Raw genomic sequence first — 114,344 nt, forward strand, 5'->3', positions numbered from 1 at the left:
ATGGCAGATAAAGACAAAGAAAACAAAGCGTTACTTGAACCTTTTCTGTCAGTGACAAAAAACAGCGGTGAAGTTATTCAGCTTCATCCCAACAAGAATAATACCGTTCAGCCTGTCGCTTTAATGCGTCTTGGGCTGTTCGTGCCGACGCTGAAATCTACTGCACGCGGTAAATCCGGTGCGATGGCATCAACGGATGCGACGAAAGAGCTGAAGAATCTGACGCTGGTGAAAGCGGAAGGCTACGAAAAGATTACCATTACCGGCGCGCGGCTGGATATGGATAACGATTTCAAAACCTGGGCGGGTATTATTCAATCGTTTTCCCGCTATCCGACCAAAGGCGATACTGTCACGCTGCCGTTTATCGACTTTGTTAAGATGTGTGGCATTCCCTCTGCTAACTCTTCAGCCGCCCTGCGCAAGCGTCTTGATGCCTCTCTGCGCCGTATCGCGACCAATACGCTCTCTTTTGAAGGCAACGGCAAGGCCTATCACACCCACCTTGTTCAGTCTGCTTATTACGATCGCGAAAAAGATATTGTGCGCATCCAGGCCGACCCCAAGCTGTTCGAACTCTATAACTTCGACCACAAGGTCCTGCTTCAGCTCCGTGCGATATCCCGTCTGAAGCGTAAAGAGTCTGCGCAGGCGCTTTACACTTTCCTGGAAAGCCTGCCAACCAATCCAGCGCCTATCTCGCTTGCACGCCTGCGTATGCGCCTGAACCTCGGCTCTAAGACCACCACGCAGAACCATGTCGTGCGGCGCGCGATGGAGCAGCTGAAAGAGATCGGTTATCTGGATTACTCAGAAGTGAAGCGTGGCCGCTCAGTCTTTTTTATTATCCACAGCCGTACGCCTAAGCTTGATGGCATCAGTAATCTGGAGAGCATCGATTCGCTGGATGAGATCGAGTTTGATGATTAACTCCTCATGTTCACTGTAATCAGTACTCCTGCGTGGCAGTGTCACTTTCTGCGTTACCGGTGACATTGCGCCATCCACTCTTCATTCACTGTAATCAGTACTCCCCAGGGATTCACTGTGATCAGTAACGTTCACTGTAATCAGTATACGGGCCGCCGGACAAAAGTGTGTTCTTCCCCCCTCTCCCTTCTGCGTGCCATTTTATAAGGCTTAACAAGTAAGTTAGTACTTACTCTCATATTGGTTAGCACTCACTTATACCGTGTTTACTGATTACAGTGAATGCCCTGACTTCGGTTGGCTAACCCCTCTCTGCTGATTACAGTGAATCCTTTTTACTGACTACAGTGAATGCCTTTGCTCTGGCCTGTTCTCAAAGAGCATTAACGACTGGCCAGCAAATCAGGGCTGGATGCGGTTTACCATGAGGGGTCTGCTCAGCGTGATTCACATGATACGTATGACCTGAATGACACACGTAACTAGAGAGAGCAGCGTGACACTGTTACTGATTACAGTGAATGTTTGCCGATGGGCGCTACCCTCGCCTCACCATTGAATCTCTTAAACGGCTTTCCGAATCGCTACTGATTACAGTGAATGTTGTTGCCAGATGCCCGGTCTGAGGCGAGTCATAACTGCCATGGCGGGATGCTAATCTTGTACTGATTACAGTGAACGTTCTGCTGATTACAGTGAATGTTTGCTGCGGTGTACCTGAAGGCATCGTGCATTCTACTGATTACAGTGAACGTTAAAGTGAACCTGCTGACGGCATTGCTGATGTATACGATACGGGGCTGGTGCATGACTGGCTGAAGGGCGACAGAAGAAGCCGTTGCTCGCAAGGTCTGGTCACTTCATGACTCACGACCACGTCGGCACACACTGATGCAGAACAGAATCGCCTCTGTCTACTTACTGCTATCTACTGACTCATATTACGACCCCGTCGGCACGCCCTGATTCAGAACAGAATCGCTTCTGTCTACTTACTGCTGACTACTGACTACAGTGAATGTTTGCGCGGTTGTTCTCCTTCTAATGCCTCTTCTGTTTGTGATGTTACTGACTATAGTGAATGTTTACTGCTTTCTGGATTTACTGATTACAGTGAACGTTTATGGGCTTTACGCTTCTGTACCGCACACCAGACCTTGTTGTGACATTGCCGGTGTATATTCCCTCTCCAGATTCCGATGCTTTTATCATCCGCTGAGGATTTTTCAACCCATCCTTACTGACTACAGTGAACGTTTACTCTGCCCTGCTCCCTCTTCTGGCTCCTGATCGGCAAGTTTACTGATTACAGTGAACGTTGCTCTTCACAGAGCTGAACACGTAAAACGCTACTGACTATAGTGAATGTTGAAGTGATGCAGTGGCAAAGATCAGCACAGCAACCTGCAGTCACTGCCTGAAATCCATTTATCAATGTATCCATCGCTCTTTCGCCTGCTCCATAACGTCACCGAAAGAGACACAAGCTTTACTGACTACAGTGAACGTTTGATCTCAAGGTTCGACTTCTGTGTTCTCCCCTTTCCCGCTCAATGTACCCGGTTTGGCTGATGATTTTTTAAACCTGTTTGCTCACTACAGTGAATTTTCTACTGATTACAGTGAATGCTTACAGCAATTAACCTGCAAAATATATTCGGCTAGACGAAATAATGTGATGAAGCTCACCAAAACCCGTGTGGTTACATAAAAACGGAGATTATGTTGAGAAGATAATTTATTGCCTCACGTGCAGGATTTCTGTATAAAGTCATAAATCCTACATGTTTGGAGCAACTATGGCTAATGATGACAAGCAGGTGATGAAGGTTGCGCAGCGTTCAGAACGCATGCTGCTAAGCCTTACCGAGCAAATTCAGGCGCAAAAGCAGGAACTGCATGAAAATACCTACTATCAGGTCTATGCCAAAGCGGCGCTGGCAAAGTTGCCCAAACTGACCCGAGCCAGTGTGGATTACGCAGTCAATGAGATGGAAGAGAGCGGTTATCAATTTGATAAACGCGCGGCCGGTTCTTCCGTTAAATATGCTATGTCGATTCAGAATATTATCGATATCTATCATCATCGTGGCGTGCCGAAGTATCGCGATCGCCATAGTGACGCTTACACCCTGTTTGTCGGTAATCTGAAGGGCGGTGTCTCCAAAACGGTTTCAACCGTCTCGCTGGCACATGCGTTGCGCGCACATCCCCATCTGCTTTTTGAAGATTTGCGCATCCTGGTTATCGACCTTGATCCGCAGTCCTCAGCAACCATGTTTCTGAACCACGAGCGCTCCGTCGGGCTGGTGGAAGCGACTGCGGCGCAGGCAATGCTGCAGAATGTCTCACGAGATGAGCTGGTCAACGAGTTTATCGTTCCGTCGATCATTCCGGGTGTGGATGTGCTGCCAGCATCGATTGATGACGCCTTTATCGCCTCAAGCTGGGATCAGCTTTGTGCTGAGCATCTTCCGCAACAGAACGTTCACGCCGTGTTGTATGACAACGTTATTGCCAAACTGAAAAAAGATTATGACTTCATCTTTATCGATAGCGGCCCGCATCTAGATGCTTTCCTGAAGAATGCGATTGCAGCGTCTGATCTTCTGATGACTCCAGTGCCACCGGCTCAGGTAGACTTTCACTCGACACTAAAATACCTGACTCGTCTTCCGGAACTGATTGCGATTATCGAAGACTCCGGCGCGACCTGTCGGCTGCAGGGCAATATTGGCTTCATGTCTAAGCTCTCCAATAAAGCGGACCACAAACTCTGTCATAGCCTGGCGAAAGAGATTTTTGGTGGCGACATGCTTGATGCTGCCCTTCCCCGCCTTGATGGTTTCGAACGTTGTGGCGAATCCTTTGATACGGTTATCTCCGCCAATCCTTCGACCTACGTCGGCAGCAGCGAAGCGTTGAAGAATGCACGGTCCGCCGCAGAAGACTTTGCTAAAGCCGTCTTCGACCGTATCGAATTTATTCGCCTGAACTGAGGTTTGTATGAGCGCAAAAAGAATTACGATTGGCAGAACCTTCAGCCAGACTCCACTGGAAAATGACACGCCAGACAGCCAGCACAACCAGACATTCGTTCTGGCAACGGGCAAGCGCGCGTTGTTTCGTTTTGAACGCATTGCCGCCAGCGACGTTGAAAGCAAAACGTTTGTCACAATGGAAACCAACGGTCGCGATCAGGCAGGCCTGACACCTGATTCGCTGCGCGACATTATCCGGACCATTAAGCTGCAGCAGTTCTTTCCCGCTATCGGCGTGATGCGCGATGACCGCATCGAAATCCTCGACGGCTCACGTCGTCGTGCAGCCGCACTCTACTGCAAAACCGGCCTGGACGTGCTGATCACTGACGCGGCCATCACCGCTGATGAAGCCCGCCGACTGGCGCAGGATATTCAGACGGCACGGGAACACAATCTGCGCGAAGTGGGTATGCGTCTGTTAACACTTAAAGATGGCGGTTTGTCGCAGAAGGAGATTGCTGAAAATCAGGGTTTGTCCCAGGCGAAAGTGACGCGTGCCCTGCAGGCCGCCAGCGTTCCATCAGATTTGATTTCACTTTTTCCTAATCACGCTGAGCTGACCTATCCCGACTATAAAGCGTTGTTACAGGCTGCTGACAAGTTGAGTGAGTCGGGGCAAAGCGTTGAAGCTCTGATCAAATCCATTTCCAGGGAAATTGATGTGGTCTGTGCCCGTGAAGGTCTGGCCGAGGACGAGCTTAAAAATCATATTCTGCGTCTGATTCGACAGGGCAGCCAGACTCTGATCAAAGAACCGGAGAAAGATAAAACCCAGGCGACTGCGCTCTGGTCTTTTGCTGATAAAGATCGGTTCGCCCGAAAAAAGGTACGCGGACGGATGTTCAGTTATGAATTTAACCGGCAGTCGAAAGAGTTGCAGGAAGAGCTGGATAAAGTTATTGCGGAGACCCTGAAAAAATATCTCAACCGTTAACCTATATGCACTCAAATCAGCCAGCGATAAACGCTGGCTTTTTTTTCGATTTTTGTAGCGAGTCGTCGTTAAAAGAGATGGCGGACACCCAAATTTCAGGCTGAAATCGCCAGATTTTTAAGTGTGAATTCCTGCTTAAGATATTGAAATATAATAAATTGCTTTATTATCTCTTGCTGAAAAACTGCATGAAATCGCCACTTCGCTGAACTCTTTCGCCAGATACCTAGGCCCCTTCCAAACCGCACAGGTCACTATAAACAGAGATAACGTTTTTCGTCTGATGCTATCGTTGATGAATCTCATCGCCGTCAGCGCTCATCCGACGGTCAGAATATTGCAAGTAATGATTTTCCGGGACTGGTTCATTAGTGACCAATCAACCCCCACTGAACCTCAGTAACAGCGTACCGGCTTCACACACTCCGCTAAACCCTCTGCCTGGCCTTTCTCCAAACATTAGCCCGCCAGCGATATTTCTTGGTTAACTGTTTGTTTTTAATATAAAAGATGCAAGAATTTCAGCCTGAAATCGCCATGCCTGCAGTTAAACGCTCCCTCGTTTCAGGCCTGAGGGCGAACGGATAAGATCAGAAAAGAGGCGTATCTTAAGAGCAGTAAAGTCCTGAACAGAGAGTGAAAAAAGATACTCAGAAACTATCCCTCACTTATCCACAGAAAAAGTGGATAACTTTTTCTGCGCGATAAAATTTTTTTTGAAGAGGTGCGATACAAGATGCAGCTTTGGCAGGGAACTCCATTAAAACCTGATCAGCGCGAAAAGATTGTCACAGTCTGCTCATGACGGAAAGGTAGTTGCATGGCACCAGATTCACTGTATTGGGTAAAGCAGATGAAATCGACAGCTTACGGTCGAAGAGCTCCTATCGGCCTACCTGATAAAAGGCGATGGCTCACTGAACTGCTGTTTACAGTGAATTGCGAGAAATAACGTCTGTATGGCATTGAACCGGGTTATCAGTGGCTGTTATCGGCATACAGCGTAGTTGCTGATGCGCAGAGAGTGCTGACCACTGCAATCAGTAATCAGACCTACGTGAAGTGACGTAATGCAATGATGATCTTCCACGGCAGCAGCGAACCTATGCAGAAGAAAACCGGGCCAGGCCCGGTTTTGATATGAATCAGGCTTCAAGCCAGGCGGTGATTTGCTTAACCATGGCATCCGTTGAGATGCCATAACGGTCATGCAGCGTCGGTAGTGCGCCTGCTGCAAGGAAAGCATCCGGCAGCGCAATCTGTTTAAAGCGCGGTGTCACATGGTTTCGCATTAACAGGCCGGCAATAGCTTCGCCTAAGCCACCGGTTATCGAATGATTTTCAGCGGTGATAACCAGCTGGTTATGATGCAGTGCTACTCCCGCCTCACGCAGGATGGTCTCTTCATCCAGAGGCTTAATCATGGGTGAGTGAACCACACCGACCTCAATCCCCTGCTTCTCCAGCGCTTCAGCGGCCTCAAGCGCCCGCATGGTCATCAATCCGCTGCTGATAATAACGGCATGCTTACCGCCGCGCAGGCGCTGAGCCTTACCGTGCTGATAGCGATAGTCATATTTATCCAGCACCAGCGGAACCTTACCGCGCAGCAGGCGCAAATAGACCGGACCCTGATGTTCAGCAATAGCCGGTATCACCTGGCTAATCTCCAGTGCATCGCAGGGATCGATGATAGTCAGGTTCGGCATGCCACGGAAGATTGCCAGGTCATCAGTCGCCTGATGACTCGGTCCATAACCGGTGGTCAGGCCCGGCAGTGCGCAGGCGATTTTAACGTTCAGATTCTCTTCGGCGATGGCCATGCAGATAAAATCATAAGCGCGGCGGGAAGCAAAGACGGCATAAGTGGTGACAAAAGGCATAAAGCCTTCACGCGCCATACCTGCTGAGGCGCTCATCAGTAACTGTTCCGCCATGCCCATCTGATAAAAGCGTTTCGGAAAAGCCTCTGCGAACAGGTGCAGATCGGTGTATTTACTTAAATCAGCCGTCAGCCCGACCACATCTGAGCGCTGCTCTGCCAGAGAGACCAGGGCATGTCCAAAAGGAGCTGAAACCGTGGGCTGGCCTTCAGCGGCGATCGAGGCGATCATGGCGGATGTGGTCAGACGTTTTTTTTGCGGTTGTGAACTCATCTCAGACTCCTTGCTCAAGTGCAGTCAGGGCTTTGTCCCACTCATCGGCATCGACCCGAATAAAGTGGGTTTTCTCACGACTCTCCAGAAACGGCACCCCTTTGCCCATTCGGGTATCGCAAATGATGACGCGCGGCTGAGGTTCGGGCCAGCTGCGAGCCGCATCAAAGGCGGCCTGCAAAGCAGAGATATCGTTGCCATCAACCCGCTGGGTGTACCAGCCAAAAGCCTGCCAGCGATCCACAATGGGTTCAAAAGCGAGAATCTCACTGCTATGGCCGTCAGCCTGCTGATTGTTGACGTCGATAAGGGCGATCAGGTTATCAAGTTGCCAGTGTGAGGCGGACATTGCCGCTTCCCATGTAGAGCCTTCATTCAGTTCACCATCTGAAAGCAGGTTATAGACTCGTGCCTGCGAGCCTTTCTGTTTCAGCCCCAGACAGGCACCCACAGCAATACCTAAGCCATGACCCAGTGAACCGCCGGTTATTTCCATGCCTGGGGTATAGGCAGCCATGCCGGACATCGGCAAGCGGCTCTCATCAGTCCCATAGGTTTCCCTCTCCTCTTCAGGTATCACGCCTGCTTCGAGCAGGGCGGCGTAAAGGGCGATAGCGTAATGGCCAATCGACAGATAGAAGCGATCGCGGTCTTCCCACTCAGGTTGATCCGGCCGGTAATTCATGGCGTGGAAATAGCTGACAGCAAGCAAATCGGCTGCACCCAGCGCCTGACCGATATATCCCTGCCCCTGAATCTGGCCCATTAATAAGGCATGGCGGCGAATATTGGTGGCTCGTTGCTGCAATGAGAGCACGTGTGAAGCGTGACGAGAGTCAGTCATATTACCTCCTGATTAACGATTAACGTCCGCTGCCCGGATGCGCAGCACGCATAGCGCGCCACCCAGCAGGACGGCAGCAATAAAGTACATTCCGGAAGCGGGCGTACCGGTTGCGGTGGTGATGGTGCCTATCAGCCACGGTGAGAAAAAACCGGCCAGATTAGCAATGCAGTTCACGGCGGCGATGCCTGCGGCGGCAGAGACGCCACCTAACAGATTGGTCGGCAACATCCAGAACAGCGATGAGGCGGAAAGAATGCCCGCAGCGGCAATACAAAGGGAGAGCAGTGACAGGGAGACGCTATGGCTCAGCAGGGTCGCCAGCGTCAGTCCGGTGAGTCCGATCAGCATCGGAACAATCAGATGCCAGCGGCGTTCACGATAGCGATCGCCACTGCGCCCGGCCAGCAGCATAAAGATAATGGCGCAGAGGTAAGGCAGACTGGTCAGCAGCCCAATATGCAGCGGTTCACTAACGCCTGAGTTTCTCACCAGCGTCGGTAACCAGAAAGTCAGGGCGTACTGACCCATCACCACACAGAAGTAGATCAGCGCCAGCAGCCACAGACGACGGTCGGCGACAAAGGCTTTTACCGTGCCATGACAGGCTTTCTGCTGATTATCCTCATCCAGATCGGCACGCACCCGGCGTTTCTCATCTTCGTCCAGCCACTCTGCCTGTTCAACACGATCCTTCAGAACCAGCAGTACCACTAATCCCATAACAAGGGTGGGGATAGCTTCCAGCATAAACATCCACTGCCAGCCTGCCCATCCGTGAAAGCCTGCAAAGGTCGCCATAATCCAGCCTGAGAGCGGGCCGCCAATCATCCCTGAGAGTGGAATGGCGACAAACCAGAGCACGGTCATACGTGCGCGACGGTGTGATGGAAACCAGTAGGTCAGGTAGAGCAGTAAACCTGGCGCAAGACCGGCCTCGGCGACGCCGAGCAGAAAGCGCAGCAGGTAGAACTGCCATGCGGTTTCTACAAAGGCGAACAGGGCTGAGATGATGCCCCATGTGATCATAATGCGGGCAATCCAGCGGCGTGCGCCGACACGGTGCAGGATCAGGTTACTCGGCACCTCAAAGAAGAAGTAGCCGATAAAAAAGATCCCGGCACCCAGTCCATACACGGTTTCGCTGAGAGACAAATCATCCATCATCTGTAATTTAGCGAAGCCCACATTGACGCGATCAAGATAGGCGCAGAGATAACAGAGCATCAGCCAGGGCATCAGGCGCCAGGCAATTTTGCGATAGGTGATATCGCGCGCAGCAGAGGCTGCGCTCAGATTAAGCGTGGTCATGGTGTTCACTCCCGAAGTTAGCCCGCCAGGCGTGCGGGCAGGGAAGGGCGCTATTTAATGGATCAGCATGCCGCCGTTCACATCCAGCGTGATGCCGGTGAGATAACCGGAGAGATCGCTGGCGAGAAACAGCGCAGCGTTGGCGACGTCACTGGCGGACCCAAGGCGGCCGAGCGGAATTCCGTCGAGAATGGCGTGGCGGCGTTCATCCTGTAACAGGCCACCAGTGATGTCCGTCTGGATCAGACCGGGCGTCAGGGCATTAATGCGTATCTGGTCAGGGCCAAATTCGCGCGCCATCGCTTTAGTCAGGCCCAGAACGCCCGCTTTAGCGGCACTGTAGTGCGGGCCGCCGAAAATCCCGCCGCCGCGCTGTGCTGAGACCGAGGACAGGCAGATGATGCTGCCGCCTTTCTGCTGCTGCATGGTGGGGATCACCGCCTGAGACATCAGCAGCGTGCCGCGCAGATTGACATCAAGAATACGGTTGTAATCCTCGATGCCGATTTCCAGTGTTTTAACCGGCTGAGTAATACCTGCATTGTTGACCAGCACATCAATACGGCCGAAGTGCTCAAAAACCTGGTCGATGGCACGACGAACAGAGAGGGGATCGGTCACATCGGTGGCCAGGCCGAGATGCCCCTCACCACAAGACTGTGCGCTGGCCTGGGCGGCCTGCAGATCTAAATCGAGCACCACCACGCGCGCACCATGTTGAGCAAAACAGGCGGCTGTAGCCCGGCCAATGCCGCGCTGAGAGGCGGCACCTGTAATAATCGCAACTTTGTTTTCGAGTAACATTGTCCACTCCAGAAAAATAATTATTAGTGGTTCGGTATCGCTACCGGCAGGGTCACGATCAGAATTGATAAAGCGGCTAATATTGGCAATGCAAAAAAATTCATTTGATGCTGAATGAATTTGTTGGTTTGATGCAGTTAACAATTCTGCGATTTAAAAATGGGCACACATCACAAAATTCCAGTGTGGAGAGGCGGATGGAAAAGCAGTCTGATCACTTACCTTCGATTAAATCACTGCGGGTTTTTGAGCAGGTGGCCCATTTTGGTAATGTCGCGCGTGCGGCCGAGGAATTAAGTATTACGCCTTCGGCGGCCAGTCATCAGCTGGCAAAACTGGAGCGTGAACTGGGCTGTATTCTGTTTAATCGTTCGGCAAAGGGCGTAGTGCTGACGCTGTCGGGTGAGCATTACCTCAGGGAGATTGGTCCGATACTGCTGAGTCTGACGCAGGCGACTGCACGCATCAGTAACGAGAAAGCCCGCAGCAACCTCAGGATCCACTGCGCGCCCAGTTTCGGTCTGCTGTGGCTGTTGCCGCGCATCCATAAATTTCGCGACAGCTATCCCGAGTTCCAGCTCACGCTCTCCTGCTCTTACGAGAATTTATCTTTCAGCCGCGACAATATTGATATTGCGATACGCCATGGATTCCCGGACTGGAACTCATTCGAGATTAAAACGATCCGCCACGAAAGAATGTCGGTGCTGGCCTCGCCTGAGTATCTGAAAAAACATCCTGTTAATCAGGCCGCTGATTTAATTCATCATGCGCTGATATTATCGGAGTCGCCGCTTATTCAGTGGCCGCAGTGGTTTGCTTCTCAGCAATTACCTCAGCCAGATAAAGAGTGGTTATTTCGCTTTGATCGCTCTTATATGAGTCTTGAGGCGGCGATGTTAGGCCACGGTCTTATATTTGAAAGTGAATTGCTGGCGGAGGATTATCTGCGCAGTGGAAAACTGGTCAGAGTCTTGTCCGAACAGGAGAGTCTGCCCGTCAGCGCCCATCATCTGGTCTTCCCGCGTGGATTTGCCCAGTTTCCCCGCGTCGCGCATTTCCTGAGCTGGATCCAGCAGGAACTGAAAGTGTTAACCTAATGTTAAAATAACTTTCACGACGTCATTATTGCGCTGGTTTATTTATCCGGTTAACTATCCCTGTTATAAAAATCGCATTGCTAAAGCTAACTTTTAAATACCGTCTACACTTCTTTACCCACTCGGTAAATATGTTCCATTTCTATTCCGTATGAAATTTAATCAAACGGATGTTTAACTAATTAATGGCAGGGATATTATGAGTACGAATACACCAGACTCTGGTGAAGCGGGCGATCACGCGCCTGCGGATACGGTACGCCAGCGCATTTTTTTAGTGGTACTGGTTGCCACTATGGGCGCGCTGGCTTTTGGTTATGACACCGGGATAATCTCGGGTGCGTTACCCTACATGACCTCACCACCCGATCAGGGTGGACTTGGACTGAATTCATTCACTGAAGGGCTGGTAGCCTCTTCGCTGGTGTTCGGTGCCGCGATAGGCTCTTTCCTGAGTGGTTTCTTCTCTGACCGGTTTGGCCGGCGTATTACACTACGCAGCCTGGCGGTTATTTTTGTGCTGGGTTCACTGGGAACAGCGCTGGCGCCTTCTGTCAATGTCATGGTGGCAATGCGCTTCCTGCTGGGGATTGCTGTCGGTGGCGGTTCCTCTACCGTGCCGGTGTTTATCGCCGAAATTGCCGGACCGCGCCTGCGTGCGCCGCTGGTCAGCCGCAATGAGCTGATGATCGTTACCGGACAGCTCATTGCTTATGTTGCCAGTACGCTGCTGAGCTATCTGCTGCATGATGAGCACCTGTGGCGCTACATGCTGGCAATTGCCATGGTACCGGGTCTTTTGCTGTTTATCGGCACGTTCTTCGTTCCTGCCTCACCACACTGGCTGGTCGCGGAAGGGCGTCTGAAAGAGGCTAAAAAGATCCTGAAGTATCTGCGTGAAACGCCGCGTGAAGTGCGCCATGAGATGGCGCAGATGAAGAAGCAGGCGAGGGCGGCGGAACGTGGGCCGGATGCGAAAACCCTGATCCGTGAAAAGTGGGTGATTCGCCTGATGGTTATCGGCGTCGGTCTGGGCTTTGTCGCCCAGTTCACCGGGGTAAATGGTTTTATGTATTACACCCCGATCATCCTTAAACAGACCGGACTTGGCACCAGCGCCTCGATTGCCGCGACCATCGGTAACGGCGTGGTCTCAGTGGTGGCGGCGATTGTAGGTATCTGGGCGGTTAGTCGCTTCCCGCGCCGGACGATGCTGATTACCGGCCTGTGTCTGGTGGTCGCTTCGCAGATTATGCTGGGCAGCGTGATGACCTTTATCGCTCCCAGCCTTATGCAGAGCTACCTCGCCCTGGCCTGTATTCTGCTGTTCCTGTTCTGCATGCAGATGTGCATCTCCCCGGTCTACTGGCTGATGATGTCGGAACTGTTCCCGATGCAGTTGCGCGGCGTGTTAACCGGCGGCGCTGTCTCACTACAGTGGATATTTAACGCGATAGTCGCCTTTGGTTTTCCACCGATAATGGAATATGCCGGCAGCACCACCTTCTTTATCTTTGCCGCGATTAACGTCGGGTCGCTGATCTTCGTGATGGCGATGGTGCCAGAGACGCGGGGCAAAAGCCTGGAAGAGATTGAGTCACACATGAAAGAGAAGTTTGGTGAAAAGCCAAAAGAGGCTGAAGCCTCCTGAGTCTCCCACCGGATTCAGCCCACCGGCTGAATCCGGTTTTACCTCCTTATCGCCTTATCTTGTTACCTCCTTATCTTCTTACTAACCGTTGCACCGCATTTCCCCGTCCTTATCCTCACTAAGTACCATCAGACAACATTCACTGTAATCAGCAATTTTCCCTCGATTAATTTCCATACAGTTCTGGCGATTTCAGGCTGAAATCGCCAGAACCTGACTGAATAAGCTGTCGTTATTGTCTTCAGAAACTACCGGTTAAGCGAAGCATGACCGCTGACAAAGATTGCATCAGGCTCTGCGCTATACTCATTTTTCATCTGCTCCGCACGCTGACCGGTAGGCACTATGAAAATTTCAACCACCACGGCAGTTTTTGCCGCATTGCTGACTGCTGCGCCTTTGCATGCTGAAAACACACCAATCTCCTCCTGGTGGAATGGATTCACTGACGATGTTGCGCAGACCTGGAACGCGCCTCAGCATACCGATCTCTACCTGCCATTTATCAGCTGGCACGCCCGCTTTATGTACGACAAAGAAAAAACCGATAACTATAACGAGAATCCCTGGGGAGGCGGTCTGGGCATTTCCCGCTACAGCGACAGCGGCAACTGGAGCGCGCTTTATGCAATGGCTTTCAAAGACTCACACAATGAGTGGCAGCCGATTGTCGGTTATGGCTGGGAGAAGGGCTGGTATCCTGGTTCGAATCAGGACTTTCGTCTTGGCGCGGGATTAACCGCCGGTATCACCGCACGCGAAGATTTTGGTAACTATATTCCGCTACCGATTATTCTGCCGCTGTTCTCTGCCGGTTATAAGGCGCTGAATGTACAGTTCACCTATATTCCGGGCACGTACAATAATGGCAACGTGCTGTTCGCGTGGTTTCGCTATGCATTTTAATTTTTCAGGAAAGGATTTATGACCCGGAGGTGGAAAACCGTCACCCGCAGGCTCTGGCGCCTTGCGATTGCGTCTGGAGTACTGTTACTGCTGCTACTGATTATTCGAATCTATGAGGCGGAGCGCGGGCCGGAGTTACATCGCTGGCACACCTGGGTCCCACATGAACTGACAGTAGAACAGCTTGATAATGCGACCTATGCCGACTACCTCAAGGCCGAAAATCATCTGTTCGACGAGATGAAGCAGCAGGTCAGCAACCGGCTGGATGCGGAAGATAAAACGCCACTCAACCGATACTATGCTGGCAGCATGATCTATCCGGGGCATTTTGCGCAGGACTGGAACCGTTCCTATATTCTGCAACCGACGGGCACGCCGCGCGGTGCGGTGGTGCTATTACATGGACTGACCGACAGTCCTTACAGTCTGCGGCATGTGGCAGAGGCTTACCGTCAGCAGGGTTATGTGGCGGTGGCGATACGGTTACCGGGTCACGGTACGGTGCCTGCGGGTCTGACCGATGTTGACTGGCAGGACTGGATGGCCGCCACACGCCTGGCGGTGCGGGAAGCGACCCAGCTGGCGGGCACGCAGACGCCGCTGCATCTGGTGGGTTTCTCGAACGGCGGGGCGCTGGCGGTAAAATATGCGCTCGACAGCCTGGGCGATCACACGCTGCGTCGTCCGCAGCAATTGATTCTGTTATCGCCGATGATCGGTGTGACTCGTTTTGCCCGGTTCGCAGGTGTTGCCGGGTTGCCCTCTGTTTTCCCTGCCTTTTCGAAAACGGCCTGGCTGAATATCGTGCCGGAGTTTAATCCGTTTAAATACAACTCTTTTCCGGTTCACGCTGCCCGGCAGACCTATTTGCTGACGCAGGCGCTGCAGAAAGAGATCCTGCAATATGCGCGTAATCAGCAGCTCTCCGGTTTCCCGCCCGTGCTGACCTTTCAGTCGGTAATGGATTCCACCGTCAGTACGCCTTCGGTCATCCGCTCGCTCTATAATTATCTGCCAGTGAACGGCAGTGAACTGGTGCTGTTCGATATCAATCAGGCGGTCAGCGTTAGTCCGTTATTCCGCCACTCCTCATATACCGCGGTTAATCAGCTGTTGCCTGCGGCGCGTCGGAATTACTCATCCACGGTGATCACCAATGCCTCCGCCACCTCACTGGCGATGGTGACGAAAAGCGTTCCCGTGGGAGAGATGCAGGAACGGATTCAGCCGCTGGCAATTGCCTATCCGGCGGGTCTCTACTCACTGTCGCACGTTGCGATTCCATTCCCGGCCGAGGATGGGTTATATGGCAGTGCGCCCGCGCAGAAGAATGAGTTTGGTATCAGTTTTGGGACGTTGTCACTGCGCGGCGAGAGTGCGGTGCTGATTGTCGGGCTGGACTCGATTATGCGCGCCACCTCTAACCCGTTTTATCCTTATATGATTAACCGAATCGATCACCACATCAGTTGTAGCGACAAGCCGCAACTTGCGGCCTGCCTCAGCAGTTTCTGAATCAGTACAGCATCAGGCCCGCATCGTGCGGGCCTGATGTTAAATAGCGTTCAGCTTTTCCATCACATCATCCGACAGTTCCAGGCTGCCGCTGGCAAGATTCTCTTTAAGATGTTCCGGGGAAGAGGTGCCTGGAATCAGCAGAATATTTGGCGATCGCCGCAGCAGCCACGCAAGTGCGACCTGCATCGGCGTGGCATTCAGGGATGCAGCCACTTCATTAAGCTGATCCGACTGCAACGGAGAGAAGCCACCCAGCGGGAAGAACGGCACATACGCAATTCCCTGCTGCGCCAGCTGATCCACCAGCTCATCATCCTGTCGATGCGCCAGGTTATACATATTCTGCACGCAGACAATCGGCGTCATCGCCTGAGCTTCTGCGATCTGCGTGGCGGTAACGTTACTCAGTCCAATATGGCGAATCAGTCCGCGTGCCTGTAACGCCAGCAGCGCCTCCAGTTGTGGCTTAAGAGAGCCTTCTTTGGGCCTGGCCGGATGCAACATACTGCGCAGGTTCACCACCTCAATCACATCCAGCCCCAGGTTGCGCAGGTTATCTTCCACTGCCTGCGTCAGCGCCTCTGGCTCCATCGCCGCCAGCCAGCCGCCTTTGGCGTCGCGTCGGGCACCCACTTTGGTGACAATGCAGAGATCCTGCGGATAGGGATGGAGCGCCTTTTTAATCAGCTGGTTGGTTTCGTGCGGGCCATAAAAGTCGCTGGTGTCGATATGATTAACGCCTGCCGCGACAGCATCGCGCAAAACCTGGATTGCCCGGGCTTCATCTTTTACCGGGCCGAACACGCCCGGCCCGGCCAGTTGCATTGCGCCGTAGCCAATACGGTTAACTTCACGATCGCCTAACGTAAAAGTCATGGTGGTGTTTGACATGAAAACCTCCTGCATGAATGTAGATCAATTGTAACGGTGATTCAGCTGTGCAACTATCCGGTGAAATCAGGACAGACTGTACGGGGTGATGCACAATGGCGATCGATATGGCGCTGCTGGATGCCGTGGTGGCGGTGGCAAAAGCGGGAGGATTTCGGGAAGCGGCACGCGTCACCGGCAGCAATGCGTCACGCCTGAGCGATGCGGTACGACGGGCGGAACAACAGCTGGGTATTCGTCTGTTTCACCGTACAACCCGCACCGTGGTATTAACCGAAGCGGGCAGGGCGCTGATGGAACGTCTGCTGCCCGCGATCAATGAAGTTAACGCCGCGCTGGATGCGGTTAATCGCTACCGTAACACCCCTGGTGGCACGCTGCGGCTGAATGTGCCGGTCAGTGCAACCCGGCTGGTGCTGCCCGCGCTGGTGCCGGAATTTTTGCAGCGTTATCCCGACATCCGGCTGGAAATTGTGGCGGAGAGCAGCGTGCAGGATGTCTTTCGTGACGGTTGTGACGCCGGGATTCGTTATGATGAGCGGCTGGAGCAGGATATGGTGGCGATGCCCATTGGCCCCAGACAGCAACGGTTCGCGCTGGCGGCTTCTCCGGCTTATCTGGCAGAACATGGCCGACCGGAACATCCGCGCGATCTGATCCATCATCGCTGTCTGCGTGGCCGTTATGCCAGCGGCCTCATGGCTGACTGGACCTTCAGCCACGAGGGCGAAGAGATCAGCGTTGAAACCAGCGGGCCGCTGGTGGTTTCGGTCGGTGGCGCAATGGATCTGGCGGTGGAGGCGGCCATCGCCGGAAGCGGCGTGATATATCTGTTTGACGAGTGGCTCAGGCCAGCCCTTGACAGCGGCAGGCTGGAACCGCTGCTGCAACCCTGGTGGCTGACTTTCTCCGGTCCGTGGCTCTATTACAACGATCGCCGCCTGATCCCCGCCCCGCTTCAGGCATTTATCGACTTTGTGCGCGAAAAAAACGGGCGCGAAAACAACTCAGCTATACCAGTTAAACCCCTGTGGCACCCGTGAAAATCCGGCATGTCGCAACGCGTTAAGCAGCGGTGACCGCGAAACCGGTTCACCATCTACCTTCTCAAGCGTGAAACTCGCGGGCTTTTCACGCTTCAGTGCCAGGCCCAGCGCCGCCACCGCGACCTGCTGCAGCGCGGGATCGTCGGTGAATGTCAGCAACTCTTTGCCTCCCGGCGTCAGATAAAGCACCAGCGCGCCGCCTGCAATCACCACGCGGCCCCCCTGACGGCGGGTCGGGCGGATGCCGCTGGCGTGGAGCGGCCAGCTCAGTAACGCACCAAATGGATTCGCCGGGTCCGGTGCGGCCAGCGCCACAGCCTCTGTCGCGGTCAGCGGCTTTTCTGCCAGCTCCCGCAGCCGCTCAATGGTGTTATGGTCGGCAAACTGCGCGCCGCCCGCACCAGCGACAAACCGGCCACGCAGCAATCGTCCGGCATCTTCCATGCTGCGTAATACCGGCTGTAACGCCGGGAATCCTCCGGGGATCTGCTCCGATATCGCGCTACCCCGGCTGATCACCCCATAACGGTCTAGAAGATTTTCCACCAGCGACAGGGCCAGCCGGGCAGGAGCAACCTCCTGTCGGTTAACCCGCGACCAGCGACCAGCCAGCGTGTTGACCGCCGGTCGGCGTGCAGAAAGTGCGCCCGGGGTGAAGCGCTGACCAAAACGGGTGCGCAGGGTACGCGCGGGACGTGAACGGGGGGCGCCTGGCGTGGTCAGCAGCCCACGCACCGCAATCCAGCTATCGGCAGTGACATAGCCCTGCCACACCAGTTGCCACAGGGCAGCATAAATATCGGTGGTTTGCGTCTCTGCCTCGTCCATCTGTGCCATGATCTCATGAACAAACCACGAGCCACCCCGGCTCAATGCGTCGAGAGTCGCCTGCTGAATCGGCGTCAGAGGCTGTATGGTGTCAATCATCGGCAGTGTTTCAGCGGCATATTCCGTGAGGTGCAGCGAGATCAACCCATCATTCTGACCCAGCGCTTTGTGTCCGCACCAGGTAACCTCGCCACTGGCTAACAGTTCATCGAGCATCGCGGGCTGATAGTCGGCTATCCTGGCGCGCAGGATTTGTGGCTCCCACAGCGAGGCCGGTAGCGGCACGCCCGCAAGTTGCTCAATCACACGTAACAGCCTGCTAACCCCCTGATGCTCTTCACGCTGCGTGTTAAGCACATCGTGACGCTCCAGCAGCAGACTAATCCAGGCGGCAGGTGGAACAGGCCGGGTTGCTTCACGTGCTGATTGCAGTGAACGTAAGCGTAACCGTTTGAAGATCTCTGTGGAAACCCACTCCGTATCCGATGCGCCCTCTGGCGAACCCATATTGAGCAGGTTGCCTTGCTGATGCAGGGAAAGCAGCACCTCATTCACGACGGCCACACCCAGACCAAAATGCGTGGCCAGCTGTCGGGCGGTGAACAGGGTATGGGTTCGGGCGTAGCGGTTAATGAGATCGCGGAGCGGATCGGCCTGCGGCTCCAGAAATGTTTCGGGCAGATCGTCAGGCAGTACAACGGCCAGTGCATCGCGCAGGCGGGCTGCATCTTCAATGATCGCCCAGCGCTCTTCACCGGCAAGGGTGACCGTAATCATTCGCTGCGCGGCATCGAACTGCGTTATGGCTTCCGCGATCTGCTGGGCGTTGCCACTGAAACGTGCCGCAATACCGGCAACCGCGAGCGGGCCAAGATCGCGCAGCAGATCGATAATGCCTTCGGCGTGTTGTGCCTGATAGCGGGAATCGATGCGCTGCAGTTCCTGTTCAACCTGCTCAACGACGTCAGGTGCCAGCAAATCACGCTTGCTGGTCTGGCCGAGAAGCTCACCCAGCAGGTTACTGTCGAGCGCCAGCAGTGAGGCGCGCCGTTCTGCCAGGGGGGCGTCGCTGGCGTAAATAAACTCTGCAACATAGCCAAACAGCAGCGGCGCGGCAAAAGGGGAGGGCTGTTCGGTCGTCACCTCGACCAGCTTTACCTTTCCCTGTGCCATCTGTTCCATCAGCTGGTGCAGGGCAGGCAGATCGTAGACATCCTGCAGACATTCGCGTGCGGTTTCGATAAGGATGGGGAAATCGTCATACTGTCGTGCAACTTCCAGCAACTGACCGGCGCGCAGCCGCTGCTGCCAGAGCGGCGAACGTTTGCCCGGATTACGCCTCGGCAGCAGCAGAGCGCGTGAGGCACATTCACGGAAGCGGGCGGCAAACAGCGCCGACTGACCGACACTCTCAGTGACCTCCCGGGTCAACTGGTCAGCGTCGAACATAAACAGGTCAGCGCCGGGTAATACTCCCTCACTGGCGGGAAAGCGGGCCACGATGCCGTCATCGCTGGCCGCAACAGAAGCATCAATGCCCAGGCGTTGCTGGATTCGGGCGGCAATCGCCAGCGCCCAGGGCGCATTGACCCGCTTTCCCCAGGGCGAATGCAGGATCACCCGCCAGTCGCCGATTTCGTCACGGCAGCGTTCGATCAGCAATGTGCGATCGTCCGGCAGTACGCCGGTCGCGGTGCGTTGTTCAGCCAGCAAAGCCAGCAGATTCGTGACTGCGCGGGCATCCAGCCCCAGCGCGCGCAACTGCTCCTGCGCATCCGCCGGTGAAGCCGCACTCAGATGACGCAGAAACAGCCCGAGGCTGGCACCCGAATCGGCCGAGCGGCCCACACCTTCTCCGCGCCAGAAAGGCAGACGAGCCGGACGGCCTGGCGCAGGCACCACCAGTACCTGGTCGTGGGTAATCTGCTGAATCCGCCACGACGTTGCGCCCAGGGTAATAATGTCATTGACCCGCGACTCATAGACCACCTCTTCATCCAGTTCGCCGACACGACGTGAGCCAGCCTGCTCTTCGCCTTCCGGCAGGATGACGCTGAACATGCCGCGATCGGGAATGGTGCCGCCGCTGGTCACGGCCAGATGCTGAGCGCCGGGTCGCGGCGTCAGCAGTCCGCTCTGACGATCCCACACCAGCTGCGGCCGTAGCTGAGCAAAAGCGTCTGAGGGAAACTTACCCGCCAGCATATCGAGCGTGGCATCAAACAGCCGACGCGACAGAGTGCGAAACGGATCGGCCCGACAGACCTGCGCATACCAATCATCGACCTGTAAGGGATCCATTGCGACGGCCGCCAGGGTTTGCTGCGCCAGAATATCGAGCGGGTTACGCGGCGGAGCCAGCGCATCGAGCTGGCCCGCACGCATCGACTGCAATATGACGGCCGAATCCAGCAGATCGCGCCGGATGCGCGGAAACAGGATGCCGGTTGATACGCCGCCAACCTGATGTCCGGCGCGTCCCACGCGCTGCAGTGCACTGGCGACTGAAAGCGGTGCGCCCACCTGGATCACCAGATCCACCGGTCCCATATCAATGCCAAGTTCCAGACTGGAAGTCGCCACTACGCAGCGCAGTCTGCCCAGCTTCAATGCGGCTTCAATCTCGCCTCGCTGCTCCTTCGAGACGGACCCGTGGTGCGAGCGGGCAATAAGATCGTCACTGTCGTCCGGTTCTGCATCCCGATCGCCAGCGGTTGTCTGCTGCGCCAGATAACGCGCATTGAGCCGCGCAGTCAGCTTTTCCGCCAGGCCACGCGAATTCACAAACACCAGCGTGGCGCGATGGGACATGACCTGCTGCAGAATGCGCGCTTCAATGTGCGGCCAGATCGAACCGCTGGCAGAGGTGGCTTCACCGGTCAGGTCATCGGGGCTGGCGATATCGGTCATATCTTCGACCGGAACCTCGATGGTCAGGTGCAGCGTCCGATCGGCGGCCGGATTAACGACCTGAACGGGCTGACAGCCGCCAAGGAAGGCGGCGACCCGCTCAACCGGTCGTACCGTAGCGGAAAGCCCGATACGCTGGGCGGGCTGTGGCAGCAGCGCATCCAGCCTCTCCAGGCTCAGCGCCAGCTGGGAACCCCGCTTCGATCCCGCCACCGCATGCACCTCATCGACGATGACCGTGGTCACGCCCTGCAGCGTCGTTCGCGCTTTTGAGGTCAGCATCAGAAACAGTGATTCGGGTGTGGTGATCAGGATATCGGGAGGGCGGCGCACCAGCCTGGCGCGCTCTGCACTGGGCGTATCGCCGGATCGCATTCCGATATTCAGAGTGATCTCTGGCTCATTCAGCGCCTGCCGCTCAGCGTAAACGCCTGCCAGCGGCAGATTAAGGTTGCGCTGTACGTCCGCGGCCAGCGCTTTAACCGGTGAAATATAGAGTATGCGGGTGGTCGTTTCACGCGTGGGTGAGGGCTGGTTGGTTCGGAACTGAAACAGCGTGTCGATGGCGGTGAGGAAAGCCGCCAGCGTCTTCCCTGAACCGGTCGGGGCGATCACCAGCGCATGTTCTCCGCTGGCTATCGCCTGCCATGCCGCCTGCTGCACCGGCGTGGGTGCAGCGAAGGTGGCAGAAAACCAGCGTCGTGTGGCGGATGAAAACCGGGCTAAAACCGCATCAGATTGGGATTTCGACATCATACTCACGGTATCACGCAGCAACTGCGCCTGAAATTAATCCGTTGAGTGTATGTGAAAATTACCGTTTGTGGATGACGCGGCAGATATCTGGCCGCGTCGGGTGGGTTTGTTAACTGACCGCTCCGGCTAAAGCGCGACCCCTGATCGCCAGCAGCGACACCAGCGCCAGCACGATGATGGTCATGCCATAGTACCAGGCGGTCTGGTTCAGCCCGATATGGGGCGCTGCCATTCCGGCGGCAATCGCAGGGAGGGCAAAGGCGAGATAGCTTTTGATCAAAAAGGCGGAGAACAGTCCGGCGCGTTCATGACTTTCAGCTAACTGCATAATGATCTTCAGCACGCTGGAGAAAATCGATCCAAATCCCTGACCCGCAATGGCAGTGCCGAGATAGAGCCAGGCCACGCTGTGCAGAGAAAGGCCCGCAAGCGTGACGCTGACGCCCGCTATCAGCATCAGCGTACCGATAACTAATGCCCGCGCAGGCGGTAACGGGCGAAAGAGAAATACTGCTGCCGTTGCGCTCAGCATCAGCGTCGCCACAATCGAGCCGCCGATAAAAGGCGATGTCAGGCCGGTTGCGTTCGCCACCATTGAGGGCATCAGTGAAAGGTAAAATCCGCCCAGCATCCAGGTTGCGATGTTAACCGGCGTCACCATTAACAGCGGGCCCAGCGCGCGTCGCGGTATGCTGACCTGGGGTCGCAGTGCGGCCAGAACACCCGGCTGAGGCGCAATGGTTTCTGGTATCAGCGGCAACAGCGCCATGGCAACCACCATCAGGAGCAGCAGCAACGCGTAGAGCGTCACCGTGGGAAAGGGCGCAAAGGTGACCAGTATGCCGCCCGCCAGCGTGCCCAGCGTCATCCCCAGAAAGGCGGTGAATGAGTTCAGGAGTGGCCCACGGGTTTTACTGGCGTCAATCAGGCTGGCACCAAAGGTCGGTAAGGCAATACCGGTTGCAAAGCCCTGCACCAGCCGGGCGGCGATTAAGGTCGCCGCAGAACCGGCAGACATAAAGATCACCAGCGCGACCGCATTGATCGCCAGCGCCAGCAGCATCAGCGGGCGGCGGCCGGTATAGTCGGACACTTTACCGACCGTCAGCAGCGCGGCCAGTAACGCGAAAGCATAGGCACCAAAGATCAGCGTCAGCATGGTCGGCGTCAAATGGAACAGGCTGCGATAAAGTGGGTAGAGCGGCGTTGGCGCACTGCTGGTGGCGGAAATCAGCGCCGCACCGGTAAAACTGAAAAGCGTGGTGCGGGCAGCAGCCTGAGGCGTCAATGTGGGGTTCATGGAAATCACCTTAATGCAAAGTATTAGCTTTTAATAAGGTATACGGCTATCTGTGCCTTAATGCAATGTCTTTGCTTTAACCTACTTTGCTGTGTGACTTAGTGTCACCCTGTGGTAAGGTTTGTGTTACTAAGTCACACATGGGAGGAGATATGGCTTCAACAAGACTTCGTCAGCAGGGCGGGGCGGTCGTGCTGACTATCCCCAGCGAGATTGCTGCCAGAGCGGGCTGGACCGTTGGCATTGAGCTGGACGTCACCGCAGAAGGCGAATCCGTGAATATTGTGCCGGTAACGCGTGTACCACGCGGTCGCCGCACAGTTGCTCAGTTGCTCGCCGGTATCGATCAGCAGGAAATTCAACAGTATAACGAAGAGGCCGCCGACGGGCTGAACGACGCGCAGCAGGGCAGGGAGCATATCTGATGGTTTCAAGGAGAGTGCCGCAGAAAGGCGAAATCTGGCACGTTAATGGCGATCCGGTTGAAGGGCGAGAGTTTAAAGGGCCGCATTATTACCTTGTTATCTCGCAACGGGAGTTGGTTGCGGCTTTGGGAACGGCAGTTTGCGTGCCGGTAACAAGTGGCGGCGGCGCATCACGTTCACAGGGCGTGACCGTTTATCTGGACGGTAACAGCACAGATACCGGCAAAGTGACCGGCGTGGCGCTGTGCTATCAGGTGCGCTCGCTTGACCTGACTGCGCGCAGGGCAAGCTATGCCGCCACCGTTGAGCCACATGTTATGGATGAAATATTGTCTTTGGTCGTAGACCTTATCGACCCGCGGTAAGTCAACACTGGCTGACAGTTAAAGCTTAATAATTATAAATTCCTGGAAAGCATAAAGGTCTGGTCCATATTGTAATCGTGTGACCTGATGCAAGCGTTGCAACCCCAAATGGGGCTCGTTTATGCTAACTCACATCCGCTCTCCCTTCGCCTGCGCTTTGTCTCTCCGGGCCGCTTTCCTGCACTCTTCTCTGTCCGTTTCCTGATACGTGTTGTTATGTGCTTTGCGGGTTGTTTATCAATAATATTTCGGCGAGTCTCACTGTTAATAACAATCAGGGAGCCAGATGATGAAGATAGCTGAGATCGATCATATCCATCTCTACGTTGAAAATATTGAACAGGCAGAAAAGTGGTACAACGAGATCCTGGGCTTTGAACGCGACCCTTCACTGTACTTCTGGTTTGAACAGGGTGGGCCGCTGGTCATAAGAAATAACAGGGCATCCCTCTCTCTTTTCCTGCGAAAATCTCAGCCACCAGGCCATACGGTGGCTTTCGGGGTGGCAGCCTCATCTTTCAACGAACTTATGCCTGTACCCCGTAAGAATAAAATCCCAGCGTCAGTGACCACGACGTGTCGATGTCCGTCTATTTCAGCGATCTCAGTAATAATAAAATTGAAGTGACCTCTTACGACTACCTGCATGCAAAGCAGATACTGGAGAGCTTTACGTAACGCTATCGCTGTTTGCGCTTAGAGGCGTGACTGCAGGCGCACGATGATCTCCGTTCCGAAAGTATAAGTACTTCACTCATCGGCACGCCGGATGAAGTGAAGCTTCCTGGCCCTGAACGGCGATCAGTAAAGTGAGTTCTTCAATCGCTCAGGCAGCGCTTTGTCGTAGGCATCGCCATCAATCTCTGCAATCTGTTTGAGGATCGAACCGGTGCTGGGCAGCGACTGCCGTGAGATCTGCGTTTCGGCATCCCATAATCCGGAGCGAATAATCGCCCGACTGCACTGAAAGAAAACGCTCTCCACAGTGATGCGCAATACGGTTTTTGGCAGCTGATTGTTGATGGCAAAGCGCTCAAGCAGCGCCGGGTCGGTGCTGATCGCTGCTGTGCCGTTCACGCGCAACGTCTCGCCAATGCCAGGGATGAGAAAAAGCAGCGCTACCCGATTGTCATGCAGAATGTTGCGCAGGCTGTCGATGCGGTTATTGCCGCGTCTGTCGGGTAATAACAGGGTCTTGTCATCTTCGATTTCGATAAATCCGGCCGGATCGCCGCGCGGTGAAACATCCAGTCCCTCAGGCCCCGACGTTGCCAGCGCCACAAAAGGCGAGGCGGCGATAAACGGACGATAGGCGGGATGAATATGATCGGTTTCTTTAGCGACAGAGGGCCGGGCGACCGTGCCGTAAAGACCTTCAAGTTCGGTAAGTTCAGTGATAATGCTGCTCTGTTCAGACATTTTTGCACTTTCCTTTCACTATTCAGATCCTCATAACGCTGAAGGTGAGACTACACAGACCCGACGCGCCAGTTTAAGCTGCACTTTAACACCCAGGCAGCGTATTCAGAACCCGTGCGTCACCCTTTATGGCAATCGCCCCAGGTGAATCCGTCTTCCCGGCGCGAAAACAGCTTATTACCCGTGGCGACAACCTCTTTCCACCTTTACCAATATCATAAGCACAACACAACGTAGTGACAGCCTCTGATGAGAGATCCATATTCTGCAATCAGATGAGCACGAAAACCGCGGCTTGTGCACTGAAATTAGCCACCGTTCGTTAAGAGTATTAACAGAGTTGGTGACAGGAGAAGTTGCTGATATAAAGAGTAAAGATTGCTTATTCAGCACCCAAAAGGAGCGCAGGATGGTTTGGGAATCAGAGCGGCTGCTATACAGATATACTCTTCGCGAGGATCTTGACGACCTCTTCAGAATTTATGGCGACCCCGAAACGCATAAATTTAACCCGCGAGGTCCATGGCCCGACAGAACGTATGCCATTCAGGCCATAGAGCGCATATTACAGAGCTATCAGGAACAGGGTTTTGGCGACTGGACGATATTTGAGAAAGCCCATCCGGATAAAATTATTGGTTTTGGCGGTGTTTTCAGAAGCCAGTTTGACGGTCGTCAGACGAATAATCTCGGTTACCGGTTTGAGCCTGCTGCCTGGGGAAAAGGGTATGCTACCGAGCTTTCCCGCAGAGCCATTCGCTACGGATTCGAAGAGGCCGGGCTGAGCATCATTACGGGTGTGACGCGCGAAAACCATCTGGCTTCGCGCCGGGTACTGGAAAAAGCCGGCTTAACCTTTTTGAAAAAGGTCGACGATCCGGAGGGGTTGCCTCCCAGCCTGATGTACACCCTTACACGACGTGACTGGCTTGCGGCTGGCAACATCGTTACCGCATAAGTTTGATCTTTCCCGTTTGTGATTCAGGCGTGGCGAAATCTGCGCCACCTTTTCGCGCAAAGTCCCTTTAAACCCTCTCTTATCCCGCGATTAATACTCCGCTGTGTGGATTACTTTAGCCACCTTAATCAGGGGGAGGCTTTATGGATATTCGTACAATTTTTATTTCAGCAGTTATGGCAGTCAGTCTTTTATGGATAGGCGCATCAGATAACCGTTCGTCACATCTCACCGCCGAGCCGGTTAAATCTGTCCTGAGTAAACTGCAGCCTTGATTCTCAATCGTCCGATAGCACACATTAGCGCCTGCTCAGCCTGAGATGCGGTACACTGCCGGTATCTGTTAATGCAACTTCGTTGCTTTAACCATGACGTTCAGGCTGATAAAAGCGGGAGAAAGTGATGGCGAGGGAGATGATTCGGCAGGGTGGGCGCAGCGCACGTATTCAGGCGGAAGTGCATAACACCGTTAACCGCTTGCTTGAAACGCTTGATCGTTCAGCTATTACAGTGCCGATGATCGCCGAACAGGCGGGTGTGACACCTTCCACGATCTATCGGCGCTGGGGCGATCTGTCCCAGTTGCTGGCGGATGTGGCCGTGGCACGGATGCGGCCCATTGCAGAACCGGAAGATACCGGATCGACGGCCGGCGATCTTACCGCGTTCATCCAGCAGTATGCTGAAGAGATGTCGTCCAAAGTCGGTCGTGAGCTTCTGGCTGATGTGATAGGAAGTCAGGCTGAAGCGGCGAGCCAGAAATGCTGTGGGTTTACCTATCAGCATCTTGAAACACTGAAAAGTCGGGCCGAGGCACGCGGCGAATCAGGCTTTGACGTTGATCGCATCATCGATGTGGTCGTGGCGCCGGTGATGTTTCATATTCTGTTCGGCGACCGCGACATCTCAGCAGAATACTGTTCGTCTCTGGTTCAGCGGGCATTTCAGACAGCAGTCAGCGCTGAACAAAGGGCAGGGCGGCTTGCGTGATCAGATGCTGCAAGAGTGCTCGCGCCGGATCGTTACCCTGATCTGAGCGGGCGAGCGCGATACCCAGATAGCCGGGCATTGGCAGCCGGTGTGATTCAATCACCAGCGTCTCCGGCAACCCTGCGCGGGTGCGCAGGGTGATGCCCAGCCCGGCCTGTAATGCCGCCCAGATCCCGCTAAGACTGTGGCTGGTGAACACTACCCGCCACGAAATACCTGCCTTATCCAGCGCCTCGATGGCGCGCGATCGCATGACACACGGCGCATCGAATGCCACCAGCGGCAGCGGCTCGCCGCGCTGCAGATATCCCGCCAGATCAAACGCCGGATGCTGTATCCAGGCTAACGGACACTGACCAATTAACTGCGTGCCAGCCTGCTGCTCTGCCTGCCACAGCAGCGCCAGGTCCAGCTCATGACGGGCCAGCGCCGTAAGCAGCGGCAGATTTCTGTCGACGCGTGCGGTCAGCATCACCTCCGGATGCTGCCGGTTGAACGCGCCGAGAATGTCCGGCATCAACGCCTCGCCAAAATCCTCCTGCATCCCGATGCGTATTTCGCCCTGCAACGCTTCGCCTTTCACTGCCCGCAATGTCTCATCGTTCAGCGACAGCAGGCGTCTGGCGTAACTCATCAGCTGTTCACCGCTGCGGGTCAGCTGCACATGACGCCCTTTTTTCATCACCAGCGCCGTGCCGCATTGCTGCTCCAGTTTCTTAAGCTGCGCACTCACGGCCGAGGCAGACCGACACAGATGCTGTGCCGCCAGGGCAAAGCTGCCGGCATCAATGCCCGCGACGAAACTGCGCAGCGCATCCATATCGAGGGACTCCGGTACCTTGTTCATTATTGTCCTGTAATTATGGATGGTAAGAGCTGATTAATTTGATTTTCAGGATTGAAGGCCTGAGTGACACTCTGTCTCACCACTGAGGAGTGTGCAATGAAAAAATCGCTTGATCGGGAAACACTGGCGCAGCGCGCGCCAAAACTGGCCGAACTGACACAGCAGGTGCTGTTTGGCGATATCTGGCAGCGCGAACTGCTGTCACCGCGTGAACGCAGCCTGCTGACGCTGGCAACGTTAACCGCGCTGGGGCGGGTCCAGCAGCTGCCGTGGCACATCGATTTCGCCCGGCAAAATGGACTGACGCAGGATGAGCTGGTGGAGAGCTTCACGCATCTGGCGTTTTACGCAGGCTGGCCCGCCGCCGTCACCGCGCTGGGTTATCTGGAGGATAATCACTGATGCCCTTTACCCGAATTACCCTGCGTCAGGGCTACAGCGAGGCGGCTCTGCATCAGATTTCCACGCTGCTTCAGCAGGCGCTGGTCGCGGAATTTGACGTTCCTGAGCATGATTGCTTTCAGGTGATTGAGATGCTGCCCGCCGGACAGCGGGTATTTAATCGTCACTATCTCAGCGGCGGGCGTAGCGATAATTTCGTGCTGTTTCAGGTGACAGCAGGCCGACCGCGAACCCGACAACAGAAGCAGCAGTTTTATCATTCACTCTGTACGACGCTTCAGGCGGAGATGGCGATCGATCCTGACGACGTGATGATCATCATTCAGTTTAACAGCACCGAAGAGTGGAGCTTTAGCGGCGGCCGGATGCTGGCACAGGAGGCGTTATGATTATCATGCACTACCGTTTTACCCTGCCCGCTGACTACGACATGGGCATCATCGAACAGCGCATCAGTCTGAACGGAGCCCGGCTTGATGGCTTTCCAGGGCTGGTGGCCAAGGCATATCTTTACACTTGCCGTGATGATGACGGACAGAATGAAAACCGTTATGCGCCGCTCTATTTCTGGCGGGAGGCGAGTGGTATGCAGCGTTTCCTGCAAAGTCCTGGCTTTGCGACGCTGGTCAGGGATTTTGGCTGGCCGATCATCGAAAGCTGGCTGGCGCTTGAGGGGCAGACCCATATCCCTGATCTGGCCGACGCCCGCTTTATAACGCTGAACCGCTGGACGATTCCACCGCATTCAGACCTTACGACACTGCCGGGAACAACAGGGATCAGCGCCTGGGATGTGAGCCGCTGGCAGGGAGTAGACGTTAACGCTTCACACCAGCGCCCCGCTGGCGAGCAGGAAGTCTATCGCATCGGTTATCTGGCGCGGGGCGCAGCCGCCGCGGATCTGCAGCTCTAGCATCGGGAATGTCGTTGTTTTCTACTCAGAGGGCAAAAATGGCTTCAATCTCTATGCGCAGGTCAGTGGAGAAAAGTCCGCTGACCTGTACCAGTGAGCTGGCGGGCAGATGCTCGCCGTAGTTGCGATAAAGGACTTCCCGCAGCGCGGTGATCTCTGTGAAAGAGGTGATGAATATCGTGACCTTCAGCAGCGCTGCGAGCGACGTATGCTCAGCCGCGGCAACCGCCCTGAGTTGATCAAAAATGGCTTCTGCCTGGTCAGCCATATCTCCCTGCTGAGCCGCCGTACCGAAAGCGGTCAGTCCTGAGACATACAGCGTCGCGCCATGCTTCACTGCGTGGACATAAGGCGCTTTTACTTCGCCCAGTTGCGGATAATTTTTGCGTTCTGGCATCGTCATATTTTCCTCTTTTAAGTGATTTCATACCATACAGGCTACTGGCATTAAAGCAGGCTGAGAGTCGATAGCGGGTTGTGTTAACAAATCGGCAATAGGCAGAAGAGGTGATTGCTGGTGGTTAAGGCGATCTTTTGACGATTTCAGTCGATTTCAGTCGATTTCAGACATCAACGCCGGTCCTGTGTTGCGTGCTATATACAATACATTGAATAGCATGACTACCTTCTGCTTTTGAACCTATCAGGACGATGCCTTGCCATCCAGGTTCAGTAACGTGGATAGGGTGGATAAATATGTACACGATTTCACTCCTGGGTTATATTCACCCTATGTCCCTCGGAAAAGAGAGGGTCAGTTCAAATCTTACAGTCTGTGAAGTATTTTAACTAACGATGAAATCTGGATGGCTCTACCGGCAATCCCTTTGATTTTACCCGTCCTGTCTAATCGGAAATCATGTATGAACTCAAATCAAACCATGTCCCAGAAGCTTGCCAGAGACAGTCTCGGAAATGCTGCCGCCTTCGAAGGTGGAGTATACGTAACAAAAAACGGCGTCTCTGAACTCTTCATCCAGACTGCTGCTGAGCGTCAGGCTGAGATTAGAGAGATCGAGCAGGAAAGAAACATAAACGCCCTTTTCAAGCTGGCCTTGCAAGCTAAAAAGGAAGTCGCTGATGGCAAAGGCATGACCCCTGAAGACGTTCTGGGAAGGTTACGTGCCGCAAGAAAATAATAGAGAGGCTTTGAGTGTCAGAACAATATCAGCTGGTAATCGCGCCTCTGGCTGAACAGTGTCTCAAGGACATTGAGTCCTATAAGAGCGGAACAGTTGGGGCGCAGCAAGCGGCTGCATTTGTCGATAATCTACTCATGGATTCAGTCGACAATATCAGTCAGGATCCTGAAAGGTATCGCTACAATGCTTATCTTTCAGAGCGCGGGCTTTTGTTACGCGAACGTCTTGATGTTGAAGGAGAGTATCGTGTTCTGTACGATTTCGTGGACAGTACTATCCAGATTCTTCTTTTCGTTAGCATGAAACAGGATTTCGGAAATTTGCTCTACAGATACAACATACTGAAATGACGCTCAGGGCCCGCTAATGCGGGCTTTTGCATAATGAAAGCTTATGAACGTAAGCGCCACTGTCAGCATCCCCGTTTTAGTTTCACTCAATTTTTGAGATTTGCGGATTCTCAGCCATAAGCCCATATTCTTCCGGCATCAGGTTATCAGGGATTCATAAGCCCGCTTACCTGTAAGTCGTAGACAAAAAACACGGTAATTTCAGATGCGTAGGGATAAGCCAGGACGGGCGCGGCCATAATGATGACCAGCGCGAAATCATATGAATAATGATATGAACACGCCCGTCAGAAATCAGCGCTTCAGCATCTGCTGGCAGGCGAGGTTATCCTGGGCGGCGCGCTGCTGTTCATCAGGTGTCAGTTGCTGCCAGCGAGCAATCACGCTGCGGCCCAGCCCCGATTTATAAGTGATTTTTTGCAGCGCATAATCAGAGTTGCCGCCTTCAATGACGTTCTGCATCTGCCGGTCGAGGGGCTGCTTATTATCATGATCAATCGCGCAGAGCACCGCGACGTAATACGCCTTATCTTCCTCACTGTCGTGTGGGATAAACCACCAGGCGGCCAGGGCGAGGATCAGCAGCAGGGGCAGGATATATTTTACTTTAGCCATTTTAGTCACCGGTTGAGTGCCGTTAAGTCAGCCGGGTATGGCCAGACGCAGGGCGCGTATCCTGCCACAGTTTCCGCTCACCGTTAATCTCGTTTAGCCGCTGTTGAGGCAATGTTCAGTTTGCTGGCGCTTCAATCAGCGTCGTACTGATTTGCGCACCCGGCATCATCTGCTGTAATCCCGAAACCAGATCGTCGCTGGCCTGTTGCAGCGCGGAGAGCGGCATAGCGGGCAGACTTTCCAGAATGAACCACATCTGCTGCGCGCTGGCATCCAGTCGGGTTCTTACACCCTGACGCCAGTTCCAGCGGCGACAGGTCACGCCCTGATCGTCGCGCCAGATCACTTCACCCGGTTCCGGCGACTCATAAACCACCTCGCCCTCTTTAACGGTATCGAAACGTTCACTGCCGTCAGCAATCACCAGACGTGGCTCGCCAGCATAGGCCGCGATATTTTCACCCCCGACCGGCAGCGCATAACGAACGCTGATGGCGTTATAGAGATCGACAACCGGATCGATGGCAGGCAATGCGCCATCCCGCAGCACACGCTTACGCAATGCTTCTGCCGAACAGGGTGTACGTTTCGCTTTGGCACCAAAGGCTTTAAACACCTCAGCCCAGGCTGCGAGATGCGCGTCTGCCCACGCCGCATCATCATTTAACACCTGCTGGCATGCGCTCTTCAGTGCATCGCTGGCAACTTCTGGTCGGATAATCGGTGTGGCTTCCACCACAATACTCATGGCACGAAAGCCGGGAGCGAGCGCGAAAACAGCGGGAGCGATTGACGGGTGAACAGATAACATCGGATACTCTCTCAGTGACTAATTTATTTCATAGTAATGACCGATGACCAAAAAAGTCAATATAACGACCGATGCGGGTGCCGATGTCGCCAGTGTCAATCAGGCTGTTTCGGACAGCATCAAAAGCTGGCGTAAAAGTCAGAAACTCTCGCTGGATGAGTTATCACGCCGGGCTGGCGTCAGTAAAGGCATGCTGGTGGAGATCGAGAAGGGTGTCGCCAATCCCAGCATTGCCATTCTCTGTAAAGTGGCTGCCGCACTGGGCGTCTCGGTGGCAGATATCGTCAACGTTGCGCATGCGCCTGACGCCTGGCTGATTGAGAACAGCGAAATGCCCCGGCTGTGGCAGGGCGAGCAGGGCGGTTATGCGCAGCTGCTGGCGGGAACCCGTGGGCCGGATATGATCGAGCTATGGCGCTGGCAGATGTTTGCGGGCGAAGCTTTCCGTTCAACCGGTCACTCTTCAGGCACGCTCGAACTGTTGCACGTCGAGCAGGGCACGCTCGCCTTAACGGTGGGTGAGCAGACCCTGGTGGTGCAGCAGGGCTGTGCAGCCGTAGCGCGAACCGATATGCCGCATGCCTATGCCAGTGCCGATCACCTGCCGGTTATCTTCACCATGACAGTGGCCGAACTGCAGCGCTGACGGCGCTATTCTGCGGCGGTCGCTTCGCCTGGACACGCCAGCAGCAGCGTTTTCAGCAACCTTTCCAGTTCGGCACGCTCTGAAGCGCCAAGCGGGGCCAGCAACGCCTCCTGCGTAGCGGTATGGACGCGGAGTGCATGCTCAATCTGCTGCTGCCCGTGGGGCGTCAGCCGGACCAGCATGCTGCGCTTATCCTCTGGCGCGGCAATACGCTCGATCAGATGCTGCTGCTCCAGCCGGTTCAGACGATTTGTCATCGCACCGGAAGTCACCAGCAGCGCCTGGTAGAGCTGGGTGGGCGACAGGCGAAAAGGCGATCCCGCCCGTCGCAATGTCGCCAGCACATCAAATTCCCCCTCCTGAAAACCAAAAGGCTCCAGTGCCTGACTGCGCGCTTTCGCCAGATGTTTCATCAGACGCAACACCCTGCCGAAGATCCGCATTGAAGAGGCGTCGAGATCGGGCATCGCGTCGTCCCACTGACTGACAACGAAATCAATATGGTCATGCATAAATCACCTTTAAATATTGTGGTTATGTTGTCGGGTTGTGCGCAGCCTCTTAACACCGGGGGGAATTTATCTTAACGTTAAGATAAATGGTGGCAGCCCGGTGCTGTCATCGTCAATCCTCTGTTAAGGCGTCGATGATGAAAAATAAGGTGTTGTTCCCCATTCTGTTTGCCGTGATCGCTTTTCTTATCGGGCTGAATCTGCGGCCTATGCTGGCGATTATCGGCCCGCTGTTCCCGGTGTTGCAACTGCAGGCCGGATTGTCGTCGACGACGTTCAGTCTGCTGACCACGCTGCCAGTGGCGATGATGGGCCTGGCCGCACTCTCTGGCCCGTGGCTGATCGCCCGCATCGGGCCGGTAAAGGGAATCGCCGCCGGTTTGCTCTGTCTGACGTTCGCCTGCCTGTGGCGCGGCGTTACGCTTACTCCCTCTCAGCTGCTGCTCACCGCGCTGGCGGGGGGCGCAGGAATTGGCGTGATACAGGCGCTGATGCCCGCTCTGATCCGGCAACGCTTTGCTGAAGCCGCGGCGACGCTGATGGCGCTGTTCAGCACGGGCATTATGGCGGGCGCGGCACTGACTGCTGCCGGTGCCGACCCGCTGTTTTCATGGCTGGGCCTGCAACCCGCGCTGGCGCTTTCCGGCGGGTTAACGCTGGTCACACTGCTGATCTGGCTGACTTTAGTCAGACGATCGCCGCAGGTGAGCGTGGCCTCTGATGCAGCGACGCTGCCTGTGCGGCGTACCCTGTTGCTGATGCTCTTTTTCGGCATTGGCACGGGTGCTTATACATTAGTGCTGGCCTGGCTGCCGCCATTCTATATTCAACTGGGCTGGAGTGCTCGCCACAGTGGCTATCTGCTCGCGGCCCTGACGTTAACCGAAGTGGTGGCAGGATTCATCGTCTCGGCGACGTTACATCGCTTTCCCGATCGCCGTCCGCTGCTGCTCGGCGTGCTGGCCCTGTTGCTGCTGGGGCTGCTGAGTCTGGTCTTTTACCCGGGTACGATGCCGATACTCTCTTCACTGTTACTGGGTACGGGCATCGGTGCGCTCTTTCCGCTGTCGCTGATCGTCACGCTGGATCATGCGCGCAGTGCCAGAGAAGCGGGCATTCTGCTGTCACGTGTACAGGGAGGCGGATATCTGATTGCGGCTCTGATGCCGCTGCTGGCAGGCTGGGTGCGTGATAGCGGAACGTCAATGACTCAGGCCTGGCTGATCATGAGCGCTGGCGTTGTGCTGTTAATGGTGATTGCCCGACGCTTCAGACCTCAGAACAGTATCAACTGAACAAAGCCGTTGCCGATCAATGTCGATCTGGCATGCTGGAATAAAACCCCTGAACCCGGAGTGCATTGTGAAAGTCATTGGTCTGTTAGGCGGTATGTCGTGGGAGTCTACCGCGCTCTATTACCGTATTCTCAATCAGCTGGTTAAACAGCGGCTGGGCGGCCTGCACTCGGCGGAGCTGGTGCTCTATAGCGTGGATTTTCAGCGCATCGAGCAGCTACAGGCTGCGGGCGAGTGGCAGCAGGCGGGAGAGATACTGGCTGAAGCGGCACGCAATCTGGAACGGGCTGGCGCGCAGTTCATCGTACTCTGTACCAATACCATGCATAAAGTGGCAACACAAATCAGCGCCGCAACGGGCATCCCGCTGCTGCATATCGCCGACGCCACCGGACGGCGCATTCAGCAGGCCGGGGTGCGTAAGGTCGGATTACTGGCGACGCGATTCACCATGGAACAGGATTTCTATCGCGGGCGACTTCAGCAGCAGTTTGGTCTTGAGGTGATCACGCCGGATAGAGAGGATCGAATTTTTGTGCATGAGGTGATTTACCACGAACTCTGTCTGGGCGAGATCAATCCCGCGTCGCGTCGCCGTTATGGGGAGATCATGCAGCAGCTGGTCGCGCAGGGCGCGGAGGCCATTATTCTGGGCTGCACCGAAATCACACTGCTGGTGGATGCCACGGATGCCAGCGTGCCACTGTTTGATACCACGCTTATCCACGCGGAAGAGGCCGTTACCCAGGCTCTGGCCTGACGTTTATCCTGCACTTAGCCTTGAGGGAATCGCATGAAAATTGAAAATCTGCCGTTTGGCCTGACCCAGTGGGATCAGATTGAAGAGACGATTCATCCCGGCGACCAGGGGCAGGCGACCTGGCGAACCGTGAAGTTTTACGATATCCGGGTGCGGATGGTCGACTATTCACCAGGCTATGTCGCCGATCACTGGTGCACAAAGGGCCATATTTTGCTGTGCATGGCGGGTGAGTTGCACACTGAACTGGCAGATGGTCGCCGTTTCGTGCTGACACCGGGCGTCAGCTATCAGGTGGCGGACGATGCTGAACCACATCGCTCCTTTACGTCCACAGGCGCGCAACTCTTCATCGTTGACTGAGTTCACCATCAGCCTCTCTGGTGATCACCTGCTGGTGAATCATCGCGTCGTTGACACTTTTAAAAGTAAACTGAATCAGCTTTATAAAAATCAGCAAAATTAATGGCTTATTTCATCAGAGTTATCTGGTTCTGACAGGAATAATTTCCATCAGGTTGTATGCTAGAAGCCTTATAAGAACGTTTTGCATTCATCTGAGGTGGGGAAGCCTGTGCTGATAAAAAAGAAGAAAGTTCGTTCGCATACCGAAGATCGACTGCTGGCGCTGGTGCTTGCCACTACCGCCGGCATCCTTAATGCCATGGCGCTGGGCGCGTTTGGATTTTTTCCATCGCATATGACGGGTAACACCTCGCAAATCTCCCAGGAAGTGACCACCAGCGACCTCCATACCATGCTGTTTTTGATGGCACTGATTATTGCCTTTGTGCTGGGCTGTACCGTTGCCCGGCTGGCGGTGGTAGTGGGGATCAAACATAAGTTACGCACCATATTCTGTCTGATCATTCTGGCGGAAGGGGCGGCACTGACGGCGGCATCAATCTTTGAAATCGTGTTCTACCGGCCAAGCTTTAACGGGGAAGTGCTGTTAATGCTGGGCTTTTTAATGGGGATTCATAATGCGACATCGACGCAGCTCTCCAATGGCCGCGTCAGATCGACCCACATTACCGGCACGCTGACCGATGCGGGTATTGCGCTGGGGTCGTGGATCTTTGCCCATACGTCCCACGCCGTGCATCTTGAAACCGACGATCGTCGCTTTTTCCAGAAGGTTCTGCACACCCATCTGACTACCGTGTTTTCATTCCTGAGCGGCTGTATTGCCGGTCTGCTGCTGTTCAAAGTCTATGGCTTTAACGCCATGGTTGGACTGGGGATATTTCTGATGCTGGTGGCACTGACGGCCATCGCTATCACCGTGCAGCGTACCCGCAGAAGCCTCTACTGACAGTAAAACTTCCCGCCCGATGCATACAGCGCATCGGGCGGGTTGCTTACTGCTGCGTTCGGGTTGGCCGCACCACGATTTCGTTCACATCTACCTCTTCAGGCTGTTCAATGGCATAGCACACGGCGCGACCAATGGCGTCCGGCTGCAACGCGATAGCGCGATAGTGCTGCATCGCCTCGGCGGCTGCCGGATCGGTAATGGTTGATGCCAGCTCGCTCTCCACCACACCGGGATGGACACAGGTCACCCGTAGCTGACTGTTCTCCTGCCGTAATCCGTCGGAAATCGCCCGCACCGCAAACTTAGTGGCGCAGTAGACGGCTGCGGTGGGCGACACGGCCAGCGCCCCTATCGACGCGACGTTGATGATGTGGCCGCGCTGGTGGGCCAGCATGGTCGGCAACACTGACGCAATGCCATACAGCACCCCTTTGATGTTTACGTCGATCATCTGTTCCCACTCTTCCACCCGCAGCGACGCCATCGGTGACAATGGCATAATACCGGCGTTATTGATCATTACATCCACCCGGCCCCATCTCTCCAGCGCATACTCAACGAACTGCGTCATCTCTTCGCGGCGCGTTACATCAAGTGCTTTGATCGCCACCTCTGCACCATTGAACTGCAGCTCTTCAGCCAGCGCGGCCATGCGGCTTTCCCGCCGCGCACCCAGCAGCAGAATGACATCTGTTTTCGCCAGTTCACGTGCAATGCCTGCACCGATGCCGCTTGAGGCGCCGGTAATTAAAATCACTTTCTGAGTCATTTTGTTTCTCCAGTCAGGTTGTCACTGGCGATCATACGGCGACTGCATTATAAAGATAATCCACCGAACGCTTTACGGACTGGTAACTCAATCTGACCAATGAATGCCGATAAAAATGCTCTCGAAGTTTTTGTGATTGTGGCGCAGACGCGAAATTTCCGGCTGGCCGCAGAACAATTAGGTGTTACGCGTCCGGCGATCAGCCAGAGTCTGCGGCGTCTGGAAGACCGGCTTAACATCACGCTGATGCAACGCACCACACGCTCGGTTCAGCTGACAGAAGCCGGACAGCGGCTCTATGCCGAAGTGGCGCCGGCGATCAACCAGCTCAATCGCGCCGTGACCGATATTGCCGAACTGGCTGCGGAACCTCGGGGCCAGCTGCGGCTGGCGATCTCCTCGATTGCTGAGCGGATGTTGGGGGGAGAACTGCTGGCGAGCTTTATTACCGCTTACCCGCAGGTTGAGCTGGATATCACCGTCACCGATGAGGAGTTTGATATTGTCGGGCAGGGCTATGACGCGGGCGTGCGGCTGGGGGAGGTGATTGCTCAGGATATGATTGCGGTGCCGGTATCCACCGCGCAGCGTCAGGTGGCGGTGGCGTCACCCGCCTATCTGGCTCGTGCAGGCACGCCGCAACATCCTCAGGATCTGGTCAATCATCGCTGCATCGGCTGGCGAAGAGGGCCAGGTCTGGCCCCTTATCGCTGGGAGTTCGCAGAGCAGGGACGCGAGTTTGATGTTGCCGTCAATCCGCAACTCACCACCAACGACATGGGGGTGATGATCCGCACCGCCTGCGCCGGGGGCGGCATCAGCTTTGGCATGGAAGAAACCTTCCAGCCTTACATCGCACGTGGCGAACTGGTGACCCTGCTCGACGCATGGTTGCCCGCCTTTGCCGGCTTCTATCTCTATTTTCCCAGCCGCAAAAATCTGGCCCCCAAGCTGAGGGCGCTGATCGATCACGTCAGACTTTAGCGATAGAATGCGCGTCTGATTTAGCGCTGATATTGCTGATCGCTGACCTGCTCCAGCCAGTCAACCGGCGAGCCGTTCAGTGACTCAGCGATAGCAATATGCGTCATGGCGTTATCCGGCGTTGCACCGTGCCAGTGCTTCACGTTTTCCGGGATCCAGACGATATCACCGGTGTTCATCACCTGAATGGCTTCACCCTCACACTGAATCCAGCCCTGGCCATGCGTGACGATCAGGGTTTGCCCGAGTGGATGGGTATGCCATGCGGTGCGGGCACCCGGTTCAAAAGTCACCGTTGCGCCACCCACGCGGGCGGGTTCGGTTGCCTGGAATGGTGCATCAATCCGAACCGTGCCGGTAAAATATTCAGCAGGTCCTTTACGCGAAGGCAGCGATCCGTTGGCGATAATTTTCATTACTCACTCCTGTTGTTAACGTGTCATGCACAGTGTAACCGGCAAGCCGGAGCGTGATTAGCCCGCTCAGTCGGCAAACGGTTATGAGCCGGGCTCATTAATTGCCTGACAGTTTTTCAGGCTGTCATGTTGTAACGGGTGATGATGTTGATTTTAGAGTAGGGCGCGGGCGGTTCTGAGGCGGGCAAAAATCCATGAAACGCCAGCAGCGTTCTGAAGGCGTGCAGCGCATCAAGCTGTAAATTATGCTCGATTAATGCATCAATTTTACCGGCCTGCAGCAGTGCACGATTCTCACGATCGAGATCGTGACCAATAAAAGCGTTAACCGTCCGCTTTTGTTCGGCAAAAGCGCGCAGTATGCCGGGATTACCGCCACCGACTGTGTAGACCGCATCTGCATCCGGATGTCTCTGCAAAAACTGTGTCACCGACTGCTGCATCCGGGCGTCAATGCCATAACCGCCTGCCACCACGCTCACCTGATGCTGGGGCGCAAACTCCTGCATTGCTCGCTGAAACCCCTGAATTCTCTCCTGTTCGCCAATGAAATCGTGACTGCCGGTCACAGCCACAATATGCGAACGACTCACCCGCAGCCATTTTGACATCAGAAAAGCCGCCACTTTACCGGCATCAAAATTATCCATGCCGATATAGCGCAGGCGCGCGCTGCCGGGCAGGTCACTCATCATGGTGACCACCGGAACGCGTTGTTTCAGCAGTGATTCAAGGGTGGGATGAAGTTCACCAGAACAGGCTGCCTTAAGAATGACGCCGTGACTATGCAACGCTTTTTTATTCAGCAGCGCGTTAATCGCCTCCGCAGTCAAATTCGCGCCGAAGTGGAAACGCAGCTGAAGTTTAAAGGCAGTAAAACTGGCAATCTGACTGCTGAACGCCTCACGTATCAGTGGCTGAAAGCGGTCAGGTGTATGCATGATGACGTCGAAATAGATCGTTCTTCCCCTGGCGAGTCCCGCTTTTTGCATCAGTTCCAGGTCCGCTATCGCCTGCTGGATTCGGTGCTGGGTCGTGGCATGCACGTTACCGCGCTGATGCAGGGCTCGGTCGATGGTCGCCAGACTGAGTCCCGACTGGGCAGCAATCTGTTTCAGGGTAAATTTAGCCATGTGCTGCTCGTGACACCAGAGGATGACGATAGTTTTATCATACTGCTGGCCATTGTCAGATGATCATTTGTGAAAGGCTGGTCAGCACATATCAGGCCGGGAAAGCTGCCCCGCAGGTTATCGCAACAAACAGTGAGTCGTAAAAGTGTTTATAACACATTCAGCCAAAAGTCTGTTTCCGCGATATATAACTATCCAACTCTCAATATACATGGGCATAAATAGATTACAGCGGTTGCTACCACGTTTTGGCTATTTATAGCTTCAGGGCTGCATGGGGTGAAAATAAAGCAAGATAATATTCTGAGGTTGTATAGTTAATAACCTTTTTGCCGCTTCGCTTATATTTCCCGCTTGACGGCTTTTTTGTTTTTTGGCTCCCGCTAATGATAGACTGTATATGCATACACCATCGGGAGGTCGTGTGAAGTACGACAACGATAATGAAATCCGTGCGCTGGTCGGTGCGGTAGTCAGTGATTTGATCAAGGCGGGAGAGCCGGTTCATTTCCACGACATTACGGACGCGCTGTTTCGCCTGAGCGAAGAGACGCGTGACAGCAGGCTGAAAGCATTGTGTCAGGAAGCGATAAGCTTTTTCACCCGGAAGATGCATTAAGGTTGCCAGGCCTGATGCCGGGCGTTGTCCCGGCCTGTGTCATGATAGCGTCCCTGCTACCTTTGACATCGGCGAGCATAAGAGGCTTTGCATATTGCTCGCAGCATTTAAAAGGGATTTTACTGTGAGTCGGTCGTTTCTTTTTTATTCAGCGAGACGGTTGATGACCGCATTAAAAAATGTCAGTCAGATCTTTCTGTTGATTATTCATTAGGGGTGGCAAATTTCTGATAAAGAAGTTCGCCTTTTCATTGGCAGGTCTTATTAAGCCTGAATGATCATCATCTGGCATGATTGCAAAAAAGCGTTATCGTCGGGATCAAATCCCTGCTACATCATTAACCTGCAAAAGAATTTTTATATCGGATAATTTCTGTGTGGCATATCGGGTATACAGCGAAAGTGAGGGAAGGAAACAAAAGCGGGCGAGGGGGAAGAGTATCCTGCGTTACCAGAGGTAACGCAGAATGGCGTATCAGATGCCGGTATCGTCTGGCGTGCGGCCAACCACGATTTCCAGCGTTTTGCGTAACACATCCAGCCTGACAACATCTGAAGTGCATTCCAGTTCAGCGATCAAATAGAGGATGATCGCTTTATTGGTTACACGTCCCTGATCAGCAACAATGTCACGAATCACTGCGCCCAGCAGTTCAGTTTCCGGAGCAAGCTGATCGCCTGCGCTACGGAAGTAGTCAATAATTGAAGAATCTGATGATGAATGCTGCATGATTATTCTTTCTCTGAGGAAAATGAGTCAGATGCAATGGTTGAAGTCAAAAACGAGTGTAGGCGCAGTTTTCGTTTTGCCCAGCCCGCCTTAAAAATTCTGTTCAGGTCTGCCGCTTCGCTTAAAATTAGCCGCATGTATCAGGTACGCAGTACGCTCAATCAGTGCTTTTTCGAACCTTCAGGCGGGCCATCACTGTTCATACGATGAGCCGTGTTATCACGTTCGGCACCGTCGCCCTGCACGCGTTTGCGCGCGGCAACCATACCATTACGGACTTCAGTGATGGCTTTGCGAATCACTGACACTTTCACGTCGTCGTCAGCATCAGCAGCCATCAGTTCGAGCTGTGCGATTAAGGCGTTACTGGATACCGGTTTGTCTGACTTGAGTAATGTCAGAACGGCTTCGCCGATCATGACATCTGTCAGTTTCTCATCTTCACTTCTGTACATACTGGCTTCTCTGATTGCGAATCAATGGCCATGCTGCGGGTCCGTATGCGTCAGCGGGTGCGACTTAGTGCACCCGATACGGGAAGCAGAACTGGGCTTTGTTGCTAGGATAGATCTTCCTGGGTGATGGCTGAAACAGGCGTCCTGATTAACATGCACGACCGTGAGAGGGCATTAATCTTCGCGACGAAACAGCATCGCAATGAGTTCATGCAGATGACTCTCTTCTTCTGGCGTGGCAGCCAGTTCAAGGCGACTCAGCAGTTTACTGCAAATCGTTTTCCGACTAAGGCTATGACCTGCGCGCAGAATTTCCACCACAACCGAACCCAGCGTCTCCTGTTGCGACGGTGAGCTGGCCTGATTGAAGTAACGGGCAATATCGCTGATCGTTTCCGGGGCTTGTCCGTTCTGACGCATGTTGTTGTCCTCAGGTGGTTTAAATGTATGCACTCTTGATGCGCAAGTTATACATCTTTGCAAAACTTGTACAGAATTTTGGATTTTTAGGATTAATTTTTTTGTGCAAAAAGTGCTAAGGCTTTTAAAACAGGGTGTTACGAGGAGTTTGTGGCGAGGTAAAAATTGTACCAGATTCTTGTATCATTCACACCCCACCGACGCTCCGACCTGAATATTAAGGCCGGAGAGGAAAGGCATACATGGATTAGTGTTTAAAGAAGATGTCATCGGCAGAGACGGGAGCAGCGGGCTCTTTGCCAGTGGTTTTGGCAAGCCAGGTCGCCGGGGCGGTGCTGCGGGAACCGATGGTTTTGAACCCCATCAGCCATTGAAGCGCATGCTGCATCTGCTCAAGGCGAGTCTCATTAACTTCAGAGTCAGCCATGACCCTTAGTTCATTAATCAGCAGTTCAACATTCACTTCCTGACCGGCATTAAACAGGTTCATTGCGGCTTCGCCAATGATGACATTCGCTTTTTCGTCGCTGGAAAAATACAAATTATCCTCCTGGGTGATTGCGGTAAGTAACATTAACTGTAGCAAAAAAATTTACGAAGCTTAATCAATTCAGCCTATCAATAAGATTATTTTAATTGTCGGTCTGCTATGCGTGTCATGTGAGTGCCGCCAGGTGTCAGAACGCTTTTCGGTCAATTGCACAGCCAGGATGGGCTTTTTGTAATCCTGTTATCGTTCCTGCGGTTTACTCAACCACAGATGAGAAAGGCGTAAAACCCGGTTATAGCTATACATCACGCTTTCCATAAACTTCCCATCATTGAAATTAAATTTCTATATATCAACAAGTAAAGCGATTCGCTTACAAAACTTCACATTCGGGCCCGGACGCTGAAGAAACTTCACAACCCTTCGCTGTTACAAAGGTATAGCCTGTGCTATAAAAAATAGCCTATGCTAATTATGTTCTGTTTTTAATCACCTCTGGAGATCGCCCTATGGTCCCGAAAAGAAAAATAACCATGATGCTACTGAGTGCGCTACTGACAACCCTGATGGCGACCAGCAGCTATGCAGCAGAAAAATTTAAGGTAGTGACGACGTTTACGGTCATCGCTGACATGGTAAAAAACGTGGCGGGCGATGCGGCCGAAGTCACTTCCATTACCAAACCGGGTGCTGAAATACACGAATATCAGCCGACGCCCGGCGATATCAAACGGGCGCAGGGTGCGCAGTTAATCATGGCGAACGGGCTTAATCTCGAACGCTGGTTTGAGCGTTTTTATCAGCATCTGGATGGGGTGCCGGAAGTGATTGTCTCTGCCGGGGTAAAACCGATCGGTATTGGCGAGGGGCCTTATAACGGTAAACCGAATCCGCACGCCTGGATGTCTCCGGACAATGCGCTGATCTATGTCGATAATATCCGTGATGCGCTGGTGAAATATGACCCGGCGCATGCGGAAACCTATCGTCAGAACGCAGCTGCCTACAAACAAAAAATCACCGCAGCGCTGGATCCGCTTCGCCAGCAGATTGCCAACATCCCGGAGGATAAACGCTGGATGGTGACCAGCGAAGGCGCATTCTCCTATCTGGCTCGCGACCTGGGTATGAAAGAACTCTACCTGTGGCCTGTAAATGCTGATCAGCAAGGCACGCCGCAACAGGTGAGAAAAGTGATCGACCAGGTCAAGAAAAATGCGATTCCGGCGGTGTTCAGTGAAAGCACCGTGTCGGATAAGCCAGCCCGCCAGGTCGCGCGGGAAACGGGTGCGCATTACGGTGGGGTGCTTTACGTCGACTCATTAAGCAACGCTCAGGGACCGGTGCCGACCTATCTTGATCTGCTCAGAGTCACCACGGAGACGCTGGCGCAGGGCATTAAAGCGGGAGAGAAAGCGCAATGACAGACACCATCGTGGTTTCCGATGTTACCGTGACCTATCGCAACGGTCACACCGCGTTGCATGATGCCAGCTTCAGCGTGCCGGGCGGATCGATTGCGGCGCTGGTGGGCGTCAATGGCTCAGGTAAGTCAACCCTGTTCAAAGCGCTGATGGGCTTTGTCCGGCTCGCCAGCGGCAGCATCTCAGTGCTCGGCATGCCAACCCGTGAAGCACTGCGTCAGAGTCTGGTCGCGTATGTGCCGCAGTCGGAAGAGGTGGACTGGTCTTTTCCGGTGCTGGTGGAAGATGTGGTAATGATGGGTCGCTATGGTCATATGGGCCTGCTGCGTCGACCGAAACCGCACGACCAGCAAATTGTCAGTAATGCGCTGGCGCGGGTCGATATGCTGGATTACCGGCATCGTCAAATCGGTGAACTCTCCGGCGGACAGAAGAAAAGGGTATTTCTGGCGCGCGCCATTGCCCAGCAGGGCAGCGTTATCCTGCTGGATGAGCCGTTTACCGGCGTGGACGTTCAGACTGAGGCCAGAATCATCAGTCTGCTGGGTGAGCTGCGCGATGAAGGCAAGACCATGCTGGTCTCAACGCATAATCTGGGATCGGTCACGGAGTTCTGCGATTACACGGTTATGGTTAAAGGCACCATTCTGGCCAGCGGCCCGACCCGCACCACCTTTACTGCCGCCAACCTTGAGCGTGCATTCAGTGGGGTGCTGCGTCATGTGATGGTGAAAGGGCTGGACGATCAGATTATCACCGACGATGAGCGGCCTTTTATTGCGCCACGTACGGCACCTGAAGACGGGAACTGACCATGGAACTGTTACTGGAGCCTTTTGGTTATCACTACATGCTCAACGCGATGTGGGTCTCCGCCATGGTCGGCGGCCTGTGTGCGTTTCTCTCCTGCTACCTGATGCTCAAAGGCTGGTCGCTGATTGGCGATGCGCTGTCGCACTCCATCGTGCCGGGCGTAGCGGGTGCTTACATGCTGGGACTGCCCTTTGCGCTGGGCGCGTTTCTCTCTGGTGGGCTGGCGGCGGGCAGTATGCTGTTACTCAATCAGCGCACCCGCTTAAAAGAAGATGCAATCATCGGCCTGATCTTCTCCTCCTTCTTTGGTCTGGGTCTGTTTATGGTGTCGCTCAATCCGACCGCGGTAAACATTCAGACCATTGTGCTCGGCAATATTCTGGCGATTGCGCCCGCGGATATACTCCAGCTGGCGCTGATTGGCGGGCTGTCGATCATCATTCTGCTGTTTAAGTGGAAGGATCTGATGGTCACCTTCTTTGATGAGAATCACGCGCGCGCCATCGGACTGCGTCCTGAACGACTGAAAGTCCTCTTCTTTACCCTGCTGGCAGTCTCAACCGTGGCGGCGCTGCAAACCGTCGGTGCATTTCTGGTGATCTGTCTGGTGGTGACGCCAGGCGCGACGGCCTGGATGCTCACCGACCGCTTCCCGCGTCTGCTGATGATTGCCGTAGCGATTGGCAGTATCACCAGTTTTCTCGGTGCGTGGGCGAGTTACTACCTGGATGGCGCAACGGGCGGCATCATCGTGGTGGCGCAGACGTTGTTGTTCCTGCTGGCGTTTGTCTTTGCGCCCAAACATGGCTTGCTGGCTAACCGGCGTCGTGGCCGCCATCGTCCCGAAAAGGAGCCTGGCTGATGTGGATCTTTGAACCTTTCCAGTTCGCTTTTATGAACAGCGCGTTGCTGATTGCGCTGGTGGTGGCGATCCCCTGTGCGCTGCTGTCGGTCTTTCTGGTACTGAAAGGCTGGGCGCTGATGGGCGATGCCATGAGCCATGCGGTATTCCCTGGCATCGTCCTCGCCTGGATGGCCGGGCTGCCGCTGGCGGTGGGCGCGTTTGTCGCCGGTCTGTTCTGTGCCGTTGCCAGTGGATTTCTGCAGGACAACAGTCGTATCAAGCAGGATACGGTGCTGGGAATCGTCTTTTCCGGCATGTTCGCGGTGGGATTGATCCTCTATATCGCCGTGAAGCCGGAGGTGCATCTTGATCACATTCTGTTTGGTGACATGCTCGGCATTACGGGCGCTGACATAATTCAGACCTCGCTTATCGCAGCGGTGATCGTTGGGGTCATTGCGGTGAAATGGCGTGATTTTATGCTATTCAGTTTTGATCCACAGCAGGCGCAGGTCTCTGGCTTACCCGCACGCTGGCTGCATTATGGGCTGCTCTGCATGGTCTCGCTGACCATTGTGGCGACGCTGAAAGCAGTAGGGATCATCCTGTCGATTTCCCTGCTGATCGCGCCCGGTGCTATCGCAGTTCTGCTTACCCGCCGCTTTTCACATGCGCTGCTGGTGGCGGTCATGGTGTCGGTGCTGGTGTCGCTGAGTGGGGTCTATCTCTCGTTCTTTATCGACAGCGCGCCAGCACCCACGATCGTGGTGCTCTTTGCAATGGTGTTTATCGTGGCGATGGTGATTTCAGGCCGCAAAACGCGACAGCTTGAACGACAGCGGCTTAATGCCAGCTGACTGGCTATCGCGGCTGTCTCTCAACCGCGATAGCGCACCGCATCAATCAAACGTGTAAAGGCGCTGGTGTGCTGTCTGCGGCTGGGATAGTAAAGATAATAACCCGGAAAAGGCTCACACCAGTCAGCCAAAACCTGAACCAGACGGCCACTTTTAAGGTGTTCCGCAACGCTATCCTGCGGCACATAGCAGATCCCCATCCCGCTCAGTGCGGCATCAATGCGCGACGCGAGATGATTAAAAATTAACTGACCCTGCGTTTTGACCCTGATCTCCTTGCCATCACGCATAAACTCCCAGTTATAGAGGCCACCCAGCGTCGGCAGCCGCAGGTTGATGCAGTTATGATGCTGTAAATCATAGGGAGTCTCAGGTCTGCCGTGCTGATCAAAATAGCTGCTGGCTGCCACCACGCACATATTCCAGTCCGGCCCGATGCGTACCGCCACCATATCCTTTTCGACCTGCTCACCCAGTCGCACGCCTGCATCGAAACGGCCGCTGACAATATCGGTCAGACTGTTATCCACCGACACTTCAACATGGACATCGGGGTATTGCTGAAGAAAGGGCCTGAGCAGCGGCCAGAGTGTAGAGGTGAGCGCATGTTCGCCTGCGGTGATACGAATGTTGCCGGAGATTTTACCCTGACTGTCAGTGACATTGACCAGTTCAGACTCAATCTCGCTGAACAGCGGGGCGAGGGTAGTGATCAGCCGTTCACCGGCTTCTGTCGGGGCAACGCTGCGAGTAGTGCGCGTCAGCAACCGGACGCTAAGACGCTCTTCCAGAGCGCGAATCGCGTGGCTCAGTGCCGACTGCGACACACCCAGCTTCGCCGCTGCCCGGGTGAAGCTGCGCTCTTCTGCTACCACCACCAGATAGATTAGATCGTTAAAATTTTCTTTCAGCATAGGCCCTCTGACCTGTTTGATCGGTTATCCCGGTCGGGACAGGCCGATTTATCGACGTTAACTACGGCTTCGCTACCCGACCTGCTATCAGACCCGAAATTGCCTTTCAGGGTTACACATTTCGCGGCAGGATTAATGAGGCGGACAGATAAACCCTATGAACGACGGCTATAAAAGCTTTTTTCAATAAAATTAATAAAATCATTTAGATGAGCGTTGTATGAACACATATTTATCCCGATTCAACCTCGCTCCGCCATTCAGATAACACTTACTTTTCCCGGCTTCCCCGCAAAATTGCCAAAAAGCTGCTAAACCTTAAAGCAGAGATACGCGCGTAAAGATTAGGGTTATCACGATTTTCCCCCGATTCGAACCCCGTCAGAAATAAACCTATAAAAAAATTACATCTTTTGGCCCCCAACAATGGGAAGCAGACAATGTCGGAAAAAATATCGCTAACAATGCAGGTTAATGGTCAGTCGCAGCAGATGCAGGTCGATCCCCGTGTCACCCTGCTTGATGCGCTGCGTGAGCATCTTAACCTGACCGGCACCAAAAAAGGGTGCGATCAGGGGCAGTGCGGTGCCTGCACGGTACTGATTAATGGCCAGCGGGTGCTGAGTTGCCTGACGCTGGCGGCTCAGGCGGATGGCGCCGAAGTGACCAGCATTGAAGGGCTGGCTTCCACCGAAGGTGAGCTGCACCCGGTGCAGCGCTGCTTTATGGAGAATGACGCCTTCCAGTGCGGCTACTGTACACCGGGTCAGATTATGTCCGCCGTCGCCTGCATCAAAGAGGGCCATGCGGGTTCAGAAGATGAGATCCGTGAGTATATGAGCGGCAACCTTTGCCGTTGTGGAGCATATCCGCACATTGTGGATGCGATTAAACAGGCCGCAGCAGAGATGGCGAAGGAGTCCGCATGAATGAATTCAGCTGGAAAGTCGCGCAGTCGCCTGAGGAAGCCGCAGCCCTGAAACAGCAGTCTGGCAGCCAGTTTCTGGCAGGGGGCACCACACAACTCGATCTGATGAAGTGTGGGGTCTTCACGCCGCCGCAGCTCATCGGCATCACTGGATTGACCGGGCTTAAAAACCTGCAGTTTGACGACGATAAGATCACGGCCGGCGCGCTGGTCACCATGAGCGGCCTGGCAGATCATCCCGCCTGCCAGCAGAACGCACCAGCCATCTACGGCAGCCTGTGGCAGGCCGCGTCACCGCAGATTCGTAACATGGCCACGCTGGGCGGTAATTTACGCCAGCGTACCCGTTGCGCCTATTACCGCGATCCGGCGACCTTTTCCGCCTGCAACAAACGCAATCCGGGTTCCGGCTGTGCCGCACTGGATGGGGTTAACAGCAATCATGCCATCCTGGGCGCCAGCGACAGCTGCATCGCGGTCTATCCCGGCGATCTGGCGGTGGCGCTGGTGGCGTTTGACGCCATCGTGGTCCTGCAGAATCAGCAGGGCGAAACCCGTCGCATCGCGATTGATGATTTCTTCCTGCTGCCGGGTGACACACCTGATCGTGAGCACGATCTGCGCGATGACGAAATTATTGTGGCCATTGAAGTGCCGCAAACCGAGTCACTGCGGCACTCACACTACCTTAAAGTCCGTGACCGCAGCTCTTATGAGTTTGCTGCAGCCAGCGCGGCCGCAGGCTTCACGCTGGAGAACGGCGTGATGCGTCAGGTGCATATTGCGCTGGGCGGCGTCGCCACCAAACCCTGGCGGGTCAGGTCGGTGGAGCAGGCGCTGGAGGGCCAGCCGTTTAATGAAGAGACGGTCTTCCAGGCGGCAGAACGGATTACTCAGGAGACGCAGGCGCTGACCCACAACGCCTATAAAGTAAAACTGGCGCCGCGTGTGATTGCACGTGCGCTGATGGCAGCAGGAGAAACCGCATGAGTGACGTAAATGACAAAGCACGTCGGGAGTTACTGAAGGCGACGGCGGCGATCTCAGCGGCGGGCAGCCTGAGTCTGAGTATGCAAAGCGCCAGTGCCAGTGATACTGCCACGGCGGAACCAGAAACCACCGATCCGATTGAGGGACTGGGCGCCGGGCGCTCGCGGGGTGACGGCAAAGTAAAAGTCACCGGTGAGGCGCGGTATGCTGTAGAACATCAGCCGGGAAATCCGCTCTATGGCGTGGTGATCCAGTCTACTGTTGCCAGCGGCCGTATCAGCCGGATGTCGACGGAAAAGGCGCAGCAGGCCTCGGGTGTGGTGGCGGTTTATACCCATCTGAATAGCCTGAAGATCAACAAACCCACCGCGATTGCAGACGGCGGCGCGGCGCAGTCAACCTATACCCCGATTCAGGACGATGTGATTATTCATAATGGCCAGAACATCGGTCTGGTGGTGGCAGAGACGTTTGAGCAGGCAACTTATGCCGCCTCGCTGGTGGAGATCGACTATGAAACCTCGCCTGCACTGATTTTTGCCACCGATGAGGGTGTCGAACCTAAACCAGTATCGAAACAGGATATCGATATGGGCGATGCACAGGCGGCGATGCAGCAGGCCGAGGTGCGTCTGAGCCAGCGCTATACCACGCCGCGCGAATACAACATGCCGATGGAACCGCACGCCTGTGTCGCTGAGTGGCAGGATGGACGCATTACCGTCTGGGAGCCGAGTCAGTGGGTGGCAGGCGCGCAGGTGGAAATCGCCGAGTGGATGGGCATTGACGTTGAAGATGTGCGGATTATTTCACCCTATGTCGGCGGGGGATTTGGGTCCAAGCCGGTGCCTTACACCCACGTCGCGCTGGCCAGTGTGGCATCACGAGCGCTGAAGCGTCCGATCAAAGTGTCGCTGACCCGACCGCAGACCTTTACCGGTCTGGGCGGACGTCCCGCCACCTCGCAGCAGCTGGAGCTGGGTGCCTCGCGTGACGGCAAGATCCAGGCGATTATCCAGCGCAGCTTCAGTGAAACGTCATTAATCGATGTATTTGCTGAGAACTGCAGCAAAGTCACCGCCCGCATGTATGCGGTGGGCAACGTCTCCGCCCAGCATCAGGTCAGGCCGATCAATACCGTGACGCCAGGCTGGATGCGTGCGCCAGGCGAAAACCCCAGCGCCTTTGGTCTTGAAGTGGCTATGGATGAGATGGCCTATGCCCTGAATATCGATCCGCTGGAACTGCGTCTGCGCAACTGGGCGGACAAAGATTATCAGCTCGATCTGCCGTGGAGTTCGCGTCGCCTGAAAGAAGCCTATCAGAAAGGGGCTGAGGCCTTTGGCTGGGATAAGCGCATTATGACGCCGCGGTCGATGCGCGAAGGGCGTGAACTGATTGGCTGGGGCATGGCCTCTGGCACCTATCCGGTCAACAAACTGCCTGCTGAGGCAAAAATCATCCTGACGCCACAGGGTAAATTTGTGGTGCAGTGCGCCGGTGCGGATATCGGCACCGGGACCTATACCATCCTGGCGCAGACCGCTGCCGACATTCTTGGCGTCGCCTCTGCCACCATCGAGGTTCAGCTGGGTGATACCGAGCTGCCGCGTGCCGGTGTCGCAGGTGGATCGCAGCTGGCGGGCAACGTGACCGCGGCGGTGAACGATACCGCCAGACGAATGCGCGACCAGCTGCTGAAACTCGCCAGCGAGCTGCCACAGTCGCCACTGAATGGCACTCCGGCATCTCAGCTCACGCTGAAAGGCGACGGGGTTCAGCATAATCTGCGCAGCGGTCTGGCGGTCTCATTTGCCCGGCTGGCAAGCCTGGCACCGGCGGAGAGTCTGACGGTGAAAGGCGGCACTTTCCCGGACGATCTGTCACAGAGCGAGCGCGACAAGATGGTGCGCAACCTTAATGACATGAGCCGCCCTGAAAAATTCTCGGCCCACAGCTGGAGCGCGCAGTTTGTGGAAGTGCGGGTCGATGAAGATTTCGGCACTATCCGGGTCAAACGGATGGTGGCGGCGCTCGACAGCGGTCGTCTCTACAACCCTAAACTGGCGCGCAGCCAGTGGATTGGCGGCATGATCATGGGCGTCGGTCAGGCGCTGATGGAAGAGGGCATCGTCGATCCGCGCAATGGTCGGGTGATCAACAACAACCTGGCGGACTATCTGGTGCCGGTTAACGGTGACATCCCGAGCATTACCACCATCAACGTTGGCGAGCCCGATTTTGAGGCGACCACCATGGGCGGTAAAGCCGTGGGTGAGCTGGGTATCGTGGGCGTGGCGGCAGCCATCAGTAATGCGGTGTTCCATGCCACCGGTAAGCGGGTGCGCGACTTACCTATTACTCTCGATAAGATTATCTGAGCCTGTTCCTGACCTGCTGCCAGCAGGTTGATGTGAGGATATGCGGGCGCGGGCTGAAACCTGCGCCCGTTTTTCACGCTTAGCGGAGAGAAAGAGTGAAGATAGCGTTGATTGTGCTGGCCGCCGGGCTGAGTCGCCGTTTTCGCCAGCAGGCGGGTGAGCATAAGCTGCTGGCCGATCTGAATGGCAAACCGGTGCTGCAACGCACGCTGGAGCAGGCCGCTGCCAGTGGTCTTGACCTGTTTGTGGTCACGCGCCCGGACGCCGCTGCGCTTAAGGCGCTCTGCTCGCAGGCTACCCTGGTGCTGTGTGACAGCGGCGGGCTGGGCGAATCAATCGCCGCAGGTGTCAAAGCCAGCCGTGACTATGACGGCTGGCTGATTGCGCTGGGCGATATGCCGTTTGTCACGCCTGAAAGTTACCGCGCCGTCAGCGCCGCGCTGGCGGACGCGCCGATCGTCAGGCCGTGGATTGACGGCAGGCCGGGCCATCCGGTTGGCTTTCAGCACCCCTGCTATCCGATGCTGAGCACGCTACAGGGCGATGCCGGGCCGCAGGCGGCGGTGAAGTCACTCGCCGTCCGGCTGCCGCTTCAGGATCGCGGCTGTTTGTGTGATATCGATCTCCCTGCTGATCTGCAGTTAATAAAGGAATTTTCATGATTACGCTGGATCAACGTGTGATTAATGCGGCACTGAGTAGCTGCCAGGCGGGTCAGCAGGTCTGGCTCTGCACGGTGCTGCGCACCTATGGATCTTCGCCGCGCGCGCCTGGCACCCTGATGACGGTCAACGAAACGGGTGCTTACTGCGGATCGCTGTCGGGCGGCTGCATTGAAGAGGACTTTCTGGCGCAACTGGCGGCAGGAGCCTATCGCGCCAGCAGTCAGCGGGTGCGGTACGGTGAAGGCGGAATGCGTCCTGACGTCAGCCTGCCGTGCGGCGGCAGCCTGGAGATCGTCATTGAGTTTCTGCCGCCCGATGATGCCACGCTGGCGCTGCTGACGGCCATGCAGCGCGCGCTGAGCGGACAGCAGCCGATGGTGAAAATGATACGACCCGGCGAACGTGCGCAGTGGGAAGTGCTCGCCCCTGACAGGGTGTTGCCTGCGCTGGATGCCAGTGAACAGCAGATGTTACTGCCGGTTGGTGCGATACCGGAACTGCTGATCGCGGGCTACTCGACTGTGGCATATGAGTGCATCCGGCTCGGGCAGATGCTGGGATTTCACGTGCGGGTCTGTGAGCACCGACCGGAGATGCTGACGGAGCTGGAGAGCCACTTCAGCGCTGCGGACAACGTGACGCTGGTGTCACAGCATCCGGCGCGCTGGCTGGAGCTGAACGGCGCGCATGCAGCGGTGGCGATTGTGGCACTGACCCACGATCCCCGCATTGATGACCTGACGATGATGGAGGCGATCGCGACACCCGCGTTCTATATCGGCATCATGGGCTCGGCGAAAAATAGCGAGAAACGACGGGCGCGACTGCAACAGATCGCCGGCATGGATCGTGCCGAACTGGACCGCATCCATGCGCCCATCGGCCTGCCTATCGGCAGCAAAACCCCGGCGGAGATTGCGCTGTCGGTGATGGCCGATATCGTCCGGGTGAAAAATCGCGGGCTGTCAGCCGCCTGAGTCCGACGTCGCCTCCGGTGCGAGCCGGTAGAGGTAGCTGCCCGAATAGGGGATCGGCAGGAAATCATGGAACAGCTGCCGCAATGTCTGTTCAGGATCGACATCGCGGAACAGTTGCGGATAGAGCGTGGTGGCGAAGAACTCTGTCGCTACCACGTGCCACGGACTGAGGTAAAAGTTGTGCCAGATTGCCCCGGCATGACCGTCCCGCAATGCCGTCAGCTGCTTCAGCGCATTCTGCTGACCGGTCAGCGCCAGCAGGCTCTGCCGGGTCTGCGCTGTTGTGACGGCGGGGCCGAGTTTTAAGGCTCCCGCTTCATCGGCGCTGCCGGTGCCGGTGGCGAAGTAAAAGTCGGGCTGTGCCGCAATCACACTCTCCTCACTCAGCCGTCCGAACACGCCTTTGATCTGCTGACTGGCGATGTTGTCGCCCCCGGCAAAGCGCAGCAGCTCACCCAGGTTGCCATTCACCGACGTCACGCAGCATTCACTGCGCCGCCCGAGATGCAGCTGCAAAAGAACTTTAGGTTTAGCTCCGTGATAGTCCGCCAGTCGGCTCTCAATGCGCTGCATGTGGCTGCGGTAAAAGCGATTGAAGTCAGCAGCCCGCTGGGGCTGATTCAGCACCTCGCCCAGCAGGGTCATGCTGCGCTCGGTATTTTTCAGCAGCTCAACCCGCAGATCGATCTTCACCACCGGGATATGCGCCGCGCTGAGCATCTTCTCCAGCACTGCTCCGCTTTCACTGCCGCGCGCCAGCTGCGGCAGGATCACCAGGTCCGGTTTCAGTGCGATCACCTGTTCGGGATTCATGTCATTGACGCCATCCAGACCCAGTACCGGAATTTCCTCCATCTGCGGAAACTTACTGGCAAAAATCTGCCAGGTCTGGGGATCAAACTTTTTCAGATCCTGTGGCCAGCCAGCGATATGCTGCAGCGGATTGCCGGGCGTCAGCAGCGCGACGCTGTAGAGCATCCGGCTTTCACCCAGCACAATACGCTGCGGATGGTCGGGTATCTCTACCTTACGGCCGGTGACGTCGGTCAGCGTGCGAGCGTGTGCGCCAGCGCTGACCAGTATCACGCTAAGCATTAATAACGCACAGCGCAGCGATTTAAAATTCAACACGGGCCTGTACCATCAGATTGCGGGTTTCACCTTCACGGACGCGCAGGTTGCCGCCGCTTGAACTGTAATAGTGCTGGTTAAACAGGTTATTAATGTTCAGACGCAGCTGCGTTTTTTCACCGAACAGGCGGTTGTTCCATGCCACGAAACTGTCTGCCACCACATAGTCGGGCAGGGTGAAGCTGTTATCGGGATCGCCCGCACGGCTGCCGACATAGCGTGCACCGCCACCGAGCCGGAACGAGCCGGGCAGGCTGCTGATTTGCATCTCATGACTGAGATAGAGCGCACCGGCATGGCGCGGCGCATTCTGCAGACGATTGCCATTGTTATCCGGATTAACCCGGTCATTAACGATCTCTGCCTGATCATAGCTGTAGTTCGCGCTCAAATCCCAGCCGGGTGCAATTTCGCCGTTCAGCTCAAACTCAGCGCCGGTCGATCGGGCTTTATCAATGGCCCGCGTGCTGCCATTAATATTCAGCGACATCGCTTTTTCGTCTATCCGATAGAGGGCGACGGTGGCGAACAGTTTCGGCGAGAGTTGCCATTTACTGCCAACTTCCCAGCTGGTGCCCTGTTCCGGTTTGCCGACATTGCCATCATCATCCACGTCGGTTGACGGCGTAAACGACTTGCTGACGCTGGTGTAGAAAGAGAGGTCAGGTGTGAATTTGTAGATCACCCCCGCCTGCGGCAGAAACTTATTACCCTCATCATTCAGGGTTTCCACCTGCGGATTAAAGCCGCGCGAGGCGCGCTGTTCATAATGCTGATAACGACCGCCCAGCACCACAATCCAGTCGGGTGACAGAGAAATGCTGTCTTTGGCGTAGAGTGACCGGCTATGAATACGGTTCAGGTTATTGGCGGCTGCGCTATTTTCCGTGCTGGCGTCCGTGACCGGTGACAGCAGGTCATATTCAGGCGTGAAATAGTTGAACTGGCGATTGATCTTGCCCTGATACTGATGGGCACGATAAGTCTGGTTCATCTCATAGTCGGTGCCCACCACCAGCGCGTGCTGCATACCCAGAATTTCGGGATTACCCAGCAGATCCCAGCTCAGATATTTGGTTTTGTGGTTAAACCCGCGATTGGCATCGGCGCGACGTGTGACCACGCCGCTGCTGGCGTTCACCGCCGTCACGCGCACTTCATTGTTGTCATAGCGCCGCTGGTTCCAGCCCAGGGTTAACCGGGTGCGCCACTCATCATTAAACTGCCAGTCATAGTGGGCATTCAGGGTTTTGTTATGGCCCCAGGCGTGATTGGCTTTGTCATCCAGCCGATCTTTATAACCGATGTCGATTGGCTTGCCGTCAATGAAGGCCGTGCCGCGATCGTAGGGAATGTCATAGCGGTAGTCGGCATAGCTGATCAGAAAACTTGCCTGCTCGCCATACCATTGCAGAGAGGGTGCCAGCAGTGTGTGCTCTTCACTGCCAAAGTTGCGCCAGTAATCCTGATTCTGCTTTTCGGCGATCAGGCGGAAGGCGAAGCCGTTGCCCAGCGGGCCGGTGACATCCAGGGTGGCCGCACCGCCACCTTCACTGGCGTAACGTCCGCTGACGCTGGAGTGCCAGCTGTATTGCGGCTTTTTGCTGACCACATTGATAATGCCGCCCGGATTCTGAATGCCATACAGCAGCGAGGAGGAGCCTTTCAGCACCTCAACCCGCTCGGTCGTGGCATCGAAATTCAATCCCTGACTGCTGCGAATGCCATCCCGGTAGATAGAGCCATCGGCGTTGCTGCCAAATCCGCGTCGTACAAAGCCATCTTCGGTGCCAGCCAGCGTGTTTGCTTCGGTCACACCGCTGACGAAGCGCATCGCATCCGCCAGTGAGCTTGCCTGGTAATCGTCCAGTTGCTGCTGCGTCACCACGCTGACCGACTGCGCCTCATCAAGCCGCGCGGTCGGCATTTTACTGGCGACGCTACTCTGAGTGGCGCTGTAATTTCCCTCTGAACTGGCATCCGCGGTCACGGTCATATCCGGGGCGCTGTCGGTTGCTGCATTGACCTGTGGCAGCATAATGCTGCTGCAGATCGCCACGACCAGAGCGGGGTGCCGGGCCGGATATCGTGAGTCTTTGTTTTTCATTTTTCTTTTCGTATCTGAAGCAAAGGACCTGACGACTGACAATCTGTCTGTCTTGCAGGTCTACCCTGGAGGTGTTCAGCAATATGCAGCGTTCAAACAGAGGAGATCAGTATCAGGCCTTCAAGGTCATTATGCCGGCCGGACGACAACCTTTCTCATCTGTAATTGAGAATCATTCAAACATCCGCTATTGTAGTAGTAAACATAAATTGAATAGAATTGACTACATTTTTGCCGTATCGTTTATCGCTGCAAAAAGATTGGCTGCAATTTTTAGCCTATTGAAAATAATGAATATATTTTTATATGAAGGTGAGGTTTTTGGTTAAATCCACATCTTCTGCAGGTGAAATATAAAACAGCATGACGTTTTTACTACATCTCCCGGCCCTTAAACTCTCCATTTAGCCAGACCAGAGATGAGCCTTTTCACACGTTAACCCCAGTTGCAGGTGCAGCATGAAACAGAGCAGGCCCGTTAAAAACAGAGTGGATGTGGTGGCAGAACGTCTTCGCGCCCGTGAAAAGCAGCTTTCACCCCGCCTGCTGGCGGTGGCGCGTTATATCGATCAACAGCGGGAAACGGTGCTGGAGAGCACCGCGATGGAGATCGCTGTGGCGAATCACACCTCTGATGCCACTGTAATCCGCGCGATTCAGGCGCTGGGCTTTAGCGGGCTACGCGACCTCAAACAGACACTTAAGGCCTGGTTTGGTCCTTCGCTGACCTCTGAAGATAAGATGATTACCACCGTCAGTGAGGTGACCAGTGATGTGAACAGCGCCATCGACTTTGTGCTGGAGGGCCACCGGCACGCCTGTGAGGTGCTGTCGCAGCAGCAGAATCGGGTGGCGGTAGCGGATAGCGTGGCGCTGCTGGGCGAAGCGCGGCAGGTCGCTATTTTTGGCATCAACGCCTCAGGTATTCTGGCGGACTACAGCGTGCGGCTGCTGAATCGTATCGGTCTGCCCGCCTTTTCCCTTAACCGTGCCGGAATTGCGCTGGCAGAGCAGATGCTGGCGCTACAGCGTGGCGACGTGCTGATCATGATGGCGCAGCAGTCGGCGCATCGGGAAGGGACAACCGTGGTGCGTGAAGCGAAGCGGCTGGATATACCGATAATTCTGCTGACCAACGCCACCGACTCTTTTTTCGCCCGCGAGGCGGATGTCGTAATCAATGTGCCGCGCGGCGGCGAGAAGGGACGCATTCCCCTGCACGGCACGATTATGGTCTGTCTGGAGATGCTGATCCTGTCGGTGGCCTCAACGCTGCCACAGCGTACCGTTAAGACGATGAAACGTTTACAGGATCTTAATCGCGGCCTGAAGCCCGCCAGCAAAAAGTAGCCCGTGTAACGACGCCGTGGTGGGTTCCCGGTATTTCACCTGAACCGGCACGGCTGATCTTTAAGTCAAATTTCTCCGCTTTGCGAGCGCGATCCCGTATTTTCTGCCACCCCTTTCCTCAGCCGTCTACGCTTACAGCTTGCTGCGCCAGCCGGTGCGGTTCTTACTCATACTGACTTTCATTTGATTTGTGCGGAGCTGCTGATGAAACCCCTTCACGCGCAATACCTTTTCTGCTGTGCCACCCTGAGCCTGCTGTCGCCGCTGCCTGCGATGGCCTGGAGCGACCTCACCGTCTTTGGCGATAGCCTGAGTGATGGCGGGAACGTCGGGCGCTTTACCTATGATGGCGCGACCCATCCGCTCTATGACGAGATCGTAGCGCAGTCGCTGGGTGATAACCTGCGCCCTTCATCGCAGGGCGGAAGCAACTATGCCGAAGGTGGCGCAGTTGCGGTACCTGCAATTAATCCCCTGTTTAACACTCAGGATCAGCTTGATAACTACCTTGCGGCGCGAGGCGGACGAGCTGATTCGGACGGTCTCTATATTCACTGGATTGGCGGCAATGATTTAGCGGCGGCGGCTCTTGCCCCTCTCGCTGCCCGGCAGATAGTGGATAACAGCGCCAGTGCAGCGGCCTCACAGGTCAGCCGGTTGCTGGATGCCGGAGCCGGAACGGTGATTGTACCGACGGTACCTAATGTAGGGGCAACGCCCGCCCTGCTGCAGGCGATTCTGCAGGTGCTTGGCCCAGCGGCACAACCTGCCACGGCGGCGCTGTTTCAGTCGCTGAGCACCACCACTACGCCTGACCGTGCCGCAAGAGAGCAGGCGATTGAAACCGCGCTTGGCGAGGCGGCCGGACAAATCTCTTCAATTCCGCTGATCCGGGATGCCATTGCACAGCAGCTGATTGCCGCCTGGCAGTTACTGAGTCAGGAGGCGGCGGCCCTCACCGACCGTTACAACCAGGCTGAAGAGCAGGGGCTGGTGACCGCACGCGGGAACATTGCGCGAGTGGATATCAATGGCCTGTTTAATGAGGTGATCGATAATCCGGGCCTGTATGGACTCACGAATACGGCCGGAATGGCCTGTCCGCCAGGTGTCTCGGCGATGGACTGCACCTCCTCGACGACAGGATTTTCGCAGTCACAGCAGTATCTGTTTGCAGACAGACTGCATCCCAGCCCGGCGGTCCATGCGCTGATCGCCGATTACATTCAGTCGGTGCTGAATGCGCCGCTGCAGGTAGCTGCACTGAGTCAGGCGCCGTCGATGCTGGTGGGCGATGCGCGCAATACGCTGGATGGACATCTGCAGCAGCAGCGTCAGCAGCCCGCCAGTGCTGGCGAGTTTACTGTTTTCGGCGGTTATGCCGGGCAGCAGCGTGATTTCCGCGGCGACAGCCTGCAGGATGGCGATGCGACCAGCGCCAGTGGTACCGTGGGTGTGGGCTATCAGCTGACCGATCACTGGCAGGCCGGTGCCATGCTCTCTACGACCTCGCAACGTCAGGATCCCTCGTCGCGCTTTGATTACCGTTTACGCGGCAATCTGGTGGCACTCTGGAGTCAGTTGAATTATCTCGATCGGGGATGGATTAATGCGGACGCCCATTATGCCGATCTCGACTTTGATGATATTGAGCGTCAGATCAGGCTGGGACCGGCGACCCGCACGGAAAAGGGCAACAGCAATGGTAAGGTGCTGGGAATGCGGCTGCAGACCGGCTGGGATTTGCCGCTGGGTAGCTATGTTTCTACTGGCCCGGTGGCCAGCTATGCGCTCGACTACACCCAGGTCGATGGCTATAAAGAGGAAGGCAACAGCAGCACCTCAATGCGCTTTGGCGACCAGACGCTGCACTCTCAAATCGGCGCAGTGGGCTGGCGTATCGACAGCAAAGATTTGCTGATCAATCCCTGGGCGCAGGTCAGCTACAATCACCAGTTTGGTGACAGCGATTCGGCGGTGACCGCCGGACTGAAATCGACCCGCACCGCCTTTACCCGCAGCAGCGATTCCAGTGATGATAACTGGATCGATATGGCGGTGGGTGCGAGCGTGCCGCTTGGCACCTCGGTGAATGCCTTTGCGGGCGTCTCGGCGGTAACAGGCAACAGCGACATGCATCAGGTGACATGGAACGTCGGGCTTAACGCCCGCTTTTAACGGATCTGCTTTGCGGAGTGAAAAGCCCTGCAGACGTTGTCCGTCGCTATCATAATGATAGCGGCGGGCGACGTTGCAGCAGATCTGAGCGTTCATCACACCCCGGATGCAGTCGGGTATAACTCTCTTCTGTGGCGTACCTTTTTCACGCTTCGATCAAAGACTGCGCCTCCAGTTCGCGGACCCGCGGTATCACTTCGCGGCCAAAGAATTCGACCTCTTCATGAAAGTGCAGAAATGCCAGCAGCAGCAGATCCACACCGGCCTGCTTCAGTTCGATAATACGTTCAGCAATCTGCTGCGGTGTGCCAATCAGATTGGTTTTAAAGCCGTCGTTGTACTGCACCAAATCCTCAAACGACGATTTCGCCCAGTTTCCCTCTCCTTCGGGTGAGGCACTGCCAGCATTTTTGACCTCATGCTGAAAGCCTTTTACCGCATCCGGGTTGGCTTTGCTGATGATCTCATGAAGCACCGCCTGCGCCTGCTGTTCGCTCTCGCGGGCAATCACAAAACCGTTCAGCCCGATTCTGACCTGATGCTGATGACGTCCGGCTTTTTCACGGATATCCGCGACCTGCAGACGGACACCGTCCGGGGTATTACCGTTGGTAAAATACCAGTCTGACACCCTGGCGGCCATGTCGCGCGCCGCGCGTGAACTGCCACCCTGGAAAATTTCCGGGAGCGGTGACAACGGCTTGGGTTTCATCACGTAATCGCGGAAGCGATAAAAATCGCCGGCAAAGCTAAAACTCTCTTCACGCCAGATGCCGCGCAGGCAGCGAATAAACTCTTCTGAACGCAGATAGCGCTCTTCATGATCGAGCCAGGGTTCACCAATTGCCTTGAACTCGCCCCGGAACCAGCCGCTGACAATATTAACGGCGATGCGTGGACCATAAAGATGGCTGATAGTGGCAATCTGCTTTGCCGCCAATACCGGATTCCACGGGCCGGGAAGCAGAGCGGCAATCACTTTTAATTTCGAGGTGTGACTAAGTAAGTCCTGCGAGAATGTGACTGATTCATGCTGATTATCTGCGCCATATCCTGCAGTAAAGCGAATCTGCGTCAGCGCGTAATCAAAACCCGCCTGTTCAGCGATCTGCGCCAGTTTGCGGTTGTATTCGGCATCCCAGCGGGTACGCTGCTCTATCTGACTGATCACCAGTCCGCCCGAGACATTCGGCACCCAGTAGGCGAACTGTAAAGGTTGGTTCAGTGACATGGTTTTCTCCTGGCATATAGCTGGATTAATGGAACAGTTAATTTTTCCAAACTTTCAGATATAAAAGAAAAGACCAAGCAGTAACCATGCCAGAGCGTAATAGATTGATGTTACTGGATTAAAAACCAATGTTGCATAAAGTGGATGTTGCAAATGCAGCAACACGTAAACAGCACGGTTGCCAATGCAGCAGCGCTTCATGACCGCGCGTAACTGCGGCGAGGCCAGGGGCACTGAACCCGGCGGTATTCGCAGATAGCCGCAAAGCGATGTGATAACGTAGCGGTTCTGTTGCAGAGCCGGAGGGCACTATGATTGTCAGACAGGCATCGCCCGAAGAGGCGCACCATTTATGGAACATCAGAAATCTGGCCATCCGTCATGGCTGCCAGCATGCTTATCCACCCGACGTGCTCGCCGCCTGGACGCCAGACCGCATGCCCGCCAGCTTTCCTGCAATGATCCGCATGAATCCCTTCTTCGTGATTGATGGCCCGGACGGCGTGCCGGTTGCTACCGGATCGCTGGACCTTGCCGCCGCCAGCGTGGAAGCCATTTTTACCCTGCCCGGATTTACCGGACAGGGAATGGCTGGGCTGATCATCGACACCATCAAAGCGGAGGCGCTGCAGCGTGGCTACCACCGGTTGACGCTCGCTTCGACGCCGAACGCCGTGGGCTTTTACCAGCAGCATGGCTTCCGGCCGCTGGGCGAAAGTTTCTATCCGTCAAAGCTGGCGGGCAGCGATTTGCGCTGTACTGAGATGGCGATTGATCTGTGAATGCCCGCTGCCGTCAGGCTGGCAAAGCTGAGCAAAAGTTTCCGGTGCAAAGACTTCGCAAGCCCCCGCCGGTAAGGTATAGTCCGCGTTTTTTGGAGGAATCATGCTGACTGACTCATCAACTCGTCTTAATAAATACATCAGCGAGAGCGGCATCTGCTCCCGTCGTGACGCCGATCGTTACATCGAGCAGGGCAACGTTTTCATTAACGGCAAACGCGCCACTGTAGGCGCGCAGGTATTTGCAGGCGATGTGGTGAAGGTCAATGGTCAGCTTATCGAGCCGCGCGATGAAGACGATCTGGTGCTGATTGCCCTGAATAAGCCGGTGGGGATTATCACCACCATGGAAGAGGGCGAGCGCGATAACATCAGCGATTTCGTCAATCACAGCAAGCGCGTCTTCCCGATTGGCCGACTCGACAAAGATTCTCAGGGCCTGATTTTTCTTACCAACCACGGTGATCTGGTCAACAAGATCCTGCGGGCCGGTAACAACCACGAAAAAGAGTATGTCGTTACGGTTGACAAGCCGATCACCGATGAGTTTATTGCCGGAATGAGCGCAGGCGTGCCGATGCTGGGCACGGTGACCAAAAAGTGCAAAGTGAAGAAAGAAGCGCCGTTTGTCTTCCGCATCACGCTGGTCCAGGGGCTGAATCGCCAGATCCGCCGTATGTGTAAGCATTTTGGCTTTGAAGTGACCAAGCTTGAGCGCACCCGCATCATGAACGTCAATCTCAAGGGATTGCCGCTGGGGGAGTGGCGCGATCTCACTGACGACGAACTCGTTGAGCTGTTTAAACTGCTGGAGAACTCCTCTTCAGAAGATAAACCAGCGAAGAAAGCTAAAGCTCCGGCGAAACCGGCCGCCGCTAAAAAACCGCAGAAGAGTGCGTCGAAACCCGCTGAAAAAGCGGATGCTAACGGTGCCTCACGCAAGCGTTTTGTCCAGCCGGGACGTAAGAAGAAAGGGCGCTAATGCTGGCCCGATGCAGAGAGCGACTTTCCTGCTCTCTGCATCTGTATTCAACGGATTATCACGGAATGATCCGGGCCGCCCGGAAGCGGGCAAACAGATCGCAGAACATCTTATCCGTTGCGCGATAACCGTGGAATCCCGCCCGCCGCAGCTTGCTGCCATCGCCAAACAAGTCGTAATCCCAGCCAAAAACAAAATCAGCGAAGACACCATCACTGAGCGCCAGAATATCGGGCTGGAGCAGCGCGTCGGCAGCGGCGATTTCCCGCCACAGCGCACGATAATCCTGAAATAGTTGCCGGAACGACAGCGAAACCGGCGGCGCGATCTCCAGTTCAAACCACGCTGCAATGACCGGCCATAGCTCACTCCAGCGCCAGAGATCGCCATTATTGATATTAAAGGCCTGATTGCGTGCGTCAGAAGTGCGTGCGGCCCAGATCGTCGCGTCGGCCAGCAGAGTGGCATCGGTAAAATCGACCATACTGTGCCAGGTTTCCGGCGAACCGGGAAAGCGTAAGGGCAGCCGCGCCGCGCGACAGATTGAGGCGTACAGCGCCAGGCTCAGCGCCAGGTTCATGCTGTTGCCCGGCCTGTCACTGCCGACCACACCGGGCCGCAGCGCACTCCAGTGCCAGGCTTTACCTTGCTGTTGTGCGCTCAGCCAGTTCAGCTGCGCGACGTTAAACTCAGCACCCGGTACACCAGGATCGCTTTCCCGCGCCGGCGTTTTAAAGCGTCCGAGATGGGCGCCATACACCTTGTATCCCTGCATCAGGCTGACATGCTCAAGTGGTGCGACATCCTCCATGGTCTGAACCAGATTTTGCAGCATGGCAAGATTCGGCCCGACCATGGTTCCCCAGTCAGAAGCGTTCAGCCAGGCGCTGTAAAAGATATGCGTGACGTCGGTGAGTGATGCCAGCCGTTGTTGGCACTGCTGGCTATCGCGCAGATCAACCGCAATCACCTCTGTGCCGCTGACTGCATAGTCTGACCGATGCGTCAGTGCTTTGACCTGCCAGTGGTCTGCTACCAGTGCCTGACTCAGTTGCTGACCGACAATCCCGCTGGCACCCGCCACCAGCGCAACCTTCTTATCCTGCGTCGTTTTCATGATCATTGCCCTGTTAAGTGAGAAGCTGCATTCTCACCTGCGTTTATTTCTGATTAAATCCCCTGAACCGGATGTCACTTATCAGGAAAATCAATAAATGCAGAACAAACTGAATGCGATTCAGACCTTCATCCGGGTTGCTGAAGCGGGATCTTTTTCGGCGGCGGCCCGGCAAAACGGCATGAAGCAGTCGGCGGTAAGCCAGCAGATTGCCGCGCTTGAAGAGGCGCTGGGGGTTGTGTTGCTGCACCGCACCACCCGCAAAATGGCGCTGACGGAGCAGGGTCAGCATTATCTGCAGCAGGTCAGGCAGCTGCTCAGCGCGATGGAAGAGCTGGAGCAGCAACTACGGCCTGAATCGCAGCCTCTGCACGGCAAACTCTATATGCAACTGCCGAGCGGCATCGGGCAGCGGCTTATGCCGCATCTGATTGCATTCCAGCAGGCGCATCCCGCGCTGCGTCTGAATATTGCGCTGGAGGATCGCCTGTCGGATCTCATTGGTGAAGGCGTTGATGTGGCAATCCGCCTCAGCGAATCGCCGCCCGCTACACTGGCTGCCCGTTCACTCACCACGGTTGAAACCGTGCTGGTGGCTTCCCCTGAGTGGATAGCGCGAAACGGCACGCCGCAAACTCCCAGTGACCTGCAGCACCATCCCCACATACGTTTTAGCGGCGTATCGCCCGATGCGCCGCTGCAGCTGGTGTCCGCGACCACGAGGGTGTCTGTGCCGGTGGAAAGTGCTTTTCGCTCTAACAACAGTGATGCATTGATGCAGGCCCTTGAAGCGGGGCTGGGGATCGGTGGGTTACAAACACTTATCGGCGCAGACGCGCTGGCATCCGGCCGACTGGTGCGGGTTTTACCGGACTGGCGGCTTCCCGACCGTTATCTTTATGCTGTTTTCCCCGATGCCCGCTTTATCCCGGATAAAGTGCGGAAGCTGGTCACGTTGTTAACTCAGGAGCTGGTGCGGTTGCAGGGAACAGGGCAGAACTTCAGCGAATAAGGTTGAGAAGAAAAATACATGGATGAGCGCAGGCACAAGAGGCGTGATCAGAGTTATCTATTACTGGATGAACACACAAGGCCAATTCATCCTGTTTAGAGATTTGAGGGCGAATGGAACGAAAACGTACGTTAGTGAATTAACTGCCTGATATATAATAGGCATGAAATTACTCTGTAAATGGTTTTTTTAATCGGGAAATGGTATTTAATAGGCATTGATGTCTACTAGTCGTTTTTTTATACGATTAATTTTCTCTTATCGGACGTTTCCGTACAGTTGGCCTTCGAACCCCATGTCAGGCATGTAATTGCATGATTTAACGTCCTATTTTAGTGATCCTGATCCTAAATCCTGTTCTATTCTGAAACAGAATTCCTTCATGATATTCACTTCGCTGAGCGGATATTATGCCTAATCAAATATAATTACTTCATACATCGGATGGGGATTTTAATCCTAAATCAAACCAGCCTTTTGGCCGTTTTGATTTAGGAGATAACTATTTCTCTCTGACAGGTAGTACTTCCTTTGCGAGCCATTCCACAACCTGGCTTCTGTTCAGCCCATTCGCGATTGCATAGCTATCAATCTTACGAATGACATCAAGTCGTAGCGAAAGGGATACCGGCTTCTTACCTTCCTTATCAAGCTTTACTCCTGAGGATACGCTCCCGGCAAATCCAGCTTGCTCACGTGCGGTCAGAACATCACGCATATGTCTTAACAACTTGGTAGTTAAAGTACCTTTTGAGGCTAACTGGTATTTACTGGTTGCCTTGTTAAATTTGATATCAGCCTGAAATTCTTCTCTGACTTCACGAAGATCACGCGTAAACGTGGGTTCGGAGCAGTCCATCTCCTGAAAAAGCGTGTCCTTACGCACGGGCTTTCCTGTACTCAGTAAGACAATCAGTTTGTATTGTCTCAGCTGTTTAGGACTGATGGTCATAGCACACCATATCTCTGGATAATACGCGCCTCATTAACGTGAGGCTAAAATTACATTTTCAAACTGCTTAGCGATGCCGCAATACTTGGATTGCTCAAGTACGGAGACAGCCCAGTTGCGATGCGTTGCAGGCTCACACATCGCTCCCTGCGATTTAAAAACGGCCTGAGATGAGTTGATAATGCGGAGGGCATCCTCATAATCGTCTTTCTCGACCATTAATCCCTGGTGAATCAAATTCAGGTGCGAAGGGTGAATAGCTGTTTTACCCACCAGACCGTGTGCAACGTCCTGAGTTAACTCCCGCTGCAGTAACTCGATGTTGTCGATTTGCTCGCAGACGGGCGCAGTCAAAGAGAAACCACGAGTGGCGAAAACCGATACCAGCATCTTCACTACATAGCCCATGGGGCCATCGTAAAGTGTCATGTTCTTCGGATGTCGCATAGAAATAACACTCATCAAATCATTGCCACCGATACGCAAAGCGACTATGCGATCACGACAAGCATGGTTTTCAAGCAGAACCGCAAGCTCAGTCATTTCCTGTACGTCATAGACCTCTCGCGTCTCAAGCGTAGGCATGAGCGCGAGAGTCGTCGCTGAAATGATTTCCCACCAGGAGGGTAAATTAGATTTGGTAAACTTTGGCACAACAAAACCATCAATTCCCACCAGATCATAATTTTCGACGAGTTCACGAGCCATCTGAGCATTACGGGGGCGTATAAAGACCAATGGGCGACTATCCGGGCTGTCTTGATTAGCTGTGTGCTTCAGTTCATCCAGTAGTTCACTAAGATTGTACAGGGCCATATCGACCTGTTCTTCACTTACCGCATCTTCCAGGCAAATGACCATTGAGCGAAGCTCTGGGATCTTGCCACGAAGGATGACTTCAGCTAGGTCGGTGCGAGTTGCTGGCATATAGAGTGTTGCGCCAAGCATGAATGGAGATATGTTCTTGCTCATGATCATGCCACCTTTTTGATGATAGTGACGGCCCGATACTGTCCAAGCGCTTCGCCAACTTCTTCAATGTAGATGCCGCGTTGCTCGGCAAGGTACACAAGCAGCTCCACATCTTTTTCGTCTTTACTTTTAACAAGCACGTGATCGGGCACTCTGCGAAGCACAGCGCGGGTCGCTTCAGCGATTCCCGGTTTAATGCGGTTGATATTTGTAATGCCATACTTTGCTGCCAGCTGGTCAATAACCTGCAGGCTGATCTTACGCTGATTGTTATTTTGAGATGAGAAGGGCGCAGCTACTGGCACATCCTCTTCACACAGCTTCTTCCTGATATGGTCAATAGTATCCACCAACATTGTGCTGCATTCGAATTCCTTGAGGTGGCCACACTCCATGCATCCATGAAAGCCTGACTCCGTCCACACTGAACGGGAGACCATTCCCGATACCGGAGCCCCCATGATGCCAAATGGGATCAACCAGTCATCATCAGATGCGGCCAGCCAGGCGCAACCTGCCGGGTCGGCAAGCACAGCAAGACGAGGAATATTAGGGTATCCAGTTCGTCCCTTGAGGCTTTCTACCAGCTGGTTAGTTATCGCACCTTTACCTGTCCAGCCGTCAACAAACACGATCCCGCCTGTTCCATGTTTTGCCTCGATGTAATCTAGGGCTTCTGTATCAATCCCCCTGTCCCGGATGATGCTGATAGCGTAGTGGTGCGATTCCAGACCCATGTCTGTCATTGCTCGCTGAAGCATTACGCCTAATGGCACACCGGCACGAACCAGGCTCACCAGGATAACAGGAGTATTGCCAATATGGCTGACGAGCCCTTTTGCAAGACTGAGTACTTCCTTCGCCATCCGCGCTGCACCCAAATCCAGTGCACGGCCAAACAATTCAAGGTGTGCAGAACTCGGGGCTGGTTCCTGGCTCAGCATGTCGGAATAATGCTTTTGTCCAGACTGAATAAGATGTTCTTTTTCGTCGACTGGCGTCATTTCCATTTGTACCGTCGTTAACAGGAACTGGACGTCAGTTGAGAGGTATGAGCCGTGAAATGGCTTTGGTGCGAGAATAGTCATGTGGATTTATCCTCTAAAACAATTTCTGACTGACTGCATCAGCAAACTGACTTCTGGATGGCATGCCAAACCAGTGGCAGTGCTTCATGAATGTGTGGTCGCTGAGGCTGTCGCCAAGCCCTAGCACAGGAAACGCGCCGCGTTCCTCGCGCAGTTTCTTTAGAAGCCACTCAACGGCCAACCCCTTTTGAACACAGTTGGGGATCCAGGCAACATTGTTGCCGTTTTGATGAATATAAAAATCTGTTGTGTCAAATGCTTTTACAGCGTTCGCATTAAAGTCAAAAAGCTCCTTTATACGAGTACTGTCCTGATGCTTCATGACGAAATACACTGGTGTGCCGTCATATTCATAGTTCATGCGGCACCATGCATTCACACCTGAGTCCAGTAGCTGAGCGCTCAGCCTCTCCTGATATGAAATGAGCTGTTCACGCATACCTGACAGTGCCGTTTTGACAACGCGCGCCCATTCTTCGTTAATTGATCCGTCCGGGTTAGTGATAACAGCGCCATGCGTCATGACTTTCCATGAATTAAATGGGATTTGGACGCGTGAAGTTTCTTCTGTGCCACGGGCAGTAACTGGAATAAGTTCTGCGGTTGTAAGAAGCCAGTCCACCATCATCGACTGTTCTTCGGACATAAAGCTTCTTGGTTGAAGCTCCCGATCAAGGGCACCTGTGCGATAAGGAATCTGGCTGTTTTCATCGAGCATCTTTCGTTTCGTCTGAAACAACGTGTCATCCAGATCGCAAAGAGCAAGCGGCTTATTCATAGCAAATGACCTCAACACGTGGAGCGACCTTACTGAGTGCAGCGAGTAGCTGCGGGCAGACGGACGAACAGGGTGTTTCAACGCAGACAATCACGCGCTCAAAGCTCTGATGAGCGACGTTATAGACAAAATTAGGGATACCGAGACCGTAGTTATCGGTGAACGCAATGATTGACTCAATTGCCATTCCCTGCGCAATGGGAGAACGTGTAAGAGAACTAAACTTCACGATTGCTCCTTCATTTTCCAGTCGTTCAGCCAGCAGGAAGGGCTGCCAGATAAATTCCCCTGAGCCTATAACGAGAATGGTTTCACCGGGCTCAGTCTGGAGATGGTTGCCCAGTTTAGACGTCGTCTCATGCATACCCAGTCGGCCCCAGTCCTGGCGAACGGACACAGGAACTGTGCCGGTTGCTGTGACGTTCACGGATGGCATAACTGGGACGGGTGCATTCAGGCGAGGCTCCCATTTCCACTCCCCTTTCACGAGCGAGACGACGTCAACCGGGAGTGGGCAACTGTTGGTAATGGCATTGTTGCTCCAGTCAGTGAGTGTAACAGTTACCACACGTGTCACGTCCGAAAGACCCGCATCGCGAAGAGCCTGTAACAGATTCAAAAACGTTTTACCTGTAGTGGCTTCATCATCGATAAGAACCAGAGTTCGGGCATTTAATGCACGTCGACGCAGTGTGTCATCTTCCGGCTGGTAGATGAGGTGATCTGTGGCGTGACTGTGATCTTCTTTGAATTCACAAAGTAGTTCGCCGTCGACCGGATGACGTGTGCTGGTCAGAAATACAGGCTCTGCTACGCGCGAGCTGGCCTCACGGAATACCCCTGCAGCTAGACCGACGGCTGTTTCTGCCATGCCGATAAACAGAACCGGCTCAGGTAAGTCAGCAGGAATGCCAGCGGCCAGCTGGACATAGGTCTCCTTCATCAACGCAGGTGCAACCGGGATGTGGCGGCCCAGGACTTTGCTGACAAACAGGAAGGCACGTTTAGGATTATTGCGCTGAGCGATGTCGAAAAGCATTTCGAGCTCAATCGCGCTGTTAGTTTTCACGGTCAGAGTTCCGCTAGTGAGCTCACGCTGATAAACCTGTTGTTGTGAAGGGGTCATGTCTTCCTGCCTTATTTCTAATTATTGGAAGTCGGTGATGGAGTGATGCTGCAAAACGGCAGTGGCTTGACTGAATGCGTGGGTATCACTGTGGTGGATTTAAAGCGCAAAGCATTTACCAGGACGTCATCATCAGAAATGATACCCAACTGCCTTAGTGCATAAAGCCCAGGCAAATTCACTCCACTGTGAGCTGTGTAGCCTATTCCTCCAGACGGGCGGAGATTAGCTTCCAGCAGGACGGGCATACCATTTTCATCGTTGCGGGTCTGCACGTTAATCAATCCATCCGCACCGAGTGCTTTTGCACAATCGATGGCAAGCTGATAAGCAGGTCCCTCGTTCTCAAGCGTTTGCAATGAACCGACTTTAGTCCTGGCGACAGCGGCCAGGACGCAGCCATTTTCGACCAGCATGTCTACTGAACATTCTGGTCCGGGAAGATACGGCATGACTATCTGTATCGGTAACTCTTCTCCGGCCAGTTCCGCTCTCTGCAATGAAGCAATCGCGACATCAGGATGTATCTGTCGGTAGTCAGGATTATTATAAAAGCTGAGGGTTTTAGCAGTGCGCTTGAGGATCCAGAATCCCAAGCCATAAATGCCTTTCACTGGCTTGATGCATGGCAGCACCCCCCGGGATTCAAAGTCTTCAAGCGCGCTGGCAAGTTCATCAGGGCTTTGTACTTTTACTGAAACGACGGATGGCAGACCATACATCATCATCCTGATACTGAACTCTGCTTTGTTATCGGCCAGCTCAAAGGTCTCAAGGTTCGTCGCACCGGTCGTCAGCCTTACGCCCATCTCTTCGATGGCATCACGATAGCGTTCGAGAAGATGCCCACGTTTTCCGGCATGAATGGCGACGACATTATGCTTTCTGCAGATGCCGACAATAAACGGGAGCAGGTCTTCGGTTTCATCAGGCTCAAGATAAGCAATATCTGCTTCAGAAAGGATTTCAGGGCGCTCACTTCGGTGGGACGCAATGATACTGAAATCCTTGTCAAACTCTGTGCGGGCCATTTTCACTAAGGCAAGCATGTCTTTCTGAGACGATACGCCCTCCATAAACCAGATGGATACAGGTTTAGCCATGCTGAAGTATTCCTTAGATTTGATGCTGAAATGACGATTAGGTGAGTGTAGGCATATCTGTTTTTTTAAGCAATCATATTATGATTATTTGAGGGTTGTCGTATTTAAACTAAAATTTAGGTCTTTACATAATTTGACTTAATTTCATAAATAAAATAAATAGCCTTCTCTATCAGCAATATAACCATTATTAAAGTGTCACCATAGTATTGCATTATTGCGAGTGAAAAAAGTCATGTTATGATTGTCTTTCTTTGAAATTATCGACGATTTTACTACAGCAATAACACCTATCAGTAAGGGGATGTGATGGTATCTTTAAGTAAGAATCAGACGATTTCGTTAGCTAAATCCAGCAGCGCAATTTCACAAATTCAGTTCGGCCTCGGCTGGGATCCTGCCAAAAAGAAAGGATTGTTTGGCAAGTTACTTGGCGGTGGTGACAGCATCGACCTCGATGCAAGCTGCGTCATGTTAGGCACTTCGGGCAACGTTATTGATACAGTCTGGTTCCGCCAGCTGAAGTCTAACGATGGCTCAATTCAGCACAGTGGTGACAACCGTACAGGCGAAGGTAATGGTGACGACGAAACAATCATCGCTGACCTGTCCCGTCTCCCATCAAATGTTGAGCACCTGGTCCTCACAGTAAACAGTTTTACAGGACAGAGCTTCAATGATGTCGAAAATGCTTTCTGCCGCGTTGTCGATCAGCAGGGCAAAGAGCTGGCTAAATACACACTCACTGAGCAGGGCTCACACACGGCGGTCATCATCGCTTCTCTGAGCCGCAGCGGCGGTGAGTGGAACTTTACCGCTCACGGTAATACATCGCGTGGCCGTACCATTCAGGACATGATCCCTGATATCCAAGCGGTAACCCGCTAATGAACCTGACGCCGGGGGGCAATGCCCCCGTTCCTAACCAGTCGCTGGTGGTGCGTATATCCTCCGGCACACCCGTAGATGTGTCGTCCTTCCGTCTGTATGACAACAGTAAGGTGCGTGGCGATCTGGATATGATTTTTTACGGCCAGCGAGAGAATGATGACAGCACCATCCGTTACTCCTCATCTGGTAATGAAATCATGTTTTCGGTCAATCTGCCGCAGCTGCATCATGATGTGCAAAAGGTGGCTTTCACCGCAACCTGTGATGCAGGAAAAAATGTTTCTCAGACCGAGCGCCTGGCGATTCAGGTTGAAGCGAATGGCAACGTTATCTTGCGCAGTCATGTCGACCTCACAGGGCGTACTGAGGCGGCGCTGATTCTGGGTGAGCTCTACCGACGTAATGGAGAATGGAAGTTCCGCTTTGTGTCACAAGGGTTTAACGGGGGTCTTCAACCTCTGGCTGAACACTTTGGAGTGGATATCTTAGATGCTCCTTCAGCTAGCCCGACACCTCCGCCAGCTCCAGCTCCAGCAAAGGTTAACCTGAGTAAGGTCAGCCTGACCAAGGAAAAGCCCTCAATCAGCCTGACGAAAAAGGATGATTACGGCCAGATACGCGTAAACCTGAACTGGAATCAGCACAGTCGCTCTGACGGCGGCTTCCTCAAAGGCATCTTCAGCAACAATAAAGGTATCGATCTGGACCTTGCTGCGTTTGTTGAGCTCTCTGATGGACACCGCACGATTGTTCAGGCGCTGGGTAATCAGTTTGGCAGCTTCCGAAATGAACCTTATGTCGAACTTCAGGGTGACGATCGTACGGGTTCCGTCAGTGACGGTGAGTGGATACATATCAACGGTTCTGAATGGAAACACATCCGTGAGGTGCTGGTTTTTGCCTTTATTTATGAAGGCGTACCTAGCTGGGAAAACACCGATGGTTCAGTGACCATCAATGTGCCGGGACAGCCACCGGTTGAAACGTTCATGACTGAAGGTAACAACCGTCAGAATATGTGCGCCATTGCCCGTCTGGTGAATGAAGGAGGTGCGATCCGCGTGGAGCGTATCAACCGTTATTTCAGCGGACATCAGGAGCTGGATCAGGCATTCGGTTGGGGTTTCAACTGGAAAGCAGGCTCTAAGTAGTTATCTAAGAGGGTTAGACATGAGTTTCTTCAATAAGCTTAAAGAGTCATTTAATTCCGGTCGTGATGAGCTGACCAAACAGGTTGGGCGCTACAAAAACCGCGCCTTCCTCGAAGGTACAGTTGCAGTCTGCGCTCGTATTGCTGTCTCAAGCGATGGCGTCAGTTCTGAAGAGAAGATGAAAATGATGGGGTTCCTGCGAGAATCGCCTGAGCTGAGCATCTTCGACACTACTGAAGTGATCGAATTTTTCAACAAGCTGGTGACGTCCTTCAATTTCGACATTGAAGTTGGGAAGGGCGAAACCATGAAGTACATCCTTGCACTTAAAAATAAACCAGAGCAGGCACAGTTAGCTGTCCGTGTAGGCATCGCTGTGGCGAAAAGTGACGGTAATTTTGATGAAACGGAAATGGCAAACGCTCGCGAAATCATTGAAGCCCTCGGCTTTACGACCAGCGAGTTTGGCCTGTAACGGTTACTGACTTTCAATCTCTGGAGCTAAACACATGCAATCCACCCACATCGGGTTCCCGATCGAGACAGTAGCAGTTTTCCTGCTGCTGTCAGTCGGTGCCATTTTTATCGATTTGTTCATGCACCGCCATGACAAGCCAATCTCTCTGAGGAGCGCTGCAGCCTGGTCGGTCTTCTGGATCTTCATGGCGCTGGCATTTGCGGGCTTCCTGTACATCCATCACGGTCCGGAAGTTGCGAGTCTGTTCGTAACGGGTTACGCCTTGGAAAAAGTGCTGTCGGTCGACAACCTGTTTGTCATGATGGCTATTTTCTCATGGTTCGCCATTCCGAATAACTTTCGTCATCGCGTGTTGTATTGGGGGATTATCGGCGCAATCGTGTTCCGTGGTATTTTCGTTGCCATCGGTACCAGTCTGCTTGCTCTGGGCCCGTGGGTGGAAGTTGTGTTCGCAGTCATCGTGGGCTGGACTGCGGTAATGATGCTGAAAGGCGGCAATGATGACGATGGAATCGAAGACTACTCGCAGCATCTAGCTTACCGCATGGTCAAACGATTCTATCCTATCTGGCCAAAGCTCAAGGGTAATGCATTCGTAATCAGCCAGAAGGAAGTGGATGCAGAGTTGGCTAAACCAGAAAATGCCGATGTTCAGGTGGGACGCTTGTCCAAAGCAGCGCGTTACGCAACCCCGATGCTTCTCTGTTTAGCCGTTGTTGAACTTTCAGATGTGATGTTTGCATTCGATTCAGTTCCTGCAGTTATCGCGGTCAGCCGTGAGCCACTGATCGTATACAGCGCCATGATGTTCGCTATCCTCGGCTTGCGTACGCTTTACTTTGTGCTTGAGGGACTGAAGCAGTATCTGGTTCATTTGGAAAAAGCCGTTATCGTTTTACTGTTCTTCATTGCCGTGAAGCTGGGTCTGAACGCAACTGAGCACTTTTTCCATCACGGCTATTCAATCAGTGCGACTATGAGCCTCTACGTGGTTATGGGTGTACTGGCAGTAGGTATCATTGTAAGTCTACTTTTCCCGGCTAAAGACGAGCATAAAGAAGAAGGGCGCGGTTAACCGTGTCGTTAATCACAGCATACAAGGTATGCACCAACACGATTTGAGGATAACAACATGGCAGTGACTCTCTCTAAAGGCGGCAACGTATCACTTTCTAAAGTGGACCCGACTTTGAAAAACGTGAAAATCGGTCTGGGCTGGGATACCCGCTCTACCGATGGTCAGGACTTCGATCTGGATGCATCAGCTTTCCTGCTGACTGACGCTGGCAAAGTTCGTGGTGATAACGACTTCATCTTCTACAACAACCTGAAATCCTCTGACGGTTCCGTTACCCATACCGGTGACAACCGAACCGGCGAAGGTGAAGGCGATGACGAATCACTGGTTATTGAACTGAACCGCGTACCACAGGAAGTGACCAAAATTGTGTTCGTGGTTACCATCCACGATGCAACCACACGCCGTCAGTCTTTCGGTCAGGTCGCGAATGCCTTCATTCGCCTGGTGAACAACGACAGCAATGTTGAAGCCGCTCGCTACGATCTGTCTGAGGATGCCAGCACTGAAACCGCAATGCTGTTTGGCGAACTGTATCGCCATGCTGGGGAATGGAAATTCCGTGCCGTAGGCCAGGGTTATGCTGGTGGTCTGGGTTCAGTTTGTGCTCAGTACGGTATCAACGCGTCTTAATAGAGTTTCACATTACGCACTGATCTTACGCCCGGTTTAACCGGGCATTAGCCAAAAGCAATGAGGAATTAAACATGGCAGTAAACCTGACGAAAGGCGGTAACGTAAACCTGTCCAAAGAAGCACCAACCATGACCAAAGCAATCGCAGGTCTTGGCTGGGACTCTCGTGCGACTGATGGTCAGGCATTCGATCTGGATGCCTCTGTATTCCTGGTTGGCGCAGACGGAAAAGTGCTGAGCGATCAGCATTTCGTTTTCTTCAACAATGCAAAAAGCCCGGACGGCTCTGTCGTTCACCAGGGTGACAACCGTACTGGTGAAGGCGAGGGTGATGATGAACAGGTTAAAATCTCCCTAGCTACGGTACCGGCTGACGTTCAGAAAGCGGTCTTTGCCGTCACCATCTATGACGCTGAAGCCCGTAAGCAAAACTTCGGCATGGTATCTAACGCTTACATCCGCATCGTGAACGAAGACAACAATGCGGAAATCGCGCGTTACGACCTGTCTGAAGATGCCAGCACCGAAACAGCAATGGTATTCGGCGAACTGTATCGCCACAACGGTGAGTGGAAGTTCAAAGCCGTAGGCCAAGGGTTTGCGGGTGGCCTGTCCGCTCTGGCTTCACAGCATGGCGTCAGCATCTAAATAAAAACGCTGTATCAGCCTCTTCCATTTTGAAGGGGCTTTTTTTTGCCTGTGTTGGCAGGTGTAACGTGATTAATGGGGATTAATATGGATCTTTTACCCGGTCAGAATACTGTTATTAGTGCCAGCCAGATAGAGGTTCGCCTCACCTATACTCAGAAGACAACATTTCGCAGCGACTTAGATGCATCGGCTTTTCTCCTGGGAGAAAATGATAAAACGCATTCAGATGAAGATATGCTCTTCTTCAACAACAACAGCAACGCGAATAAAAGTGTCACTATGCGCTCTGAGCAGGGTGATACCTTCTTTGCTGTCGATCTGACCACTCTTCCCTCATCTGTTTCCAAAATTGCCCTGACCGTTGTGATTGACGGTCCGGATACACTGGATGGACTTGAACAGCTCAAAATGACTGTCGACGGCCATACATTTAACGTGTCGCTGCAGGGAAGAAGTGAGAAGGCGCTGATCGTAGCCCATATCTATCGCCACAATGGGCAATTCAAAATTCGAGCTGTAGGTCAGGGATTTGATGGTGGTCTGCATCCGCTGGCTCTTCACTTTGGGGTGGATGTCGCAAGCCCTGAACCAGCTCCATCTTCAGCGCCTGTTCCTGCCTCAAATACGACTGTTAGCCTGGAGAAAAAGCTGGCGAAGGCACCGGCACTGGTCAGCCTGGCGAAACCCATACGCGTCAGCCTGGAAAAGCATCGTCTCTCAGACGTAAAAGCCCAGGTTGCCTTTGTACTGGATGCATCCGGGTCAATGACCGCGCAGTTCAAGAAAGGCAATGTGCAGAAAGTTTTAGAAAGGATTGCAGCTCTGGCTGTCCAGTTCGATGATGATGGTTTAATGCCGGTCTGGGGTTTTGCCGAAAAACACAAACGGTATGAAGATGTGACCCTAGACAATCTGGATGGTTACATTGAACGGATTCAGAAAGACGGCAAGAAGGGCATGTGGGAAATTCTGCCTGGCCTTGGCGGTACGAACAACGAACCCCCAGTGCTAGCTGATATCATTCGTGAATTCAGAAATTCAACCTTGCCAGTGTATGTCGTTTTCATCACAGATGGCGGCATCAACAAGACCCGTGAAATTAAAGAGAAGATCGTCGAATCCTCTGGTTGCCCGATATTCTTCAAGTTCGTTGGTCTGGGCGGCAACAATTACGGGATTCTGGAGAAGCTCGACAACCTTAGCGGACGTCCGGTCGATAACACCCACTTTTTCCCGATCGATAACTACGATCGCCTGAGCGATGAATACCTCTATGACCAGCTGCTGGTTGAGTTCAGGGAGTGGTTAGATGCAGCGCGTAAAGAGGGTATCTGCCGCTGAATAAGCATAACCGGCCATGAGGCCGGTTTTTATTAAGCACTGAATGGCGTGATGGGCTGGAAGAGGTATGTTGAGCTCATGCGTCTTTGTACTTCGAAGCGCTCAAAAGCCTCTACCGGGTTGACGTAATCCAAATTGCTGAAATTCAACCCCTCAAAATCCCGTCGGTTGATCCTTGCAGAAACAATATACTCATCTTCCAGAAAACCACTTTGCTTGCTTATGCGCTGTGTGAAGCCGCTAATAACTACCTTCTCAAAGGGAAGGGCACAGAATGCCATACCGGCTACTCGCATCAGTATGCCGTGAACGTGTAGCGCGTATCTTTCCCTGACTGCCTTCTGTGAAATTTCCTTTTCCAGAATCTCCGTTCCCTTTGCGTTTAACCGAACCGTCGAAGTAGGCATATCTTCAACTTCCGGGCAGTCGACTTCTATCAGGATGGCAGAGCGTTCTGGTTCAACCTGGAAGGCCACTAACGTTTCACGGGGCCAGTCAGTTGCCTGTAGTACCTCAGTCAGTAAGGATTCGAAATACCCGCTGTCGGCGTCAAAACAGCGGTCGATATCACTAGCTGCATGCTGAATCTTTTTATCGTGTTCTGCAGCGTCATACTGCCAGTGCGAGTATTGTTCTGCCCAGAGCTGGCGAGCCGTCTGGTATCGCTTCAGGGTTAGCGCATTTTCCTGCTGGCACATTTCGACTTCACGTTGCCATCTTTCCAGATTCAGACGCTGTCGTTCCTGACGTGCGTCTGCAGATTCGAACATCCGGCCAATGAAACCACGGCCATGATCATCACCAGGCTGTGTAGGTTCAGCTAACGGGACGGGTTTATCCGGGCGCATGGGGGCGGGTACTGCGTATGGCTTAAGTGCCAGTTTACGGTAATGATGAAGTAACTCAGAGTATGTATGCCCGTTTCTGGGATCAGGCGTCAGCAAATGGATATTAATGATGGCCTCCACCGCGCTGTTTAACGCCTCGACTTCCCTCTCAAGTTCATCACGCAGGTGTCCATTTGCTTCGGCTTGAAGTGCTCTCTGTCTGCTTGAAGAACTGGCCCGGTCCAGCCGTGTCCGGTAGCTAAGGCCGGTGCCTGGCAGACCAAAGTTTGCGTATGTTCCTCTCTTACCGAACGACACAGATGCACCTCGCGGCCCCACGCTCATGCTCGCACCTGAACCACTGAGGTTTAGCCTGACTCCCGGCATTATACTTATTGATTTTCGAAATCTTAGTCCCATTTCCCTGACCATAAGTTTATAAGTATTGGAAGAGTATATTTTTATGTCATAAGTGTCTTCGGTAGTCGAATAAATATTTTCTTGAGGTCGTGCCTGCACTCTTCTTGGGGGTTGTCCGGTAGAGAAGCGGCCGTGCTGATAACTGGGGTCGAGGGCCAATTGAACGGAAATGTACGATAAGAGAAAAATAATCGTATAAAAAATCGATTAGTAGACATCAATGCCTATTAAGTGCCATTTCACGATCTAAAAATCATTTATAGGGTATTTTTCATGTCTATTATGTGAGTGTTTATCAGCCAGTTACTTTACTAACATACGTTTTCGTTCCATTGGCCCTCAAATTCTCTTTACTATCTGTGATAAAGATCAACGCGACGATCTGACGAAGCAGCAGCGTGATGCCTTGGCGACCGCACTGAACGTGATCAAAAAAGGGTTAAGACATGACTGAACGCGATATTTTCAGTGAAGTGATGACAAGTGTGCAGGAGCTTAGGGAGCTTCAGAAGGGCAAAATCACACTTAAGAGTTATAAGGTCTCCAGGCGCACCCGTTTCCCCAATTCGCCTCATAAGTTCACGCCTCCCGCCCAATCTTAAGGGGGTCACATTCAGACCAACGACACTTTTCACCCTGATCAGGGCGTGGCAGGATAAGCGCAATCTATCAAGGAGTGTGCCTGATGTTACTGAAAGGTATGAACGATCCGCTGCTGAAAGCGTATCAGCATCCCAAATCACGGATGATGATCAGCCGTTTCAGGGGGCTGGCGGGGGATCGAAGACTCAGTGACTGGCAGGCGTTCTGTATTCTGGTCACCGGCTTTACCAATTACTGGTATGTGCATGCAGGTCACTACACCATTAATGTCACACTGACTAAAACCCGCCAGTTCGACTTCCTGCAGGACTTTCTGCATTTCACGGTTACGCTGGATGGGTTAATTGGTGATGAACATTTTCGTAGTCCGGATTTTGTGCTGCCCCATTATGATGTGCCCTACGAATTCTGCCGCTGGCGTAACAAGCGCGGCTATGATGCGTTAACTACCTATATCAGCAAGCAGGGTGTGAAATCCCATAAAGGGATATTTGTCGCCTCAGAAGGGGCTTCCCCGGAAGAGCAGGTGATGAAATGGGAAGGTGTGGTCAACGTCTATGACAAAACCTTTTTTAGCGTGACCAACTTCAGCACCACTCAGGAATTTCTGATCAAAGACATCAGTAGATCCATACAGGAAGGATTGCTGAAGCACCTGAGTTTTTACCGCGATCTGTTTCACTATATCTTCCCCTCACCAGCGGAGGCGCGGTTGCAGGCGCGCGATGACAGGCGCTATCTGGCTAAAAGATAGCGCCCGGGCATCTTTAGATCAGGTCAATGGGTTCAGCCGGGTCTGCTTAAACGTTGCAAACCCGGTAGTCAGCTGACCTCTCAGCGGGATTTACCACTTCATCTCGCCGGTATTGACTTTGGCGCTGAGTTCAAGTGAAGCTGGTTCTGCCAGTTTCGGCCAGGCGGCTTTCATGGCGGTAATCACCTGCGCTGAGGTTTTATGTTGCGCCAGCGCCGCCTCAAAACTCTTCAGATAATTCAGGGTGAAATCCACCGCCTGTGAACCGGCCGGACGGGCACCGAGATAGTGACCCGGAATCACGTTCTTCGCGTTCAGCGTCTGCATTTCGGTCAGGATATGACGCCATTCAGCGCGGCTCTGAACGGTCTGAGTGTCAGCCGTCCAGACATGAATGCCAGAGGAGAGGGCGGTACCGCCCAGAATGGTGCTCGCAGACGGGATCCAGATATAAGCGGCGTATTGCTCCGGATGACGCAGCTCCAGCACCTCGCCGTCGACGCTAAAGCGGGTCTGATGGGTTACTTCAGGCACAAACACCTTATCCGGCGCGCCCTGCTTCATCTGTGGACCCCAGTATTTCAGCTTGGCGTCATGCGTCTGCTGGATATGCTTCACCACCGCCGGCGCGGCAACCACCTTCACGTCCGGCCAGGCTTTAACAATTGGCTCCAGACCAAAGTAGAAATCGGGATCGCCAGAAGTGATCACAATTTCCTTTAACGTTTTTCCGCTCTTTTTAATCATCTCTGCCAGTTTTTCACCGTCCTGGGTGCTGAACTGGGCATCAAACAGAATCGCTTCGGTTGGCCCACTAACCAGCGTTGAGGAGACGGCAAAGATGCCCTTTTCCTGCGGATTATAGGTTTGCAGTTGCAGGGTGGCCGCGCTGGTGGAGGCCGAGGCCAGCACCAGCATCACAGGTAACAGCGTAGTTTTCATTGAGGATCCTCAGAGATAAATGCCCTACTCAGGCAGGCGTAACGGGCGATGTTCAGTATCAGTGGCGCTATTCTACGCAACTGGCTATCTGTTAGAATTGCCGCAATCAGAGATGCTGAGTTTCATAATCCGAACAGGTGGAGTGGATGGACAGAGTCACGGCGGCAGCCGTTTTCAACCGGATATGTGAACTGGGCAGCCTGAGTGCCGCCTCACGATCGCTGGGGATCTCCCGCCCGATGGTTAGCCGTTATCTGGAGGAGATGGAAAAGTGGGCGGGAACGCGTCTGCTGCATCGCTCTTCTCGCCAGCTGACCCTTACACCTGCCGGAGAGGCGATCCTGCAAAAAACCCGTCAGCTGGCCCTGCTCTCAGAGGCGATCCAGCAGGAAACCACCCAGGGCGTCCCGGCCGGAACGCTTCGCATCGCCTGCGCCCACTTTACGGCTCTTCATCTTGTCGGCCCGGTGATCCCCGATTTTCTGGCGCGTTATCCGGCACTGCGCATCGAGCTGGAAATTAACAATCAGCCAGTAAGCCTGATTGGTGAGCGTATCGATCTCGCTATTCGCATCACCGACTCGCCAGAGCCGGGGGCGATCGCACGCCGTCTTGGCGAATGTCACTCGGTCCTCTGCGCCTCACCTGAGTATCTCAAGGCGCTGGGTAACCCGGAAACCCCGGACGATCTGGCTCAGCATAACTGCCTCTACTACAGTCGCTTTGCCGGACAGAGCTGGCATTTTACGGCGGCTGGCGGGGAGAAAATCGCGGTTGCCGTCAAAGGAAATTTCAGTGCGGGTATCTCTTCACTGTTGTGTGACGCGGCGATAGCGCATTGCGGGATAGCGATGGTGCCTGAGCAGGAGGCTCGCCACGCACTGGAAGCAGGGAAGCTGGTAAAATTACTGCCCGATTATGAGCCGCAACGTATTGGCATATGGGGGCTTTACCTGTCGCGTGAGCACCAGTCTGCCGCACTGCGGCTGATGCTGGATGAGCTGCAAAGCAGAATTCAGAACCGGTGATCAGAGGGGCGAGTAACCGATCAACATGGAACCTTACTATGAGTGATAATCAAACCCTTTACTGGAACCCTATGGTGCCAGAACTGACCGTCACTGACTTTGCCGCTTCGCTGCATTTTTACACCGTGGTGCTGGGTTTCAGTGTGAGAATTCAGCGCCAGCAGCCTGATTTTGCTTACCTCTGCTATGGAGAGGTGCAATTGATGATTGAGCAGTTCCATCCGCAGGGCTGGAACATAGCCGATCTGCGCTGGCCGCTGGGGCGAGGTATTAATTTCCAGATTGAAGTCGATGATGTTCAGGCTGTGCTGACGCGTTTGCAGCAGCATGCTGTTCCGCTCTATCGGCCGCTTCGGGACAACCACTATGACATCGGCGAGACCACCGCCTGTCAGCGGGAGTTTCTGGTGCAGGACCCCGATGGTTATCTGCTGCGTTTCAGCCAGTATCTGGAATAAGCTGAACGTGTTTTGGCAATATTAATCAGCAGGAGAATGGCTTGAGTAAAATAAACATTCTCTTCGGATATTTTATATTGACTGTTCAATCATGATCAACGGAAGCCTTTAATAGCAGCGTAGTGAAGTCATCTAAAGCGCGAAGAGTTACCTGCTGTTTACCACCGTCACTTTAATCATGACCTTTTCCACTAACGGAAGGCGCTATGCATAGCGTGTTAACTATTGCAAAGCGTCATTAAGTCACAGGCGGCCATGATTTGCTGCTACAAGGCCATAATAAAAAAATGAATGTAAGAAAGAAAATTTATCCAGCGATGGTCTACACTCTCGTTAGCTGGCTGGATTAGGATTATTCTTAACAAAAGTTTTTTAAGGGATTTCATTGGGCTAAGCGTTCGTATATTTACATTTATTCGTGCACTCAGCACTTAATCTTTGGGAATGTGAGCCGATAACAGGTGATACATACTCAGGAGGACGCACAATGAAATCTTTTTTATCTGTCTGCATTAGCACGTTGCTGATTGCCCTGGCCGGACCGGTTATTGCGGATTCAAATTCAGGCATGCTCACCTTCAGCGGAGCCATTACTAATGGTTCATGTAATATGAATGTCGGACAAAATCCTGTCGTGTTTGACTGTTATGATCCCGCCAGTGGTAAGGCTGTGGTCACTACTGCTGACCTGATGAATCCCGAATTGCTGACCAAATTACCCCTGGAAGTAAAAATGCACTGGTTTAATCCTGAAAAAAGCAAAGGGATACTTTACGTTACCTATCTTTAACGCTTCTCTTGAGGTTTTATTCTGAACGACAGTGCAATGCCTTAGCAGCAACGGTGACATAGAACCTAAAGATATAAACCCATAGCCAATACAGGGTTTATCATTAAGTCACTAAGAACCAGTGAAGTATCTTTTTTGAAATTTTTAAGTCAGCATCGGGGAATTCAGTTTACCGGATTGATCATCAGATAATGTGCGCATCTTATTAAACCCCTGCATAATTGAGGGTTAACACACGTTGCATCTGTTGATATGCAGACAAAACCCACCTTTGCTGTCAAAGGTGGGTTTAATTTACAAAAAGCTTGCGTGAAGATCAGTAAGAGTCAGAAGAGCGCTGAGTAAAATATTTCGTGTTCTGACGCTTCTCCTTTTTACGACGCAGCACAAGGCTGGTGGTAATAATCAGCAGCGTCAAACCGCCGGTTGCCAGTAATTCAGCCTGATGTTTCGCATCAAACAACATGATTACCAGCACCGTGACGATAAACAGGATAGTGACCCACGTCAGGCCAGGAAATAACCACATCCGGTAACTCAGGACTTCACCCGCTTTCTCGCGCTTTTTACGCAGCACCAGGTGGGACGCAGCGATCACCAGATAGACCAGCAGTGCAATCGCTCCCGATGTGGCCAGTAAAAATTCAAACACCACGCTGGGCGCCAGATAATTGGCGATCACCGCCAGAAATGCAGCCGCGGTAGAGAGCAGCACAGCAATCCACGGCGTGCCGCTGCGATTGGTACGTGAGGCAGCCGCCGGTGCATCTTTGCGGCGTGACAGAGAGTAGAGCATGCGCGAAGAGGTATAAAGTGCAGAGTTAAGACAACTACACACCGCCATCAGCACCACCAGATCGACAATCAGTCGGGCGTGCGGGATGTTCATCGCCTGTAACACCGTCTGCCATGAACCCTGTTTAACCAGTCCGGGCGCATTCCACGGCACCAGCGCCACTACAAAGAAAATCGACAGCAGATAGAACAGCGCAATACGCCAGATGACGGAGTTAGTTGCCTGAGTAATCTGCTTGCCGGGATTCTTCGACTCTGCGGCGGCAATCGTGACAATTTCTGTGCCCATAAAAGAGAACATGGTGGTCAGGATGGCAGCCACTACCGCGCCGATACCATTCGGCATAAATCCGTGAGTGTCATAGAGATGCGACAGGCCGCTGGTATTGCTGTCAGGCAGCACACCAAACACTGCCGCACCTGCCACGCCCAGGAACAGGATGATGGCAACGACCTTGATTAATGCAAACCAGAACTCAAACTCACCATAATTTTTCACGCTGAGCAGATTAGTAATGGTCAGCAACAGGGTGATAGCAAACGTGAACTGCCAGATGGCGACATCGGGGAACCATGCATGAAGAATGGTTCCCGCCGCATTGGCTTCCAGCGGGATCACCAGCACCCAGAACCACCAGTAGAGCCAGCCGATGGTAAATCCGGCCCAGCGTCCCAACGCTTTATCGGCGTAGGTTGAGAACGAGCCTGAATCGGGTGAGGCGACGGCCATCTCGGCCAGCATCCGCATAATCAGGACCACCAGCGCACCGGCGGCGGCATAAGAGATCAACACCGCGGGGCCCGCTTCAGAAATAGCATGGCCGGAGCCAACAAACAGCCCGGCGCCAATCACGCCCGCAATTGAGAGCATACGCACGTGGCGCGGTTTCAGGTTTTGAGCCAGCGAATCTGCATTCGCACTCTGAGTCATCGTCATGTAAACGTCTCCTGTCGACGTCCGGCCTGGATGGCCGGACGAACGGGGATGAACTTGCGTTAACGCGTCAGCGAAATCAGGCCGGGACGACGGGATGTCCGGCGGGTGCGACACAGTGATCGATCACCGTGGAGAGAATGGTCAGCGCCTGGCTGAACTGGGCATCCGGAATGGTGAGCGGGTAGAGGAAGCGGATGACGTTGCCTTTGGCTCCGCAGGTCAGCAGCAGCAAGCCCTGTTCCATCGCCATCTTCTGAACCGCCTGCGCGGTGCTGGCCTGATAGAACTCCATCGCCACCATCGAACCCAGCGCACGCACTTCAGCAATGTCCGGATGTTTGCGTTGATGTTCCTGGAGTTCTGCTTCAAGCCGGGCACCGAGATCAACGGCGCGCTGGCAGAGCTGCTCCTCTTCTATAACATCCAGCACCGCATGGGCCGAGGCGATAGCCAGCGGGTTTCCGGCATAGGTTCCGCCCAGCCCACCTGGTGCAGGTGCATCCATCACCTCTGCACGACCGGCGACCGCGGAGAGCGGCATCCCGCCTGCCAGGCTTTTCGCCATGGTGATGATATCGGCCTTCACCGGGTAGTGTTCCATGGCAAACAGCTTGCCGGTACGCGCAAATCCACTCTGGACTTCATCCGCAATCAGCAGAATGCCGTGACGGTCAGCCAGCTCCCGCAACTGCACCATAAACTCTGCAGGTGCCGCATGGAATCCACCTTCGCCCTGCACCGGCTCCAGCACGATCGCGGCGACGTCATGGGGCGCAATGTCCTGCGTAAAAATTTCTTCAAGGCTGGTCAGTGCCGCCTCGATGCTGATCCCCTGAACCGCGCTGGGATAGCGTGCATGGAAGACTGACGGCGGCATCGGGCCGAAATCCCGTTTGTAAGGCGCCACTTTTCCGGTCATCGCCATGGTCATAAAGGTGCGGCCATGGAATGCGTTACCAAAGGTGATGATGCCGTGACGGCGGGTATAGGCACGCGCCACTTTTACGGCATTTTCTACCGCTTCCGCCCCGGTGGTGAAGAAGGCCGTTTTCGCCGCACCGGCGATGGGAACCCGCTGATTAATACGCTCGGCCAGTGCGATGTAGCTTTCGTAAGGGGTGATCTGGAAAGCCGTATGGGTAAACTTTGTTAATTGATCGGCAATCGCCTGTTCAATGCGTGGATGGCGGTGGCCGGTGTTCAGTACCGCGATGCCGCCCGCGAAGTCGATCCAGCTATTACCCTCCTGATCCCATAAGGTGGCGTTCTCTGCCCGGGCAACGTACCAGTCGCACAGCGTACCGATACCTTTGGGGAGAGCCTGTGCTTTGCGCTGCTGCAACAGGTTATTTTTTTCGCTCATTTATTCCACCTCGTTAATATGCGTGTTTACAATTCCCGACAAACACGTTTATTTATGCCTGAGGCGTGGTGAGTTGCCAGAGCCAATTGTCAGAGGAAAGGTGGAGCCAATTGCGACTCTTATACGCAGATCATCTATTAGCGCGGTTACAGTTTTTAAGAACTGGCTCATTACATCAGCGGCTGCTGAACTGCATGCAGGCCGCGATCGCTGAAGAGGTGTTTCCGCGCGGAAGCCGTTTACCGCCAACCCGCGATCTGGCGCGCGAACTGGGCGTGTCGCGAAACACGGTTATGCATGTTTATGAGAGCCTGATGGCGCAGGGCTATGTCACCGCGCGGACCGGCAGCGGCACCTGGATTGCAGAGACGCTGCCGGAAAACTCTCTGCAGAGTGATGCAATTGCTGACCTTCAGGCGGTAAAGGCGCAACGACCGGCAACGCTGTCGAAGCGTGGCGCCAGTCTGCTGGGGCATGCTACAGCATCGCCTTACCAGTGGGGCGCGTTTGTCCCTGGCGCGCCGGATGTGACCGAATTCCCCCATAAGCTGTTTAGTCAGATTCAGGCGCGTCTGAATCGCGAACCTGACGTTCACCGCCTGGTCTACAGCAGCGGCGGTGGCTGTCCCGATCTGCGCCATGCGCTGGTGGATTATCTGCGGGTGGCCCGCTCAGTGCGGGCCGATGCTGACCAGATCCTGATCACCGAAGGGGTTCATCAGGCGGTTGATCTGGTGACGCGGGTGTTGTGCGATCCTGGCGATCGAGTCTGGATGGAGGAGCCAGGCTACTGGGGAACGCGCAATCTGCTGCGCATGAATGGCCTGAAGATTCGGGCGATGCCCGTGGATGAGCAGGGACTGGTGCCGGACAGCGGCCCGGCACCAAAGATGGTGTTTGTGACGCCCTCTCATCAATATCCGCTGGGTGTGCATCTGAGCCTGGCCCGACGTCAGGCATTGCTCTCTCTGGCTCGACGCCATCAGAGCTGGATTGTGGAAGATGACTACGACAGCGAATTTCGTTTTTCCGGCCAGCCTCATCCCTCACTGCAGGGGCTGGAAGCGGATGCGCCGGTCATTTACATGGGAACGTTCAGCAAAACGCTCTATCCCGCGCTGCGCATTGGCTACATGGTGGTGCCGAAACCGCTGGCACAGCCGTTGCGCATCGCCGCGGCAGAGCTCTATCGCGGCGGACACCTGCTGATTCAGCGTGCGCTGGCGGAGTTTATCCGGCTGGGCCATTACATGGAGCATATCCGCCGGATGCGCCTGCTTTACCGCCAGCGGCGGCAGTTTCTCTGCAGGCTGATCGAGCGCTATCTGGGGCCAGCCTTTTTACCGGCATTCAATCATGAAGCGGGGCTGCATCTGGTGATCCCGCTGCCAGCAGGCGCGGATGACGTGGCGATAGCCGCGGAGGCGCTAAAGCGCGGCGTCAAAGTACGGCCACTTTCGCAATATTATATGCACCCTCAGGAGGTGCGCGGATTGCTGCTGGGTTACGCCTGCGTCAATGAGCGGCAGTGTCAGGATGCGTTTGGCACACTTAAAGCCTGTCTAGCGTCCGCCGGAATGGTATTCACTCCGCAGCGCTAGCGGGTTCAGGGGCGCTTTTTTTGAAGGAGGGCGGTTTTACTGCCGCCTCTGTGCTAACGCATTGACATTTAATCAGAGTCACCGAGAATACTCCTCTTTGCGCCCCGACCAGACAATACCGGAGTCTATCATCGCCTTTAAACCCTTTACTGCACCGGCCCGTGCGGCTATTAAGCGAGGCGCCGCGCTGGCTGCCGCGTTGTTGCTGGTCAGTTGCGCATCCGAGCCGCCGAAATCGCTGGTCACACCTTTTCCGCCCGTGACGAAACAGCCGTTACCGACGCCCGGCAAGCCAGCACAACCTCATGCGCAGGAACCGATGCGGGGCGTCTGGTTAGCCACGGTTTCACGTCTTGACTGGCCGCCGGTTGCCTCGGTGAATGGCACCAATCCGGCGCAGCGTATCCGCCAGCAGCAGCAATCGCTGATCGACAAGCTGGATAAGCTGAAAAGCCTGGGCATCAACACGGTGTTTTTTCAGGTGAAGCCTGATGCCACGGCGCTCTGGCCCTCAAAAATCCTCCCGTGGTCAGATATGCTGACAGGAAAAATTGGTGAAGATCCGGGCTATGATCCGCTGCAGTTTATGCTGGATGAGGCGCATAAGCGCGGTATCAAAGTCCATGCCTGGTTCAACCCTTACCGGGTGTCGGTAAACACTAAATCATCTACCGTCAGCGAACTGAACCGCACGCTGTCACTGCACCCGGCCAGCGTTTTTGTGCTGCATCGCGACTGGATCCGCACTGCAGGCGATCGCTATGTGCTCGATCCGGGTATCCCTGAGGCGCGTGACTGGATCACCAGTATTGTGGCCGAGGTGGTGGCGCGTTATCCCATCGACGGTGTGCAGTTCGATGACTACTTCTATGCGGAATCTGCCGGTTCACTGCTCAACGATAATCAGACCTTCAGCCGCTACGGTCAGGGGTTTGCCAGCAAAGCGGACTGGCGGCGTCACAATACTCAGCAGCTGATTGAGCAGGTGTCACGTACCATCAAACAACTGAAGCCGGACGTGGAGTTTGGTGTCAGCCCGGCGGGCGTCTGGCGTAATCTGTCGCATGATCCTGCCGGTTCCGATACCCGCGGAGCGGAGGCGTATGATGAAGCTTTTGCCGATACCCGCCGCTGGGTGCAGCAGGGCTTGCTGGATTACATTGCACCTCAGCTCTACTGGCCATTTTCCCGTCAGGCGGCCCGATACGATGTGCTGGCAAACTGGTGGGCAGAGGTCGTGAAACCGACTAAAACCCGGCTCTACATCGGCCTTGCTCTCTATAAAGTGGGCGAGCCGTCAAAAGTTGAGCCTGACTGGACACAGCAGGGCGGCGTACCGGAGCTGAAAAGGCAGCTCGACCTTAATGAATCGAACCCCAATATTGATGGCACGATTCTGTTCAGAGAGAACTATCTGAATCAGCCGCAGACTCAGCAGGCGGTAAGCTATCTTAAAAGCCGCTGGGGAGGCTGAGAAACGCCGCGACAGCATGACCAGTGCGGTTAAGTTTTTCCTTGTGACTTGCTGCTATTCTTGCGCTATATAACAGGCTCTTTTCCAAATGTTTTCTTTCGATTCCCAGCTATTCCGGGTATTCCCGCGACAGCTGGGAATCGCCAAAAAAACCAGTAACAGCGACCTGGCCCCTGTAAAGGCGCTTCTTTATGCATGCCGCCATTCTTTCCAGGAGCTGATAGAGGGCCAGGATCTTGGCCGTTTGCATCATCTATACCCACTTCGAACTGCCCAATCACATTTCCATAATCATCGACCATATATCCAAAATACAGGCCTGGCTGCATACCGTAAGTTTTGGCAGCAGCGTCACCAACATCTTTTGAAGTTACCGAATATGATGGAAGCTGAGGATTATTTTTACCACCACTGCCACCTGAAAAACCTGAATTGTCACGGTTCCCTGCATTTCCAGTGCTACCCACCCCCTGGTGCAGGACCGCCTCTCTCGGAACTCCATCCTGTGCCGTCGCCTTGCCTGCCATAATTGAATCCAGCCATTTAAACCTCTTTTTAAAGCTTATTGAATAAGTGGTTTATTAATTAATTATGACTCTCAGGTAAATAATTTAAAATATATTCATTCGATTAAGTTATGAAGGGTATTAATTGAGGGTAACCGATCGATCAATTCTTTTTTAATCGTTTTACTCACTTTTTTATTTATTAACTTAAAGCTTTTTATTTTTCCAGTAATTATGGTATGCAATATTACAATCTCTGATATTCTCACGGCTAGGCGTGTTGCAATAAACTTAGCGGCTTATTTGCATCTCACTGGCAGGCATTAAAAGTGATGGTAAGTGCGTTGGATGAAACATCTCTCCATGTCGCTCTGGAGAAATACATCAGCGCGCTGGATGAATAGCATAATTTGAGCATAAGCCCAACGGAGTGGGCTTCTGCTCAGGTTAATTAAAGTTACTCAACACCCTGTACTTGATGCTCTGGTTTGTGGCCTCAATGACCTCAATTCGAGCGCCTTTGTAGCCAATTGTTTTGGATTCTGATAGGTCGTATTCGACCTCGTTATTGAATGCGGGACGCGCCATGTTTCCAGAGGACTCGCGGTATCCAATGTTAATTTTGTCTCCGACACGGCCATTATAGAGCAGGGTTTGCTGGAAGCTGTTTTCAGAGCTGACATTCAAAGTAGTGTGCTCGAATGGCATGTTGTCCTCACAGATGGAGGCTGAGAAAACAGTAATCACACACAGTGTTCTTGTGTTCTTTTTTGCCATTATACCTTGCCACATATCAGCTATTGCGGCCTTATCAACGTTTGCAGAATCAGGCGTGCCTGTTGGCAGATAAAACTCATTTTTGGCATCTTCGCCAACTTTCTTCAGATAGCCAGGCGTAACGGTGTAGGCCCAGGAGACCTTAGCCGGTGCAGTAACCTTCAGCCCTTCATACCGTGACGCAACACCCTGGCGCAACAGGGAATCACCAACGTATGCTGTGTTAATCGAACCTTTAGGGGGTTCACTAATATTTTCTGTTGTTGGGCTGTAGTTATATTTTGGCGAGGTACATCCTGTTAACAAAGCAAATACAGTTAATATTAAAAGTTTTTGCATATCCCTATCCTTACGATTAAAAAATTATCGATGCAAAGACCTTACAGGCATGGCCCTTGCCGTGCATTTACTTGAATATAATCGATACTATCAATTGTTAAACATGGGAACAGAAGGCTTTTTTGCCCCTTTTTCTGGATAGCAATGATGAGTAGATAGATTTGGGCACAGGACTGTAAGGCATTGTCAGGTGGTAAAGTTATATTACTTGCTGCAAGTAGTGCAACAAGAACAAATGATCTTGCAAACTGCAACAAAAAAGGGCATGTTTAGCTCATATTTTATATAATGCCTGCACTCTATATCGAGACAATGTAATCCGCCAGTGAGAGGTTTCTTTACTGGAAACACCCTCAGATTGCTCCCTAATAGCTTACATTCAGTTTTAATAAAACATGAAGGTAGTATTCATCTTTTCACGGAGGAAGAATGAAGTTCATTTGTACTCTTTTTATGCTGCTAACGGCGCCATCTTATGCCGTGGTAAATAATCAGCGGCAGTCAGCTGAAGATTTATGTGAGATGGAATGGCGTATAACGGATAGAGCCGGTTCAACCGATACGGATGTATTTGAAATCGTATATGGTGAACTTACTGCTTTTAATGCAGCAGGGCATTCCTTGTCTGAATATTCGATAGATAAGGCTGACTTTGTGAAAGTATCTACTGAGGGTGCCAAGAGCTTCAGGAAAATGGTGGGTGAGATGACTACTCCCTATGACGAAGCCAGAAGCTTTTTTAAAGAGAGAATGACACCGATTTGCATCAAAAATGTTTTAAAAATCCTGAACCAGGAACACTGATATTTAACCTATTAACCAGATTTAGGCTCGCTACGGCGGGCCTTTTTTGTATCTAAAGGCACTCTAAAAAACAGAGGAAGAAATAATGGCTGAGCCATTGAGCACCAGTGCTACTGTGGGAACGGTAGCTGGCTGGGGCATTGTCACGTCTGCGCTGGTGGCGTTTATCACCTCTGTAGATTATTCAATTGCGTTTGGAGCGTTTGCTGGGTCGATGTGTTTTATCGTCACCGCCAGTGATCTGACGAGGCGACAGATATTCGGGTATTTCCTGTTCGGTTATGCGGCTGGCATTTATGGCGCAGGTTTTGTTGCTGACAAAGTAGAGGACTATCTCGAATATCGTGAAAAACGTTTGGATGCCCTGGCAGCAGGTCAGTCGTTGTGTCGAATAATGACGGCTGCGTCATCGCGCGCTCTGCAAAGGCAAAGCGCATGGGTATCAAAATGGCTGCTCCGCTTTTTAAAAATGAGCGCTTCTTCCGGGAGAATGGCGTGCATGTGTTCAGCTCCAACTATGAGCTTTACTAAGTTAAGTGGAATGCAACATTGGCTGGGTAAACTTTGAGCAGTAATGCTGCTGTCAGAGGTAAACACCATGATGATTCCACCAAATGAGGACGTTCTGGTACTGGCGGAGCGCTGGCTGAAACTGTTGTCCGACCTGGGCCGGGCCCAGGCTACACTCTCCGCCTACCGCAGTGCCCTCAGCCATTATTTTGCGTTCTGCAGCCAGAACAGCATTGAACCTGAAAATGCCCGGTTTGAAGACCTGGCGGCTTACATCAGCCCTCAGCTACCCGGCATGCCTTTTCCCGCGTCCAGCGCCACTCTCCAGCTCCGCCTTTCTGCGATCCATCTCTGGTACGACGTTCTGATGTATCTGGATCTCTGTACCGTCAATCCGCTGTTGTAGATGTCATCTGGCGCCTCAACGCCGCGTGATCGGCTTCTACTGAACAGACTGCGTACTGACTCATCGATCTGTTTTAAGAGCTGTAATTTATTAAAATTCATCTGAGTATTTTGTTTTATTTATGCTTTGTGTGAATTATGTTTGTCTTTGGGTATTTTAATTATGGATGACCTACAGAATGCTTTTCAGAAAGGAAGCTGTTGACTACCGCAACCGGCGCTGGGAAGGTAAAGCGGTTCTTATCCCCCCTCTTTCTCCACCTCTTGTGTACGGATTCTGTGCTCTCTTTTTTCTCTGTATGCTGGGTTTGCTTTTATTCGGCACTTATACCCGCCGTGTAAGCGCATATGGAGAACTGGTTTCTGTTCCCCGCGCCATCACGCTGTTTTCTGTCGAGCAGGGTTTCATAGTCAGACTTAATGTCACGCCCGGCCAGAGCGTCAGTAAAGGTCAGGCGCTCGCGGAACTCAATGTCAGCCGGACCACAATCTCTGGAGGCGTAAGCGAACGCCAGCGTGAAACTATCAAGTCTCAGATAACTACGCTTGCCCATATTATCTCCCGATTGAAGGAAAACAGGAAAATTACACTTGATACGCTGAACGCAGAAAAGAAAAGGTATGAGGAGGCGCTTCAGCATTCGACAGATATAGTCAATCAGGCACGGCAGGGTCTGGCGCTTATGAAAAAAGGTATGGACAGCTATCGTGACTATCAACGGCGTGGTCTCATCAATCAGGACCAGCTTACTAACCAGACCGCGCTTTATTATCAGCAGCAAAATAACCTGTTAAGTCTGATTACGCAGAATGAACAGAACGCCCTACAGATAATGACGCTTGAAGGCAATATCCGGACCCAGGCCAGTGATTTTGACAATCAGATTTATCAGACAGAAATACAACGCAGTGATCTCATCCGGCAATATACGGACGTAGAAGCTGCAGGCTCTCAGGTTGTGACAGCGCCTGCAGCAGGGAAGATAGACTCGGTCAGCACCGCAGAGGGGCAAATCACGCGACCCGGCGATGCATTGATGCAGCTCATTCCGGGCAATGTAACTCGTTATGAGCTGGTTATCTGGGTACCGGACAGTGCAGTCCCTTTCCTGCATGCGGGAGAAAAGGTCAATATCCGTTACGATGCATTCCCTTCTGAAAAGTTTGGTCTTTTTCCTGGCCATATCATTTCTGTTGGCACAACTCCTGCGACTCCGCAGGAAATGTCCACCTATCCCTCTGCGCCGGGATATGAACCTCTCAATCCCCGGACCTGGTACAGGGTTATTGTTCTGCCTGACTCCGCGCATTTCAGCTGGCAGGGCAAAATCATTCCAGCCGAAAACGGCATGAAAGCCTCCACGATTCTTTATCTTGAGAAAAGGCGGCTATATGAGTGGGCTCTATCACCGTTTTATGACCTGAAGGACACTACCCGGGGGCCAGATGATGAGCAGAAATGAAGGTGAAGCACCGTTGTCCGTTGAAGGTATAAATTTAAACTTCAGACGCCGTTTCCCGTTAATTCTGCAGACAGAATCTTCCGAATGCGGTCTGGCCTGTCTTGCAATGATGCTTAACTGGTATGGCAGCAACACTGACCTGCTGTCGCTCCGTCAACAGTTTGCTATTTCGTCGAGAGGATCAACACTGACTGATGTGATGAGCATCGCCTCTCGCAGTGGCCTCGCGACCCGGCCTCTGTCCCTTGATACCGAAGACCTTCCCCAGATACGGTTACCCTGTATTCTGCACTGGGACTTCAGCCATTTTGTGATTCTGGTACGTGTGACGAAACGTGCGTACATTATTCACGATCCGGCTGCCGGGCGGAGAACAATCAGCCCACGCGAACTGGCGGAACATTTTACCGGTGTAGCTCTTGAACTCTGGCCGGATGCTGGCTTCACACCGTATAAACAGCGCCATCGCCTTGAGATCAGGACACTTGCAAGAAGCATAACTGGCCTGCGCTCTTCTCTGGCTATTGTATTCTGCTTGTCGCTAATTACTGAATTTATCAGCCTTCTGCTGCCAGTAGGGACACAAATGGTCATGGACCATGCTGTTCCTGCAAGCGATCGCGGTCTGCTGATGCTTATCTGCCTGAGCCTACTGCTTCTGACACTGCTGCAGGCCGGGATCGGTGTGCTTCGAAACCGCACGTCACTCATAATGAATACACTGACTGACATGCAGTGGAAAGACGGACTATTCCGTCATCTGCTTCGTCTGCCTCTTGTGTGGTTTGAAAAGCGTTACACCGGTGACATACAGTCGCGGTTCGGCTCTCTGGATGCCGTTCGCACGACCTTTACGCACAGCATTACCGGCGCACTTACGGATACCATTATGGCCGCAGGGGCGCTGTTACTTCTTATCCTTTACGGCGGATGGCTGGCCGCGGTTGTAGTGAGCATAACTCTTATATATGTCCTGATGAGGCTTGGTACCTACCAGATTTACCGACAGACTTCGGAAGAATTGCTGGTCAAAAATGCCCGCACCGCATCAGGATTTACTGAAACGTTGTTTGCCATTGCGACCATACGTGCTCAGGGGCTGGAAGAGCAGAGGCGTAAAACGTGGCTCAGTCAGGTAGCAAGCAGTATCAATACCGCGTTCAGCCTGGCAAAATTTGACATGCTGTTCACGGTGATTAGCGCGTTTATCGGTGCGGTTGATAACGTACTGATACTCTGGCTCGGTATTTCGGCAGTTATCGATCATCAGATGACGGTCGGTGCCTTTGTAGCTTTCAGCGCTTTCCGGGGGCTTTTTTCAGACCGCATACTTTCGCTCACCGGCCTTTTTTTGCAGTTACGCATGCTGACCGTTCACAGTGATCGTATAGCTGACATTGCCTTAAGTGAGCCCGAACCGGATGAAGAAAGACGTCCGTCCCCAGTAAGACAAGGCGCACTGTCGCTGATAGCAGAAGATCTTACATTTACATATGATGAAGGCGCATCGCCAGTGTTTACCGGACTCAACCTGACGATTCGCGAGGGCGAAAGCATCGCCCTCACCGGGCCGTCAGGATGTGGAAAAAGTACACTTATGAAGATTCTGTGTGGACTGACCCCACCCACGGATGGACGTGTACTGGCTGGCGGACGGGACATACATAAGTCAGGGCTACAGCGTTACCGGCATTCGGTGGCCTGTATCCTGCAGGAAGACCGGCTGCTGGCGGGATCCTTGAGAGATAACATCACGGGTTTCAGTGAAACTCCTGATGACGAATGGATGACCCGCTGCGCGCAGGCTGCTCACATTCATGATGATATTGCCAGTATGCCGATGGGTTATGAGACGCTAACCGGAGAACTGGGGGAAGGTCTATCCGGAGGGCAGCGGCAAAGGATTTTCATCGCAAGAGCACTTTACCGGAAGCCATGCATTCTGTTTATGGACGAGGCAACAAGTCATCTCGACGAGTTAAATGAGTCACTAATAAACAAAGCTATTTCATCTCTAGGCATGACCCGTATCATAATTGCGCACCGTGCTACTACGATAGCTTCAGCAGACAGGGTGTTGAATATCAAGGATTTAACTTCGCATCATTAGTCAGGGGAAGGAAATGAGTAATAAACCATTAATATCATTAGTGATTCTGGCCTTAACGCTTTTGTTTACATCGGGTGTTTTTGCAAATACTTACCAGATGGCAGACAACACCATGTATAAGGACGTTCAGCAGGTAAAAGTTCACTTTAGCGGAAATATTACTCAGAAAAAATCGGCTGCTTTTATGTCTGTCCTCGATGAAATTAACCAGCGCTATGTCAATGCAAAGGATCTGACGATCAGTTTCAGCAGCGACGGTGGGGATATGGATGCAGCGCTGTCAATGTATTATGCAATAAAGAGCTCTCAGATTCCCGTTACCACGGTTAACCTCTCAGCCGTTGTATCAGCGGCGACAATCCCTTTTTGTGCTGCAGAAAAAAGGGAGGTCGCAGACAATGCGGTTTTCATTATTCATCCGGCACAAATGGACACACTTGATGAGCATGATGTGACCCCTGCCAAAATCAGAACATCCCAGGATTTTATCAGTACCTATAACAGCCTGTTTCGTCGCATTTATGCAAAGTGTTCAAACCTTACCAGTGAAGAGCTAAACCGTCCCCTGGACAGCGACGGTGACCGACTGTATCTATCCGCAAAAGAAGCCCTTTCCCGCCACCTGGCAACCGCGCAGATTTCAAAACTCCCTGTTGCTCCGGTGTCATATTATGTAACAGATGATTAACTCAAGAGGATTTATTATTATCTGGTTACATATATTTACTTTTAATTGACGCTGAACAGATGGATATTTACATAGCTTTAAAATGATTTATTTTCGTTTTATCCATGTGAAAAGGAGTTTTGAAATGGCAATTCGTGAATTATCAGTAAGAGAACTCAGCTTCGTAGCAGGCGGGAATGCAAACTCAGGTTATGAAGGTGGAAGCTCAAATCACAGGGGTTCTGCCCCCGCCACCTGTGCAAACCGCGCCGGTGTATCTGCAATTATCGGTGGAATGCGGGGTGCTTTGGGTGGTACGCCTGCATCTGTAGTGGTAGGTGCGGTTGTTGCTGGAGTAGGGACGGCGATTGCCTGCGCGCCTGATCGTGGAAGTCAGAATGGCGGTGGTAATTTCGGCGGCGATCATAACGCTAACAGTGTTAACGGACAGTGTCACTGGTGATTTGACCTTTATAAATTTTTGAAGATATCCCTGAGGGGATATCTTTTCTATATCATCTTCAGTGTCGAGGCTTTAATCATCATGAAATTAAGATCGTTAACAATTTATTTTTTACAGTGCGTACTAATTATCTGTGGGGGAGTTTTCATTGTTAATAATTTTGTTATACCCCATGTTGCGGTGAACCCGGATGCTATTCAGTTTATAGGGGTTGTAATCACATTATTTCTTCTTCCACGATTTCCAAAAAGTGAGTCAGTCCGTAAAACGTTAAGCTGATAACTTTAACACTCCGCATATAATACGATATCAGCCATCTTTCTGATGGTACTTAGAGTTTTTTCTGCATAGTGATCCTAAACATATGTCGGCAGGTCGCTCTAACCCGAAAGAATTTACCGTTCCTTACCATACCGGATATAAAATATTTAAGAAGGAAAAGCTCCTTTTTTTATCACTAAAAATTATACCCTTTGGCAGCGCGAAATCTGAACAACTTAATGTAAGTCTGCTAGCAGTCAATCTTAAGACTTCTCACCACTCATTCAGGGCTACGTCGAATTTTATCCTTCATAATTATTCCTTTTTCAGATTTCTGACGTAGATGCTCGCGCACGTTCTTTTTGACGCAACACTACAGAGCATATCCATCGGTTGGACCCACAGCTCATAGCGGCCATCAACTAATTAATTTCATTAGAGTTTCCATTCCACATAAACAGGGGCATGTCAGCGCACATGATGGCTATAATGGGCGAAATGGCCGCGGGGCAGGAGGTTTACTCAATTGATAAGTGTTTTCTGGATGTTATCGAGATTGACAATCTTATCCCATTCGAAACGTTCGGACAGCAGATGCGCGAACGCATTTATAAGGAAACAGGGCTGTTTATCTGCGTGGGAATTGCGCCGACTAAAACTCTGGCCAAACTTGCCAACCACGCAGCTAAAAAGTAGACACAGACCGGCGGTGTTATTGATCTGTCGAATATCGATCGGCAGCGAAAGCTGATGGCACTTGTGCCTGTTGAGGATGTATGGGGAGTGGGACGGCGTATCAATAAAAAGCTCAATGCCGTGGGTATCACCACGGCTAAAGAAGTCGCAGAACAGAGTACCTGGATCATCCGTAAACATATTTCGACGTTGTGCTTGAACGTATCGTCAGGGAGCTGCGCGGCGAGCCATGCCTATAACTCCAGAAATTCGCACCCATGAAACAGCAAATAGTCTGCTCTCGCTCGTTCGGTTCACGCGTCACTGATTACATGGATATGCGCCAGGTGGTGTGTGCTTTTGCAGAACGCGCTGCCGAAAAATTGAGAAAAGAAAGGCAGTACTGCAGGAAGATATCCGTTTTTGTCCGGACAAGTCCGTATGCTGACAGCGAGGTATTTTACGGTAATCAGGTAATCAGGTAATCAGGTAATCAGGTAACCGGCAAACTGCTAACCCGTCGAATGACACTCGCGATATTATCCGGGTAGCCATGGATGCGCTTGAACGGATATGGGTAGACGGGCATCGATATATGAAGGCGGGCGTTATGCTGGGCGACTTCTACAGCCAGGGAGTGGCCCAGCTTAACCTGTTTGACGCATATCAGCCTCAGGCGAACAGCGAAGCCCTGATACGGGTGATTGATGGGCTTAACCTCAGCGGCAAGGCCAGTCTTTTTTTTGCAGGGCAGGGAATTCGGAAATCCTGGTCAATGAAGCGAGATATGTTTTCACCTGCTTATACTACCAGGGTTTCCGGCCCGCCGGCGTGTGCTGATTATTTCGCATTTTACGTGTGGTGGCGTGGATATAATCGACAGCTCAATCCTGCCTAAACAGGGTGACTCAAACTGTTTGTGGTTTCTGCCCTCTGCCATGCCTGGCCCATCAGTCCGATTATCACGCATGATGGTGAGACAGTCGACGGACCAGTGCTTAAGAGGATCATTGTGCCGGGAAAAGTTACAGCCACCATCATTGCGGTGTATGAGCCGCTGCAGCCTGCAATTTAAATTTATGACTTCCGCCATAGATCTTCATGTGTATACACAGGCTTGTACATAATAAAAAGCATTTACAAAAAGCATGCCAAAAACCCTCTATTTACCAAGCATGTGGATACACGACTGTTATAGTTGCGCTTTATATGGGAGGAACCATGAGCGAACTGATTGATATTTTTACAAGTCACAAAAGTGAACGCAGTTTCACTGAGCAATCTGTCGATGAAGCTGTGCTGGATCGGATTATCAGTACCGCTTATCGCGCACCGACATCAGTAAACTCGCAGCAGGTTTCTTTGGTGATCACGCGTGATGCCGGCCGTCGCGCACAAATCGCCGCCATTGCAGGCGGTCAGCCGTGGATTGCCAAAGCACCGGTGTTTATCACCTTTGTGCTGGATATGCATAAATCAGCCGTGGGAATGGCCGCTGTCGATCAGCAGCAGATCGCCCATCAGAGCATTGAGAGTATCGTGTCGGGTTCTACTGATATCGGTATCGCGCTGGGATCGGTAATGGCGGCTGCGCGTGCCGAAGGTCTGGGGATTGTGCCCATTGGCGGTATCCGTCGCGACCCGCAGGCGATGATTTCACTGCTGGAGCTGCCGCCACTGACCTTCCCGGTAGCGGGTGTGGTAATCGGTCACGTAGACGAACCGGCTCATCAGAAACCACGTCTGCCTCTGGCAACGTTCCGCCATGATGAGAATTACCAGACGCAGGGTCTGGAGCAGCAGATTGCAGCCTACAACGATGAGATGGTTCAGCACTGGAAGACGATTGGTCGTAATGACGGTGAGAGCTGGAGCGAAAGCGTCAGCGGTTACTATAAAAACATCTACTTCCCGAATGTACTGCCAGCACTGCTGAAGCAGGGTTTTGGCACAGATAAATAGTTCGCTCTCGTTATTGAGTGAATAGAAAAAGGCCATCCGTAGCGTTTACGGGTGGCCTTTTTCATTTTGTTACTATAACGAAAGGTGACTTTCCACGTCGTAACACATAATTTCCCTTTTAACCGAAGCGCAACTGCCTCTAACACTTACCTTCCAGGGAAATAACATGTCTCAGCGTTCACTCTACGCGCTCTGTTTAATGAGCTTTTTTCTGGCCGATGTCCGCGACGGCCTGGGGCCATTTCTGGGCATCTTTCTTACGGAGCGACACTGGCAACCCGACGAAATCGGTCTGGTAATGACCTGTGGCGGTATCGCCGGATTACTTGCCACGCTGCCGGCAGGGATCGCCGCCGATGCGACCCGCCATAAAAAAATCATTGTGCTGCTGGGCTGTCTGGTGATTACCGTTGCCACGCTGCTGCTGTGGTACAGCAATCAGACCTGGACGGCGATGGTCTCGCAGGTTGTAGCCGGCCTGGCTGCGGCGTTTATCGGCCCGACTGTGGCGGGGATCACCTTAGGGCTCACGGGTCAGCGCGGCTTTAACCAGCAGATGGGACGCAATGAGGCGTTTAATCATGGCGGTAATACGATTGCTGCATTGCTGGCCGGTTTTTCAGCCTGGTACTGGGGCATGGGTGCCGTTTTCATTCTTATGACGGTAATGGCGGTTTTCGCTGCCTTCGCAACGCTGGCAATTCGCGGAAATGAGATCGATAACGATGTGGCGCGCGGTTATGAACCGCATGAAGAGCGTAAGCCAGCGCTGCACTTATCAATGTTGTTGCGAAACCCGGCGCTGATGATCGCCGGTTTGACGCTGCTGCTGTTTCATCTTGCCAATGCCGCGCTGCTGCCGATGCTGAGCATGCGCGTCGCCTCGGCAGGCGGCCAGGCGGCGATCAGTCCGGGCCTTTATGCGGCGGCAACGGTGGTGATTTCCCAACTGGTGATGATCCCGGTCGCGCTGTGGGTATCTAAACGCGTTGATACGCACGGCTATCGCCTGTTTATCATGATCGCCCTGATGATATTACCGCTGCGCGCGGTTCTCGCCGCCGGCTTTGCCGGGCCGATTTTTGTCATTCCGGTTCAGGTTCTGGATGGTATTGCGGCCGGGATTCTCGGTGTGGCGGTGCCAGGCTATATTGTCTCCCTGCTGCGGGGTACGGGTCATGTTAACGCCGGGCAAAGCGTTATTATGCTGATGCAGGGCGCAGGTGCCGCGCTGAGTCCCGCCATGACGGGCATGATCGCCGCACGTTATTCTTACAGCACCGCGTTTGCGGTACTCGGCGCAATTGCGCTGGCAGCGCTGATTCTATGGTGGCGCACCGGTAGCGCCCCAGCCGCCCGTCTGGCCTGATCGGACACAAAAAAGGCTGCCCATTGGGCAGCCTCTTCTGGCAAATCCGTTTGCGACCATCCGTTATTTATACAGTTCTGCGGTCATGTGAACACGGTTGTTGGTGTTCGCTTCCGTAATTTTATACTGCGCACCCTGTTCCTGAGCCTGAGCAGCAATTTTTGATTCTGCGCCATCCAGTGTGGATGAGGTGACAGAAACGCTCTCGGCAAAGCTGCCAAAAGAGATCAGAGAAAGAGTTGCGAGTGCGGCGATTGAAAGTGCTTTTACGTTTTTCATGGTCATATTCCTGAGTTATGAATTGGGAGGATGTTTGCCTCCGATGGGAATAATAGTAACTTAGGTTATGATATCAATATTAACTATTAGTGCGGCAATGGTGATCGTGCTAATTGTTTATCTGGGGATCAGACAGCGACTGTGCCGTCTCCATAATCAACGTCCTGAACCAGCGATGGGCAGGATCGTCGCGATAGCGTGCATGCCAGCCCATTTCAACCGGGAAGGTGCCCAGGTCAACCGGCGCGGGAACGATCCTGAGCCGCTGATCGCGTGAAAGGTGCTGACAGATCAAACGCGGCAGGGTCGCGCAGTAGTCCGTGACCGCAATCATTTCCGGCACGGCCAGAAAGTGTGTGACGGAGACTGCAACCTGACGACGCAGGCCTCGCTGTTCAAGCGCCTGATATAAACCGGCGCGCATACGGCCAGGCGGCAGAACGTTGACGTGCTTTAGCTGCTCATATTGCTCCGCGCTGAGGTTTTCGCCCACCAGCGGATGATCGGCGCGTATCACGCAGGCCAGACCTTCATTCATCAGGTGCTGAACGACGAGATTGTCGGGCGGCTCCACGATACGACCCAGCACCATATCGGTATTACCTGAAATCACACCGGTTTCAGTGACGTCATTGCCAAAAGGAGTGAGGCGTAGTCGGATGCCGGGCGCACAGCTCCTCAGGCGGGCCACGATGGCAGGCATCATGATGAATTCGACATAGCTGTTAGGCGCAAGCGTGAAGAGCCGGGTGGCATTAAGTGGATCAAAGTCCTGCTGGCCAAGAATAACTTTGTCGATCGATGACAGCGCAGCACCGACCACCTGGGCCAGCTGTTCCGCTTTCGGCGTCGGTCGCATCCCGTAACGCTCGCGGATAAATAGCGGATCGTTGAGCGTTTCACGCAGCCGGTTTAATGCATTAGAAAGCGCCGGCTGGGTTATGCCAAGCCGTTCCGCTGCGCGGGTAACGTTGCGCTCTTCCATCATGACCAGCAAAACTGGCAGTAAATTCAGATCGTATTTCATTAAGCTATAATGCTATGTGAATAACTGAAATTGAAGAAATAAATTTCATAAATATTCGTAACCCCGCCATGATTAACGGGTCAACGCAGAAGATAGCGGCTCAGACGCTGGTTCTGACTATCCTTACACCTGAAACCGACTAACTGTTATATGGAGCGGAAATGAAAATTTTAATGGTTTTGACCTCGCATGATGAGTTGGGCACCACTGGCAAGAAGACCGGTTTCTGGCTGGAAGAGCTTGCGGCACCTTACTATGCATTTCTTGATGCGGGCGCAGAGATTACCCTGGCTTCACCGAAGGGCGGACAGCCTCCACTCGATCCAAAAAGTGATGAACCCGATTCTCAGACTGATGAGACCCGCCGCTTCCATGCCGATTCTGCTGCTCAGGCAGTACTGGCCTCGACCGTCAAGCTTGATACTGTTGATCAGGAAGCGTTTGATGCCGTTTTCTATCCAGGCGGCCATGGTCCTTTATGGGATCTGGCAAACGACAAACACTCCATTTCGCTGATTGAGCAAACCCTGCAGGCGGGCAAACCGGTTGCGCTGGTCTGTCATGCTCCAGGTGTCCTGCGTGATGTGAAAAATGCTAATGGCACGCCTCTGGTCAAAGGAAAGAAAGTTACTGGCTTCACGAACAGTGAAGAAGAGGGCGTTGGCCTGACTGAGGTGGTGCCGTTCCTGGTTGAAGATGTGCTGAAACAGAACGGGGGTCTCTACTCACGAGGCGATGACTGGCAGTCCTATACGGTTCAGGATGGCTTGCTGATTACCGGTCAGAACCCAGGTTCATCAGCCGAGACCGCGAAGGTTTTACTGGCAAGCCTGGCGAAATAAAGATCTTTACAGCATGCTGAGTTTTGAGGGCGCCTGCGGGCGCCTTTTTTTATTGCTACCGTTAAGTGTCAGGATAGATAGTGACCTGCTTAATTATTCAGGTTGAATAGATTAGGGCTCAATTTTTCTTAACATTGATAATAAATTTACGGGCGTTTCAGAGCTAAATGATTGCCTGAAAAATTCACTGCAAATATAAACATGTTTTTAAAACCAGTGTTGACATCGTTTTTTATATCCGTAAAGTAGGATTCATCAGCGGCGTGCAGTTGCCCTGATAAACCGGAAACAAAAGCGTTACGAGTAAAGTAAAAAGGTCCGACAAATTTGTGAGTTGAACTTGTCGGTGGTTCTGTTAAACATTGTTCTTTAAAACTGTTCGTTAGTTAAAATAACCCTGTTAAATGGAGTCTAAGTAAGTCTTTAAGAAGTATGTAGTATCGCGTCGCGATGATGTAAGGCCTCGTAGTTCTGAACGTTACGTTACGACAGGATACGATTGCGGTTTAAACGTCGTAATGAAAGTAAGGCAACGCATCAAAGAGTATATATCGCGATGGGGGTGTGCAGATTTATACGGACCTGACCTGTCTTTGTCTCCTGAAAGACTATCAGGTGGTTGAAACCGCTAATAATAGTGACATTTCAGTATCGTGATCATTATTATCCGCAGGATCTGTTCATAAATAGCAGTACCGAAGTAGTACCTATCAATTAAGTTAGTTAATGGTAAACGTAAAATCTGTAGTACCTTAAAAGCCCTGGCTATTTCAGTCAGGGCTTTTATCTTTTTACGATGTCTGTCAGTTCTTTTCAGAACGTAAATATGAGTAATTAACATTATCAAAGCAGCTTTTATCGATAATATTTAAAGTGATTCACGCGCGATTTATTTTTCTGCTATTTTTTCCTCAGTTCAACACTCTTTTTCCTGAATTCCCCAGCATCAATTTTTACCCCGCTATCGACATAGCAAAGCGCGATTTTGCCTTTTCGACGTCGGACAGAATGCTATATAACGCCCCGTTATCCTGTCTGTTGCTTAAACAAAATCGCAAAACAGTGAGCCGGAGTCCGCTATCCCTGTTAATACACCACCGTTTTAGCCACGGACGCCAGTCGTTCACGCAGCCACTCATGCCCTTTGTGATGATGGGTTCGGTCATGCCAGGCCATGATTTTACTGAAGCCGGGGATGACCAGCGGTGGCGGCAACATGACCAGACCCGTGGTGTCGACCGCCAGTCGTTTCGGTACCACGCTTACCAAATCAGTGACGCGCAAAATTTCCGGGAGCACAAGAAAACTGCAAACTGAGAGCGTTACCCGGCGGGCCCGGCCAATCGCAGCCAAAGCCAGGTCGGTAACCCCATGAAAATTTCCGCCGGGCCACGAAACCAGCGCATGATCCTGCGCACAGAACTCATCCAGCGACAGCGTCGCACTGCCCGCCAGAGGATGATTTTCACTCAGCAGACAAACATATTCTTCATTGAACAGTTGCCGTGTATGCAACGTCGGCGGCGTGGTATCTGGTGTCAGCAACGCCACATCAACTTCCCCATGTTCATATTGTCCTGACAGGGTCTCGCTGTTCACGGGTACCACCGCGACACGTATACCTGGTGCTTCACGTCGTAAATGCGCAATAAACGGCAAAATCACCGCACTAAGCGCATAATCCGTTGCAGCAACATGTAACGTCATCTGTGAAAGGGCCGGATCAAACTGTTGCGGCTGAAGTAATTCTCCCACCTCCGCCAGTATCGCTTTTACCGGCCCGGCCAGTTCCAGCGCCCGCAGAGTCGGCACGATGCCGCGTTGAGCCCGGATAAACAGCGGATCATCAAAACTTTCACGCAGTCGTGTCAGCATACCGCTTACCGCAGGTTGCGTCAGGCACAGACGTTCAGCCGCTCGGGTCACGCTGCGTTCATCCAGCAGCACGTCCAGCGTTTTTAATAAATTCAGGTCAACGTTAAGCAGATGATTGTTCATTCTTCCCCTGTGGCACAAGGTTGAATCTAGATATTAATTTAAATAATATCACAGATAAATTATAACGATTAGCCTTATATGTGGAGGGATCAGATACTGCGTTTTCCACGGCACTGATTACCGGTGCAACCGTTACAAGGCAGGAAAACGTAGAATGAAAATGAACGCGATTCACTGGCCAGAAGGATTTATCCCAGGTCTGACTGATAATTTCTGTTCAAACGAGGTGATTGTCACTGACCTGACGCCAGAAGCCGTCTGGCCGTTGCTGGCTACCCCCGCTTGCTGGCCTGAATATTATGCTAATTCCGCTAACGCACATTTTTATGACAATAAAGGGCCAGTACTGGAGCAGGACGTGCGTTTCTGCTTTGAGACTTTTGGCTTCCGGGTTGAGGCAAAGGTAACGAATTGTGTTCCGCCAGTTAATGGCGAAGTAGCACGTCTGGCCTGGCACGGTTGGTCGGGTGAGGAAGGGGCTGCCGACCGGCTTGATGTTCTTCATGCCTGGTTGATTGAAGCGCTGCCAGGAAATCGGCTGCGCATTCTGACGCAGGAGACGCAAAACGGAAATCCGGCGAAAGAGCTGGCTGCCGCTAAACCTAATCCGATGATTAATGGGCATCAGGAGTGGCTGGATGGACTTGTCGCTGCGGCAAGGTCAATTAAACGCTGACTGGCGAAGAGGATGACTATTTCTAACCGGCGCGTTATCAGCGCGACGGTTGCCTGTTCCGGTTGGGTTTAACATTAACGTGAGCCTCAGACAGCGCTACCCTCTTATGTATTTAATGTCAGCAAGAGTGTGCGCCGTTTAAGCCTTACGGGATTGAGAATAATTAAAGGATTTACCTGCCAGGCCTGAAGTGCCTTTTCTATATCGATGATTTGTACCTCTGAGGAGCAGAGCCTTTAGTGGTATCGCGCTAATTGCCATTCTGACACGTGATGAATGCCAGACCATTAATCGTACGCAAATATGTCAAGAAATCCCACTAAGTCAGCAAAAATAAATCTATCCTCATTTGAAGTTGGTGGAAGGTTCAGGTTGAAGTTATTAATATTAACTTATTGATTTAAATCAAATAATTTAATATGCCAGATTATTATTATTCACTCGTCCATCTGAAAGAAAAATTTGGATATTTAAAAAATAGAAAAGAGCTGAAATACACAAGAAATAATCTTATAGACTGTTGAATATATTGAAAATATTTCAAATTCTGATAATAAATTATCTTTTTGTTGTGTGATTTTCGATGAGGAAACATCACATTTTAGATCACTCTATTCTCCAATATTTCAAGGGGTAATATACAAAAGATCGCTTTTCCGGCATCTGTTGCCCTGAAGAAAGTGAGAAGGGTTTTTTATTAACATTATTATTTATCCATCGCGGAAAATTTCCGTTTTCAGATGGCAAAAAATCAATCTGCGTCATAGTCAATATTCACCGAGTTATTGCGCTATAGCTTTCTTTTGAAATTCATCTGCGCCTGTTAAGTGCGCTATTCAAACAGAGGTTAAAATGTCTGCAGAATCTCCAGAGAATATCTCCAGCGATCTTTCACAGTTCGTCGGTACGCATTTTGTCTATACCTACGATAATGGCTGGAAATATGAGTGGTACGCTCGCAATGAAACCACCTGCGACTACCGCATTCATCAGGGACTGGTAGGTGGCCGCTGGGTGACCAACCAGAAAATGCATGCGATTCAGTTCGCCCCTGGCATCTAAAAAGTAGACTGGCATGAGCCCACCGGCACCTGCGTCAGCCTGCTGTTTGATCTGAATCGCACCCTGGTTCACGGCACAATTTTCTTCCCGCAGTGGATTGCCGGTGAAGGTCAGCATCCGGAAAAAACTATCTGTTATCAGAATGATTTCATTGAAGATATGCACCGCTTCCGCGATGAAGGGCCGGCCTATCCGTATGTGATCATTCCAGAGTTTGCGAAAGTGACCTATATGAAGAATGAAGGTCCAGATAACGATGAAGTGATCAATCAGGCACCCGGACAGATGCCTGCTGACTACTTTGATGGTAAGTAATTAAGCCGGTCACCCGCCCCTACGGGCGGGTAGCTTCTGCCTGACGCGCCAGCGTGCGGGCGAGGATTGAGGAGTAGAGTGGTTTCCCCCCCAGAAACTGCGCCAGCAGCGTAGCGCCCAGACAGGTAATAATCATCGGCAATATCAGCTGATAGTTATCGGTCATCTCCAGCACCAGTACGATACCGGTCAGCGGTGCCCTTACCGACGCCGCAAAAAGTGCTCCCATCCCCGCGATAGCAAAGGTGCCCGCTTCCAGATGATAAAACGGGAACAGGTCCGACATGGCCACCCCAAAGGCTGTGCCGAGCAGCGTACCCAGCGCCAGCATCGGCGCAAAAATACCGCCCGGCGCACCTGAGCCAAAACAGAGCAGGGTGGTCACCAGCCTGACCAGAAAGATGATCAGCAGCAGGGTGAACGGAAAGACGCCATGGACCGCCTGTGGAATCAGTTCTGAACCGCCGCCTGCGCCAGGTGCAAACAGCAGAGCCAGAATACCGCAACCGCCGCCCAGCAATGCACCGGCCAGCACCACGCGTGCCGTTTTACCGGCATAAAAGCGCGCAAAAAGGTCCTGCGTGATAAATATCAGGCGGTTAAACAGGACGCCGACCATACCGATAATCATCCCGAGCACCAGATAGAGCCACAGCGTCTGCACGGGCGCATCAGCCAGCTTGCCGACGGAGATCACCGCCTGTTCGCCGTTGAAACAGCGGAACACAATGCTGGCCATAATCACACCGGTAAACACGGCTTTAATTGAAATCAGGTTATAGCGGAATTGCGGACGCATCTCCTCGATGATAAACAGGATGCCTGCCAGCGGCGCATTAAACGCTGCCGCCAGACCGGCCGCCGCGCCGGTTGCCAGCAGCGTATGGCGTGCCTCATTGCTGCGCATCCCCAGAATATCAATGACCATGCGGCCAATGTTCCCGCCCAGCTGCACTGTCGGGCCTTCCCGGCCCAGCACCATACCGGCACCCAGCGTGCCCATGCCGCCAAAGAACTTCACCGGAATCACCCGCCACCAGCGCACAGGCCTCAGCTCTTCCAGCGCCCCTTCAATTTCAGGGATACCGGAGCCACCCGCTTCGGGAGCAAAGCGCCTGACGAGAAAATAGCCCACCATCGCCAGCAGAGCCGAGATGGCAAAGGCGGCGGCGTAGAGCATCCAGCCCTGAAACTGCGATGGTATAAGCGTGTCAGCACGCCACTGCTGTATTGTTTCAACGGCCCGGGCAAACGCCACGCCCGCCAGGCCAACCAGCGTACCGACCAGCGCGGCACAGAACAGCATCGCCAGCGGTGTTTTATCACGATAGAGCAGGGCGCGAAACATCCGGCTGCGCGCCGCGATGGAGCGGGGAACATAAACCGGCTGCGGTGATTCTTCATTCATTGAGAGACATTCTTGTTCAACCAGACCAGCGCCCCAGTTTACTGAGTGATAAGGTGAAAACAAACGTCAGGATCAATTTCATCGGGGTAAAGGGTTAATTCGTCTGTGGTGGACAAACCACTTGCGCCATGCGTTCGCGGTAGGCTGGATCATCCTGGTTTTTCAGCGCCTGAGCCACCGCAGTCAGCGTGACCTGATTCTGCTTCTGGTTCTGCTTATCGTTAAGAAACGTCTGACGCAGTTTTTCATCGGAGATGGCTGGTGATAACTGGCACTTCTGACGCAGATCGTCAGTTATCTGCTGCTGACGCAGCGCAAACTTCAGCGTGTCGTAGGGTGCGGCTGCCACAATCAGCGGGCTTAACAGCGGCAGAATAAACAGCGTGTTGCGGATCACGTTCATGATGGTCTCCTGACTGCTGAGGACAGGATCGGGTCTTCGGCAGTTTTCAGTTGATATTAATCGCATTGAGTGATTAGCCTGAGCACAATATCCCCGACCGACTGCGGCAATGTCGCCACGGTCGACGCAATAATCATAGCAATACTGGCGTGACAGGGAGCTGACATGCAGCCACATTCCACTGAAATTCTCACCGCTGACTGTTGTATCGTCGGCGGTGGCCCGGCCGGATTAATGCTGGGTTATCTGTTCGCCCGCGCAGGCCTGCGCGTGGTGGTGATCGAAAAGCACGCCGATTTTCTCCACGATTTTCGCGGTGACACCATCCATCCCTCGACGCTGGAAATTATGCATCAGCTGGGTCTGCTGGAATCTTTCCTGACGCTGCCGCATCAGCGTGCTGAAAAGCTGGAGGCGGAAATCGGCGGACAGAGTATTACGATGGCTGATTTCTCACGCCTGCCGGTTCAGTGCCGTTTTATCGCCTTTATGCCGCAGTGGGATTTCCTGAACTATATGGCTGAACAGAGCGCCCGGTATTCGGGCTTCAGCCTGCTGCAGTCGACCTCTTTTGAGTCGCTGAATGTTGAAAATGGCAAGGTCAGTGGTGTGATAGCTTCCCGCGGGAATCAGCAACTGCACATCCGCTGTAAACTGGTGGTCGGTGCAGATGGCCGCCATTCACGCGTACGCGAAGCGGCAGGACTGACCGGACAGGAATTCGGCGCAGCACGCGATGTCATCTGGTTCCGCTTAAGTAAACAGCCGCAGGATCCCGATCTGGGTATGGGGCATAAAGGGCCACGCCAGAACTTTATTGTTATCGATCGCGGCGACTACTGGCAGTGCGGACTGACCATTCCGAAAGGGGAGTTTGAAGCGAAACAGGCCGCCGGACTCGACGCATTTAAAGCGGAAGTTGCCGCACTGTCGCCGTTCAGGCCTGCGCGCATGGCGGAAATCGAGAGCTGGGAAGCCTTTAAGCTGCTGTCGATACGGATTGACCGCCTGGATAAGTGGGCGAAACCCGGTGTTCTCTGCATTGGTGATGCGGCGCATGCCATGTCGCCGATTGGTGGGGTTGGCGTAAATCTGGCGATTCAGGATGCGGTAGCGACGGCGAATTTTTTGACCGATCCCCTGAAGCGGGGAGAACTGCAGCTGCGCGATCTGGAAAAAGTGCAGAAGCGCCGTCAGTTCCCTACCGTCGCCACGCAGTTTTTGCAAATCAAGATGAGCCGTAACAAAGCCAGAAGAAAACCTTCGGGAAGCAGCAAGGTTCCCGCGATTATCCAGCGCCTGCCGTTTCTGCGTTTTGTACTGGGACGCCTTATCGGTCTGGGCTTCAGGACGGAGTCGCCGCAGGTTGCGCACATGAAAGAAGAGCGTTAAATGATTTCGACAGCGATCAGATATCATGCGACACTGTTTCACTGTGAAAGTACTGTCAGATTGAGCCGCTATTTATCTGATAATTGGGCGCTAATTGAGCATTCCTGAGCTAAATTATTTTCGATTTTTGCGCCTGCATAGGAGAGGTTTCAGTGCATAACGAGCAAAATGGCAGCGACGTAAAACGTCTGAGTGCGATCAAGGCACTTTTGTCCCCGGATGAAGCCCGGGATAAGGTGCTGGAAAGATTCGTTAATCTCGCCAGCCAGGTGCTGGGTATTTCTGGCAGCTTCATTTCAATTATTGACGATCATAACCAATATATTAAAGCGTCCCGCAACTTCGATCTTAAGCAATCGACCCGTGATGAATCTCTTTGCCGCCACGTCATTGATGGTGAGGGACATCTGGTGGTGTATGACACCTTACTGGATGAGCGCTTTGTCACGCACCCATTTGTGAAAGGCGATCCGCATATTCGTTTCTACGCCGGTGTCTCGCTGCAGAACCTCGACGGCGCGGTGCTGGGCACGCTCTGCGTCACCGACACCCAGCCACATCCCTTTAGTGATGAGAAACTCGCTACGCTGCGCTCACTGGCTACGCTGGTCACCTCATTTCTGGATGCCTGGAACAATGCGGGTTTTGCCGACGTCATTACGCACCTGCCGAATCGCCCACGTCTGATTCGTGATATTCAGCAACTGACCCTTGTCGCACCAGAGAGCCGCTTCCGCCTGATTCTTATCGACTGCCTCGACATCATTCGCGCCTATGAGCTTTCCCGTGCGGTGGGCATTGCGCCGATGGAGAAACTGCTAAAGCAGATGGCGCAGGATGTCGCTCACCGGCTCAATCTTCCGGAGAATGAAACGCTCTATACTTTCGCCCCAGGCCGTTTTGCTATTGTTCAGCCCTACTCGGGTCGTTATACCGCACATAACATGATCGACCTGTTTAAGGGCATGAAGGCCGATCTGGCGGAAAATATCACGCTCGACCTGGATGTCTTTACCGGTGAAACAGAGTTTGTACCGGGCCAGATGGATGCCAATGAAACGGTGCGTCAGGCCGTGAGCGCGCTGCATGAGGCGGTTGATGAGAACATCAGTGCAATGTGTTTTGAAGAGAGTTACGACTCGCGGCGCACCGATGACTTTATGATCATGAACGATCTGGCTCAGGCGCTGAATAAAGACGAAGAGCTTTACCTGGCCTGGCAGCCTAAAGTGTGTCTCAAAAGCGGTAAAACGGTCGGGCTGGAGGCGCTTATCCGCTGGAATCATCCTGAGCGGGGCGAGCTTTTCCCTTCAGAATTCATTCCGTTAGCGGGTAAAACCAACCTGATTTCCGATCTGACCAACTGGGTTATCGATCACACTATTGAGCAGCTTGCGCGCTGGGATCGCGAATACGATCTGATTCCGGTTTCGATCAACGTCAGCGAACGCGACTTCGCAAAGCCCGATTTTGCCGATCGGCTGGTGGCAAAATTAGCGGCGGCTCAGTTACCCAATTCTATTCTGGGCATTGAGTGCCTGGAGAATGAACTGATCACTAAAACCAATGTGGCGATCAGCGGGCTGGAAGCGCTTAAATCACACGGCTTTGTGATCTCGCTGGATGATTTCGGCACCGGCTACAGTAACATCAGCTATCTGCAGGATATCCCGCTGGATGTGATCAAGATCGACCGATCCCTGATCTCGCGTATGGGTGAAGATGATGCATCAAAAATCATCGTCAGATGCATTATTCAGATGCTGAAAGAGCTGAACTACACCGTGCTGGCTGAGGGCGTTGAGACGGAAGCCACCCTGACGTTGCTGAAAACTTACGGTTGCGATCAAATCCAGGGCTACTTCTTTTCAAAACCGCTGCCAGCCAGCGATATTGAACACTGGCTTTATCAGAAGTGATGCCAGGAAAATGGCCCGCAGCGATCGTTGCGGGCTCTCTTATTACTCACTGCCGGTGGCGTAGCGCTCAACCGGCGTGATGCTTTTAATCAGCTTGTTATCAAACAGAAATTGCTCGTAAGCCTGATAGCGTGCGCGATCCAGTTTTGCCGGATCGGCGGCAAACAGCGGCAGGGTGGCACGCCATGCCTGATGATTCAGCGGTGTGTTCAGCTCCGGATGCGCGCGGGCAAAGGCCTGCCAGCTCTCCTCCGGGTGCGCCTGCAACTGCGCATTACCCTTCTTCAGTGCCCGCAAAAACTTTTTGATTTTCTCCGAGTGTGCCTCATCACGGTTGGCGACGATGATCAGTTCGTCATAGGCCGGAACACCATAATCCTCGACGTTGAAGACTACCGGTTTTTTACCGTGCTGTTTCATCTCCAGCGCTTCGATATTGCGATAGCCGCCGATAACCGCATCCACCTGCCCGGTCATCAGGGCGCTGGTGAGCTGGAAATTGACGTTAACCAGCTTAACCTGATCGGCCTTAACGCCATCATGGTTCAGCATGGTCGCCAGCGTCGCCTGTTCAATGCCGCTGACCGAATAGCCGATGCGTTTCCCTTTTAAATCCGCCGGTTTTTTTACCGTTTCGTCTAACGTCATCAGCGTGTTCAGCGGACTGTTAATCAACGTACCCACCCGCATCAAGGGCAATCCCTGATCGGCGAAGAAATGCAGCTGCGGCTGATAGGTTATCGCTAAGTCCGCCTGCTTTGCTGCCACCAGACGCGGCGGCAGCGCCGGATCGGAAGGCGGCACAATGTTAACCTCCAGCCCTTCTGCCGCAAACGCGCCGGTCTGCTGGGCCACCATAATGGGTGCGTGATCGGGGTTGATATACCAGTCGAGCACCAGTGTCAGTTTCTCCATCGCCTGAGCCTGTGTGGCTAAGGTGGCGCTGAACAGCAGGGTAAACAGAGGCATTTTTGTCATGGGTTTTCTCATTGGTATAGTCATTAATGTGTCTCGGGTGCCCAGGTAATCAGGCGGCGCAGCAGGATGTCGAGGGTCAGCCACAGGGCCAGCGTCATC

109 protein-coding genes and 4 pseudogenes (1 of these 113 running past the window's edge) are annotated in these 114,344 nt (G+C 53.2%); 69 read left to right on the plus strand and 44 right to left on the minus strand.

Going from position 1 to position 114,344, the window contains the following annotated elements; translation table 11 throughout:
* From ACXKZD_RS21135 to ACXKZD_RS21145, 3 genes are all read left to right on the plus strand, one after another.
* Entirely contained in the window at positions 1–930 is a 930-nt protein-coding gene (locus tag ACXKZD_RS21135) for a RepB family plasmid replication initiator protein (protein ID WP_488982299.1), read from the plus strand.
* 1,799 nt (positions 931–2,729) lie between these two features.
* Complete coding sequence (locus tag ACXKZD_RS21140) at positions 2,730–3,929, plus strand: AAA family ATPase (protein WP_010246822.1); 1,200 nt, start codon at positions 2,730–2,732, stop codon at positions 3,927–3,929.
* A gap of 7 nt (positions 3,930–3,936) precedes the next feature.
* A complete protein-coding gene (locus ACXKZD_RS21145; protein ID WP_010246824.1) occupies positions 3,937–4,908 on the plus strand; it encodes a ParB family protein in 972 nt (323 codons plus the stop codon).
* Positions 4,909–6,053: 1,145 nt separating this feature from the next.
* Here the strand turns inward: ACXKZD_RS21145 and ACXKZD_RS21150 are convergent.
* Genes ACXKZD_RS21150 through ACXKZD_RS21165 form a run of 4 tightly spaced genes read right to left on the minus strand, consistent with a single transcriptional unit; the run spans position 6,054 to position 10,023 of the window.
* Entirely contained in the window at positions 6,054–7,064 is a 1,011-nt protein-coding gene (locus ACXKZD_RS21150) for a transketolase family protein (protein WP_488982300.1), read from the minus strand.
* 1 nt (position 7,065) lies between these two features.
* Positions 7,066–7,908, minus strand: a complete 843-nt coding sequence (locus ACXKZD_RS21155; RefSeq protein ID WP_031292457.1) for a transketolase — start codon at positions 7,906–7,908, stop codon at positions 7,066–7,068.
* 12 nt (positions 7,909–7,920) lie between these two features.
* Positions 7,921–9,219, minus strand: a complete 1,299-nt coding sequence (locus tag ACXKZD_RS21160; protein ID WP_060679377.1) for an MFS transporter — start codon at positions 9,217–9,219, stop codon at positions 7,921–7,923.
* Between the two features lie 54 nt (positions 9,220–9,273).
* Positions 9,274–10,023, minus strand: coding sequence for an SDR family NAD(P)-dependent oxidoreductase (locus ACXKZD_RS21165; protein WP_488982301.1), 750 nt, complete (start codon positions 10,021–10,023; stop codon positions 9,274–9,276).
* 197 nt (positions 10,024–10,220) lie between these two features.
* Here ACXKZD_RS21165 and ACXKZD_RS21170 point away from each other — a divergent pair, with 197 nt between their 5' ends.
* The 4 genes from ACXKZD_RS21170 (at position 10,221) to ACXKZD_RS21185 (ending at position 15,198) form a co-directional block, all read left to right on the plus strand.
* A complete protein-coding gene (locus ACXKZD_RS21170) occupies positions 10,221–11,123 on the plus strand; it encodes a LysR substrate-binding domain-containing protein (RefSeq protein WP_010246833.1) in 903 nt (300 codons plus the stop codon).
* A 199-nt stretch (positions 11,124–11,322) separates the two neighbouring features.
* The gene (locus ACXKZD_RS21175; protein ID WP_022624569.1) at positions 11,323–12,774 is read left to right on the plus strand and encodes a sugar porter family MFS transporter; all 1,452 of its coding nucleotides are present in this window, start codon (positions 11,323–11,325) and stop codon (positions 12,772–12,774) included.
* Between the two features lie 345 nt (positions 12,775–13,119).
* On the plus strand, positions 13,120–13,680 hold the full coding sequence (gene pagP, locus ACXKZD_RS21180; protein WP_010246837.1) for a lipid IV(A) palmitoyltransferase PagP: 561 nt from the start codon (positions 13,120–13,122) through the stop codon (positions 13,678–13,680).
* An 18-nt stretch (positions 13,681–13,698) separates the two neighbouring features.
* Positions 13,699–15,198, plus strand: coding sequence for an alpha/beta hydrolase (locus ACXKZD_RS21185; RefSeq protein ID WP_488982302.1), 1,500 nt, complete (start codon positions 13,699–13,701; stop codon positions 15,196–15,198).
* Between the two features lie 39 nt (positions 15,199–15,237).
* Here the strand turns inward: ACXKZD_RS21185 and ACXKZD_RS21190 are convergent, their stop codons facing one another.
* On the minus strand, positions 15,238–16,092 hold the full coding sequence (locus ACXKZD_RS21190; protein WP_061902320.1) for an aldo/keto reductase family oxidoreductase: 855 nt from the start codon (positions 16,090–16,092) through the stop codon (positions 15,238–15,240).
* Positions 16,093–16,187: 95 nt separating this feature from the next.
* Between ACXKZD_RS21190 and ACXKZD_RS21195 the strand changes: the two genes are divergently transcribed.
* Positions 16,188–17,135: a LysR family transcriptional regulator gene (locus ACXKZD_RS21195; RefSeq protein ID WP_010246843.1), complete on the plus strand. Its 948-nt coding sequence runs from the start codon at positions 16,188–16,190 to the stop codon at positions 17,133–17,135.
* On the opposite strand, the gene ACXKZD_RS21200 is transcribed toward ACXKZD_RS21195, so the two are convergent.
* Positions 17,100–21,629 (minus strand): ATP-dependent helicase, encoded by a 4,530-nt coding sequence (locus ACXKZD_RS21200; RefSeq protein ID WP_488982351.1) that lies wholly within the window; start codon positions 21,627–21,629, stop codon positions 17,100–17,102. The genes ACXKZD_RS21195 and ACXKZD_RS21200 overlap by 36 nt on opposite strands.
* 112 nt (positions 21,630–21,741) lie before the next feature.
* On the minus strand, positions 21,742–22,932 hold the full coding sequence (locus tag ACXKZD_RS21205; protein ID WP_488982303.1) for an MFS transporter: 1,191 nt from the start codon (positions 22,930–22,932) through the stop codon (positions 21,742–21,744).
* A gap of 152 nt (positions 22,933–23,084) precedes the next feature.
* Between ACXKZD_RS21205 and ACXKZD_RS21210 the strand changes: the two genes are divergently transcribed.
* The 3 genes from ACXKZD_RS21210 to ACXKZD_RS21220 all read left to right on the plus strand — a co-directional run bounded on the left by ACXKZD_RS21210 (position 23,085) and on the right by ACXKZD_RS21220 (position 24,350).
* Positions 23,085–23,357, plus strand: coding sequence for an AbrB/MazE/SpoVT family DNA-binding domain-containing protein (locus ACXKZD_RS21210; RefSeq protein ID WP_182504873.1), 273 nt, complete (start codon positions 23,085–23,087; stop codon positions 23,355–23,357).
* Complete coding sequence (locus ACXKZD_RS21215; protein WP_029519587.1) at positions 23,357–23,722, plus strand: type II toxin-antitoxin system PemK/MazF family toxin; 366 nt, start codon at positions 23,357–23,359, stop codon at positions 23,720–23,722. Before ACXKZD_RS21210 ends, ACXKZD_RS21215 begins: the two co-directional genes overlap by 1 nt.
* A 286-nt stretch (positions 23,723–24,008) precedes the next feature.
* Entirely contained in the window at positions 24,009–24,350 is a 342-nt protein-coding gene (locus tag ACXKZD_RS21220; protein ID WP_425002244.1) for a VOC family protein, read from the plus strand.
* Positions 24,351–24,523: 173 nt separating this feature from the next.
* On the opposite strand, the gene ACXKZD_RS21225 is transcribed toward ACXKZD_RS21220, so the two are convergent.
* The gene (locus tag ACXKZD_RS21225) at positions 24,524–25,141 is read right to left on the minus strand and encodes a pyridoxamine 5'-phosphate oxidase family protein (RefSeq protein WP_010246855.1); all 618 of its coding nucleotides are present in this window, start codon (positions 25,139–25,141) and stop codon (positions 24,524–24,526) included.
* Positions 25,142–25,550: 409 nt separating this feature from the next.
* Between ACXKZD_RS21225 and ACXKZD_RS21230 the strand changes: the two genes are divergently transcribed.
* The 3 genes from ACXKZD_RS21230 (at position 25,551) to ACXKZD_RS21240 (ending at position 27,089) form a co-directional block, all read left to right on the plus strand.
* Positions 25,551–26,099, plus strand: a complete 549-nt coding sequence (locus ACXKZD_RS21230) for a GNAT family N-acetyltransferase (protein ID WP_050679249.1) — start codon at positions 25,551–25,553, stop codon at positions 26,097–26,099.
* Positions 26,100–26,242: 143 nt separating this feature from the next.
* Positions 26,243–26,374 (plus strand): hypothetical protein, encoded by a 132-nt coding sequence (locus tag ACXKZD_RS21235; protein ID WP_010670579.1) that lies wholly within the window; start codon positions 26,243–26,245, stop codon positions 26,372–26,374.
* A 127-nt stretch (positions 26,375–26,501) separates the two neighbouring features.
* Complete coding sequence (locus ACXKZD_RS21240; protein ID WP_488982304.1) at positions 26,502–27,089, plus strand: TetR/AcrR family transcriptional regulator; 588 nt, start codon at positions 26,502–26,504, stop codon at positions 27,087–27,089.
* On the opposite strand, the gene ACXKZD_RS21245 is transcribed toward ACXKZD_RS21240, so the two are convergent.
* Positions 27,055–27,936 (minus strand): LysR substrate-binding domain-containing protein, encoded by an 882-nt coding sequence (locus ACXKZD_RS21245; RefSeq protein WP_488982305.1) that lies wholly within the window; start codon positions 27,934–27,936, stop codon positions 27,055–27,057. The two genes, ACXKZD_RS21240 and ACXKZD_RS21245, sit on opposite strands and share 35 nt — an antisense overlap.
* A gap of 96 nt (positions 27,937–28,032) precedes the next feature.
* Between ACXKZD_RS21245 and ACXKZD_RS21250 the strand changes: the two genes are divergently transcribed.
* The 3 genes from ACXKZD_RS21250 to ACXKZD_RS21260 are packed head-to-tail and all read left to right on the plus strand — an operon-like array spanning position 28,033 to position 29,251.
* Positions 28,033–28,338 carry a carboxymuconolactone decarboxylase family protein gene (locus tag ACXKZD_RS21250; RefSeq protein WP_010246860.1) on the plus strand — a complete coding sequence of 102 codons (306 nt, stop codon included), beginning with the start codon at positions 28,033–28,035 and terminating at the stop codon, positions 28,336–28,338.
* A complete protein-coding gene (locus ACXKZD_RS21255; RefSeq protein ID WP_010246861.1) occupies positions 28,338–28,727 on the plus strand; it encodes a tautomerase family protein in 390 nt (129 codons plus the stop codon). Before ACXKZD_RS21250 ends, ACXKZD_RS21255 begins: the two co-directional genes overlap by 1 nt.
* Positions 28,724–29,251: a DUF4865 family protein gene (locus ACXKZD_RS21260; RefSeq protein ID WP_488982306.1), complete on the plus strand. Its 528-nt coding sequence runs from the start codon at positions 28,724–28,726 to the stop codon at positions 29,249–29,251. The genes ACXKZD_RS21255 and ACXKZD_RS21260 overlap by 4 nt, the downstream gene beginning before the upstream one ends.
* Before the next feature lie 25 nt (positions 29,252–29,276).
* On the opposite strand, the gene ACXKZD_RS21265 is transcribed toward ACXKZD_RS21260, so the two are convergent.
* Entirely contained in the window at positions 29,277–29,654 is a 378-nt protein-coding gene (locus ACXKZD_RS21265; protein WP_437381178.1) for a RidA family protein, read from the minus strand.
* Positions 29,655–30,114: 460 nt separating this feature from the next.
* Between ACXKZD_RS21265 and ACXKZD_RS21270 the strand changes: the two genes are divergently transcribed.
* Positions 30,115–30,390 (plus strand): hypothetical protein, encoded by a 276-nt coding sequence (locus ACXKZD_RS21270; protein WP_010246864.1) that lies wholly within the window; start codon positions 30,115–30,117, stop codon positions 30,388–30,390.
* A 14-nt stretch (positions 30,391–30,404) separates the two neighbouring features.
* On the plus strand, positions 30,405–30,743 hold the full coding sequence (locus tag ACXKZD_RS21275) for a type II toxin-antitoxin system RelE/ParE family toxin (protein WP_033760806.1): 339 nt from the start codon (positions 30,405–30,407) through the stop codon (positions 30,741–30,743).
* 294 nt (positions 30,744–31,037) lie between these two features.
* Here ACXKZD_RS21275 and ACXKZD_RS21280 read toward each other — a convergent pair whose 3' ends face one another.
* Positions 31,038–31,358 (minus strand): hypothetical protein, encoded by a 321-nt coding sequence (locus ACXKZD_RS21280; protein WP_033760803.1) that lies wholly within the window; start codon positions 31,356–31,358, stop codon positions 31,038–31,040.
* A 115-nt stretch (positions 31,359–31,473) separates the two neighbouring features.
* Complete coding sequence (locus ACXKZD_RS21285; protein ID WP_157353284.1) at positions 31,474–32,169, minus strand: B3/B4 domain-containing protein; 696 nt, start codon at positions 32,167–32,169, stop codon at positions 31,474–31,476.
* A gap of 43 nt (positions 32,170–32,212) precedes the next feature.
* Between ACXKZD_RS21285 and ACXKZD_RS21290 the strand changes: the two genes are divergently transcribed.
* A complete protein-coding gene (locus ACXKZD_RS21290) occupies positions 32,213–32,815 on the plus strand; it encodes a helix-turn-helix domain-containing protein (protein ID WP_089414715.1) in 603 nt (200 codons plus the stop codon).
* Between the two features lie 5 nt (positions 32,816–32,820).
* Here ACXKZD_RS21290 and ACXKZD_RS21295 read toward each other — a convergent pair whose 3' ends face one another.
* Positions 32,821–33,327, minus strand: coding sequence for a MarR family winged helix-turn-helix transcriptional regulator (locus tag ACXKZD_RS21295; protein ID WP_157353283.1), 507 nt, complete (start codon positions 33,325–33,327; stop codon positions 32,821–32,823).
* Positions 33,328–33,464: 137 nt separating this feature from the next.
* On the opposite strand from ACXKZD_RS21295, the gene ACXKZD_RS21300 reads away from it, so the two are divergent.
* The 4 genes from ACXKZD_RS21300 (at position 33,465) to ACXKZD_RS21315 (ending at position 36,697) form a co-directional block, all read left to right on the plus strand.
* Positions 33,465–34,622, plus strand: coding sequence for an MFS transporter (locus tag ACXKZD_RS21300; protein ID WP_050679260.1), 1,158 nt, complete (start codon positions 33,465–33,467; stop codon positions 34,620–34,622).
* A gap of 67 nt (positions 34,623–34,689) precedes the next feature.
* Positions 34,690–35,382, plus strand: coding sequence for an aspartate/glutamate racemase family protein (locus ACXKZD_RS21305; RefSeq protein WP_472955383.1), 693 nt, complete (start codon positions 34,690–34,692; stop codon positions 35,380–35,382).
* Positions 35,383–35,415: 33 nt separating this feature from the next.
* On the plus strand, positions 35,416–35,745 hold the full coding sequence (locus tag ACXKZD_RS21310; RefSeq protein WP_488982307.1) for a DHCW motif cupin fold protein: 330 nt from the start codon (positions 35,416–35,418) through the stop codon (positions 35,743–35,745).
* Between the two features lie 211 nt (positions 35,746–35,956).
* Complete coding sequence (locus ACXKZD_RS21315; protein WP_010670564.1) at positions 35,957–36,697, plus strand: YoaK family protein; 741 nt, start codon at positions 35,957–35,959, stop codon at positions 36,695–36,697.
* Positions 36,698–36,743: 46 nt separating this feature from the next.
* On the opposite strand, the gene ACXKZD_RS21320 is transcribed toward ACXKZD_RS21315, so the two are convergent.
* Complete coding sequence (locus tag ACXKZD_RS21320) at positions 36,744–37,469, minus strand: SDR family oxidoreductase (protein ID WP_033760788.1); 726 nt, start codon at positions 37,467–37,469, stop codon at positions 36,744–36,746.
* A 99-nt stretch (positions 37,470–37,568) separates the two neighbouring features.
* Between ACXKZD_RS21320 and ACXKZD_RS21325 the strand changes: the two genes are divergently transcribed.
* Entirely contained in the window at positions 37,569–38,453 is an 885-nt protein-coding gene (locus ACXKZD_RS21325) for a LysR family transcriptional regulator (protein WP_050679264.1), read from the plus strand.
* A gap of 20 nt (positions 38,454–38,473) precedes the next feature.
* Here ACXKZD_RS21325 and ACXKZD_RS21330 read toward each other — a convergent pair whose 3' ends face one another.
* On the minus strand, positions 38,474–38,869 hold the full coding sequence (locus ACXKZD_RS21330; protein WP_010246880.1) for a (R)-mandelonitrile lyase: 396 nt from the start codon (positions 38,867–38,869) through the stop codon (positions 38,474–38,476).
* A gap of 116 nt (positions 38,870–38,985) precedes the next feature.
* Positions 38,986–40,002 carry a substrate-binding domain-containing protein gene (locus ACXKZD_RS21335; protein ID WP_033760784.1) on the minus strand — a complete coding sequence of 339 codons (1,017 nt, stop codon included), beginning with the start codon at positions 40,000–40,002 and terminating at the stop codon, positions 38,986–38,988.
* Between the two features lie 424 nt (positions 40,003–40,426).
* Between ACXKZD_RS21335 and ACXKZD_RS21340 the strand changes: the two genes are divergently transcribed.
* Positions 40,427–40,621 carry a hypothetical protein gene (locus ACXKZD_RS21340; RefSeq protein ID WP_010246886.1) on the plus strand — a complete coding sequence of 65 codons (195 nt, stop codon included), beginning with the start codon at positions 40,427–40,429 and terminating at the stop codon, positions 40,619–40,621.
* Between the two features lie 475 nt (positions 40,622–41,096).
* On the opposite strand, the gene ACXKZD_RS21345 is transcribed toward ACXKZD_RS21340, so the two are convergent.
* From ACXKZD_RS21345 to ACXKZD_RS21360, 4 genes are all read right to left on the minus strand, one after another.
* Positions 41,097–41,351: a biofilm/acid-resistance regulator YmgB/AriR gene (locus tag ACXKZD_RS21345; RefSeq protein WP_010246887.1), complete on the minus strand. Its 255-nt coding sequence runs from the start codon at positions 41,349–41,351 to the stop codon at positions 41,097–41,099.
* Between the two features lie 161 nt (positions 41,352–41,512).
* Entirely contained in the window at positions 41,513–41,806 is a 294-nt protein-coding gene (locus ACXKZD_RS21350) for a hypothetical protein (RefSeq protein ID WP_010246889.1), read from the minus strand.
* Positions 41,807–41,980: 174 nt separating this feature from the next.
* Positions 41,981–42,226 carry a regulatory protein YcgZ gene (gene ycgZ / locus ACXKZD_RS21355; protein ID WP_010246891.1) on the minus strand — a complete coding sequence of 82 codons (246 nt, stop codon included), beginning with the start codon at positions 42,224–42,226 and terminating at the stop codon, positions 41,981–41,983.
* Positions 42,227–42,473: 247 nt separating this feature from the next.
* A complete protein-coding gene (locus ACXKZD_RS21360) occupies positions 42,474–42,767 on the minus strand; it encodes a hypothetical protein (RefSeq protein WP_010246892.1) in 294 nt (97 codons plus the stop codon).
* 482 nt (positions 42,768–43,249) lie between these two features.
* Between ACXKZD_RS21360 and ACXKZD_RS21365 the strand changes: the two genes are divergently transcribed.
* Genes ACXKZD_RS21365 through ACXKZD_RS21380 form a run of 4 tightly spaced genes read left to right on the plus strand, consistent with a single transcriptional unit; the run spans position 43,250 to position 46,654 of the window.
* On the plus strand, positions 43,250–44,140 hold the full coding sequence (locus tag ACXKZD_RS21365; protein ID WP_392391721.1) for a metal ABC transporter substrate-binding protein: 891 nt from the start codon (positions 43,250–43,252) through the stop codon (positions 44,138–44,140).
* On the plus strand, positions 44,137–44,952 hold the full coding sequence (locus ACXKZD_RS21370; RefSeq protein WP_033768784.1) for a manganese/iron ABC transporter ATP-binding protein: 816 nt from the start codon (positions 44,137–44,139) through the stop codon (positions 44,950–44,952). Before ACXKZD_RS21365 ends, ACXKZD_RS21370 begins: the two co-directional genes overlap by 4 nt.
* A gap of 2 nt (positions 44,953–44,954) precedes the next feature.
* A complete protein-coding gene (gene sitC, locus ACXKZD_RS21375) occupies positions 44,955–45,815 on the plus strand; it encodes an iron/manganese ABC transporter permease subunit SitC (RefSeq protein ID WP_010246899.1) in 861 nt (286 codons plus the stop codon).
* Positions 45,815–46,654: a metal ABC transporter permease gene (locus ACXKZD_RS21380; RefSeq protein WP_488982308.1), complete on the plus strand. Its 840-nt coding sequence runs from the start codon at positions 45,815–45,817 to the stop codon at positions 46,652–46,654. Before sitC ends, ACXKZD_RS21380 begins: the two co-directional genes overlap by 1 nt.
* Before the next feature lie 20 nt (positions 46,655–46,674).
* Here the strand turns inward: ACXKZD_RS21380 and ACXKZD_RS21385 are convergent, their stop codons facing one another.
* The gene (locus ACXKZD_RS21385) at positions 46,675–47,568 is read right to left on the minus strand and encodes a LysR family transcriptional regulator (protein ID WP_010246903.1); all 894 of its coding nucleotides are present in this window, start codon (positions 47,566–47,568) and stop codon (positions 46,675–46,677) included.
* Positions 47,569–48,008: 440 nt separating this feature from the next.
* Between ACXKZD_RS21385 and ACXKZD_RS21390 the strand changes: the two genes are divergently transcribed.
* The 5 genes from ACXKZD_RS21390 (at position 48,009) to ACXKZD_RS21410 (ending at position 53,509) form a co-directional block, all read left to right on the plus strand.
* Positions 48,009–48,497: a (2Fe-2S)-binding protein gene (locus tag ACXKZD_RS21390; RefSeq protein ID WP_022624540.1), complete on the plus strand. Its 489-nt coding sequence runs from the start codon at positions 48,009–48,011 to the stop codon at positions 48,495–48,497.
* On the plus strand, positions 48,494–49,486 hold the full coding sequence (locus tag ACXKZD_RS21395; protein WP_033760775.1) for an FAD binding domain-containing protein: 993 nt from the start codon (positions 48,494–48,496) through the stop codon (positions 49,484–49,486). Before ACXKZD_RS21390 ends, ACXKZD_RS21395 begins: the two co-directional genes overlap by 4 nt.
* Positions 49,483–51,867: a xanthine dehydrogenase family protein molybdopterin-binding subunit gene (locus ACXKZD_RS21400; RefSeq protein WP_082203976.1), complete on the plus strand. Its 2,385-nt coding sequence runs from the start codon at positions 49,483–49,485 to the stop codon at positions 51,865–51,867. The genes ACXKZD_RS21395 and ACXKZD_RS21400 overlap by 4 nt, the downstream gene beginning before the upstream one ends.
* Before the next feature lie 95 nt (positions 51,868–51,962).
* Positions 51,963–52,529, plus strand: coding sequence for a nucleotidyltransferase family protein (locus ACXKZD_RS21405; RefSeq protein ID WP_033768802.1), 567 nt, complete (start codon positions 51,963–51,965; stop codon positions 52,527–52,529).
* Positions 52,526–53,509, plus strand: coding sequence for an XdhC family protein (locus tag ACXKZD_RS21410; RefSeq protein WP_033760766.1), 984 nt, complete (start codon positions 52,526–52,528; stop codon positions 53,507–53,509). Before ACXKZD_RS21405 ends, ACXKZD_RS21410 begins: the two co-directional genes overlap by 4 nt.
* Here ACXKZD_RS21410 and ACXKZD_RS21415 read toward each other — a convergent pair.
* The gene (locus tag ACXKZD_RS21415) at positions 53,498–54,604 is read right to left on the minus strand and encodes an ABC transporter substrate-binding protein (protein WP_488982352.1); all 1,107 of its coding nucleotides are present in this window, start codon (positions 54,602–54,604) and stop codon (positions 53,498–53,500) included. The genes ACXKZD_RS21410 and ACXKZD_RS21415 overlap by 12 nt on opposite strands.
* A 22-nt stretch (positions 54,605–54,626) precedes the next feature.
* Complete coding sequence (locus ACXKZD_RS21420) at positions 54,627–56,747, minus strand: TonB-dependent siderophore receptor (protein ID WP_488982309.1); 2,121 nt, start codon at positions 56,745–56,747, stop codon at positions 54,627–54,629.
* Positions 56,748–57,206: 459 nt separating this feature from the next.
* Here ACXKZD_RS21420 and ACXKZD_RS21425 point away from each other — a divergent pair, with 459 nt between their 5' ends.
* Entirely contained in the window at positions 57,207–58,097 is an 891-nt protein-coding gene (locus ACXKZD_RS21425) for a MurR/RpiR family transcriptional regulator (protein ID WP_033760756.1), read from the plus strand.
* A 204-nt stretch (positions 58,098–58,301) separates the two neighbouring features.
* Entirely contained in the window at positions 58,302–60,275 is a 1,974-nt protein-coding gene (locus tag ACXKZD_RS21430) for an autotransporter domain-containing esterase (protein WP_052271326.1), read from the plus strand.
* 145 nt (positions 60,276–60,420) lie between these two features.
* On the opposite strand, the gene sfnG is transcribed toward ACXKZD_RS21430, so the two are convergent.
* On the minus strand, positions 60,421–61,506 hold the full coding sequence (sfnG, locus tag ACXKZD_RS21435; protein WP_033760750.1) for a dimethylsulfone monooxygenase SfnG: 1,086 nt from the start codon (positions 61,504–61,506) through the stop codon (positions 60,421–60,423).
* 311 nt (positions 61,507–61,817) lie between these two features.
* Between sfnG and ACXKZD_RS21440 the strand changes: the two genes are divergently transcribed.
* A complete protein-coding gene (locus tag ACXKZD_RS21440) occupies positions 61,818–62,288 on the plus strand; it encodes a GNAT family N-acetyltransferase (RefSeq protein WP_033760746.1) in 471 nt (156 codons plus the stop codon).
* A 103-nt stretch (positions 62,289–62,391) separates the two neighbouring features.
* Positions 62,392–63,270 (plus strand): 23S rRNA pseudouridine(2604) synthase RluF, encoded by an 879-nt coding sequence (rluF, locus tag ACXKZD_RS21445; RefSeq protein WP_022624530.1) that lies wholly within the window; start codon positions 62,392–62,394, stop codon positions 63,268–63,270.
* 58 nt (positions 63,271–63,328) lie between these two features.
* Here rluF and ACXKZD_RS21450 read toward each other — a convergent pair whose 3' ends face one another.
* Positions 63,329–64,387: an SDR family oxidoreductase gene (locus ACXKZD_RS21450; protein WP_050679279.1), complete on the minus strand. Its 1,059-nt coding sequence runs from the start codon at positions 64,385–64,387 to the stop codon at positions 63,329–63,331.
* Positions 64,388–64,484: 97 nt separating this feature from the next.
* Between ACXKZD_RS21450 and ACXKZD_RS21455 the strand changes: the two genes are divergently transcribed.
* Positions 64,485–65,399 (plus strand): LysR family transcriptional regulator, encoded by a 915-nt coding sequence (locus tag ACXKZD_RS21455; protein WP_033760743.1) that lies wholly within the window; start codon positions 64,485–64,487, stop codon positions 65,397–65,399.
* A gap of 502 nt (positions 65,400–65,901) precedes the next feature.
* Here the strand turns inward: ACXKZD_RS21455 and ACXKZD_RS21460 are convergent.
* The 6 genes from ACXKZD_RS21460 to ACXKZD_RS21485 are packed head-to-tail and all read right to left on the minus strand — an operon-like array spanning position 65,902 to position 71,418.
* Positions 65,902–66,351: a hypothetical protein gene (locus ACXKZD_RS21460; RefSeq protein WP_033760741.1), complete on the minus strand. Its 450-nt coding sequence runs from the start codon at positions 66,349–66,351 to the stop codon at positions 65,902–65,904.
* 33 nt (positions 66,352–66,384) lie between these two features.
* Entirely contained in the window at positions 66,385–67,323 is a 939-nt protein-coding gene (locus ACXKZD_RS21465) for an HpcH/HpaI aldolase/citrate lyase family protein (protein WP_033760738.1), read from the minus strand.
* 2 nt (positions 67,324–67,325) lie between these two features.
* On the minus strand, positions 67,326–68,411 hold the full coding sequence (locus tag ACXKZD_RS21470) for a cysteine protease StiP family protein (RefSeq protein WP_139016402.1): 1,086 nt from the start codon (positions 68,409–68,411) through the stop codon (positions 67,326–67,328).
* A gap of 13 nt (positions 68,412–68,424) precedes the next feature.
* A complete protein-coding gene (locus ACXKZD_RS21475) occupies positions 68,425–69,189 on the minus strand; it encodes a hypothetical protein (protein ID WP_033760736.1) in 765 nt (254 codons plus the stop codon).
* Positions 69,182–70,315: a phosphoribosyltransferase domain-containing protein gene (locus ACXKZD_RS21480; RefSeq protein WP_033760734.1), complete on the minus strand. Its 1,134-nt coding sequence runs from the start codon at positions 70,313–70,315 to the stop codon at positions 69,182–69,184. The genes ACXKZD_RS21475 and ACXKZD_RS21480 overlap by 8 nt, the downstream gene beginning before the upstream one ends.
* A gap of 17 nt (positions 70,316–70,332) precedes the next feature.
* Positions 70,333–71,418, minus strand: a complete 1,086-nt coding sequence (locus ACXKZD_RS21485) for an ATP-grasp domain-containing protein (protein ID WP_488982310.1) — start codon at positions 71,416–71,418, stop codon at positions 70,333–70,335.
* A gap of 309 nt (positions 71,419–71,727) precedes the next feature.
* On the opposite strand from ACXKZD_RS21485, the gene ACXKZD_RS21490 reads away from it, so the two are divergent.
* From ACXKZD_RS21490 to ACXKZD_RS21520, 7 genes are all read left to right on the plus strand, one after another.
* Complete coding sequence (locus ACXKZD_RS21490) at positions 71,728–72,306, plus strand: TerD family protein (RefSeq protein ID WP_033760730.1); 579 nt, start codon at positions 71,728–71,730, stop codon at positions 72,304–72,306.
* Positions 72,306–73,460, plus strand: a complete 1,155-nt coding sequence (locus tag ACXKZD_RS21495; RefSeq protein ID WP_488982311.1) for a TerD family protein — start codon at positions 72,306–72,308, stop codon at positions 73,458–73,460. Before ACXKZD_RS21490 ends, ACXKZD_RS21495 begins: the two co-directional genes overlap by 1 nt.
* A 19-nt stretch (positions 73,461–73,479) precedes the next feature.
* Positions 73,480–73,935 (plus strand): tellurite resistance TerB family protein, encoded by a 456-nt coding sequence (locus tag ACXKZD_RS21500; protein WP_033760726.1) that lies wholly within the window; start codon positions 73,480–73,482, stop codon positions 73,933–73,935.
* Between the two features lie 34 nt (positions 73,936–73,969).
* On the plus strand, positions 73,970–75,013 hold the full coding sequence (locus tag ACXKZD_RS21505) for a TerC/Alx family metal homeostasis membrane protein (RefSeq protein WP_033760724.1): 1,044 nt from the start codon (positions 73,970–73,972) through the stop codon (positions 75,011–75,013).
* Between the two features lie 57 nt (positions 75,014–75,070).
* Positions 75,071–75,649: a TerD family protein gene (locus ACXKZD_RS21510; protein ID WP_033760722.1), complete on the plus strand. Its 579-nt coding sequence runs from the start codon at positions 75,071–75,073 to the stop codon at positions 75,647–75,649.
* Between the two features lie 74 nt (positions 75,650–75,723).
* On the plus strand, positions 75,724–76,299 hold the full coding sequence (locus ACXKZD_RS21515; protein WP_033760720.1) for a TerD family protein: 576 nt from the start codon (positions 75,724–75,726) through the stop codon (positions 76,297–76,299).
* Between the two features lie 87 nt (positions 76,300–76,386).
* On the plus strand, positions 76,387–77,643 hold the full coding sequence (locus tag ACXKZD_RS21520) for a VWA domain-containing protein (protein WP_033761106.1): 1,257 nt from the start codon (positions 76,387–76,389) through the stop codon (positions 77,641–77,643).
* Between the two features lie 32 nt (positions 77,644–77,675).
* Here ACXKZD_RS21520 and ACXKZD_RS21525 read toward each other — a convergent pair whose 3' ends face one another.
* Positions 77,676–78,890, minus strand: a complete 1,215-nt coding sequence (locus tag ACXKZD_RS21525; protein WP_488982353.1) for a DUF4236 domain-containing protein — start codon at positions 78,888–78,890, stop codon at positions 77,676–77,678.
* A 685-nt stretch (positions 78,891–79,575) separates the two neighbouring features.
* Here ACXKZD_RS21525 and ACXKZD_RS21530 point away from each other — a divergent pair.
* The gene (locus tag ACXKZD_RS21530) at positions 79,576–80,247 is read left to right on the plus strand and encodes a hypothetical protein (RefSeq protein WP_033760716.1); all 672 of its coding nucleotides are present in this window, start codon (positions 79,576–79,578) and stop codon (positions 80,245–80,247) included.
* Positions 80,248–80,337: 90 nt separating this feature from the next.
* Here ACXKZD_RS21530 and ACXKZD_RS21535 read toward each other — a convergent pair whose 3' ends face one another.
* Entirely contained in the window at positions 80,338–81,189 is an 852-nt protein-coding gene (locus ACXKZD_RS21535; protein ID WP_187495386.1) for a Vmh family MBL fold metallo-hydrolase, read from the minus strand.
* Between the two features lie 146 nt (positions 81,190–81,335).
* Between ACXKZD_RS21535 and ACXKZD_RS21540 the strand changes: the two genes are divergently transcribed.
* From ACXKZD_RS21540 to ACXKZD_RS21550, 3 genes are all read left to right on the plus strand, one after another.
* Positions 81,336–82,217 carry a LysR family transcriptional regulator gene (locus ACXKZD_RS21540; protein ID WP_488982312.1) on the plus strand — a complete coding sequence of 294 codons (882 nt, stop codon included), beginning with the start codon at positions 81,336–81,338 and terminating at the stop codon, positions 82,215–82,217.
* A gap of 38 nt (positions 82,218–82,255) precedes the next feature.
* Positions 82,256–82,675 (plus strand): bleomycin resistance protein, encoded by a 420-nt coding sequence (locus ACXKZD_RS21545; RefSeq protein ID WP_287061084.1) that lies wholly within the window; start codon positions 82,256–82,258, stop codon positions 82,673–82,675.
* A gap of 487 nt (positions 82,676–83,162) precedes the next feature.
* Entirely contained in the window at positions 83,163–83,465 is a 303-nt protein-coding gene (locus ACXKZD_RS21550; RefSeq protein WP_488982313.1) for a type 1 fimbrial protein, read from the plus strand.
* A 316-nt stretch (positions 83,466–83,781) separates the two neighbouring features.
* Here the strand turns inward: ACXKZD_RS21550 and gabP are convergent, their stop codons facing one another.
* Both gabP and gabT read right to left on the minus strand, forming a co-directional pair.
* Positions 83,782–85,197 carry a GABA permease gene (gene gabP / locus ACXKZD_RS21555; RefSeq protein WP_488982314.1) on the minus strand — a complete coding sequence of 472 codons (1,416 nt, stop codon included), beginning with the start codon at positions 85,195–85,197 and terminating at the stop codon, positions 83,782–83,784.
* A gap of 76 nt (positions 85,198–85,273) precedes the next feature.
* On the minus strand, positions 85,274–86,560 hold the full coding sequence (gene gabT, locus ACXKZD_RS21560) for a 4-aminobutyrate--2-oxoglutarate transaminase (RefSeq protein ID WP_033760699.1): 1,287 nt from the start codon (positions 86,558–86,560) through the stop codon (positions 85,274–85,276).
* Positions 86,561–86,670: 110 nt separating this feature from the next.
* Here gabT and pdxR point away from each other — a divergent pair, with 110 nt between their 5' ends.
* Entirely contained in the window at positions 86,671–88,161 is a 1,491-nt protein-coding gene (gene pdxR, locus ACXKZD_RS21565; protein ID WP_192034427.1) for a MocR-like pyridoxine biosynthesis transcription factor PdxR, read from the plus strand.
* Between the two features lie 97 nt (positions 88,162–88,258).
* On the plus strand, positions 88,259–89,635 hold the full coding sequence (locus ACXKZD_RS21570; protein ID WP_488982315.1) for a glycoside hydrolase family 10-like protein: 1,377 nt from the start codon (positions 88,259–88,261) through the stop codon (positions 89,633–89,635).
* Between the two features lie 65 nt (positions 89,636–89,700).
* Here the strand turns inward: ACXKZD_RS21570 and ACXKZD_RS21575 are convergent, their stop codons facing one another.
* Together ACXKZD_RS21575 and ACXKZD_RS21580 are read right to left on the minus strand one after the other, a co-directional pair.
* Positions 89,701–90,162, minus strand: a complete 462-nt coding sequence (locus ACXKZD_RS21575) for a hypothetical protein (protein ID WP_139016401.1) — start codon at positions 90,160–90,162, stop codon at positions 89,701–89,703.
* Between the two features lie 426 nt (positions 90,163–90,588).
* Complete coding sequence (locus tag ACXKZD_RS21580; RefSeq protein ID WP_033760696.1) at positions 90,589–91,257, minus strand: hypothetical protein; 669 nt, start codon at positions 91,255–91,257, stop codon at positions 90,589–90,591.
* A gap of 429 nt (positions 91,258–91,686) precedes the next feature.
* Between ACXKZD_RS21580 and ACXKZD_RS21585 the strand changes: the two genes are divergently transcribed.
* From ACXKZD_RS21585 to ACXKZD_RS21635, 11 genes and pseudogenes are all read left to right on the plus strand, one after another.
* Complete coding sequence (locus tag ACXKZD_RS21585; RefSeq protein ID WP_033760692.1) at positions 91,687–92,061, plus strand: hypothetical protein; 375 nt, start codon at positions 91,687–91,689, stop codon at positions 92,059–92,061.
* 85 nt (positions 92,062–92,146) lie between these two features.
* Positions 92,147–92,377, plus strand: a pseudogene (locus tag ACXKZD_RS21590) (putative holin); the annotation flags it as partial.
* Positions 92,378–92,427: 50 nt separating this feature from the next.
* A pseudogene (locus ACXKZD_RS21595) lies at positions 92,428–92,589 on the plus strand (Y-family DNA polymerase); the annotation flags it as partial.
* 70 nt (positions 92,590–92,659) lie between these two features.
* On the plus strand, positions 92,660–92,977 hold the full coding sequence (locus ACXKZD_RS21600; RefSeq protein WP_244638579.1) for a site-specific integrase: 318 nt from the start codon (positions 92,660–92,662) through the stop codon (positions 92,975–92,977).
* Between the two features lie 178 nt (positions 92,978–93,155).
* Complete coding sequence (locus ACXKZD_RS21605; protein WP_033760686.1) at positions 93,156–94,439, plus strand: HlyD family secretion protein; 1,284 nt, start codon at positions 93,156–93,158, stop codon at positions 94,437–94,439.
* Entirely contained in the window at positions 94,426–96,549 is a 2,124-nt protein-coding gene (locus tag ACXKZD_RS21610; RefSeq protein WP_033761099.1) for a peptidase domain-containing ABC transporter, read from the plus strand. The genes ACXKZD_RS21605 and ACXKZD_RS21610 overlap by 14 nt, the downstream gene beginning before the upstream one ends.
* 13 nt (positions 96,550–96,562) lie before the next feature.
* Positions 96,563–97,237, plus strand: coding sequence for an ATP-dependent Clp protease proteolytic subunit (locus ACXKZD_RS21615; RefSeq protein WP_033760683.1), 675 nt, complete (start codon positions 96,563–96,565; stop codon positions 97,235–97,237).
* 124 nt (positions 97,238–97,361) lie between these two features.
* Positions 97,362–97,679, plus strand: a complete 318-nt coding sequence (locus tag ACXKZD_RS21620) for a hypothetical protein (protein ID WP_072014621.1) — start codon at positions 97,362–97,364, stop codon at positions 97,677–97,679.
* Positions 97,680–98,405: 726 nt separating this feature from the next.
* Positions 98,406–99,444 (plus strand): annotated as a pseudogene (gene umuC / locus ACXKZD_RS21625) (translesion error-prone DNA polymerase V subunit UmuC); the annotation flags it as partial.
* Between the two features lie 392 nt (positions 99,445–99,836).
* Positions 99,837–100,577 carry a nitroreductase family protein gene (locus ACXKZD_RS21630; protein ID WP_476098217.1) on the plus strand — a complete coding sequence of 247 codons (741 nt, stop codon included), beginning with the start codon at positions 99,837–99,839 and terminating at the stop codon, positions 100,575–100,577.
* 166 nt (positions 100,578–100,743) lie between these two features.
* Positions 100,744–101,946: an MFS transporter gene (locus ACXKZD_RS21635; RefSeq protein WP_192033716.1), complete on the plus strand. Its 1,203-nt coding sequence runs from the start codon at positions 100,744–100,746 to the stop codon at positions 101,944–101,946.
* Between the two features lie 63 nt (positions 101,947–102,009).
* Here the strand turns inward: ACXKZD_RS21635 and ACXKZD_RS21640 are convergent, their stop codons facing one another.
* Both ACXKZD_RS21640 and ACXKZD_RS21645 read right to left on the minus strand, forming a co-directional pair.
* Complete coding sequence (locus tag ACXKZD_RS21640) at positions 102,010–102,225, minus strand: YdgH/BhsA/McbA-like domain containing protein (RefSeq protein ID WP_010246960.1); 216 nt, start codon at positions 102,223–102,225, stop codon at positions 102,010–102,012.
* A gap of 109 nt (positions 102,226–102,334) precedes the next feature.
* Positions 102,335–103,252 (minus strand): LysR family transcriptional regulator, encoded by a 918-nt coding sequence (locus tag ACXKZD_RS21645; RefSeq protein ID WP_033760674.1) that lies wholly within the window; start codon positions 103,250–103,252, stop codon positions 102,335–102,337.
* 161 nt (positions 103,253–103,413) lie between these two features.
* Between ACXKZD_RS21645 and ACXKZD_RS21650 the strand changes: the two genes are divergently transcribed.
* Complete coding sequence (locus ACXKZD_RS21650) at positions 103,414–104,094, plus strand: type 1 glutamine amidotransferase domain-containing protein (RefSeq protein WP_033760671.1); 681 nt, start codon at positions 103,414–103,416, stop codon at positions 104,092–104,094.
* Positions 104,095–105,180: 1,086 nt separating this feature from the next.
* Here ACXKZD_RS21650 and ACXKZD_RS21655 read toward each other — a convergent pair.
* On the minus strand, positions 105,181–106,092 hold the full coding sequence (locus tag ACXKZD_RS21655; protein ID WP_033760668.1) for a LysR family transcriptional regulator: 912 nt from the start codon (positions 106,090–106,092) through the stop codon (positions 105,181–105,183).
* Between the two features lie 160 nt (positions 106,093–106,252).
* On the opposite strand from ACXKZD_RS21655, the gene ACXKZD_RS21660 reads away from it, so the two are divergent.
* Together ACXKZD_RS21660 and ACXKZD_RS21665 are read left to right on the plus strand one after the other, a co-directional pair.
* Positions 106,253–106,768: an SRPBCC family protein gene (locus ACXKZD_RS21660; RefSeq protein ID WP_033761097.1), complete on the plus strand. Its 516-nt coding sequence runs from the start codon at positions 106,253–106,255 to the stop codon at positions 106,766–106,768.
* 852 nt (positions 106,769–107,620) lie between these two features.
* Positions 107,621–108,145 (plus strand): annotated as a pseudogene (locus tag ACXKZD_RS21665) (phenolic acid decarboxylase).
* A 19-nt stretch (positions 108,146–108,164) separates the two neighbouring features.
* Here the strand turns inward: ACXKZD_RS21665 and clcA are convergent.
* Together clcA and ACXKZD_RS21675 are read right to left on the minus strand one after the other, a co-directional pair.
* Positions 108,165–109,493, minus strand: coding sequence for a H(+)/Cl(-) exchange transporter ClcA (gene clcA / locus ACXKZD_RS21670; protein ID WP_085978741.1), 1,329 nt, complete (start codon positions 109,491–109,493; stop codon positions 108,165–108,167).
* A gap of 154 nt (positions 109,494–109,647) precedes the next feature.
* A complete protein-coding gene (locus tag ACXKZD_RS21675) occupies positions 109,648–109,956 on the minus strand; it encodes a YicS family protein (protein WP_033773512.1) in 309 nt (102 codons plus the stop codon).
* A gap of 165 nt (positions 109,957–110,121) precedes the next feature.
* Between ACXKZD_RS21675 and ACXKZD_RS21680 the strand changes: the two genes are divergently transcribed.
* Positions 110,122–111,348, plus strand: coding sequence for an FAD-dependent oxidoreductase (locus ACXKZD_RS21680; protein WP_033760665.1), 1,227 nt, complete (start codon positions 110,122–110,124; stop codon positions 111,346–111,348).
* A gap of 152 nt (positions 111,349–111,500) precedes the next feature.
* Positions 111,501–113,267 (plus strand): sensor domain-containing phosphodiesterase, encoded by a 1,767-nt coding sequence (locus ACXKZD_RS21685; protein ID WP_129063319.1) that lies wholly within the window; start codon positions 111,501–111,503, stop codon positions 113,265–113,267.
* 42 nt (positions 113,268–113,309) lie between these two features.
* Here ACXKZD_RS21685 and ACXKZD_RS21690 read toward each other — a convergent pair whose 3' ends face one another.
* Positions 113,310–114,245 (minus strand): ABC transporter substrate-binding protein, encoded by a 936-nt coding sequence (locus tag ACXKZD_RS21690; RefSeq protein WP_010670447.1) that lies wholly within the window; start codon positions 114,243–114,245, stop codon positions 113,310–113,312.
* A gap of 23 nt (positions 114,246–114,268) precedes the next feature.
* Positions 114,269–114,344, minus strand: partial view of an ABC transporter permease gene (locus ACXKZD_RS21695; protein WP_089414733.1) — the 3' end only. It continues 686 nt past the right edge of the window; the window shows 76 of its 762 coding nt (coding positions 687–762); its start codon lies off the right edge, out of view; its stop codon occupies positions 114,269–114,271.

It is taken from the genome of Pantoea sp. ABR1s (genome assembly GCF_057812235.1).

Coding starts and splice junctions, on each gene's coding strand:
- ACXKZD_RS21310 (WP_488982307.1), top strand. CDS start 35,416: ATGAAAATTGAAAATCTGCCGTTTGGCCTGACCCAGTGGGATCAGATT.
- ACXKZD_RS21400 (WP_082203976.1), top strand. CDS start 49,483: ATGAGTGACGTAAATGACAAAGCACGTCGGGAGTTACTGAAGGCGACG.
- ACXKZD_RS21635 (WP_192033716.1), top strand. CDS start 100,744: ATGTCTCAGCGTTCACTCTACGCGCTCTGTTTAATGAGCTTTTTTCTG.
- ACXKZD_RS21505 (WP_033760724.1), top strand. CDS start 73,970: ATGCAATCCACCCACATCGGGTTCCCGATCGAGACAGTAGCAGTTTTC.
- pagP (WP_010246837.1), top strand. CDS start 13,120: ATGAAAATTTCAACCACCACGGCAGTTTTTGCCGCATTGCTGACTGCT.
- ACXKZD_RS21480 (WP_033760734.1), bottom strand. CDS start 70,315: ATGACCCCTTCACAACAACAGGTTTATCAGCGTGAGCTCACTAGCGGA.
- ACXKZD_RS21520 (WP_033761106.1), top strand. CDS start 76,387: ATGGATCTTTTACCCGGTCAGAATACTGTTATTAGTGCCAGCCAGATA.
- ACXKZD_RS21690 (WP_010670447.1), bottom strand. CDS start 114,245: ATGACAAAAATGCCTCTGTTTACCCTGCTGTTCAGCGCCACCTTAGCC.
- ACXKZD_RS21135 (WP_488982299.1), top strand. CDS start 1: ATGGCAGATAAAGACAAAGAAAACAAAGCGTTACTTGAACCTTTTCTG.
- clcA (WP_085978741.1), bottom strand. CDS start 109,493: ATGTTTCGCGCCCTGCTCTATCGTGATAAAACACCGCTGGCGATGCTG.
- ACXKZD_RS21230 (WP_050679249.1), top strand. CDS start 25,551: ATGGTTTGGGAATCAGAGCGGCTGCTATACAGATATACTCTTCGCGAG.
- ACXKZD_RS21205 (WP_488982303.1), bottom strand. CDS start 22,932: ATGAACCCCACATTGACGCCTCAGGCTGCTGCCCGCACCACGCTTTTC.
- ACXKZD_RS21265 (WP_437381178.1), bottom strand. CDS start 29,654: ATGACGATGCCAGAACGCAAAAATTATCCGCAACTGGGCGAAGTAAAA.
- gabT (WP_033760699.1), bottom strand. CDS start 86,560: ATGAGCGAAAAAAATAACCTGTTGCAGCAGCGCAAAGCACAGGCTCTC.
- sitC (WP_010246899.1), top strand. CDS start 44,955: ATGGAACTGTTACTGGAGCCTTTTGGTTATCACTACATGCTCAACGCG.
- ACXKZD_RS21165 (WP_488982301.1), bottom strand. CDS start 10,023: ATGTTACTCGAAAACAAAGTTGCGATTATTACAGGTGCCGCCTCTCAG.
- ACXKZD_RS21485 (WP_488982310.1), bottom strand. CDS start 71,418: ATGGCTAAACCTGTATCCATCTGGTTTATGGAGGGCGTATCGTCTCAG.
- ACXKZD_RS21285 (WP_157353284.1), bottom strand. CDS start 32,169: ATGTTATCTGTTCACCCGTCAATCGCTCCCGCTGTTTTCGCGCTCGCT.
- ACXKZD_RS21425 (WP_033760756.1), top strand. CDS start 57,207: ATGAAACAGAGCAGGCCCGTTAAAAACAGAGTGGATGTGGTGGCAGAA.
- ACXKZD_RS21515 (WP_033760720.1), top strand. CDS start 75,724: ATGGCAGTAAACCTGACGAAAGGCGGTAACGTAAACCTGTCCAAAGAA.
- ACXKZD_RS21325 (WP_050679264.1), top strand. CDS start 37,569: ATGAATGCCGATAAAAATGCTCTCGAAGTTTTTGTGATTGTGGCGCAG.
- ACXKZD_RS21430 (WP_052271326.1), top strand. CDS start 58,302: ATGAAACCCCTTCACGCGCAATACCTTTTCTGCTGTGCCACCCTGAGC.
- ACXKZD_RS21225 (WP_010246855.1), bottom strand. CDS start 25,141: ATGTCTGAACAGAGCAGCATTATCACTGAACTTACCGAACTTGAAGGT.
- ACXKZD_RS21495 (WP_488982311.1), top strand. CDS start 72,306: ATGAACCTGACGCCGGGGGGCAATGCCCCCGTTCCTAACCAGTCGCTG.
- ACXKZD_RS21465 (WP_033760738.1), bottom strand. CDS start 67,323: ATGAGCAAGAACATATCTCCATTCATGCTTGGCGCAACACTCTATATG.
- ACXKZD_RS21680 (WP_033760665.1), top strand. CDS start 110,122: ATGCAGCCACATTCCACTGAAATTCTCACCGCTGACTGTTGTATCGTC.
- ACXKZD_RS21200 (WP_488982351.1), bottom strand. CDS start 21,629: ATGTCGAAATCCCAATCTGATGCGGTTTTAGCCCGGTTTTCATCCGCC.
- ACXKZD_RS21640 (WP_010246960.1), bottom strand. CDS start 102,225: ATGAAAAACGTAAAAGCACTTTCAATCGCCGCACTCGCAACTCTTTCT.
- ACXKZD_RS21675 (WP_033773512.1), bottom strand. CDS start 109,956: ATGAACGTGATCCGCAACACGCTGTTTATTCTGCCGCTGTTAAGCCCG.
- gabP (WP_488982314.1), bottom strand. CDS start 85,197: ATGACGATGACTCAGAGTGCGAATGCAGATTCGCTGGCTCAAAACCTG.
- ACXKZD_RS21440 (WP_033760746.1), top strand. CDS start 61,818: ATGATTGTCAGACAGGCATCGCCCGAAGAGGCGCACCATTTATGGAAC.
- ACXKZD_RS21295 (WP_157353283.1), bottom strand. CDS start 33,327: ATGCATGACCATATTGATTTCGTTGTCAGTCAGTGGGACGACGCGATG.
- ACXKZD_RS21290 (WP_089414715.1), top strand. CDS start 32,213: ATGACCAAAAAAGTCAATATAACGACCGATGCGGGTGCCGATGTCGCC.
- ACXKZD_RS21260 (WP_488982306.1), top strand. CDS start 28,724: ATGATTATCATGCACTACCGTTTTACCCTGCCCGCTGACTACGACATG.
- ACXKZD_RS21580 (WP_033760696.1), bottom strand. CDS start 91,257: ATGCAAAAACTTTTAATATTAACTGTATTTGCTTTGTTAACAGGATGT.
- ACXKZD_RS21545 (WP_287061084.1), top strand. CDS start 82,256: ATGAGTGATAATCAAACCCTTTACTGGAACCCTATGGTGCCAGAACTG.
- ACXKZD_RS21535 (WP_187495386.1), bottom strand. CDS start 81,189: ATGAAAACTACGCTGTTACCTGTGATGCTGGTGCTGGCCTCGGCCTCC.
- ACXKZD_RS21660 (WP_033761097.1), top strand. CDS start 106,253: ATGAACGCGATTCACTGGCCAGAAGGATTTATCCCAGGTCTGACTGAT.
- ACXKZD_RS21220 (WP_425002244.1), top strand. CDS start 24,009: ATGATGAAGATAGCTGAGATCGATCATATCCATCTCTACGTTGAAAAT.
- ACXKZD_RS21530 (WP_033760716.1), top strand. CDS start 79,576: ATGTTACTGAAAGGTATGAACGATCCGCTGCTGAAAGCGTATCAGCAT.
- sfnG (WP_033760750.1), bottom strand. CDS start 61,506: ATGTCACTGAACCAACCTTTACAGTTCGCCTACTGGGTGCCGAATGTC.
- ACXKZD_RS21525 (WP_488982353.1), bottom strand. CDS start 78,890: ATGGGACTAAGATTTCGAAAATCAATAAGTATAATGCCGGGAGTCAGG.
- ACXKZD_RS21540 (WP_488982312.1), top strand. CDS start 81,336: ATGGACAGAGTCACGGCGGCAGCCGTTTTCAACCGGATATGTGAACTG.
- ACXKZD_RS21155 (WP_031292457.1), bottom strand. CDS start 7,908: ATGACTGACTCTCGTCACGCTTCACACGTGCTCTCATTGCAGCAACGA.
- ACXKZD_RS21455 (WP_033760743.1), top strand. CDS start 64,485: ATGCAGAACAAACTGAATGCGATTCAGACCTTCATCCGGGTTGCTGAA.
- ACXKZD_RS21575 (WP_139016401.1), bottom strand. CDS start 90,162: ATGGCAGGCAAGGCGACGGCACAGGATGGAGTTCCGAGAGAGGCGGTC.
- ACXKZD_RS21300 (WP_050679260.1), top strand. CDS start 33,465: ATGAAAAATAAGGTGTTGTTCCCCATTCTGTTTGCCGTGATCGCTTTT.
- ACXKZD_RS21490 (WP_033760730.1), top strand. CDS start 71,728: ATGGTATCTTTAAGTAAGAATCAGACGATTTCGTTAGCTAAATCCAGC.
- ACXKZD_RS21320 (WP_033760788.1), bottom strand. CDS start 37,469: ATGACTCAGAAAGTGATTTTAATTACCGGCGCCTCAAGCGGCATCGGT.
- ACXKZD_RS21470 (WP_139016402.1), bottom strand. CDS start 68,411: ATGACTATTCTCGCACCAAAGCCATTTCACGGCTCATACCTCTCAACT.
- ACXKZD_RS21550 (WP_488982313.1), top strand. CDS start 83,163: ATGAAATCTTTTTTATCTGTCTGCATTAGCACGTTGCTGATTGCCCTG.
- ACXKZD_RS21600 (WP_244638579.1), top strand. CDS start 92,660: ATGATGATTCCACCAAATGAGGACGTTCTGGTACTGGCGGAGCGCTGG.
- ACXKZD_RS21330 (WP_010246880.1), bottom strand. CDS start 38,869: ATGAAAATTATCGCCAACGGATCGCTGCCTTCGCGTAAAGGACCTGCT.
- ACXKZD_RS21385 (WP_010246903.1), bottom strand. CDS start 47,568: ATGCTGAAAGAAAATTTTAACGATCTAATCTATCTGGTGGTGGTAGCA.
- ACXKZD_RS21615 (WP_033760683.1), top strand. CDS start 96,563: ATGAGTAATAAACCATTAATATCATTAGTGATTCTGGCCTTAACGCTT.
- ACXKZD_RS21450 (WP_050679279.1), bottom strand. CDS start 64,387: ATGAAAACGACGCAGGATAAGAAGGTTGCGCTGGTGGCGGGTGCCAGC.
- ACXKZD_RS21250 (WP_010246860.1), top strand. CDS start 28,033: ATGAAAAAATCGCTTGATCGGGAAACACTGGCGCAGCGCGCGCCAAAA.
- ACXKZD_RS21170 (WP_010246833.1), top strand. CDS start 10,221: ATGGAAAAGCAGTCTGATCACTTACCTTCGATTAAATCACTGCGGGTT.
- ACXKZD_RS21460 (WP_033760741.1), bottom strand. CDS start 66,351: ATGACCATCAGTCCTAAACAGCTGAGACAATACAAACTGATTGTCTTA.
- ACXKZD_RS21190 (WP_061902320.1), bottom strand. CDS start 16,092: ATGTCAAACACCACCATGACTTTTACGTTAGGCGATCGTGAAGTTAAC.
- ACXKZD_RS21395 (WP_033760775.1), top strand. CDS start 48,494: ATGAATGAATTCAGCTGGAAAGTCGCGCAGTCGCCTGAGGAAGCCGCA.
- ACXKZD_RS21500 (WP_033760726.1), top strand. CDS start 73,480: ATGAGTTTCTTCAATAAGCTTAAAGAGTCATTTAATTCCGGTCGTGAT.
- ACXKZD_RS21415 (WP_488982352.1), bottom strand. CDS start 54,604: ATGCTTAGCGTGATACTGGTCAGCGCTGGCGCACACGCTCGCACGCTG.
- ACXKZD_RS21140 (WP_010246822.1), top strand. CDS start 2,730: ATGGCTAATGATGACAAGCAGGTGATGAAGGTTGCGCAGCGTTCAGAA.
- ACXKZD_RS21335 (WP_033760784.1), bottom strand. CDS start 40,002: ATGGCTAAATTTACCCTGAAACAGATTGCTGCCCAGTCGGGACTCAGT.
- ACXKZD_RS21215 (WP_029519587.1), top strand. CDS start 23,357: ATGGTTTCAAGGAGAGTGCCGCAGAAAGGCGAAATCTGGCACGTTAAT.
- ycgZ (WP_010246891.1), bottom strand. CDS start 42,226: ATGCGTCAGAACGGACAAGCCCCGGAAACGATCAGCGATATTGCCCGT.
- ACXKZD_RS21270 (WP_010246864.1), top strand. CDS start 30,115: ATGAACTCAAATCAAACCATGTCCCAGAAGCTTGCCAGAGACAGTCTC.
- ACXKZD_RS21150 (WP_488982300.1), bottom strand. CDS start 7,064: ATGAGTTCACAACCGCAAAAAAAACGTCTGACCACATCCGCCATGATC.
- ACXKZD_RS21345 (WP_010246887.1), bottom strand. CDS start 41,351: ATGCAGCATTCATCATCAGATTCTTCAATTATTGACTACTTCCGTAGC.
- ACXKZD_RS21255 (WP_010246861.1), top strand. CDS start 28,338: ATGCCCTTTACCCGAATTACCCTGCGTCAGGGCTACAGCGAGGCGGCT.
- ACXKZD_RS21175 (WP_022624569.1), top strand. CDS start 11,323: ATGAGTACGAATACACCAGACTCTGGTGAAGCGGGCGATCACGCGCCT.
- ACXKZD_RS21410 (WP_033760766.1), top strand. CDS start 52,526: ATGATTACGCTGGATCAACGTGTGATTAATGCGGCACTGAGTAGCTGC.
- ACXKZD_RS21585 (WP_033760692.1), top strand. CDS start 91,687: ATGAAGTTCATTTGTACTCTTTTTATGCTGCTAACGGCGCCATCTTAT.
- ACXKZD_RS21380 (WP_488982308.1), top strand. CDS start 45,815: ATGTGGATCTTTGAACCTTTCCAGTTCGCTTTTATGAACAGCGCGTTG.
- ACXKZD_RS21630 (WP_476098217.1), top strand. CDS start 99,837: ATGAGCGAACTGATTGATATTTTTACAAGTCACAAAAGTGAACGCAGT.
- ACXKZD_RS21280 (WP_033760803.1), bottom strand. CDS start 31,358: ATGGCTAAAGTAAAATATATCCTGCCCCTGCTGCTGATCCTCGCCCTG.
- ACXKZD_RS21240 (WP_488982304.1), top strand. CDS start 26,502: ATGGCGAGGGAGATGATTCGGCAGGGTGGGCGCAGCGCACGTATTCAG.
- ACXKZD_RS21650 (WP_033760671.1), top strand. CDS start 103,414: ATGAAAATTTTAATGGTTTTGACCTCGCATGATGAGTTGGGCACCACT.
- ACXKZD_RS21160 (WP_060679377.1), bottom strand. CDS start 9,219: ATGACCACGCTTAATCTGAGCGCAGCCTCTGCTGCGCGCGATATCACC.
- ACXKZD_RS21350 (WP_010246889.1), bottom strand. CDS start 41,806: ATGTACAGAAGTGAAGATGAGAAACTGACAGATGTCATGATCGGCGAA.
- ACXKZD_RS21620 (WP_072014621.1), top strand. CDS start 97,362: ATGGCAATTCGTGAATTATCAGTAAGAGAACTCAGCTTCGTAGCAGGC.
- ACXKZD_RS21245 (WP_488982305.1), bottom strand. CDS start 27,936: ATGAACAAGGTACCGGAGTCCCTCGATATGGATGCGCTGCGCAGTTTC.
- ACXKZD_RS21510 (WP_033760722.1), top strand. CDS start 75,071: ATGGCAGTGACTCTCTCTAAAGGCGGCAACGTATCACTTTCTAAAGTG.
- ACXKZD_RS21605 (WP_033760686.1), top strand. CDS start 93,156: ATGCTTTTCAGAAAGGAAGCTGTTGACTACCGCAACCGGCGCTGGGAA.
- ACXKZD_RS21185 (WP_488982302.1), top strand. CDS start 13,699: ATGACCCGGAGGTGGAAAACCGTCACCCGCAGGCTCTGGCGCCTTGCG.
- ACXKZD_RS21145 (WP_010246824.1), top strand. CDS start 3,937: ATGAGCGCAAAAAGAATTACGATTGGCAGAACCTTCAGCCAGACTCCA.
- ACXKZD_RS21645 (WP_033760674.1), bottom strand. CDS start 103,252: ATGAAATACGATCTGAATTTACTGCCAGTTTTGCTGGTCATGATGGAA.
- ACXKZD_RS21195 (WP_010246843.1), top strand. CDS start 16,188: ATGGCGATCGATATGGCGCTGCTGGATGCCGTGGTGGCGGTGGCAAAA.
- ACXKZD_RS21390 (WP_022624540.1), top strand. CDS start 48,009: ATGTCGGAAAAAATATCGCTAACAATGCAGGTTAATGGTCAGTCGCAG.
- ACXKZD_RS21475 (WP_033760736.1), bottom strand. CDS start 69,189: ATGAATAAGCCGCTTGCTCTTTGCGATCTGGATGACACGTTGTTTCAG.
- ACXKZD_RS21210 (WP_182504873.1), top strand. CDS start 23,085: ATGGCTTCAACAAGACTTCGTCAGCAGGGCGGGGCGGTCGTGCTGACT.
- ACXKZD_RS21235 (WP_010670579.1), top strand. CDS start 26,243: ATGGATATTCGTACAATTTTTATTTCAGCAGTTATGGCAGTCAGTCTT.
- ACXKZD_RS21370 (WP_033768784.1), top strand. CDS start 44,137: ATGACAGACACCATCGTGGTTTCCGATGTTACCGTGACCTATCGCAAC.
- ACXKZD_RS21365 (WP_392391721.1), top strand. CDS start 43,250: ATGATGCTACTGAGTGCGCTACTGACAACCCTGATGGCGACCAGCAGC.
- ACXKZD_RS21610 (WP_033761099.1), top strand. CDS start 94,426: ATGAGCAGAAATGAAGGTGAAGCACCGTTGTCCGTTGAAGGTATAAAT.
- ACXKZD_RS21420 (WP_488982309.1), bottom strand. CDS start 56,747: ATGAAAAACAAAGACTCACGATATCCGGCCCGGCACCCCGCTCTGGTC.
- ACXKZD_RS21655 (WP_033760668.1), bottom strand. CDS start 106,092: ATGAACAATCATCTGCTTAACGTTGACCTGAATTTATTAAAAACGCTG.
- rluF (WP_022624530.1), top strand. CDS start 62,392: ATGCTGACTGACTCATCAACTCGTCTTAATAAATACATCAGCGAGAGC.